The organism is Campylobacter sp. MIT 12-8780 (assembly GCF_006864535.1).
In the GTDB taxonomy this organism is placed as follows: Bacteria; Campylobacterota; Campylobacteria; order Campylobacterales; family Campylobacteraceae; genus Campylobacter_D.
Window position 1 is genome coordinate 1 of sequence record NZ_QHLL01000008.1, and the last position, 81,902, is coordinate 81,902.

Annotated in this window: 84 protein-coding genes and 1 pseudogene; 57 read left to right on the forward strand and 28 right to left on the reverse strand. The window is 35.2% G+C overall.

What is annotated here, in order from left to right:
• Positions 1-88: 88 nt before the first annotated feature.
• From DMB95_RS07005 to aspS, 8 genes are all read right to left on the reverse strand, one after another.
• A complete protein-coding gene (locus DMB95_RS07005) occupies positions 89-838 on the reverse strand; it encodes a hypothetical protein (protein ID WP_162056996.1) in 750 nt (249 codons plus the stop codon).
• Positions 835-1,434, reverse strand: coding sequence for a bacteriocin (locus DMB95_RS07010; protein ID WP_142931478.1), 600 nt, complete (start codon positions 1,432-1,434; stop codon positions 835-837). The genes DMB95_RS07005 and DMB95_RS07010 overlap by 4 nt, the downstream gene beginning before the upstream one ends.
• A 173-nt stretch (positions 1,435-1,607) precedes the next feature.
• Positions 1,608-2,918 (reverse strand): Cj0814 family flagellar-dependent secreted protein, encoded by a 1,311-nt coding sequence (locus DMB95_RS07015; RefSeq protein WP_142931479.1) that lies wholly within the window; start codon positions 2,916-2,918, stop codon positions 1,608-1,610.
• An 89-nt stretch (positions 2,919-3,007) separates the two neighbouring features.
• Positions 3,008-3,526: a hypothetical protein gene (locus tag DMB95_RS07020; RefSeq protein WP_142931480.1), complete on the reverse strand. Its 519-nt coding sequence runs from the start codon at positions 3,524-3,526 to the stop codon at positions 3,008-3,010.
• Between the two features lie 156 nt (positions 3,527-3,682).
• The gene (gene msrA / locus DMB95_RS07025; RefSeq protein ID WP_142931541.1) at positions 3,683-4,207 is read right to left on the reverse strand and encodes a peptide-methionine (S)-S-oxide reductase MsrA; all 525 of its coding nucleotides are present in this window, start codon (positions 4,205-4,207) and stop codon (positions 3,683-3,685) included.
• A 74-nt stretch (positions 4,208-4,281) separates the two neighbouring features.
• Positions 4,282-4,800 (reverse strand): inorganic diphosphatase, encoded by a 519-nt coding sequence (gene ppa / locus DMB95_RS07030; RefSeq protein WP_142931481.1) that lies wholly within the window; start codon positions 4,798-4,800, stop codon positions 4,282-4,284.
• A gap of 1 nt (position 4,801) precedes the next feature.
• On the reverse strand, positions 4,802-5,377 hold the full coding sequence (locus DMB95_RS07035) for an adenylate kinase (protein ID WP_142931482.1): 576 nt from the start codon (positions 5,375-5,377) through the stop codon (positions 4,802-4,804).
• Positions 5,374-7,125 carry an aspartate--tRNA ligase gene (aspS, locus tag DMB95_RS07040; RefSeq protein ID WP_142931483.1) on the reverse strand — a complete coding sequence of 584 codons (1,752 nt, stop codon included), beginning with the start codon at positions 7,123-7,125 and terminating at the stop codon, positions 5,374-5,376. Before aspS ends, DMB95_RS07035 begins: the two co-directional genes overlap by 4 nt.
• A gap of 81 nt (positions 7,126-7,206) precedes the next feature.
• Between aspS and DMB95_RS07045 the strand changes: the two genes are divergently transcribed.
• From DMB95_RS07045 to mrdA, 12 genes are all read left to right on the forward strand, one after another.
• On the forward strand, positions 7,207-8,067 hold the full coding sequence (locus tag DMB95_RS07045; protein ID WP_142931484.1) for an NAD(+) kinase: 861 nt from the start codon (positions 7,207-7,209) through the stop codon (positions 8,065-8,067).
• A 652-nt stretch (positions 8,068-8,719) separates the two neighbouring features.
• On the forward strand, positions 8,720-10,246 hold the full coding sequence (locus DMB95_RS07050) for a DNA recombination protein RecN (protein ID WP_142931485.1): 1,527 nt from the start codon (positions 8,720-8,722) through the stop codon (positions 10,244-10,246).
• A 199-nt stretch (positions 10,247-10,445) separates the two neighbouring features.
• On the forward strand, positions 10,446-11,693 hold the full coding sequence (cbrR, locus tag DMB95_RS07055) for a bile resistance response regulator CbrR (protein ID WP_142931486.1): 1,248 nt from the start codon (positions 10,446-10,448) through the stop codon (positions 11,691-11,693).
• Complete coding sequence (locus tag DMB95_RS07060; RefSeq protein ID WP_142931487.1) at positions 11,684-12,490, forward strand: TatD family hydrolase; 807 nt, start codon at positions 11,684-11,686, stop codon at positions 12,488-12,490. Before cbrR ends, DMB95_RS07060 begins: the two co-directional genes overlap by 10 nt.
• A gap of 8 nt (positions 12,491-12,498) precedes the next feature.
• Positions 12,499-13,626, forward strand: a complete 1,128-nt coding sequence (locus tag DMB95_RS07065; protein ID WP_142931542.1) for a lytic transglycosylase domain-containing protein — start codon at positions 12,499-12,501, stop codon at positions 13,624-13,626.
• Complete coding sequence (locus DMB95_RS07070; RefSeq protein ID WP_142931488.1) at positions 13,580-14,407, forward strand: septal ring lytic transglycosylase RlpA family protein; 828 nt, start codon at positions 13,580-13,582, stop codon at positions 14,405-14,407. Before DMB95_RS07065 ends, DMB95_RS07070 begins: the two co-directional genes overlap by 47 nt.
• A gap of 13 nt (positions 14,408-14,420) precedes the next feature.
• A complete protein-coding gene (locus DMB95_RS07075; protein ID WP_137632922.1) occupies positions 14,421-14,909 on the forward strand; it encodes a KdsC family phosphatase in 489 nt (162 codons plus the stop codon).
• Positions 14,900-15,406, forward strand: a complete 507-nt coding sequence (locus DMB95_RS07080) for an LPS export ABC transporter periplasmic protein LptC (protein ID WP_142931489.1) — start codon at positions 14,900-14,902, stop codon at positions 15,404-15,406. The genes DMB95_RS07075 and DMB95_RS07080 overlap by 10 nt, the downstream gene beginning before the upstream one ends.
• The gene (lptA, locus tag DMB95_RS07085; RefSeq protein WP_137633089.1) at positions 15,406-15,849 is read left to right on the forward strand and encodes a lipopolysaccharide transport periplasmic protein LptA; all 444 of its coding nucleotides are present in this window, start codon (positions 15,406-15,408) and stop codon (positions 15,847-15,849) included. The genes DMB95_RS07080 and lptA overlap by 1 nt, the downstream gene beginning before the upstream one ends.
• Complete coding sequence (gene yihA, locus DMB95_RS07090) at positions 15,846-16,436, forward strand: ribosome biogenesis GTP-binding protein YihA/YsxC (protein WP_142931490.1); 591 nt, start codon at positions 15,846-15,848, stop codon at positions 16,434-16,436. The genes lptA and yihA overlap by 4 nt, the downstream gene beginning before the upstream one ends.
• Before the next feature lies 1 nt (position 16,437).
• Positions 16,438-16,947, forward strand: a complete 510-nt coding sequence (locus DMB95_RS07095) for a hypothetical protein (protein ID WP_137633090.1) — start codon at positions 16,438-16,440, stop codon at positions 16,945-16,947.
• Entirely contained in the window at positions 16,944-18,770 is a 1,827-nt protein-coding gene (mrdA, locus tag DMB95_RS07100) for a penicillin-binding protein 2 (RefSeq protein ID WP_142931491.1), read from the forward strand. The genes DMB95_RS07095 and mrdA overlap by 4 nt, the downstream gene beginning before the upstream one ends.
• A 145-nt stretch (positions 18,771-18,915) precedes the next feature.
• On the opposite strand, the gene queA is transcribed toward mrdA, so the two are convergent.
• From queA to hemW, 4 genes are all read right to left on the reverse strand, one after another.
• Entirely contained in the window at positions 18,916-19,941 is a 1,026-nt protein-coding gene (gene queA / locus DMB95_RS07105; RefSeq protein WP_142931492.1) for a tRNA preQ1(34) S-adenosylmethionine ribosyltransferase-isomerase QueA, read from the reverse strand.
• Positions 19,931-20,671 (reverse strand): twin-arginine translocase subunit TatC, encoded by a 741-nt coding sequence (gene tatC, locus DMB95_RS07110; RefSeq protein WP_142931493.1) that lies wholly within the window; start codon positions 20,669-20,671, stop codon positions 19,931-19,933. The genes queA and tatC overlap by 11 nt, the downstream gene beginning before the upstream one ends.
• A complete protein-coding gene (gene tatB, locus DMB95_RS09830) occupies positions 20,664-21,089 on the reverse strand; it encodes a Sec-independent protein translocase protein TatB (protein WP_137632930.1) in 426 nt (141 codons plus the stop codon). Before tatB ends, tatC begins: the two co-directional genes overlap by 8 nt.
• Positions 21,090-21,154: 65 nt before the next feature.
• Positions 21,155-22,210, reverse strand: coding sequence for a radical SAM family heme chaperone HemW (gene hemW, locus DMB95_RS07120; RefSeq protein WP_142931494.1), 1,056 nt, complete (start codon positions 22,208-22,210; stop codon positions 21,155-21,157).
• A 100-nt stretch (positions 22,211-22,310) separates the two neighbouring features.
• On the opposite strand from hemW, the gene DMB95_RS07125 reads away from it, so the two are divergent.
• From DMB95_RS07125 to DMB95_RS07165, 9 genes are all read left to right on the forward strand, one after another.
• Complete coding sequence (locus DMB95_RS07125) at positions 22,311-22,784, forward strand: RNA pyrophosphohydrolase (RefSeq protein WP_137633091.1); 474 nt, start codon at positions 22,311-22,313, stop codon at positions 22,782-22,784.
• Positions 22,784-23,989 carry an aspartate kinase gene (locus tag DMB95_RS07130; protein WP_142931495.1) on the forward strand — a complete coding sequence of 402 codons (1,206 nt, stop codon included), beginning with the start codon at positions 22,784-22,786 and terminating at the stop codon, positions 23,987-23,989. The genes DMB95_RS07125 and DMB95_RS07130 overlap by 1 nt, the downstream gene beginning before the upstream one ends.
• Complete coding sequence (locus tag DMB95_RS07135; protein WP_142931496.1) at positions 23,986-24,525, forward strand: HobA family DNA replication regulator; 540 nt, start codon at positions 23,986-23,988, stop codon at positions 24,523-24,525. The genes DMB95_RS07130 and DMB95_RS07135 overlap by 4 nt, the downstream gene beginning before the upstream one ends.
• Positions 24,522-25,130, forward strand: a complete 609-nt coding sequence (locus DMB95_RS07140; protein ID WP_142931497.1) for a DNA polymerase III subunit delta' — start codon at positions 24,522-24,524, stop codon at positions 25,128-25,130. Before DMB95_RS07135 ends, DMB95_RS07140 begins: the two co-directional genes overlap by 4 nt.
• Positions 25,130-26,272: a dihydropteroate synthase gene (gene folP / locus DMB95_RS07145; RefSeq protein WP_142931498.1), complete on the forward strand. Its 1,143-nt coding sequence runs from the start codon at positions 25,130-25,132 to the stop codon at positions 26,270-26,272. The genes DMB95_RS07140 and folP overlap by 1 nt, the downstream gene beginning before the upstream one ends.
• 15 nt (positions 26,273-26,287) lie before the next feature.
• On the forward strand, positions 26,288-28,228 hold the full coding sequence (gene ligA / locus DMB95_RS07150) for an NAD-dependent DNA ligase LigA (protein WP_142931499.1): 1,941 nt from the start codon (positions 26,288-26,290) through the stop codon (positions 28,226-28,228).
• Positions 28,229-28,364: 136 nt separating this feature from the next.
• Positions 28,365-29,210, forward strand: a complete 846-nt coding sequence (locus tag DMB95_RS07155; RefSeq protein ID WP_142931500.1) for a hypothetical protein — start codon at positions 28,365-28,367, stop codon at positions 29,208-29,210.
• Positions 29,207-29,986, forward strand: coding sequence for a 23S rRNA (cytidine-2'-O)-methyltransferase TlyA (gene tlyA / locus DMB95_RS07160; RefSeq protein WP_142931501.1), 780 nt, complete (start codon positions 29,207-29,209; stop codon positions 29,984-29,986). The genes DMB95_RS07155 and tlyA overlap by 4 nt, the downstream gene beginning before the upstream one ends.
• Positions 29,952-30,794 carry a bifunctional riboflavin kinase/FAD synthetase gene (locus tag DMB95_RS07165; protein WP_142931502.1) on the forward strand — a complete coding sequence of 281 codons (843 nt, stop codon included), beginning with the start codon at positions 29,952-29,954 and terminating at the stop codon, positions 30,792-30,794. The genes tlyA and DMB95_RS07165 overlap by 35 nt, the downstream gene beginning before the upstream one ends.
• 113 nt (positions 30,795-30,907) lie before the next feature.
• Here the strand turns inward: DMB95_RS07165 and flgH are convergent, their stop codons facing one another.
• A complete protein-coding gene (gene flgH, locus DMB95_RS07170) occupies positions 30,908-31,615 on the reverse strand; it encodes a flagellar basal body L-ring protein FlgH (RefSeq protein ID WP_142931503.1) in 708 nt (235 codons plus the stop codon).
• A 93-nt stretch (positions 31,616-31,708) separates the two neighbouring features.
• Between flgH and pta the strand changes: the two genes are divergently transcribed.
• The 11 genes from pta to hypA all read left to right on the forward strand — a co-directional run bounded on the left by pta (position 31,709) and on the right by hypA (position 42,457).
• Positions 31,709-33,217: a phosphate acetyltransferase gene (pta, locus tag DMB95_RS07175; RefSeq protein ID WP_142931504.1), complete on the forward strand. Its 1,509-nt coding sequence runs from the start codon at positions 31,709-31,711 to the stop codon at positions 33,215-33,217.
• 20 nt (positions 33,218-33,237) lie between these two features.
• Positions 33,238-34,422, forward strand: coding sequence for an acetate kinase (locus DMB95_RS07180; RefSeq protein WP_142931505.1), 1,185 nt, complete (start codon positions 33,238-33,240; stop codon positions 34,420-34,422).
• A gap of 560 nt (positions 34,423-34,982) precedes the next feature.
• Entirely contained in the window at positions 34,983-36,167 is a 1,185-nt protein-coding gene (locus tag DMB95_RS07185) for an acetyl-CoA C-acetyltransferase (RefSeq protein ID WP_137632943.1), read from the forward strand.
• Positions 36,167-36,820 (forward strand): CoA transferase subunit A, encoded by a 654-nt coding sequence (locus DMB95_RS07190; protein ID WP_137632944.1) that lies wholly within the window; start codon positions 36,167-36,169, stop codon positions 36,818-36,820. The genes DMB95_RS07185 and DMB95_RS07190 overlap by 1 nt, the downstream gene beginning before the upstream one ends.
• On the forward strand, positions 36,820-37,461 hold the full coding sequence (locus tag DMB95_RS07195) for a 3-oxoacid CoA-transferase subunit B (protein ID WP_137632945.1): 642 nt from the start codon (positions 36,820-36,822) through the stop codon (positions 37,459-37,461). Before DMB95_RS07190 ends, DMB95_RS07195 begins: the two co-directional genes overlap by 1 nt.
• Before the next feature lie 9 nt (positions 37,462-37,470).
• A complete protein-coding gene (locus DMB95_RS07200; protein ID WP_137632946.1) occupies positions 37,471-38,859 on the forward strand; it encodes a short-chain fatty acid transporter in 1,389 nt (462 codons plus the stop codon).
• A 135-nt stretch (positions 38,860-38,994) separates the two neighbouring features.
• Positions 38,995-39,774, forward strand: coding sequence for a hydrogenase nickel incorporation protein HypB (hypB, locus tag DMB95_RS07205; protein ID WP_137632947.1), 780 nt, complete (start codon positions 38,995-38,997; stop codon positions 39,772-39,774).
• Entirely contained in the window at positions 39,774-40,055 is a 282-nt protein-coding gene (locus DMB95_RS07210; RefSeq protein WP_142931506.1) for a HypC/HybG/HupF family hydrogenase formation chaperone, read from the forward strand. The genes hypB and DMB95_RS07210 overlap by 1 nt, the downstream gene beginning before the upstream one ends.
• A complete protein-coding gene (gene hypD / locus DMB95_RS07215) occupies positions 40,039-41,127 on the forward strand; it encodes a hydrogenase formation protein HypD (RefSeq protein ID WP_142931507.1) in 1,089 nt (362 codons plus the stop codon). Before DMB95_RS07210 ends, hypD begins: the two co-directional genes overlap by 17 nt.
• Before the next feature lie 9 nt (positions 41,128-41,136).
• Positions 41,137-42,111 (forward strand): hydrogenase expression/formation protein HypE, encoded by a 975-nt coding sequence (gene hypE, locus DMB95_RS07220; RefSeq protein ID WP_142931508.1) that lies wholly within the window; start codon positions 41,137-41,139, stop codon positions 42,109-42,111.
• A 1-nt stretch (position 42,112) separates the two neighbouring features.
• Positions 42,113-42,457 (forward strand): hydrogenase maturation nickel metallochaperone HypA, encoded by a 345-nt coding sequence (gene hypA / locus DMB95_RS07225; protein WP_142931509.1) that lies wholly within the window; start codon positions 42,113-42,115, stop codon positions 42,455-42,457.
• 114 nt (positions 42,458-42,571) lie between these two features.
• On the opposite strand, the gene DMB95_RS07230 is transcribed toward hypA, so the two are convergent.
• Positions 42,572-44,560, reverse strand: coding sequence for a TonB-dependent receptor plug domain-containing protein (locus DMB95_RS07230; protein ID WP_142931510.1), 1,989 nt, complete (start codon positions 44,558-44,560; stop codon positions 42,572-42,574).
• Between the two features lie 147 nt (positions 44,561-44,707).
• Here DMB95_RS07230 and DMB95_RS07235 point away from each other — a divergent pair, with 147 nt between their 5' ends.
• Positions 44,708-45,049: a cupin domain-containing protein gene (locus DMB95_RS07235; protein ID WP_142931511.1), complete on the forward strand. Its 342-nt coding sequence runs from the start codon at positions 44,708-44,710 to the stop codon at positions 45,047-45,049.
• Positions 45,050-45,110: 61 nt separating this feature from the next.
• Here the strand turns inward: DMB95_RS07235 and DMB95_RS07240 are convergent, their stop codons facing one another.
• Positions 45,111-46,283, reverse strand: coding sequence for a pyridoxal phosphate-dependent aminotransferase (locus DMB95_RS07240; RefSeq protein WP_142931512.1), 1,173 nt, complete (start codon positions 46,281-46,283; stop codon positions 45,111-45,113).
• Between the two features lie 324 nt (positions 46,284-46,607).
• On the opposite strand from DMB95_RS07240, the gene DMB95_RS07245 reads away from it, so the two are divergent.
• The 10 genes from DMB95_RS07245 to DMB95_RS07290 all read left to right on the forward strand — a co-directional run bounded on the left by DMB95_RS07245 (position 46,608) and on the right by DMB95_RS07290 (position 56,591).
• Complete coding sequence (locus DMB95_RS07245) at positions 46,608-47,384, forward strand: MetQ/NlpA family ABC transporter substrate-binding protein (RefSeq protein ID WP_142931513.1); 777 nt, start codon at positions 46,608-46,610, stop codon at positions 47,382-47,384.
• Between the two features lie 45 nt (positions 47,385-47,429).
• Positions 47,430-48,206, forward strand: a complete 777-nt coding sequence (locus tag DMB95_RS07250; protein ID WP_142931514.1) for a MetQ/NlpA family ABC transporter substrate-binding protein — start codon at positions 47,430-47,432, stop codon at positions 48,204-48,206.
• A gap of 40 nt (positions 48,207-48,246) precedes the next feature.
• The gene (gene flgA, locus DMB95_RS07255) at positions 48,247-48,951 is read left to right on the forward strand and encodes a flagellar basal body P-ring formation chaperone FlgA (RefSeq protein WP_260604835.1); all 705 of its coding nucleotides are present in this window, start codon (positions 48,247-48,249) and stop codon (positions 48,949-48,951) included.
• A complete protein-coding gene (locus DMB95_RS07260) occupies positions 48,948-49,562 on the forward strand; it encodes a UbiX family flavin prenyltransferase (RefSeq protein ID WP_142931516.1) in 615 nt (204 codons plus the stop codon). The genes flgA and DMB95_RS07260 overlap by 4 nt, the downstream gene beginning before the upstream one ends.
• A gap of 59 nt (positions 49,563-49,621) precedes the next feature.
• Positions 49,622-50,101: a pantetheine-phosphate adenylyltransferase gene (gene coaD, locus DMB95_RS07265; RefSeq protein WP_137632959.1), complete on the forward strand. Its 480-nt coding sequence runs from the start codon at positions 49,622-49,624 to the stop codon at positions 50,099-50,101.
• Positions 50,092-50,676, forward strand: coding sequence for a dTMP kinase (tmk, locus tag DMB95_RS07270; protein WP_142931517.1), 585 nt, complete (start codon positions 50,092-50,094; stop codon positions 50,674-50,676). Before coaD ends, tmk begins: the two co-directional genes overlap by 10 nt.
• A complete protein-coding gene (gene hisS, locus DMB95_RS07275) occupies positions 50,669-51,895 on the forward strand; it encodes a histidine--tRNA ligase (RefSeq protein WP_142931518.1) in 1,227 nt (408 codons plus the stop codon). The genes tmk and hisS overlap by 8 nt, the downstream gene beginning before the upstream one ends.
• Positions 51,892-53,727: a biosynthetic arginine decarboxylase gene (gene speA / locus DMB95_RS07280; protein WP_137632962.1), complete on the forward strand. Its 1,836-nt coding sequence runs from the start codon at positions 51,892-51,894 to the stop codon at positions 53,725-53,727. The genes hisS and speA overlap by 4 nt, the downstream gene beginning before the upstream one ends.
• A complete protein-coding gene (gene cysE / locus DMB95_RS07285) occupies positions 53,727-54,359 on the forward strand; it encodes a serine O-acetyltransferase (RefSeq protein ID WP_142931543.1) in 633 nt (210 codons plus the stop codon). The genes speA and cysE overlap by 1 nt, the downstream gene beginning before the upstream one ends.
• A gap of 213 nt (positions 54,360-54,572) precedes the next feature.
• Positions 54,573-56,591: an ATP-dependent helicase gene (locus DMB95_RS07290; protein WP_142931519.1), complete on the forward strand. Its 2,019-nt coding sequence runs from the start codon at positions 54,573-54,575 to the stop codon at positions 56,589-56,591.
• Positions 56,592-56,664: 73 nt separating this feature from the next.
• On the opposite strand, the gene DMB95_RS07295 is transcribed toward DMB95_RS07290, so the two are convergent.
• The 10 genes from DMB95_RS07295 to DMB95_RS07340 form a co-directional block, all read right to left on the reverse strand.
• A complete protein-coding gene (locus DMB95_RS07295; protein WP_137632965.1) occupies positions 56,665-57,000 on the reverse strand; it encodes a chaperone NapD in 336 nt (111 codons plus the stop codon).
• Positions 57,001-57,002: 2 nt separating this feature from the next.
• Entirely contained in the window at positions 57,003-57,950 is a 948-nt protein-coding gene (locus tag DMB95_RS07300) for a WD40 repeat domain-containing protein (RefSeq protein WP_142931520.1), read from the reverse strand.
• Positions 57,951-58,487 carry a nitrate reductase cytochrome c-type subunit gene (locus DMB95_RS07305; RefSeq protein WP_142931521.1) on the reverse strand — a complete coding sequence of 179 codons (537 nt, stop codon included), beginning with the start codon at positions 58,485-58,487 and terminating at the stop codon, positions 57,951-57,953.
• On the reverse strand, positions 58,484-59,269 hold the full coding sequence (gene napH / locus DMB95_RS07310; protein WP_142931522.1) for a quinol dehydrogenase ferredoxin subunit NapH: 786 nt from the start codon (positions 59,267-59,269) through the stop codon (positions 58,484-58,486). Before napH ends, DMB95_RS07305 begins: the two co-directional genes overlap by 4 nt.
• The gene (napG, locus tag DMB95_RS07315) at positions 59,266-60,015 is read right to left on the reverse strand and encodes a ferredoxin-type protein NapG (protein WP_142931523.1); all 750 of its coding nucleotides are present in this window, start codon (positions 60,013-60,015) and stop codon (positions 59,266-59,268) included. The genes napH and napG overlap by 4 nt, the downstream gene beginning before the upstream one ends.
• A 5-nt stretch (positions 60,016-60,020) precedes the next feature.
• The gene (napA, locus tag DMB95_RS07320; protein ID WP_142931524.1) at positions 60,021-62,798 is read right to left on the reverse strand and encodes a periplasmic nitrate reductase subunit alpha; all 2,778 of its coding nucleotides are present in this window, start codon (positions 62,796-62,798) and stop codon (positions 60,021-60,023) included.
• A gap of 199 nt (positions 62,799-62,997) precedes the next feature.
• A complete protein-coding gene (locus DMB95_RS07325) occupies positions 62,998-64,254 on the reverse strand; it encodes a ComEC/Rec2 family competence protein (protein ID WP_142931525.1) in 1,257 nt (418 codons plus the stop codon).
• Positions 64,251-64,814 carry a DedA family protein gene (locus tag DMB95_RS07330; protein ID WP_142931526.1) on the reverse strand — a complete coding sequence of 188 codons (564 nt, stop codon included), beginning with the start codon at positions 64,812-64,814 and terminating at the stop codon, positions 64,251-64,253. Before DMB95_RS07330 ends, DMB95_RS07325 begins: the two co-directional genes overlap by 4 nt.
• A gap of 11 nt (positions 64,815-64,825) precedes the next feature.
• Positions 64,826-66,358, reverse strand: a complete 1,533-nt coding sequence (gene rny, locus DMB95_RS07335; RefSeq protein ID WP_142931527.1) for a ribonuclease Y — start codon at positions 66,356-66,358, stop codon at positions 64,826-64,828.
• Positions 66,267-66,902: a 5-formyltetrahydrofolate cyclo-ligase gene (locus DMB95_RS07340; protein ID WP_142931528.1), complete on the reverse strand. Its 636-nt coding sequence runs from the start codon at positions 66,900-66,902 to the stop codon at positions 66,267-66,269. Before DMB95_RS07340 ends, rny begins: the two co-directional genes overlap by 92 nt.
• A gap of 78 nt (positions 66,903-66,980) precedes the next feature.
• Between DMB95_RS07340 and DMB95_RS07345 the strand changes: the two genes are divergently transcribed.
• Complete coding sequence (locus DMB95_RS07345) at positions 66,981-67,520, forward strand: TlpA family protein disulfide reductase (protein ID WP_137632975.1); 540 nt, start codon at positions 66,981-66,983, stop codon at positions 67,518-67,520.
• The gene (ftsY, locus tag DMB95_RS07350; protein WP_142931529.1) at positions 67,520-68,386 is read left to right on the forward strand and encodes a signal recognition particle-docking protein FtsY; all 867 of its coding nucleotides are present in this window, start codon (positions 67,520-67,522) and stop codon (positions 68,384-68,386) included. The genes DMB95_RS07345 and ftsY overlap by 1 nt, the downstream gene beginning before the upstream one ends.
• A 77-nt stretch (positions 68,387-68,463) precedes the next feature.
• Here ftsY and DMB95_RS09575 read toward each other — a convergent pair whose 3' ends face one another.
• From DMB95_RS09575 to DMB95_RS07360, 3 genes are all read right to left on the reverse strand, one after another.
• Positions 68,464-68,601, reverse strand: coding sequence for a hypothetical protein (locus DMB95_RS09575; protein ID WP_162056949.1), 138 nt, complete (start codon positions 68,599-68,601; stop codon positions 68,464-68,466).
• A gap of 111 nt (positions 68,602-68,712) precedes the next feature.
• Positions 68,713-69,057 carry a hypothetical protein gene (locus DMB95_RS07355; protein ID WP_142931530.1) on the reverse strand — a complete coding sequence of 115 codons (345 nt, stop codon included), beginning with the start codon at positions 69,055-69,057 and terminating at the stop codon, positions 68,713-68,715.
• Positions 69,057-69,653, reverse strand: coding sequence for an MBL fold metallo-hydrolase (locus tag DMB95_RS07360; protein WP_142931531.1), 597 nt, complete (start codon positions 69,651-69,653; stop codon positions 69,057-69,059). The genes DMB95_RS07355 and DMB95_RS07360 overlap by 1 nt, the downstream gene beginning before the upstream one ends.
• A gap of 58 nt (positions 69,654-69,711) precedes the next feature.
• Between DMB95_RS07360 and DMB95_RS07365 the strand changes: the two genes are divergently transcribed.
• From DMB95_RS07365 to DMB95_RS07420, 12 genes and pseudogenes are all read left to right on the forward strand, one after another.
• Positions 69,712-70,458, forward strand: a complete 747-nt coding sequence (locus DMB95_RS07365) for an NAD+ synthase (RefSeq protein WP_142931532.1) — start codon at positions 69,712-69,714, stop codon at positions 70,456-70,458.
• Entirely contained in the window at positions 70,455-71,408 is a 954-nt protein-coding gene (locus tag DMB95_RS07370; RefSeq protein ID WP_142931533.1) for a tetraacyldisaccharide 4'-kinase, read from the forward strand. The genes DMB95_RS07365 and DMB95_RS07370 overlap by 4 nt, the downstream gene beginning before the upstream one ends.
• Positions 71,409-71,410: 2 nt before the next feature.
• Entirely contained in the window at positions 71,411-72,814 is a 1,404-nt protein-coding gene (thrC, locus tag DMB95_RS07375; protein WP_142931534.1) for a threonine synthase, read from the forward strand.
• The gene (kdsB, locus tag DMB95_RS07380; protein ID WP_137632983.1) at positions 72,811-73,524 is read left to right on the forward strand and encodes a 3-deoxy-manno-octulosonate cytidylyltransferase; all 714 of its coding nucleotides are present in this window, start codon (positions 72,811-72,813) and stop codon (positions 73,522-73,524) included. The genes thrC and kdsB overlap by 4 nt, the downstream gene beginning before the upstream one ends.
• 180 nt (positions 73,525-73,704) lie before the next feature.
• On the forward strand, positions 73,705-73,968 hold the full coding sequence (locus DMB95_RS07385; protein WP_137632984.1) for a DUF2018 family protein: 264 nt from the start codon (positions 73,705-73,707) through the stop codon (positions 73,966-73,968).
• Positions 73,969-74,442: pseudogene (locus DMB95_RS07390) on the forward strand (exporting protein); the annotation flags it as partial.
• A 129-nt stretch (positions 74,443-74,571) separates the two neighbouring features.
• The gene (locus DMB95_RS07395; protein WP_142931535.1) at positions 74,572-75,459 is read left to right on the forward strand and encodes a polyprenyl synthetase family protein; all 888 of its coding nucleotides are present in this window, start codon (positions 74,572-74,574) and stop codon (positions 75,457-75,459) included.
• Positions 75,459-76,754 carry a glutamyl-tRNA reductase gene (gene hemA, locus DMB95_RS07400; RefSeq protein ID WP_142931536.1) on the forward strand — a complete coding sequence of 432 codons (1,296 nt, stop codon included), beginning with the start codon at positions 75,459-75,461 and terminating at the stop codon, positions 76,752-76,754. Before DMB95_RS07395 ends, hemA begins: the two co-directional genes overlap by 1 nt.
• Entirely contained in the window at positions 76,751-78,466 is a 1,716-nt protein-coding gene (locus DMB95_RS07405) for a proline--tRNA ligase (protein ID WP_142931537.1), read from the forward strand. The genes hemA and DMB95_RS07405 overlap by 4 nt, the downstream gene beginning before the upstream one ends.
• The gene (locus tag DMB95_RS07410; protein WP_142931538.1) at positions 78,463-78,870 is read left to right on the forward strand and encodes an integral memnbrane protein; all 408 of its coding nucleotides are present in this window, start codon (positions 78,463-78,465) and stop codon (positions 78,868-78,870) included. Before DMB95_RS07405 ends, DMB95_RS07410 begins: the two co-directional genes overlap by 4 nt.
• A gap of 2 nt (positions 78,871-78,872) precedes the next feature.
• Complete coding sequence (gene hemC / locus DMB95_RS07415; RefSeq protein WP_142931539.1) at positions 78,873-79,799, forward strand: hydroxymethylbilane synthase; 927 nt, start codon at positions 78,873-78,875, stop codon at positions 79,797-79,799.
• Between the two features lie 12 nt (positions 79,800-79,811).
• Positions 79,812-81,623 carry a menaquinone biosynthesis decarboxylase gene (locus DMB95_RS07420; protein ID WP_142931540.1) on the forward strand — a complete coding sequence of 604 codons (1,812 nt, stop codon included), beginning with the start codon at positions 79,812-79,814 and terminating at the stop codon, positions 81,621-81,623.
• Positions 81,624-81,902: the final 279 nt, after the last annotated feature.

Genomic DNA, 81,902 nt, shown 5'->3' on the forward strand with positions numbered 1-81,902 from the left:
AAATCAAAGTAACATTTTTACTAACTAAAAATTTAAATACAAACTTAGTTAAATGAATACTCATTTAGTTAAACAAATACTTTTAAATTTATACCTTCATATCCACACTTTTATTTAAAACATTAAAAGTATTTAAGCTTATCTTTGAAAGCATACTTACTAAATCATTTGAATTTAAATCAAGACTTTTTAAATTTAAATTCTCATCTTTTATCCCAAAAAGCATTTTAAGAAAATCTTTTTCATCAAATTTATCCTCTAAGAGTTTTTGTAAGAGTGTGTTTGTGTCTATACCCTTATAGGTTTCAGTATTAAAGCTTTTGCCTTCTATAGGAGTGAAGCTTTTTTGATTTTTTTCATCGCCTTCTTGTGTTTCAAGTGGCTTTTCTTTTTCTAAATTTCCTTGCGATGTATTGAGTTTATTGCTAAAATCAACAGAGTAATTTTTTTGAAGCTCAAGATATTTCGTTTTAAATTCATCTATGCTTTTACTTGTGTGAAAGACTTCAATATAAGCTTCATCATAACTTACCCCATTAACATTCATCCAATGCGGTGATGTAGTATTTTCACTTATCCATTCAAAGAGTTCGTTAGTTTCTGCTTCTGATAATTCATTTTTTCTAAGTTTATCCTCTATTGAACCTTCAAGCAATCCTACTTTATCGCTTAATTCGCTATAATCCTTATATATATTTATAAAACTATTGCCTAGCTTTTCTCTTTCCTCCTTTGTAAGTTCAGGATTTCCATTTTGAATGCTGTCATTTTTAATATGAGTAAGCGTTTCTAGCGGATTGCTTCCAAAATATCTGTTAAAAGAACTTAAAGTTATCATCTTGCATACCATCCTCCAAGAGCAGATTCCATTTGCTCTTTGTATTTATTTGCCATCTCTTTAATAATCATATTATTATTTAACATAAGGCTGGAGTTAAATTTATACATTTGCTTGCCTTGAGTATCATATGCACCAACACCATAAGTAAAAACAACATAAGGTTTTCCCATATTCGAAACTTTTACTTGCCTTTTAACTGTATAAACAGGAAGCATAGAAAGAGATTTTTGCGTTATTTGCAAAAATGCTGTAAATCTATTTTTGCTAGGATTTGAGCAAGATGTTTGATCTATGCCACAAAGCCCTTGTGGCGCACTCGTATTCCCTTGAAGATAGTTTGCCATATACTGCAATTCTCCTTGTGTGTATTTTGCTATAGCATATACTTCATCTGCTGGATTCCATTGAGACCCATTGTGCAAAAACACAACTTGATACCCACCCTTAACCTCTTTCATCTCTTCAAGGCTAAGTTTTTTCACTCCAACTGAATAATCACTTAAATTTCCCTTGCTAACTCTTGCTAAAAAATCATCGCTAAAAGCTGAATTTGCAAGAACCAAAGCCAAACAAAAAAAGAAAAACTTTTTCATGATAAAACTCCTTTAAATTTAAGATTTTTGCTTAGAAAGCATAGCATAAAATTTATTTATTTATGATAAAGCTTTAAAAAGTTTTAAAATCAAAGTAACATTTTTACTAACTAAAAATTTAAATACAAACTTAGTTAAATGAATACTCATTTAGTTAAATAAACACTTTAAATTTACACCTTCATATCCACACTTTTATTTAAAACATTAAAAGCATTTAAGCTTATCTTTGAAAGCATACTTACTAAATCATTTGAATTTAAAAACTCATTTGAATTTAAATCAAGACTTTTTAAATTTACATTCTCATCTTTTATCCCAAAAAGCATTTTAAGAAAATCTTTTTCATCAAAACTTTCTTCTAAAAGTTTTTTAAGAAGCTCATTTGTATCTATAGCTTTATAAGTTTCATTTTTACTTTCTGCTTGTATTGGAGTGAAGGTTGTTTTGTTTGTCTCATCACTTTGTGAGCTATCATTGTTTTGGGCTAAAAAGTTATTTGTATTATTTAAAGCTTGTGAATTTAGCTTTTCATTTTGCATTGTAGTATAAGCCTTGTCAGACTCAGCTTTGAGTTTTAGCCATTCGTTTTTGAAGTCTTCTATATCTGTGTAAGCGCTTTTAAGTGTAAAACGTTTTAAAATTTCACCTGCTACATTTTCATTGAGTGTGTAGGTAATGGGATTATTTTGCATAAATTCATCTAATTCTTTTCTCTGACTTACACCAAAATCATCATCCACGCCTGTCATCTTACCAAATACAGTCGTTTCTCCACGCAAAAAGTCAGCATTTCTTGTAAAAAATGCCATTAAGACACCGCCTTTAGATATGCTTTTATCAGTATGAGTATAAATGCTTTTGCCTATATCACCATAATGAGAAGCAAAAATATCCTCGCTCTTATCTACAAAATCCAAACCGAGTTTATCCCAGCTTGCAAAGCTCAAAGCATGTTTTGAAGAACTATATGCACTTTCTTTGCTTGGTGTGATATTTAAATACTCATCTTTTGTATAAATTTTATTGACTTGCAAGCTTTGAGTATCCCACTCAAACCATTGGGGGATTTTATCAATGTCTTCTTTTGTAAAATTTCCCTCAACATTGCTTATAAGTTGTGAAAAAACTTGATAAGCCCTACCTAAACTTTTAGCTAAATCTATACTTGTAAAAGCTCTACCAGTAGGGTTTTTTTCTAAACTTGTTATAGAATTTACAAAATTTTCAGTTCCTTTTGCATAAATTTTATAATCTTTTGGCAAGCCAGCTGCTTCATTAAAATCACTAGTGAAAAAGCCTTCTTCATCTACACCATAACCTAAGACTTGAGAGACTGCCTTGTTTTTATCTTGGACTAAAGTTGAAATGCTTGAATTTAAAGCATTGGTTTGAGTGGAATTTTCATTTAAATTTTGAGTTTTTGTTTGAGAATTAAAAGTATTTGCGTAGTTTGAATATGAATTTATAGAGTTTATTTGCATTTGAGCTTGCCTTTTGAAATTTATTATTAAAGTAAATCGGCAGAATGAAATTTTGCTGAAGCCATCAAACTCCAGCAAATTGAAAAATATTATTTAATTTGCAAACCGCCAAAATGTCTATCAAATTGATTTTTGTATTGAATACTCAATTGTCTTATAATAAGATTGTTATTTAAAACCGAGCTTGACAAGGCATAAACCTTTCCCCTAGCATCAAGCATAACGGCTGCATAGGTAAAATAATTATAGCGTTTTCCTTGTCCTGAAATCGCCCAATTATTTTGAGCCATAAAACCAATAAAATAACTAGAATTTGCTGGATCGCTCTCTAATGTTGCAGTTCTCCATGCCGCCTCTTCTCTTGGAGTAAAAGTTTTGTTTCTAGCAGCAGTTAAGTGATCTGCAAATGCAAAACACTGACTCGCTCCACACATTACCTCAACTGGATAATACCCACCCTTAACCTCTTTCATCTCTTCAAGGTTAAGTTTTTTCACTCCAACTGAATGATCACTTAAATTTCCCTTGCTAACTCTTGCTAAAAAATCATCGCTAAAAGCTGAATTTGCAAGAACTAAAGCCAAACAGAAAAAGAAAAGCTTTTTCATAATAAAATTCCTTTAAGTTTTTGTTTGGAGAGTATAGCATAAAATTTATTTATTAGTGATGAAAAGTGTGAAAATAAAAGAAAATTTTACCGCTGTTTGGAGAAATTTAAGGCGGTTTTGAAAAAGTGCCAAATAAAGCCTTTGAGATAAAAAGCTTTATTTGCCAAGATGAGCTTCAAGTTTTTTGATTTTAGGGGCGATGATGACTTGACAATACGCTTGATTTGGATTTTTCTCAAAATACTTTTGATGATATTCTTCAGCCCTTGTATAGCTTTGAAGTTTGCTTACTTGCGTAACTATGGGTTTTGCGTAGTTTGGGGCTTGTTTTGCGATAAAGGCTTGAATCGCCTTTTTATCCGCCTCATCTTCATAAAAAATCGCTGATCTATACTGCACGCCCACATCAGCACCTTGTTTGTCTTTGCTTGTTGGATCGTGAATGACAAAGAAAAGCTCTAAAAGCTTTTCAAGACTGATTTGGTTTTCATCATAGCTGATTTTTGCAACTTCTATGTTGCCATCGCCTCTTGAAACGCTTTCATAAGTAGGATTTGCCTTGCCTCCACTATAACCAACCTCAGTTTTAAGCACGCCCTCAACACGATCAAAGCTTGCCTCCACACACCAAAAGCAACCTCCACCTAAAATGATTTCTTTACCAAAGGCAAGGTTTATCATCACAAGCACCCCTACAATAAACTTTTTCATTTATATAATCCCAGCTTTTTTTCAAATAAGCCTAAATTTAAGGCTTATTTATAGTTTTTAATCGCTTTTTCTAGGATTTTAACCGCTTCATCTACACCTTTGAAATCTTGCACTTTTACCCATTTTTCAGGCTCTAGCATTTTATAAGTTTCAAAGAAGTTTTTAATTTGTGCTAGGCTTGCTTTTGGCATATCATCAAGGCTTTTTATCTCTTTATATCTAGCGTCTATTTTATCAGCTGGAACAGCTAAAAGCTTTTCATCCATTCCGTTTTCATCTTCCATGATCAAAACCCCTATAAGCCTGCAAGGTATCACAGCCCCAGCTTGTATAGGATAATCATTAAGCACTAAAATATCCACAGGATCGCCATCATCTGCTAAGGTATTAGCGATAAAGCCATAATTTGCTGGATAATACACAGCACTAGCCATAACGCGATCTACAAAAACCGCTCCACTATCTTTATCAAGCTCGTATTTTATGCTTGAGCCATAAGGGATTTCTATCACTGCGTTGATTTTATCTGGAATTTTTCCTATTTGTATTTTTGAGATATCCATTTTATTTTCCTTTCTTTTCTTGTATAAGTTTTTTGATATCAGCAACGATTTCTTCTATACTGCGTTCGCCATTGATGACAAAATGAAGGTTTTTTGCCTTATAAAAGTCTTGAATTTCTTTTAAAGGTTCGGTATATACTTTCATTCTGTTATTAAATACACTCTCATCATCATCAGCCCCACGCGCTCGCCCTAGCACTCTTTCTTTGGCTACAGCTTCGCTCACTGCGATTTCGATCACGCCTTTTAGCTTAACTTCTTTGTGTTTTTCAAGCTCTGTTTCAAAGGCTTGCATTTGCTCTACACTTCTTGGATAGCCATCGATTAGAATAATAGGCGTTGGCGCAGCTTTAAGCGCTGAAAGTATAGTATTTACCACTACTTCTAAAGGCACCAAATTTCCTTTTGAGATGAAGCTATCGATAAGTTTGCCAAGTTCTGTTTGCTTAGCCACTTCTTCACGCAGCAAATCTCCTGTTGAATAATGTGTGATTTGCTCATCATCTTGAGCGATAATGCTCGCATCAGTGGTTTTGCCACTTCCTGGTGCTCCTATGATTAAAAATAATTCTTTCATTTCATATTCTCCCTTAATTTAAGTCCAAGTTCTCTCATCGCCTCAGCATTTGGCTTTGAGGGTGCATCAGTCATCAGACATTGTGCGCGTTGTGTCTTTGGAAAAGCGATGACTTCTCTAATGCTATTTGCTTTATTTACAAGCATGATAAGTCTATCAAGTCCTATAGCTATACCTGCGTGAGGCGGGGCTCCAAAGCTTAGCGCATCAAGTAAGAAGCCAAATTTCTCCTTTTGTTCTTCTTTGTTGATATTTAAAAGCTTAAAGACTTTTTGTTGAATTTCATTTTTATGAATTCTTACACTCCCTCCGCCTAATTCAACGCCGTTTAAAACGACATCATAAGCGATTGATTGAATTTCTTCTAAATCCCCTTCATCTATATTTTTTGGCATAGTAAATGGGTGGTGCATAGCCGAGTAAGAGCCATCATCATTTTGCTCAAACATAGGAAAATCAACCACCCACAAAAACTCAAGTTTGTTTTCATCGATGATATTTAAATTTTGAGCTAAAAACACCCTAAATCGCCCCATATAATCAAGCACGACTTTTTTCACTCCAGCCCCAAAAAACACCACATCGCCCACTTCAAGCTCACACCTTTTAACAAGCTCATCTAAGTCTTTTTGTTCAAAAAACTTACACAAAGGACCCTTAAGTCCGTCTTCTTTAACCTGTATAAAAGCAAGTCCAGCTGCTCCAAATTTACGCACAAATTCTTCAAAGCCTTGCATTTGTCTTTTTGAAAAGATGGTATCGCCCTTTGGCACTCTTAGAGCTTTTATGCGGTTTTTCTTAGTATCTGAGGCAATCTTTGCAAAAATTTCATTATTTGAGCGAGCAAAAATGTCAATAACATCAACAAGTTTTAAGTCAAATCTTAAATCCGGCTTATCAGAGCCATATTCTTCCATAGCTTGTTTATAAGGCATTCGCATAAAAGGGGTTTGTATATCTTTACCGCAAGCTTTAAATATATCTTTTAAGAAAGTTTCAGCTACCTTTATAACTTCATCTTCTCCACCAAAACTTAACTCAACATCAATTTGAGTAAATTCAGGCTGTCTGTCAGCTCTTAAGTCCTCATCTCTAAAGCATTTAGCGATTTGAAAATAGCGATCAAAACCAGCACACATTAAAAGCTGTTTAAAAAGCTGTGGGCTTTGAGGTAGGGCATAGAATTCGCCCTGATGCACGCGAGAAGGCACAAGATAGTCCCTTGCTCCTTCTGGGGTAGCCTTTGTTAAAATAGGCGTTTCAACCTCTAAAAATCCCATATTGGCTAAGGAATTTCTAGCCGCTATACAAGCTTTTGAGCGAAGGGCGAAATTTTCAAAAAGCTTAGGGCTTCTTAAGTCTAAAAAGCGATATTTTAGTCTCAACTCCTCATTTACGCTTTCATCACCTATAGCAAAAGGCGTGGTGAGGCTTTCATTTTCAATGATAAGCTCATCAACTACAACTTCTATTTCTCCGGTTTTGAGTTTAGGATTTGCTAAGCCTTCGCCTCTTGGGCGGATTTTTCCTTTGGCGATAAGGACAAATTCATTTCTTATTTTTGAGGCTATTTCATGGGCTTTTTGGCTATCATTTGGATCGCAAACCAGTTGGATAAGCCCACTTCTATCACGCAAATCGATGAAAATGACCCCACCATGATCGCGGTAGTTGTTTGCCCAGCCACACAATCTTACTTCTTGTCCTACATTATTTATATCTAAATCTGTATTATAATGAGTTCGCAAATTTTTCCTTTTTGATGAAAATATTTGCAAGATTATAATAAATTTAGCCTTTTATTTTGCTAAGTTTTGTTATAATTTTTTATGCAAAATGAACTAGATTATAAAAACATACGAAAAATAGGGCTTGTCTCAAGGCATAACACACAACTTGATGATGAAATTTCTTTTCTTGCAAGACTTTTAAAGGCAAGAGCTATAGAGCTTTTTTTAAGCGATGAAAGTTCTTGCTCGCTTGATTTAAAAAGACTTGATTTTGATACACTTTGCAAAGAATGCGATCTTATCATCTCTTTGGGTGGTGATGGCACACTTATATCTTTGTGTCGCAGGCTTTGGAGGTATGATAAAGCAGTTTTAGGGATCAATGCTGGCAATCTTGGCTTTTTAACGGATTTTAAAGTAAGCGAGGCTGAGGATTTTTTTGAGGATTTTTTTCGGGGCGAATTTATGCTTGAAAAACCTTTTTTACTCGAGATAAATCTTGAAAAAAAAGACGGCACAAAGCTTAATAAAATCGCTTTTAATGACGCTGTTTTTCGTCAAAGCAATTCCTTTTCAATGACGCATATTAAAGTTTTAGAAAAAGGCAAGGTGTTTAATGAATACAACGGAGATGGACTTATCATCGCTACTCCAGCTGGCTCAACAGCGTATAATCTAAGCGCAAATGGTCCTATAGTCTATGCTTTGGCTGAAGTTTTTTTACTCACTCCCATTTGCTCTCATTCACTTACCCAACGCCCTATCGTTTTGCCAAGGTGCTTTAAGCTTGAAGTGCAGGCGAGTGATTGTGTGCTTTGCATAGATGGACAAGAGAATTTCTTACTCAAAGACTATAAAAACGTGCAGCTTGGCTTAAGTGATAAAAGCGTTCGCTTGATACACAGAAAAAATAGAAATTATTTTCAAGTTTTAAAAGAAAAACTTCGTTGGGGAGAATAAAACAAAAGATTTTATTTATTTGTTATCATAAAATTTATAAAGTCAAAATTTCACACACTAAGACAAACAATGCCACAAAAGAATTCAGACAAAACAACTAAAAAGCAAGTCATAAACCTACTCGTAAGCTTTATTATATGGGGATTTTTGCTTTTTTATACACTCATATCATCAGAGGGTAAGGTCCATGTTGCTTTTTCTCATTTTATTATCCTTTGCTTTTGGCTACACAATGGGCTTTATCCACTTATAAATTTTAAAGCATTTGTTCTTTTTATACTGGGTTTAATTTTGGCTTTTGTTAGTCCTATTTATCTTTTTAAAGTTGATTATCGTATTATTCTTTTATCGTATTTTTTAAGCGTTTTTATACTTTGTTTTATATTTAAAAGATATAGACTAGCTCTTACTTATCTTGCTTTTAATCTTAGTTTTGCACTTGTTTATTTGCTTGATCATTTGAATTTATTAGGAAGTTTTTATAAATAAAAATAATTTTTTATACCCTAAAAATTTAACTTTTTCGTATCATAATTTTAAAATAAATGCTAAAATTTACGCTAGGCATTGAAGGAGAATCAAAACTATATGCTAAGTGATTATAACTTAAAATGAATTCATATAAATTTGATAAATATAAGGGCTAAAAAAGATGATTACTAAAGTTTTTATGCGTGAAAATGTGGGATTTAAGCTTGCTGAGCTTGAATTAAAGCCGGGCTTAACCGTCTTTACGGGCTTAAGTGGAGCTGGAAAATCTGTGCTTTTTAAAGGCATACTTTCAGCCTTTGCTTTGAGTGATTCTGAGGCGAAATTTGTAGAGCTTGAGCTTAATGATAGGCTTGATTTAAGTGATTTTGGTATTTTTGCCGAAGAAGAAAATTCATTTAAAATGCTTAAAGATAAAACGACAAAATACTTCATCAACAACCAAAGTATCGCTAAAAAGTCCTTAAATCAACTTTGTAAAAGCTTTGTAAAATACCTCAGTGCAAAGGAAAATAACGAGTTTTCAAATGAAAATTTTTTATTTTTGCTTGATACTCTTGAGGAACAAAAAGATGCAAATTTTGCAAATTTAAAGTTTGAATTTGGCGAAGTTTTTAAGCGATTTTTACAGGTAAAAAACGAACTTGAAACCTTGTTAAAAGAAGAACAAAAAGTAGAAGAACTCAAAGAACTTGCCCAGCTTCAAATTCAAAAAATCGAGCAGATCAATCCAAAGCCAAACGAGTTTGAAGAGCTAATGAGCCTTAAAAAAAGGCTTTCAAAAAAAGATAAGATCGAACAAGCTTGGAGCAAAGCAAATGAAATTTTTACTCTTGAAAAAAGCGTTTTGGAGGCTTTGAGTTTAAGTGAAGTTGATTCTAGCTTTTTTTCTGATTGTTTAAACGAACTTAGGGTTATTGCTGAAAAACAAAGTTTTGATGAGCTTGAATTTGATATAGAGGCTGTGCTTGATCGCATAGAGAGCTTATCAGGGTTGATAAAACGTTATGAAAGTGTGGAAAATGCTTTGCTTGTGCTGGAGCAAAAAAAGAAAGAGCTTGCTCGTTATGAGAACTTAAGCTTTGAAAAAAAGGAGCTTGAAATTCAGCTTAAAGAGCTTGAGGAACAAGTTTTAAGCTTGGCACAAATTATCAGCACAAAAAGAAAACAAAACCTAAGCACACTTGAAAATTTTTTAAACGAATATTTGCAGAATTTATATATGAAAAATATCCACTTAAAGCTTGAAACAATAGAGCTTAATGAACTTGGCTTTGATTTGGTAAATCTTGAGATTGATAAAACCGGACTTAAAAACCTTAGCTCGGGCGAACTTAACCGCCTAAGGCTTGCATTTATCGCCACACAATGTAGGATTTTAAATGCTGGCAAGGGCATTATCTTTTTAGATGAGATTGATGCGAATTTAAGCGGGAAAGAAGCTATGAGTATAGCTAAGGTGCTTGATGAGCTTTCAAAGTATTATCAAATCTTTGCCATTTCTCATCTGCCTCAACTTTCTTCTTATGCACGCAATCATTTTTTAGTCGAAAAACAAGGCACACAAAGCATAGTAAGAAGGCTTGAAAAAGATGAAAGGGTAAATGAGCTAGCAAGAATGGTAAGTGGTGAAAAAATCACAACTCAAGCCCTAGAATTTGCTAAAACCTTACTTGAAAATGTAAAATGAGTTTTTTATATATTAATTAAAATTTAAGATATAAAATACATTAAGCAAAAGCAAAACTACAAATTTTTGTGTTTTAGACACATTTTTTGATGATAAAAACTTGAAATTCTTTAGCTTTTCGCCTAAATTTAAGCAAAATTATAACAAAGAAATGCTAAAATTAAAGCTTTATTTAAACCCAAATATAAAGCGATATTTCATGGAAAAAATTCTTATCATTGATGATAATAAAATGCTTACAAAACTTTTGGCTAAAAAAATTTCAAGTGCTTTGCATTTTGAAGTGGATACGGCCTTTTCTTTTGCTGAAGCTATAGCACTTTTTGAGCAAGGAAATAAATATTTTTTGTGTTTTGCTGATCTGTGTTTGCCTGATGCGGGTAATGGAGAAATCGTTGATTATACACTTGAGATTGGTTTGCCAACTATCATTTTAACAGCAAGTAATGATACGCAAACTAGAGAAAAATTTATGGATAAAGATATACTTGCGTATATTTACAAAGAAAGCGAAACTTGCATAGAACAAATCATTAGTTCAATTGAACTGCTAAGTAAAAACAGAAAAAGCAAAGTCATCCTTGCTTTAAGTAAGGTTGCTGAGCGAAATGAGCTTAAAAAGATACTAAGCCTTAGGCTTTTTAATGTTCTTGTCGCAGCTCATGGCGAAGAAGCTTTAAACTATCTTAATGATAATGCAGATACCAAATTTATCATCGCAGATGCCCAAATGCCAGTTATTAATGGCTTGGATTTGCTTATTGAGATCAGGGAAAAATACTCTAAAACAGAACTTGGTGTGATTATAGTTGGCGAAAAAAATGATGCTCTTGAAGCAAGCTTGCTTCGCAATAATGCAAATGAATTTATCACCAAACCTTTCAGTAAAGAGCTTTTTAACGCTAGGCTTGATAAGCTTTTAAAATACATGAATGACTTTGAACTTATTAGCACTTTTACAGATATCGAGCCTTTAACAGGAGCAAAAAATTCAGCAGCCTTAAAAAGTGAGCTTGAGGATTATTTAAAAGAAATTCAAGGAAGCGACGAGGAATTTGCTTTTGCATACCTAGATATAGATAATTTAAATTTCATCAATGAAGAATACGGCTTTGATATAGGAGATGCAGTGCTTAAAAGCGTGGTAAAAGAAGTGTTAAATGAAACTATGGGTAAGGATATAGTGGGGCATTTTAGCACAGAAAAAATTTGCATAGTGCTTAAAAATATCAGTAATGAAAAAGCGATTAAAGTCTTTTCATCTATACGAGTAAATATCAAAAATAAAGGCATTTTAGTATCTTTAGACGAGCTTTTTTTCACTGCGAGTATAGGCATAACCTTTGGCAAAGCTGGGGCAAATTTAAATGAATTGAGTTCTAAGGCAAACAAGGCTTTACAAAGCGCAAAAGATAGTGGAAAAGATAGGGTAGAGGTATGTTTTTAGAGCTTGATTTTAGCACAAGTGCAAAGATCATTGATACACATTGTCATTTAGATAGTGAAGTTTTTGCTGATGATCTTGACGAGCTTTTAGAGCATAGTTTTAAAAATGCCATTGACAAAGTCATCATTCCAGCAGCAAATCCGCAGGATTTAAGCAAAGCAGTAAAACTTTGTGAGCGTTATAAAGAGCTTTATTTTGCTGTAGGAACACATCCTTATGAATGTGATAAATTTGATGAAAAACTTTTAAGAGAGCTTATCACGCATGAAAAATGTGTGGCTGTGGGCGAGTGCGGTTTTGATTATTATCACTCCAAAGATGAAGCGATTAAAGCTTCTCAAAGACTTGTATTTGAGGCTCAGCTTGAGCTTGCTTGCGAGTTTCAAAAACCAGTGATTATCCATTCAAGAGAAGCAAATGAAGATACTTACCAAACACTTAAAAAATACGCCCCAAAGCTCGTAGGTGGAGTTTTGCACTGCTTTAATGCAAGCGAGCTTTTACTTTCTTTGTATGAGTATAATTTTTATTTTGGCATAGGTGGGGTTTTAACCTTTAAAAATGCAAAAAATTTAGTTTCTATATTGCCAAAAATCCCAAAAGAAAAGCTTTTGCTTGAAACTGACGCTCCTTATCTTAGCCCAGAGCCTTTTAGAGGTAAAAGAAATGAGCCTATTTTAACGCATTTTGTCGCAAGTAAAATGGCAGAACTTTTAGCTATGCCAAGAGATGAGCTTATCACACTTTGCACGCATAATGCTAAAGAGCTATTTTTTAAGGAGAATAAAGCCTCGTGAAAATTATCATAAAAACAATAATTTTATCATTCTTGGCTCAAGGCTTGCTTTTTGCCAATGCTTTTGCACCAGAGTATTATAAAAACCAAGTTGAAATTCTAAGAACGCTTGATATAGAAAGTAGTTTTATCGGTGATCCTGTATTTGTTGAAGCAAAAAGTGAGCTTAAAAAACTTCACTCAAAAACTCTTGTGATTTCAGCTGAAAATAATTATGAGTTTATCCCAGTGCTCCGCCAAATCATTAACGAGCAAGATTTACCAAAAGAATTTTTGTATCTTGCCATCGTTGAATCTGGGCTTAAAACACATAGCACTTCACGCACTAAGGCTATTGGAGTGTGGCAGTTTATGGAAAATACGGCAAAAAGCCTTGACTTACGCGTTGATCCTTATATCGATGAGCGAAAAGATGTGTTTAAATCCACACTCGCAGCAGCAAATTACCTTAAAAGCTTAAAAGCTGAGTTTGGCAAGTGGTATTTGGCTATCTTAGCATATAATTGTGGTAATGGCAAACTTCGCCAAGCTATAAAAGAAGCAGGTAGCGATGATTTAAGTATCTTGCTTGATGCAGATAAAAAATACATTCCACTTGAAACAAGGGTTTTTATACGTAAAATTCTCACTTTGGCATTTTTAGCAAATAATGAAGATTTTGTTTTTGAGCAGAATTCAGCCTTTGCTAATTATTCGCTTTCTCATGAATTTAGTAAAGTAAGAGTGCCTCAAAGTGTTTCTTTAAGGGATTTGGCAAAACTTGCTGATTTGGATTTTGCTGAATTTAGACGTTATAATCCGCATTTTCGTTATGATTTTACCCCTCCAAATGGAGAAGTTTTTGTATATCTGCCTTTAAGCAAAAGTGAAAGCTTTAGCCAAAAGCTTGATACAACAAAGCTTGCAAAGGTTGATACAACTATACCAAAAACACAAATTTATATCGTAAAGTCCGGTGATTCGCTTTATAGCATAGCCAAAAAATATAAAATTTCAGTCGCTTCTATAAGAGCGTATAATAAAATCAAAAAAAATCATCTCAGTATCAAGCAAAAGCTTGTGATTCCAATACCAAAACAGGAGTATAATTATGCAAAAACTCAAAATAAAACAACTGCAAAACTCGTTAGTCGTTAGTTTTCTTGCTTTATTCATCAGTGCTTGTGGCTTGACAAGCTCAAAAACGCCAAGCGTGTATTATCCAAGCAAGGATTTTAAAAGCAACAAAGACGCCGCAAATTCTGGTGCAAAAGGCACGATGAAGCCTTATACGATTAATGGCAAGACGTATTATCCAACCGTCGTTGAAGTGGGTGAAACAGCCGATGGTATCGCAAGCTGGTATGGACCGGGTTTTCATGGTAAAAAAACTTCAAACGGCGAAACTTATGATCAAAATGGCTTTACAGCAGCTCATAAAACCTTACCGATGAATACTATCTTAAGTGTAACAAATTTAAACAACGGACGCAAAACCACCGTTCGCGTCAATGATAGAGGACCTTTTGTGGATAACAGAATCATCGATCTTTCAAAGGGTGCAGCAAGTCAAATCGATATGCTTCAAAGTGGCACAGCTCCAGTTCGCCTTGAAGTTATAGGCTTTGGTTCTGTAGATAGTTCACATCAACTTGTGCAACAAAATGTAAATTTAGGCACAAATGGTGAAATCGTAGATAATGGCAAGGTGTATGAAGGTGGAGGCTTTATGGTGCAAATCGGGGCTTTTCGTTTTGAAGAGGGCGCTCAAAGTACGGCACAAAAATACAAAAACTATCAAGGCTATACCGCTATAGTAAGAACGAGCGCAAAAGATGGACTTAATAGAGTGTTTTTAACAGGCTTTAGAAGTGAGGCTGAAGCAAGAGATTTTGCAAAAAGTGGAGCCTTTATCGGTGCTTTTGTCGTAAGGGAATAAAAAGGTTTTTGTGATGATAGAGCTTATTTTTTTAGATATTGATGGGTGCTTAACAGATGGCAAGATCATCTATACTTCGGACAATAAAGAAATAAAAGAATTTCATGTGCATGATGGTGCAGCTATTGAAGCGTGGCTTAAACTTGGTAAGAAAATAGCTATCATTACAGGGAGAAAAAGCGAATGCGTCGCTGCAAGAGCAAAGGACTTGAAAATTGATCTTGTGTATCAAGGCGTAAAAGATAAACTTACTTGCGCTAAATCAGTGCTAAAAAGCTTGAAGTTAAATTTCAAGCAAAGTGCAGCTATTGGGGATTATTATAATGATATTACCCTTTTAGAAGCTGTAAAATTAAGCTTTAAGCCTAAAAATGCCCATAAAGCTTTAAAAGTAGATAAAAATCTTACTCACAAAGGTGGAGATGGCGCAGTAGCTGAGATGATAGAATATATCATCAAGCACAATAAAATGCAAAGAGAGTGGAATGAGCTTTGGCGATAAAAATCTTTGCTGCTTTGATGGGAATTTTTGCTTTAGTTCTTGTTTTTTTAAGCACTCAGGATTTTTATTTTATTGATTTTAAGCCTTATGGGATTGATTTTAAAAATGTTGAGTCTAAGCATATTGAAGTATATGAATTAAACTCGAGCGAAGTTTTTACTCATTTTCAAGCTTCAAGTTGGAGCAGGTATGGAGAAGATGATGTTTTTACTGAGCTTAGAGTTTTTGGCTATGATTATAATTTAAGTGCAAATACGCTCAGCTTGAGTCAAAAAAATACGAAGCTTGAGGGCAATGTATTATACAAAGATGTTAATCAAACGCGCATAGAAGCCCAAAGTTTGCTTTATGATAGAGCGCAAAAGCTTTTAAGCACGCAAACTGAGTTTAAGGCATATAGGGGCGTAAGTATGCTTACTGGGCAAAGTTTGATTTATGATGTGCAAAACAAAGAGTTAAATATCAAAGGAGTAAAGGCGTGGTTAGAGTCAAATTGATGCTTTTTTTCAGCCTTGCTCTTGTTTTGTATGCTGGACAGATTGAAGTGAGTGCGAGTCATTTTTATGCAGATGAAAAAAAAGGTCAAAATGTGCTTAGTGGCAATGTTATCGTAAAACACGAAAAAGATATTTTGCACTCAGCAAAACTGACTATACTCACCAATGAAAACCGCAAACCTACAAGATATATAGCCTCTGGAAAAGCTCGTTTTGATATCGTTCTTAATGGTAAAAACTACAAAGGCAGTGGAGATGAGTTTGTATATATCGTCGCACAAGATACTTATGAGATTAACGGAAATGCTTATATAGAAGAGCTTGAAAGTGGAAAAAAGCTTTTTGGCGATAAGATTGTTGTCAATAGAAAAGAAAATCTTTACAGCGTTACGAGCAAGCAAAATCAGCCTGCTCGTTTTGTGTTTGATTTGGAGGAAAAGTGATTATTGGTGCCAAATTTATAAGCTCTTTAGCCAGATACGATGAAAATGCACCCTTAGCTTGCACGCAGATTGCTTTTCTTGGACGCTCTAACGTAGGAAAAAGCTCTTTAATCAATGCTTTATGCCATCAAAAAAGTCTGGCAAAAAGCTCAAGCACGCCCGGAAAAACACAACTTATCAATCTTTTTGAGGTTATATTTAAATTCAATGAAGAAAAGCATACTTTTATCTTTGTGGATTTACCCGGTTTTGGTTATGCTAAGGTGAGCAAAGACACAAAAGAACAATGGCACAAGAGTTTAGATGAGTTTTTACGCAAGCAAAGGCAAATCAAACTTTTTGTGCATTTAGTTGATGCAAGGCATACAAATTTAGAGCTTGATGAAGGTTTGCAGCAGTATTTGCAAAGCTTTTTGCAAGCCGATCAAAGAATTTTAAGGGTTTTTACTAAGGCTGACAAGCTTAATCAAAGCCAAAAAGCAAAACTCAAGCAAAACTTTAAAGACGCCTTTCTTGTATCAAGCACAGCAAAACAAGGCTTAGAAGAGCTTGAAAATGAACTTTTTAGGCAAAGTTTGGGGCTATAAAATGGCAAGACGAAAATACGGCACAAACAAAACTTTACATTATAACATCGATTTTTCCTATATTTTTCTTGCTTTGGTGTTGGTTTTTTATCAAGTATTAAGCTCTATCTTTACACATCTGCCTATATTGATCGGTTTTTTCTTTTGTTATATGTATAGTTTGCTTCAAGAAAAAGATGAGACTTTATACGATCTTGATTTTCGCTGGTATTTTTCTTTGGTATATCTTTTATTTATTGATATAACGCATGATTTTTACCTTTTTGTGTCGTGGATTTGTTTTTTTGTGTTTTATTATTTTTGTGCGGATTGGATTAGGACGAATTTTAAAATCGGCAAATTTGTTCCGATATTTTTTGTGTTTTGCACTTATCTTTTGTTTTGTGTTTTTGATAGTATTCTTTCTTATATTGACAATGCAAATATTAAAATTTTTGGTCGTGATTATTTTATCAGCATGGGTGTAGAAGCTTTACTTTGCTATCTTTTCTTTAAGGATAAAATCCGATGAGAATGCGTTTGGTTGTCGCTTTTATCTTTTTATTTTTTGTTTTGCTTTTAAGTAGAATTTATTATTTGAGTATAAAATCAAATATATATTATGAAGAAATGGCAAAGCAAAATGCGATAAAAACAAGATTTTTACCTCCTACAAGAGGCTTGATTAAAGATAGCAAAGGCAAGCTTTTAGCAAATAATGATCTTGGTTTTAGTATCGCTATAAAGCCGTATTTAAATATAAAAAAGCAAAATCAAGGGCTTTTAGATGAAGAGCTTTTTGTGCTTTCGCAAACCTTTCCTGATCTAAATGTTACGCTTTTAAAGCGAAATTATATCAAAGAGGATTCTTATTATAATCAAGATTTTATTGATATTGTGGATTTTATCCCTTATGATGAGATGATACCGCATTTTTCTCAGCTGAACTTAAGAGAAAATTTACAAATTACGCCCATTGTTAAAAGAAGGTATCCTTATGGCAAGCTAGCAAGCCATATCATCGGCTATATAGGCAAGGCGAATTTGCAAGATATGAATGAAAATGAGATCGCAAAACTAACAAATTACACTGGAAAAAGTGGCATAGAGCGGTATTATAATGAAATTTTGCAAGGACAAAAAGGTGTGCGTGAAGTAAAAGTTGATGCACACAACAAAGAAATAGAAGAAATTTCTTTTCAAAAAACAAATTCAAATGACATAAGCTTAACTATAGATATTCAATTACAAAGCTTTTTAAGCGAGCTTTTTGCTGATAATGCTGGCGTTGCGATCATCATGGAGGCAAATACCGGTGCCATTTTAGCTGCTGGAAGCTTCCCAGAATATGATTTAAATCCTTTTGTTACCGGAATTTCAGTGCAGGATTGGAAAGAGCTTTCAAATAGCCCAGATCATCCATTTACAAATAAAATGGTAAATGGGCTTTATCCGCCCGGTTCTATCATCAAAATGGGCACAGCTCTTGCTTTTTTAAACTCAAGGAGTATTAATACCGCTACAGAGTTTTATTGTGCTGGTTTGATAGAGTTAGGAGGCAGAAATTTTCGCTGCTGGAACCGATCAGGGCATGGAGATATGAACCTTAAGCACGCTATTGCTCAAAGTTGTGATGTGTATTTTTATGAGGGTGGCTTAAAAGTAGGTATAGATCAAATCAGCTCAACTCTTGGTAAAATAGGCTTTGGAAGTAAAACAGGAGTGGATTTGCCAAATGAATTTGTTGGCACAGTGCCAAGCAAAGAATGGAAAATGCAACGTTACAAACAGCCTTGGTATCAAGGAGAAACCTTAAATACAAGCATAGGGCAGGGAAATTTCTTAGTTACGCCTATACAAGTGGCTAAATATACCGCTCAAATCGCTGTTGGAAAGAATGTTAATCCGCATTTTCTCAAAGAGATCGAAGGCGAGCTTGACGAAAATACAAGAAAAGCATACCAAATACAAGATAAAGAAGAGGACGAGCTTTTTAATGTCTTTGAAAAAAGTCAATTGCCTGCTTTAAGAGAAGCTATGCTTGCTGTTACTAAACAAGAAGGTGGCACGGCGTATCGCTTTTTTAAGGATTTACCTTTAAGTGTAGCTGGAAAAACAGGCACAGCGCAAGTGGTAGGCTTTTCTCAAGCTGAAAAGCGAAACATTAGGGAAAAAGACTTAAAGTATTATTCTCGCTCACACACTTGGCTTACAAGCTTTGCGCCTTATAAAAAACCCCAATACGTCGTAAGCGTCTTGCTTGAACACGGCGGCAGAAGTATAAGCTCAGGCGAGCTTACAGCTGCGATTTATAGAAAAATGCTTGAGTTAAAATATTTTGAAAATGAAAAATAAATCTCTTTGTTTTATATTGCTAGGATATTGTTTTTTATAGGTTTTATAACATATACTCAAGTATAATTTAAACTCCAAAAAAAACTAAAAATATGTAAAATTTTATGTAAAAAATTAAATTGCAAATTTATCAAAGTTTGCATTTTCAAAGTATAAGCATCGCATCTCCATAAGAATAAAAGCGGTAATGTCTCTTAACGGCTTCTTCATAGAGTTTAAGCGTCATTTTTCTACCTATAAAGCTTGCTACAAGCATGATAAGGGTGGATTTTGGTAGATGAAAATTGGTTAAAAGATAATTTTGTCTTAAAGGTGGATTGTGAGGATGTAAAAAAAGCGTGCATTCTCCGCTTTTTTGCTGTGTTCTTGCGAAATTTTCAATCACCCTTGTTGTGGTGGTGCCAACCCCAAGTATAGGCTTATCGCTTCGTAAAAGCTTTATTAGCTTTTCATCGATAAAAAAACGTTCAGCGTGCATTTTATGCTCGTTTAAAAATTCAGCCTCAACGCTTTTAAAAGTCCCAGCACCCACATGCAAGGTAAGGGTGTAAATTTCATGCTTTAAGGCAAGTTCTTTGAGCTGGTTTTTTGAAAAATGAAGGCTTGCAGTTGGAGCTGCAATGCTTCCTTCATACCTTGCAAATTCGCTTTGATAGTTAGTTTCATCACTTTTTTCATCAGCTCTTTTGATATAAGGAGGCAAAGGCACATGTCCTATTTTTTCAAGCTTTAAAAAAAGTTCATTTTCACTAAGCTCTTTTTGAGGCTCAAAAAAACGCACCTGTCTAAAACCATCATCACTTAATGCAACAACTTCAGCTTTTAAATTTAAATCAAATTCTAAAATATCTCTTGGCTTTACTCTGCCTTTAATCTGCACTAGAAAAAGCCCATTAGCTAAGGCTTTGTGATATAAAAGCTCGATTTTTGCTCCACTTTGTTTTCTGCCATGAATTCGAGCCTTTATCACCTTAGTATCGTTAAAAACGATGGCACAAGGAGGTAAAAACTGCTCTAAATTTCCAAAAAAAGTATGGCTTAATTTTTGTTTTGCTCGCTCATAAACTAAAAGTTTAGCATTTTCTTTTGGTAAAATGGGCTTTGTAGCTATGAGTTCTTGAGGCAAATCATAATCATAACTTGCAACATACAAATCCTCATCATTTCTCATCAAGCGTTTCTTTTTGGGCTGGGTTGATTTTCTTAGCGATAAAGATAGAAAGCAAATACAACAAGCACAAAGGTCCTGCCATCAAAAACTGAGAAAGTATATCAGGTGGAGTCATAAGGGCTGAAAAGATAAAGATCACAAGCACTGCTACTCTAAAATGCTTTTTCAAAAAAGCATCATCAACAAGATTAAGCTTTGCTAAAAAAAAAGTCAATACAGGCATTTCAAAAGCCAAGCCAAAGGCTATCATGAGTTTTGTAAAAAAGCCTACATAAGGTCCAAGGCTGATTAGCGGGGCTAAGTTTTGTGTTACAGCTCCAAAATGAATGAGAAAAGCAAACGCCATAGGCACAGCGATAAAATAACAAAATCCAGCCCCAAGTAAAAACATAATAGTAGCTGAAACGACAAAAGGGATAACCATGCGTTTTTCATTATCATAAAGCCCCGGAGCTATAAATTTCCAAAGTTGCCAAAAAATCACCGGTAAAGAAAAGATAAAACCCGCAAAAAAACTCACCTTCATCGAAGTAAAGATAGGCTCGGTAAGCTCTGTAAAAGTCATCTTGTTTGAAAGCTCAGGCAAAGCATCACGCACAGGTTTAGTTAAAATGCTGATGAGGTATTCATTAAAAAACAAACACACGATAAAAAAACCAAGAAGCACGACAACGCTGATAAAAAGCCTTTTTCTTAGCTCGATCAAATGAGGGCGAAGTTCTTCAAACATGTTTTACCTCTTTTTGCTCTTGAGCTTCTTGGTTTGTTTCTTTTGTATCATTTGGACTTAAATTGTTCTCATTGATATGCTTTTTAGCCTCTTTTAAATCATCTTCTATAGTGCTAAGATTTTTTTTAATCTCGTTTGTATCAGCTAGAATTTCTTTTTTTAGCTCGTCAAATTCTTCAAAACTAAGCTTTTTTCTTATGTTTTGATTATACTCTGAAAATTCATCTTTGTATTTTTGGCTTTCTTCTTTAAGCTCGCTAATCCTTAGTTCTTTTTCTATGCTTTCTTTAGCTTCATTAACTTGCTTTTTAAGGGCTTTGATGATTTTAGCAATCTGCGCTATAGTGCTTGGCAATTTATCAGGTCCTAAGACTAAGATCGCTACGATAACGATGACGATGATCTCGCCCATACTCATCTTTTTTTCCTTTGATATTTAAAACTTGAGGCTTAATTTTACACAAATTTGCCTAAAATTTCCTTTTAGTTTTGCAAAAATAAGACAATTTCATCACTAAGCAAGAAATTTGTATTAAAAAAACGATGATTTTTGTAGATAAGCTTTTTTTTCTCGCTTAAAAACAAAGCTTTTTCAAGCTCATTTTGACTTAGTTTTTTTTCATCTATACCCACACAACTTCTTAGTCCTAAAAACAAATGCTCTAAGTGCAAATTTTCTTTGCTTAAAAGCTCTATTTTCCTAAAACAAGGCTCTTTGATATAGCTTTGTAAATTGGCTTTGGTATAAAAGCGTCTATCATCTTTAAAGCCGACACTGCTTAAACCACAGCCTATATAGTTTTTACCTTGCCAATAGGCTAGATTGTGCTGGCATTTTTTACCAAAGTTGCTTATCTCATACTGCCTTAAGCCTAAATTTTCTATATTTTTGATAAAGTATTTCATCAAATTTGAAGCATTTTTTTTATAATGTAATTTCTTGCTAAAAGCGGTGTTTTTTTCTATGGTAAGATGATACGCACTGATATGAGTAAAAAGCTTTTTTAAAGAATTTAAATTTGCAAGCTCAAAATCAAGCATTTTTTTTGTATCCATTTTTGTATCATAAATCATATCGATATTTATATTTTCAAAGCCGACACAATTTGCATTTTCAAGAGCGTTAAGCACTTCTTTAAAGCGATGTATGCGTCCTAGAAAATGAAGTTTTTTTTCATTAAAACTTTGCACGCCAAAAGAAATTCTATTTAAACCAAAACTTTTCATCATCTTAAGCCAATTTTTATCTGCTGAGTTTGGATTAGCTTCGCTTGTAAGTTCAGCATTTGGGGCTAAAAAGGGTTGCAAAAACTCAAAAATAGGCTCATAAAAACAAGCTTTAATCACGCTTGGCGTGCCTCCACCGATGAAAAGTGTTTGTATGCTTTGTTTTTGTGTGTTAAAATTTTGTATTTGAGTTTTTATGTCTTCAAGCAAGGCTGACATATAAGGCTTTTCAAGCTTATTTGTGGCTAAAGAAGTAAAGGCACAATAATGACATTTGCTTTCACAAAATGGGATATGAAGATATAAATGCAAAAATAAGCCTTAATTTAAATGAAATTTGAGAAAATTTTAATAAAAAATTGATTTATATTAGGTTAAAATTAGGCTAAAAAAATAAAAAGTTGAGTTGAATTTGACACAAGCTGAGAAAAAATATAGATTAAATGTCGCTGCAATAGTGCTTTCAAGCACCTATCCTTTTGAGTGTAAGATCATGCTTGCAAAGCGAAATGATATAGATAATATTTGGCAATTCCCTCAAGGCGGTATTGATGCTGGAGAAAATCCCAAAAGTGCTTTATTAAGAGAGCTTGAAGAGGAGATAGGCACGGCTGAGGTTGAGATTATCAGCGAGTATCCAAAGTGGCTGCAGTATGATTTTCCAAGCAAGGTGAGCGAGAAAATGTATCCTTATGATGGGCAAAGACAAAAGTATTTTTTGGTGCGTTTAAAGGCAAATGCAAGGATAAATTTACAAACCAAAGAACCAGAATTTGAAGAGTATAAATTTGTAGATTTAAAAAAACTTTTTACGATGATCCATCATTTTAAAAGACCTTTATATGTTAAGGTGATTCGGTATTTTCAAGAGAAAGGATTTATGTAATGCTTATCGTTCAAAAGTATGGTGGAACGAGCGTTGGGGACTTAAAACGCATAGAAGAAGTCGCCAAAAGGGTTATAAAGACAAAAAAAGAAGGCGCAAAGCTTGTGGTTGTCGTCTCTGCGATGAGTGGGGTGACAAACGAGCTTATAGATTACGCTCATCATTTTTCAAAACAGCCCAATGCCAAAGATATGGATATGCTCTTAAGTAGTGGTGAACGCGTTACTTCAGCTTTATTAAGCATAGCTTTAAATGAACAAGGCTATAAAGCTCTTTCTTTTTCAGGCAGAAAAGCTGGCATTATCACAGATAGCGTTTTTACTAAAGCAAGGATAGAAAAGATCGATACAAGAGCTTTGCAAGAAGCCTTAGATGATGATTATATCGTCGTTGTGGCTGGTTTTCAAGGCGTGAATGAACAAGGCGAAGTAACAACACTTGGACGCGGGGGAAGTGATTTGAGTGCTGTGGCTTTGGCGGGTGCTTTAAGGGCTGATTTGTGTGAAATTTATACTGATGTTGATGGAGTTTATACAACTGATCCGCGCATAGAACCAAAAGCAAGAAAGCTTGATAAAATTTCTTATGAAGAAATGCTTGAGCTTGCAAGTTTGGGGGCAAAAGTGCTTCAAAATCGTTCTGTAGAGCTGGCTAAAAAACTTGATGTAAAACTCATCACAAGAAGTAGTTTTAATAACAATGAAGGAACAATTATTACGAAAGAGGAAGGTATGGAACAAGCTTTAGTAAGTGGTATAGCTATGGATAAAAACCAAGCAAGAGTAACTTTAAGACAGATTGAAGATAAGCCCGGAATTGCAGCTGAAATTTTTTCAGCCCTTGCAGCAAGAAATATCAATGTTGATATGATTATTCAAAATGTCGGCGTTGATGGGGCGACAAATTTGGGTTTTACTGTGCCTGAAAATGAGCTTGATTTAGCCAAAGAAACAATGCAAAATATCTTAGGAGCTAAAAGCCTTATCGAAACAGACAAAGAAGTCGTAAAAGTTTCAGTTGTGGGTGTGGGTATGAAATCGCATTCTGGTGTAGCTTCAGCTGCTTTTCAGTGCCTTGCAGATGAGGGTATAAACATACAAATGATCTCCACAAGCGAGATTAAAATTTCAATGATAGTGCAAGAAAAATACGGCGAACTTGCCTTAAGAGCTTTACATAAAGTATATAAGCTGGATGAAAAATGAGTGAAAATATCCTAAGCTACGCCCTAAAAAGTATTCGTGAGGGTGGTAGCTCTATGGCGTGGCTGGAGACAAAAAGACTTGAGCTTGTGCCACTTTTAAGTGCGAGATTAAGGCTTTTGGTGCTTGAAAATAAGCCCTTTGTGTTGATGTGCGATGAAGAGCGAACTTGGTATGAATCATATTTGCTTGAAAATATCAATGCCAAGGCGTATCGTCCGCTTGTGCCTATCTTTTCTTTAGGGGCTTTATGCAAAAAAAAAATCGAAAAGAGCGAGGATATAGCGCTTTTAAATGACTTGCTTGAGCTTTCATTTCCTAATGGTTTTGTGTATTTTTATATAGGTTCAAATTTGGATAAAAAGGCTCAAATTGCTAAGTCAAAAGATAATAGCTTGCTTTGGCTTTTTGATGAGGAATTGCAAAATAGTTTTTATCTTAATAGCAAAGATAAGGACTTGGATAGTAAATTACTCTCACTTTACAAGCTTTTTGATGAAATGCTTGATGCGATTTTGTTTTCAAGGGTGAGCCTTTGAGTTTTGTAAGCAAAATTCTTATCAGCGATGATTTTGAGGGCTTAAAAGAAAAACTTATCAAAGAATTTGGTGAAAAAAATTTGCGTTTTATCCCCAAAATTCCAGCAAATGAGCTTTTAATGGAAGATGCAAGAGCCATAGAAAAAGAAAGCTATATAGCAGAAAATACTCAAAAAATCATCATCATCATGGCAAAGGCTTTTCGCACAGAGGCTCAAAATTTCTTACTCAAACTCCTTGAAGAGCCACCAAGAAATATTAAATTTCTCATCATCAGCCCTTCAAAAAATTTACTTTTACCAACCATACGTTCAAGGTTGATTTGTGAGAATTTAAAGCCTAAAAAAACAAGAAAAGCCCTAGAGCTTAACCTTAAGAATTTTGATTTAAAAGAACTTCTTGCTTTTTTACAAAAAAATGAAGGCTTAGATAAAAGCGAGCTTATACAGCTTATCGCTCAGCTTGGGCTAGAAGCAAGCAAAAATAAAAATTTAAGCGAAAAAGAACTTGAGTTTTTTTATAAAGCTTATGAGCTTGCAAAGCTTAATTCAAAGCCAAGTATCTTGCTTTCAAGCCTGCTTTTAACACTATATGAGGCAAAATAATGCTGTGTTTTCATATCGATGAAAAGAGTGATTTTCATGTGCTGTGTAAGTTTATAAAACCTCATAAAATGGGCGAAAAGCTTATGAGTGCAAAGAGTAAATTGCATTTTTTTTTCATCCAAAACTTATCCACCCCAGCTGCAAATATACTCAAACAAGACGCTTTAAGAGTAGGAGCAGAACTTGTTACTCAAAGTGAGGTTATACTTGGTAAGATTAGGCATTCAAATGCTTTATTAATCGCTAATGAAGAGCAAATTGCTAAGCTTGTAGCCAAAGAAAAAATGCAAGATTTTAAGCTTAAAGAACTAGCGAAATTTTTAGAAAAAAAATTTATAAAGCCAAAAACTGCAAAGCTTATGGGGGTGTTAAATATCAATGAGGATAGTTTTAATGCTCAAAGTAGGGTAAGCTTAAACGAGCTTGAAGCAAGGCTTGAAACTCTTTTAGAGCTTGAGCCTGAATTTATTGATATAGGAGCGGTTAGCTCAAGACCGGGCAGTGAGTATTGTGGGAGCGAGGAGGAGTTTAAAAGGCTTAAGCCAGCCCTTGATTTGATTTATCAAAAAGGCTTTTATGAAAAGGCGATTTTTAGTCTTGATAGTTTTGATTATACTTGTTTAAAATACGCTTTAGATAGAGGTTTTAAGCTCATTAATGATATAAGTGGGCTTAAAAATTTAGCTCTAGCTCAGCTTGCTGGAGAATATAAGGCGTATTATTGCTTAATGCACATGCAAAATGATCCTAAAACCATGCAAATTAAGCCTCATTATGAAAACTTACTTTTTGAAATTGCCAGTTTTTTTGAAGAAAAGCTTGAGTTTTTAAAAGATTTAGAAGCTGATAAAATCATCTTAGATGTAGGTATAGGCTTTGGTAAGACCCCAGAGCATAATCTCTTGCTTATTAAGCATTTAAGCCATTTTTTGCAGTTTGAAAAGCCTTTGCTTGTAGGTGCAAGTAGAAAAAGTCTTATAAATGCGTATTTTAAAAGTGAGGTAAAGGATCGTTTGGCTGGTTCTTTAAGCTTGCATGCAAGAGCTTTTGAAAATGGAGCAAGTATCATAAGAACACATGATGTATATGAGCATAAGCAGTATTTTGCCTTACAAAACGCGATAAATGAGCTTGGAATTTAAAAAAAGGACTTAAAAATGACTTATGAAGATTATCTTGAAAAAATACAGCTTGCAAACACTTATGCAAGGGCGTATTATGAAAAAGATGAGCCTTTGGCAAGCGATGAGGAGTATGATAAGCTTATAAGAGAGCTAAGAGCCTTTGAGCAAGATAATGCAAGTCTTATTAGCAAGGATTCTCCAACTCAAAATATAGCTCCTATTATACAAAGTGAGTTTCATAAGCTAAGGCATAAAGCAAGAATGTGGAGTATGGAAGATGTTTTTGATGAGGCTGAGCTTAGGGCTTGGGCAAAAAGAGCAAGGTGCGAAGAAAATTTTTTTATAGAACCTAAATTTGATGGAGCAAGCTTAAATTTAACTTATGAAAATGGGCTGCTTGTGAGTGGGGCTACTAGAGGAGATGGCGAAATAGGCGAGGATATAAGCTTAAATGTGCGTGAGATAGCAAATATCCCAAAAACTATAAATTATAAAGAATTCATAGAAATTAGAGGCGAGGTAGTGATCTTAAAAGCAGACTTTGAAAAGCTTAATGAAAAAAGAGCCAGCGAAGGACTAAGTCTTTTTGCAAACCCTCGCAACGCAGCAAGTGGGAGCTTAAGGCAGCTTGATACAAGCATTACAAAAGAGCGGAATTTGATGTTTTTTCCTTGGGGTGTGGGAGCAAATTCTTTAAATTTTCAAACCCATGCTGAAGCGATGGACTTTGTGAGAGGACTTGGCTTTTTAAAAGATGATTTTATCAAGCTTTGTGCGAATTTAGATGAGGTTTTAAAAGCCTATGATGAGCTTTTGGCTTTAAGAGAAAGCAAGGGCGTGATGATGGATGGTATGGTTGTAAGAGTCAATGATCTTACACTTTGTGAAGAGCTTGGCTATACAGCAAAATTTCCAAAATTTATGGCAGCTTTTAAATTCCCAGCTCTTGAAAAAACAACGCGTTTGTTAGGAGTAAATTTACAAGTTGGACGCAGTGGAGTAGTTACGCCTGTGGCTGTTTTAGAAGCTGTTGATTTAGATGGAGTAAGGGTAAAATCAGCTTCTTTACATAATTTTGATGAGATAGCAAGGCTTGATATAAGGATAAATGATGAGGTGAATATCATTAGAAGTGGAGATGTTATCCCAAAGATCACAAAGGTGTTTAAAGAGCGTAGGCAGGGCTTTGAGCAGCTTATCACTCGCCCAAAACTTTGTCCTATTTGTCAAAGCGAGCTTTTAGATGAGGGGGCTTTGATTAAGTGTCAAAACCTTGATTGTGAGGCTAGGGTGCTTGAGAGCATTATTTATTTTGTATCTAAAAAATGCTTAAATATAGACGGCTTAGGACAAAACATAGTAGAGCTTTTATACAAAAAGGGCAAAATTCATTCAGCTTTAAGTATCTTTGATCTTAAAAAAGAAGATTTTGAGAATTTAGAGGGCTTTAAGGATAAAAAGATTAATAATATCCTAGAAGCCATAGAAAATGCCAAAAACTGCGAGCTTTTCCGCTTTATCAGTGCTTTAGGCATTGAGCATATTGGCGAGGTAGCAGCTAAAAAATTGGCAAATAGTTTTGGCTTTGAGTGGATTGATAAAAATAAGCAAGACTTTGAAAACCTAGAAGGTTTTGGCGTGCAAATGGCTGAGAGTTTGGCTGAGTTTTTGCGTGTAAATAAAGAAAAAATCCTTCATTTTTATGAAATTTTAAGCCTTACTCACACTCAAAACATGCAAAATGAAAGTGAACTTTCAGGCAAAAGTATAGTGATAACTGGCACGCTTTCAAAGCCAAGAGAGCAGATAAAAGCAAGGCTAGAAAGCTTGGGAGCTAAAATCAGCTCTTCAGTATCTAAAAAAACTGATTTTGTGCTATATGGAACTGAGGCTGGAAGCAAGCTTGAAAAAGCAAGAGAACTTGGAGTGAAAACACTCACAGAAGATGAATTAAACGAGCTTTTAGCTAAATAATATGCGATTTTTTACCCTTTTTTCACTCTTTGCATTTTGCTTACTTTGGCAGGAGCTAGCCTTTGCTTTTGTGCTTTTGCTTTTACCTTTATATGTGATATTTCATGAGCTTTTTATCTTTTTCAAAGCAAGAAAAATGATTATTAAAAGAGCAACTTTAAGGCAAAATGCCTTGCTTTATAAGCTTACTAAGGGGGATTTTTTTTCAAAAAGCCTGGCTTTTGTCTTTGCTTTTGGTATTTGGCTTCATTTGGTTTTAAACTTAATGCTAGCTGGACTTTTGGATTTGCTTTTTTTATTTGTAATTTTTCCATGTTTTTTTGTGCTTGTTGTTTTATTTTTTAGAACCCAGTTTAAAAAACACCCTTATAATATCTTTAAATTCATACTTTTTGCAAGTTTAGCTTGTGCGTTTTTTTATGCTTTAGTGCAAGTTTTTATGCTTGAAAAAACAGAGGCTTTTTTATATCTTAGTAATAATATTGATGTGTATAAAACAAGCACACTTGCTTTTATCGACAGCTTTTCTCAAGCCTTGCATATGTTTTTGGTGTTTAAAAATTTTTTATTATTATTAAGTGATGATTTGAGTATTTATGTTCTTGTATTTTGCTTTGATTTTATGAATTTTTTTACTCAAGCTTTAGCTTTTGGCTTTGTGTATAGCTTTGTGTTTAAGGGTAAGATGGATTTTTTCTTATGCCTTGTTTTTGGACTTTTGCTTTTGTTTGTATATGATGAAAAGAAAAACGAGGAGCATAAATACCAAGATAAAGTTCCTATTCTCATGCAAAACTTAGATCAAAGCTCGCTTTTTCTTGATGAAAATTTAAGCCTTTTAAAACAAAAAAATCAAAATTTTTACCAAGAGCTTGAAAGCTTAAGAAGCTTACTTAATAAAAATGCCTTTGATATGGGAATTTGGTGGTTTTCGGCTGATAAAGATAAGCTTAAAAAAGACTTAGATGAGCTCTTGCAATGAGATATGATAGCTTTGTGAGCAAAAAGCTTGAAATTTCAAGAAACAAAGCCTTAGAGCTGATAGAAAACAAGCAAATCATGCTCAATCAAAGCTTTTTTAAGCCAGCCTTTGATATAAAGGCTTATTATCTAAGCTTAAAAAACGAGCATACTAAGCAAGAACTAAGCCAAAAAGAACTTTTAGAAAATAAGGCTTTAAATTTAAAGCTTTTAAGTCAACTTTATGTTTCAAGGGCAGCTTTTAAGCTTGAGGCATTTTTAAAAGAAGTTAAGCTTGATATAAGGGGCAAAAGCTGTCTTGATATAGGCTCTAGCACAGGAGGTTTTGTGCAGGTTTTGCTTGAAAATGAGGCTAAAAGCGTGCTTGCTTTAGATGTTGGAGCAGGGCAGTTACATGAAAGCTTGCGTTTAAACTCAAGGGTAAAAAGTCTTGAAAATACGGATTTAAGAGACTTTGCAAGAACTTATGAGGAGCAAAAATTTGAGCTTATTACTTGCGATGTGAGCTTTATCTCACTTTTGCATTTATTAGCTTTCATTGATAAGCTAGCAAATGCTTATATTATCTTGCTTTTTAAGCCTCAATTTGAAGTTGGTAAAGAAGCAAAAAGAGATAAAAAAGGCGTTTTAAAAGATGAAAAAGCCATCAATTTGGCAAGAAAAAGCTTTGAAAAAGCCTGTATGCAACTTGGCTGGCTTTTACAAACAAGTATAAAATCAAGCTTAAAAGGAAAGGAAGGTAATGTCGAGTATTTTTACCTGTATTCAAAAAGATAGGATTGAAAGTCTTGCTATAGGTAGGTTTGATGGAATGCACCTTGGGCATTTCAAGCTTTTTTCTCATCTTGATAATAATCCAGCACTCTTGCTTATCGATACAAAAAAGCCTTTTGCGCTTACAAGTTTAGAGGATAAAAAAGAGCTTGTGGATTTTGAGCTTATTAATGTGGATTTTTCACTGCTTAAAGAACTCAGCGGAGAGGCTTTTTTAAGACTTTTAAGGCTTGAGTTTAAGAATTTAAAAAAGATTGTTGTGGGTGAGGATTTTCGCTTTGGCAAAGATAGGGCTTTTAATGCAAAAGATATTGAGCCTTTAAGTGGGATTAAAACACTTATTGTAAGGGAATTTGAACTTGATGGGGTGGGAGTGCATTCAAGTAAGATTAAGGAGTTTTTGAGTGAGGGCTTGATTGAAAAGGCAAATGCTTTTTTAGGAAGAAGCTATAAGATTAGTGGTGAGCTTATCAGCGGACAAGGACTTGGTTCAAAAGAGCTTTTTGCTACGCTTAATCTTGATACAAAAGAGCAGTATTTTTTACCTAAAAATGCAGTATATGCAAGCCATACCATAGTGCAAAATCAAGCTTTTAAAAGTGTAAGTTTTATCGGCAAACGTTTAAGCACTGATGAAAAATTCAGCATAGAAACGCATATCATCGAGCCTTTTTCGCTTAAGGTTTTAAAAAATGAGCGTATAGCTTTAAAATTTAAAGCTTTTTTAAGAGAAAATCAAAAATTTAACACTCTTATAGAGCTTAAAGCTCAAATTCAAAAGGATATTAACAAGGCTTTATCTGTGCTTTGAAAATTTAAAAGTGATATTTTAGAAAATTATAAAGAAGTTGGGCTTACAGGCTAAAGCTTTGCGATGATATCAAGCTTATCATCGCAAATTTATAACTTGTTTTTAGCATTTGCTTAATAAGGCCAAATGGCTTCAAATATGCTTGTTCCCCAAGGCTTTCTCGTGCTTCTTGCGACATCGCCTTCAGTTTTGTATAGGATTTTTGCATCAGCTATGTAACGACTATCTATGGTATTGTCTTGTCCTATATCATAAGGGCGGATTACGCCGCTAAGTTGTATGGTTTGTTTTTCACCATTGATAAGAAGTTCTCTTGAGCCTTCGATGAAATAATTTCCATTTGCAAGGATTTTAATCACACGGGTTGAAATGGTAGTATTAAAGCTTTCATTTCTTGTTTGTGAGCCTTGTCCTGTGTAGTTTGAGTTTGAATTTGTCCCAAAGCCTATATTTGAATAATCACTAATTGTATTTGCTATGCTTGATAAAGCCCCACCAGCTGTAAGTGTATCTCCACCTAAATTGGTGTTATTTGTTTTTGAAGTAGCTTTATTAGCTTGCGTGCTTTGTGTGGTGCTTTCTTGTATGGTAACCGTTACAAGATCATTGACATTCATCGCTTTTTTATCTGAAAATAAGGGATTGTCTCCCTTGCCAAAAAGCGATCCTGGTGCTATTTCGACATTATTTGTTTGTTTTGGTGCAAGCTCTTCTACATAAGCGGGCGGTTTCATACTGATTTGTGGTTCAACACCAGCTCCACATCCTGTTAAAAAATAAGTTGCTACCAAAGAGCTCACGCAAAAAATCCTTTTTTTCATTTTTCTTCCTTAATAAAAGTTTATTTTTAATAAAATCTTAGTAAAATTATAAAAGCAAATTGAGTTCCAACTTTAAAAAAGCAAGGAGTAAAAATGAGAAGTTTATACCTCATTCGTTCTGATCAAAAGGAGATAAACCTCAAAATCAGCACCCAGTTGCTAGAAAATTTATGTAAAAAGCATAAAAACCTAGCCCTTTTTTGCCCAGTAGTGAGTGAAGATACCATAGAAACACTTAAAAATCTCATCACCAAATTCAAACTCAAACAAGACTTAGCAAGCGTGTATAGTTTTAATTTTCAAAATGGCACCAAGCAATACAACGACGATCAAAATCTTTTTACTGATAAGATCATTAATGACTATGAAAATTTAAAAGCAAATTATGATTTTGTTTTTGTTGTGGGCTTTTCAAGATTTGGGATTTTAGGCTCTTTTGAGATTAATACCCGTCTTGCAAAAGAGCTTAACACGCCAATTTATGCTATAGTAGATAAAAACAATGCCAAAATGTGCGATGATTATCTACAAAAACGTCTTGAAAGCAAGAATTTTGTTATTATTGATGAGTGGTTTAATCAAGAAAATGTAAAAGAGCTTGATGATTATACCTTTTTAACACCTAATCGCTTTCGTTACAAGCTTATACAAAGTGCTAAAAAAGACAAAAAAATCGTTGTGTTACCAGAAAGTGATGATGATAGGATCATTGAAGCTAGTGGAATTTTGCTCGAGCAAGAAGTTGTCGATCTTATCTTGCTTGGCAATGAAAAAGAAGTCAAAGAAAGAGCAAACAGGCTTGGCGTTGATCTTAAAAATGCACAAATTCTTGATCCAAAAAACTCGCCTTTTCATGATGAGTTTGCAAACACGCTTTATGAAGCAAGAAAAGCAAAGGGTATGAGCTTAGAAGAAGCAAAAAAACTCGTGCTTGATCGCACTTTTTTTGGCACACTCTTAGTGCATGCTCAAAAAGCTGATGCTATGGTAAGTGGAGCTTCTACAACTACAGCTGAGACTATACGACCGGCTTTACAGCTCATTAAAACAAAACCAAATGTAAAAACCGTTTCAGGTATGTTTTTTATGAGCTTAGAAGATAGGCTTTTGGTGTTTGCTGATTGTGCGGTTACGCCAAATCCTACCCCAGAGCAAATTGCAGAGATAGCTTATACTAGCGCAAGCACAGCCAAAGCCTTTGGGCTTGATCCAAAAGTAGCTATACTTTCTTACTCAAGTGGAAGCAGTGGCAGTGGCATAAGTGTAGAAGCAAGCAAAGAAGCGCTAAAAATAGCAAAAGAGCGATATCCAGAACTTTGTGTTGATGGACCTTTGCAGTTTGACGCAGCTTATGATCCACTCACTGCAAAAAGCAAAATGCCCGGTTCAAAAGTCGCAGGCTATGCAAATGTTTTTGTATTCCCAGACTTAAATGCTGCAAATATAGGCTATAAAGCCGTGCAAAGAACAGCTGGAGCGCTTGCTATAGGTCCTATCTTACAAGGACTTAAAAAGCCAGTAAATGACTTAAGTCGAGGCTGCTTGGTTGATGATGTGGTAAATACTGTCATTTTAAGTGCGATTCAAGCACAAGATAATTAAATTTTGATAAAAGGAAAACAATGAAAATTTTAGTATTAAACTCGGGTTCAAGCTCGATTAAATTTAAGCTTTATGAAGATAAAACCGCTGTTGCAAGCGGACTTGTTGAAAAGATAGGTGAAAGTGATTCTAAAGTGGAGCTTAAAGATATCGCTAAAGATAAAAAATACTCACGCGAAGGAGCAATCGCAAATCATGAAGTAGGTTTAAGTCTTGTTAATGAACTTTTTAAAGAATCAGGGCTTTTGCATGATTTAAATGAGCTTGATGGTTGCGGACATAGAGTCGTGCAAGGTGGAGCAAAACTAATTAATCACTGCGTCGTTGATGAGGCTGTGCTAAATGAAATTCAAAGAGTAAGCGTTATGGCACCTTTACACAACCCAGCCCACATAGCTGGCATTAAAACTATGCAAAAAGCTGCCCCTAAGGTAAAAAATGTCGTTGTATTTGATACAGCGTTTCATTCAACTATGCCAGATTTTGCGTATATGTATGCTTTACCTTATGAGTATTTTGAAGAAGATAAGATTAGAAAATATGGCTTTCATGGCACTTCTCATTCTTATGTAAGTAAAAAAGCCGCTGAGTTTTTAGGTATAGAGCTAAACAAATTTAACGCTATTACCGCTCATCTTGGAAATGGCGCAAGTGTAAGTGCTATAGAAGGTGGAAAATGCGTGGATACTTCTATGGGACTTACTCCGCTTGAAGGGTTGATGATGGGAACAAGATGTGGAGATATTGATCCAGCTATCGTGCCTTATCTTGCTAAAACTAAGGGCTTAAATCCAGAGCAAATCGATAATATAATGAATAAAAAAAGTGGATTTTTAGGAATTTGTGGCTTTAATGACTTAAGAGATGTTGAAGCACAAATCGAAAAAGGCGACAAAAAAGCAAAACTCGCCCAAGATATGTATATCTACCGCCTTGCTAAATACATAGGCTCATATTTTGCTATCTTGCCACGCACTGACGCACTTATCTTTACAGCTGGAGTTGGCGAAAATTCTGATCTTGTGCGAAAGCTTGTGTGTGATAAACTTGCTCATCTTGGTTTTGAGCTTGATGAAAGCGTAAATAAAGGCTTAAGAGGTAAGCTTTGTGAAATTTCTAAAGCAGGTTCAAAGGTAAAAATTCTCATCGTGCCAACTGATGAAGAGCTTGAAATCGCTACCATTACAGAAAATTTGATTAAATAACCCTTTTTCCTCTATCTTTAAAAAAACTTCAGTATGTAAAAAAGCTTACATGCTGAAGTTTGGTTGATTAGATACTTTAAGTAAAATTATCTATTTTTATTATATTGCTTTGAATACAATGGACTTTAAAAAAAACGAAATTAAAAAATGAAAATTTTCTTTCTCAATTTTCTTAATTTTATATTTTAAATTTTTAAGATTATTATTATTGATTGTTTTTATCATTTATAGTTTTTGTTGTTCTATAGCATTTTTATTATACCTACTTGAATTTAAATATGATAAAATAAATATTTAATATAATATCTCTCCCTTTAGCCAAAATAATTCTATATTTTTTACACAATAATTTCTATCAAAAAGTAAAAAATATTAAATAAAACTTAAATATAAAAGTAATAAAAATGAAAAATTTGTTACTTTATTACTCAAAAAAATTAAAATAAACTTAAAAAAAGCATTTTTTCTTTTTTGGAAATAAGAATTTTTAATTTTTGTTATCATTGAGCTTATGAGGTGAAAAACAAGAGTAGTCTCAAATTCTTTTTTAGGAGCAAACAATGCAAGAAGTTGTTATTGTAAGTGCGAAAAGAACCGCGTTGGGTTCTTTTATGGGTAGCTTGAAAAACACCAAAGCGGTGGATCTAGCAAGTGCTGTTGCTAAGGCGATTTTCGCAGAAACTAAGATTGATCCAAATCTTGTTGATGAAGTGATTTTAGGACAAATCCTTCAAGCAGGACAAGGACAAAACTCTGCTAGACAAGTCTTAATCAATAGCGGAATTGATCAAAGCAAATCTGCTTTTACGATCAACAAAGTATGTGGCTCTGGACTTAAAGCCATAGGTTTAGCACAGCAAAGCATAGCTCTAGGAGATGCTGAAGTGATACTTGCAGGTGGAGCTGAGAATATGTCAATGTCTCCTTATTTGCTCGAAGGAATTCGAGAAGGCTATAAAATGGGCGATAAAAAAGTCGTTGATAGCATGATTAAAGATGCTTTATCTTGCGCTTTTAATAATTATCATATGGGTATTACTGCTGAAAATTTGGTAAAAAAATACGGCTTAACAAGAGATGAACAAGACAAATTTGCTCTTGAGTCTCAAATCAAAGCTAAAAAAGCCTTAGAATCAGGCGTTTTTAAAGATGAGATCGTGCCTATAACATTAAAAAGCAAAAAAGGCGACACTATCTTTGATAAAGATGAGTTTGTAAAACTTGATGCAAGTGCTGAAGGACTTAATAAACTCAAACCAGCCTTTGACAAAGAAGGTTCAGTAACAGCTGGAAATTCATCAGGTATCAATGATGGAGCAGCCCTAGTGCTTGTGATGAGTAAGGCAAAAGCTCAAGCTTTAAATCTTCCTATACTAGCCACAATCAAAGCCGTAGCAGCAGCTGGAGTTGATCCAAGTATCATGGGTATAGGAGCAGCAGCAGCAGCTCAAAAAGTGCTTGATAAAGCTAAGATGAGTATCAATGATATCGATGTAATCGAAGCAAATGAAGCTTTTGCAGCCCAATCTCTAGCGTGCTTAAAAGAGCTAAAACCAAATGATCTTTCCAAAATCAATATCAATGGTGGAGCTATAGCTTTAGGACATCCAGTTGGTGCAAGTGGAGCAAGAATCACCGTAAGCTTACTTCACGAGATGAAAAGAAGAAAAGCAAAACACGGCTTAGCAACTCTATGTATAGGTGGCGGGCAGGGAATCGCTGCTATTTTTGAAAGGAATGAATAATGAAAAAAATCTCTGCAAAAGAAGCGGCAGCTTTAATCAAAGATGGTGATTCTGTAATGATGGGTGGCTTTTTGGGTTGTGGCACAGCGCATAAATGTGTTGATGCCCTGCTTGAAGCTGGAACAAAGAATTTAACAATGATAGGCAATGACACAGCTATGGCTGATTATAGTTATGGTAAGCTTGTTGTGGCTGGACAGCTAAAAAAAGTCATCGCCACTCACATAGGCACAAACAAAGAAACCGGAAGATTGATGAGTGAAGGACAACTTGAAGTTGATCTTGTGCCACAAGGAACTTTAGCTGAGAGGATAAGAGCTGGAGGATATGGACTTGGTGGTGTGCTTGTAACTACAGGACTTGGCACTGATGTAGCTAAGGGTAAAGATATAGTTAAAGTTGATGGTAAAGAGTTCTTGCTTGAAAAGGCTTTGCGTGCAAAAGTTGCACTTATCTATGCTACAAAGGCTGATAAATACGGCAATCTAAGCTATGATGGCACAACAAGAAATTTTAATGTCGTAATGGCTATGGCGGCTGATATAGTCATCGTTGAAGTTGAAGAATTTGTCGATGGTGCCTTAGATCCAAACCAAGTGATCATTCCTGGCGTCGTGGTTGATTACATAGTAGAAAGCAAAAAGGAGAAATAATGGCACTAAGCAAAGAAGAAATCGTTGCTCTTATCGTGAAAAGAGTAGCAAAAGACTTTAAAGATGGGGATTTAGTAAATTTAGGTATAGGTATGCCAACTCAAGCAGCAAACTACTTACCAAGTGGAGTTGAGATCATTATGCAATCAGAAAATGGTATGCTTAAAATGGGACCAGCGCCAGCTGAAAAAAATCCACGCGTTACAAACGCAGGCGGACAGGCTTCATCTATACTAGAAGGGGGTATGTTTTTTGACTCAAGCTTTTCTTTTGGCTTGATTCGTGGCGGGCATGTTGATATTACTGTGCTTGGCGGACTTGAGGTTGATGAGCAAGGTAATCTTGCAAACTGGATTATCCCGGGCAAATTAGTGCCGGGTATGGGCGGGGCAATGGACCTTGTCAATGGAACAAAAAAAGTGATCGTGGTTATGGAACATACTGATAAAAATGGCAATTCAAAGCTTAAAAAAGCGTGCTCTTTGCCGTTAACCGGTGCAAAATGCGTTAATCGCGTGATCACTGAACTTGGGGTGTTTGATTTTGAAAATGGCAAAATGAAACTTGTTGAACTTCAAGGCGAAGCAACTTTAGATGAGGTGAAAGCTAAAACTGAAGCAAACTTTGAAGTATGCATTTAAAGGACTAATATGATAGGTGCAATTTCATCTTTTATGACGAGGGTGGTTCAGCGTTATTTACCTGATCCACTTGTTTTTGCGATCATCTTGAGTGTGATCGTTTTTGTTTGGGGGTATTTCGTTGTTGATGTTTCAAGTGCAGCAGCTTTAAAAGCGGCTGGATCAGCAGCAGCTGGAGAAACTCCAAGCGCATTGATGTCAATGACAAGATTTTGGGGTGATGGTTTTTGGAATTTACTAGCCTTTACTACTCAAATGGCGATGATAGTGGTTACTGGTTTTGCGCTAGCTAGCTCTGAACCAGTAAAAAAGCTTTTAAAAATTTGTGCTTCTTATGCGAAGACTCCAAAACAAGCTGTGGCTTTAGTGGCGTTTTTTGGTGGTGTTGCAAGTGCGATTAACTGGGGCTTTGGACTAGTTATTGGTGCGCTTTTTGCAAAACAAATCGCAAGAAATTTAAAGGCTGTAGATTATGGCTTACTTATAGCTTGCGCTTATATAGGCTTTATGACTTGGGGTGGAGGCTTAAGCGGTTCTATGCCACTTTCAGCTGCAAGTGCGGACAATGGTATAGTACAAAAATACCTTGCTGGTGTGCCTATCCCTTTAACTGATACAGTTTTTACTTGGTATAATGGCTTTACTATACTTTGCTTACTTGTTTTTATGCCGATTTTAGTAACTTATATGGTGCCAAAAGAACCAAAAGTTGTCGATCCAGCACTTTTAGCTGAAGAGCCAAGCTATCAAAAAGAACTTCCAAAAGATGCTCCTCCAGCACTTAAAATGGAAGAAAGCAAATCTTTAGCTTATATTATCGTGCTTGTGGGTGTGGTATATTTGGTGGATTATTTTATGAAAAAAGGCTTTGCTGGGCTTGATTTAAATAGAGTTAATCTCATCTTTTTAGTCGGTGGGCTTGCGCTTCATAAAACACCTATGGCATATATGAGAGCCATTCAAGGTGCGGCTCGATCTACGGCTGGAATTTTAGTGCAGTTTCCTTTTTATGCGGCGATTGCTTTGATGATGGAAGATTCTGGGCTTGGAGGCTTAATCACTGACTTTTTCATCGATATAGCCAATAAAGACAATTACGCCGTTTGGGCATTTTTCAGCTCAGCAGCAATTAATTTTGCTGTGCCTTCAGGTGGAGGACACTGGGTTATACAAGGACCTTTTGTTTTAGAAGCAGCTAAAGAGCTTGGTGCTGATCTTGGAAAAGCCACTATGGCTATAGCATATGGTGAACAATGGGCAAATATGGCTCAGCCTTTCTGGGCTTTACCAGCCTTAGCTATAGCTGGACTTGGTGTAAGAGATATCATGGGCTTTTGTATCACTGCTTTGATCTTTTCTTTACCGATCTTTGTAATTTCTTTGTGGTTTATACCATAAAGCTTTAAATTTTTAATCTTGCTTTGTTTGACTCAATTTGCTTTTTCTTGACAAAGCAAGATTAACTTAGTCTTACTTTTTACCTTCATTTAAGCCAAAAATCATTATAATCAAACAAAAATACAAAGGAAAACCATGTGTAAAGATTGCGGTTGCTCACTTACCCATGAGCACACTCACGAGCATACTCACAAAGATGGACACTCACATACTCATTCACACAAGCATAGTCACGATCATGCCCACCCAACCTTAAACGAGTCAAAAAGCGTAGAAGTAATTACAAAAATTTTAAGCCAAAATGATCATGAAGCAGGGCATAATAGAAAACATTTTAATGAAAACAAAGTCTTATGTTTAAATTTAATGAGTTCTCCAGGAAGCGGCAAAACCACGCTTTTAGAAAGCACCATAAAGGCTTTAAAAGCTGAGCTTAAAATCAGCGTCATTGAAGGGGACTTAGAAACTGAAAATGATGCTAAAAGGGTAAGGGAAGCTGGAGCAAATGCTTATCAAATCACCACAGGACAAAGCTGTCATTTAGATGCTTTTATGGTGCATGAGGCTTTGCACCACTTAAATTTAGCAGATACTGATCTGCTTTTCATCGAAAATGTAGGCAATCTTGTTTGTCCTGCAAGCTATGATTTAGGGCAGCATATCAATGTAGTGCTTTTAAGCGTAACTGAGGGCAGTGATAAGCCAGCAAAATATCCAGTAATGTTTAAAAAAGCTGATCTTGTCATCATTTCAAAGGCTGATTTAGCTTCTTTGTTTGATTTTGATACAGATGAAGCCATAAAAGAGTGCAAAAAACTCAATCCAAAAGTAGAAATTATCGCTCTTGATGCAAAAAACGGCACAAATTTAGAACTTTGGTTTAAATACCTAAGACTTAAAAAGGAGTTAAATTAATGTGTTTATCTATACCATCTGAAATTTTAGAAATTGACGAGCTTAATAATGCTGTGGTACAAACCTTAGGCGTAAAAAGAAGGGTAAATTTGGATTTGATTGCTGAGCCCTGTAAAGTGGGAGATTTTGTGCTTATTCATGTAGGCGTGGCTATGGAAAAGATCGATAAAGAATACGCAAAAGAAAGCATAAAAGCTTATCAAGAAATAGTCCAGCAAATGCAAAGCGGAGAAATAGATGAAAATGAAGGGAATTTAGGATACCATGAACTTCATCGATGAATACAGAGATAAAAACACCATTTTAGCTTTTAAAAAGCTTATTGAAAAAGAGCTTAAAAAGCCTGTTAATATCATGGAAATTTGCGGTGGGCATACACATAGTATTATGAAATTTGCCCTGCCGTCTATACTGCCAAAAGAAATTAACTTTGTGCATGGTCCAGGCTGTCCGGTGTGCGTTATGCCTAGAACTCGCATTGATATGGCGATTAAGCTTGCTTCTATGCCAAGCTCTATCTTTTGCACCTTAGGGGATTTGCTAAGAGTGCCTGGAAGCACTATATCCTTACTTGAACTTCGTGCAAAAGGCGGTGATGTAAGGGCTTTGTATTCGCCTCTTGAAGTGCTTAAAATCGCCGAGCAAAACCCAGAAAAAACCATCATCTTTTTTGCCATAGGTTTTGAAACCACGACGCCTATGAGTGCATTACTCCTTGAAAAAGTCATAGAAAAAGGCTTAAAAAATGTCTTTTTTCATATCAATCATATCACCGTGCCAGCTCCAATTCACGCTATAATGAATGATGAAAATGTCAAAATCGATGCCTTTTTAGGACCTTCTCATGTAAGCGTTATCACAGGTTATGAGCTTTATAAACCAATAGCTGAAAAATATCATACACCTATAGCTGTAAGTGGCTTTGAACCAGTTGATATTATGCAAAGCGTGCTTAATATAGTCCGCCAAGAAAACGCAGGCACTTATGAGGTGTATAATCAATACTCAAGAGCAGTAAGTGCTAAGGGCAATGAAAAGGCTCAAGAGCTTGTGAAGCGGTATTTTACAAGTTGTGATTTTGAATTTCGTGGGCTTGGAATGATCGCTGATTCTGGGCTTAAACTTAAGGATGAATTTGCAAGTTATGATGCTGAAAAGGTGTTTGATTGTAGCGTGCAAAGTAAAAATGAAAGCAAGGCTTGTATTTGTGGCAGTATATTAAGAGGTATAGCCAAGCCTTATGATTGCAAGGTTTTTGGCAAGGCTTGCACGCCTAAAACTCCAGTTGGTAGCTGTATGGTAAGTGGCGAGGGAGCTTGTGCGGCGTATTATAAATACTCAAAAGTAAATTAAAGGGCTATGATGAAAGAAATTCAACTTGCACATGGTGGCGGTGGCGAGGAGATGAACGAGCTTATAGCGGGGATTTTCAAGGCTTTAGATAATGAGATTTTACGCGAAGCAAATGATGCGGCTATACTTGGAAATTTAGCTTTAAGTACAGATTCATTTACTCTTAGCCCCATTTTTTTAGATGAAGAAGTAAATATAGGCAAGCTTTGTGTATGTGGAAGTATTAATGATGTTTTAATGGTAGGAGCTAAGCCTGAGTTTTTAAGTCTTGCTTTTATCATAGAAGAAGGCTTTAAAACACAAAAACTTGAAAAAATTCTTGCTAGCATTTATAAAGAATGCCAAAAAGCTGGGGTAAAAGTCGTGTGTGGAGACACCAAAGTCGTGCCAAAAGGTAAGGCTGATGAACTTTATATCAATACAACAGCACTTGGCACTATCACCCAAAAAGTGCAAACTAAGGACATAAAAGCTGGCTTATCTGTGCTTCTTTCAGGCGATATAGGCAGACACGGAGCAGCTGTTTTAGTGCAAAGAAATGAGCTTGAAGCTGAGGTAAAGAGTGATTGTAAGAGCTTAAAAGATGAGGTCTTAAGTCTTTTTGAGGCTCATATCAAGCCTCTTGCCATGCGTGATGCAACGCGTGGAGGCTTATCTGCTGTACTTAATGAGTGGGCAAGACAAAGTGGCTTTGATATACTTGTATTTGAGGAAAAAATCGCCGTTAAAGATGAGGTGGCTGGAGTATGCGAGCTTTTTGGCTTTGAGCCTTATGAGCTGGCAAATGAAGGTACCTTTGTGCTTTGCGTTGAAAAAAAAGATGAACAAAAAGCTCTTGAAATTTTAAGAACTTTTAATCCAAATGCAAATATAATAGGTGAAATTTTAAGCGAAAAAAAGGGCAGGGTTATACTTGAAAATGCTTTTGGAGCAAAACGTTTTTTAGAAGCTCCAAAAGGCGAACTTTTACCAAGAATTTGTTAATATGCACGAACTTAGCATAGTTGAGTCTTTAATCACGCTTTGCGAACAAAACGCAAAAGAGCAAAACGCTACGCAAATCAGCGAGGTTTATGTTAAAATAGGACGTTTAAGCGGTATAGAAAGTGAGCTTTTTAAACGTTGTTTTGATACTTTTAGGCTTAATTCAAGCTTTTGCAAGCAAGCTGAGCTTTTTATAGAACAAAGCGAACTTGAAATAACTTGTTTTGAGTGCGGACAAAATAGTATTTTAAAACAAAATGAGTTTAAATGCCCACATTGTCAAAGCACGGAGCTAAAAATCATCAGCGGAGAAGACTTGCTTTTGATGCGTTTGGTGATGAGCTAAATTTGATAGCTTGAGTTTTTGATAGAGCAAATTACTTCATCAGCCATACTTTTTACAATGATAGCTTTTTTTGAGTTGTGTTATCATGCGTTTTTTTCAAAGTCTGTTTTTATGTTAAAAATCAAGTTTAAATTTCGCCCACATACTGCGTCCGGGTTCAAATACCCTTTGGCTGATAGGATTATCAAGCATGCTGATCTCAACGCTGTTTTTAGATAAGTGATAAGCGTATAAAGTGTTTGTAAGATTGTCTATACCGAGTAAGAATGAAAAATTTTTATTTTTATAGCCTCCGTATAAATTTGCTGTATAAAAGCCAGCACTTCGCCCAAAGTCCCTTCCAACAACATTTCCATAGTCTTTTGCATAGCGCGTTTGTGCAGCTTGTGCATCAATGTCAAGGCGTAAAAGCCATGAGTTTGTGTCGATATAAAAAGCAAAACGCGTCTGTAAAGGGGCTATTCTTGGTAAAGGCGTGTTTGTTTTGGTGTTTTGAGCATAAGTATAGGAAAGATTGGCATAAAAATGATAAATTTCATCAAAAGAAATTTCACCTTCTATCTCGCCTCCATAGAGTTTAGCATTTGTTTGAAGCGCGGAGCTATTTGCCCAATTTATAAGTATATAATCATACATTCTTGAAGCAAAAAATGAGGCATTAAGATACAAATTTTCTGTCTTATAAATCGCTCCAAAGTCAAGCTGGGCGTTATTTTCAGATTTTAATTTTTCGCCATTGATTTTATTGATCTCCCAATAATCAGCCCCTCTTTGCGCATAACCAGCTCCAGCATACAAAGTCATCGCTTCTTGATAGTGCTCTAAGCGCACAAAAGCACTAACAAGTCCATCGCTTTTGTGTTTGTAACCGCCATTTGTTCGCATAGTTTTATAACGCAATGTTTTTAGCTCATCATATCTTGTGCCAAAAAATACACCCATATCTTTAAAGCCAAAGTATTGTCCTTGTAAAAAGCCGCCAATGCTTTGTTCAAGATAATTTGGAGTATAGGATTTACTAAAGGCATTTGTATCAGCTGTTTGGGCATTTGTGCCTAAGCCGCTACGAGAAGAGTGTTTGTCGTGGTTGTAATTTGTGCCAAGATAAAAAGAAAGTTCTTGACTTGCCTTATAGTTAAGTTCTGTTCTAAAGCCTGAATTTGTGCGTTTTGGATTGCTTAGCATAAACATAGAGCTTGTATTTGGGCGATGTGAGAAATTATCCATAATATGATCGATTTCATTATGCCACACACGAAAATCAATATACTCAAAAAGAGTATTAAGCTCTTGTTTTACTCTTAAATTAAAAGAAGTTCTATCAAAAGTGCGTCCGTCCATAGCACGATCTGCATACGAAGCAAAACCTTTGCCAAAGTCTGCATCAAGTTCTATACCTGTGCTTTCAAAGGGCGTGAGTGTGCCAATGAGGCTTAAAGACTCTCTTTTGTAGGCTGAATGCACACTTTGCTTGTTTGCAGTTTCATAATCATTGCTTGAATACCTTGAGCCAATGACACGCAAAGAACCAAGCTCATTCCCACCAAACATATCAGCATTAAGCTCAAGTTGGTTAAAGCTTGCGTAAAGCACGCTACTTTGAGCTTTCATCGTCGTTGTATCAAGCCTTTTAATATCTCTATCAAAAAGCACTCCCCCACTGATTAAATTCCCAAAGCGCACATCTTGAGGACCTTTTAGGGTAGTAATGGTATCATAATTTTCAGCAAATATATAAGAGATACTTGTATCCATTCGCCCGCCACAACCGCCATTTAAAATACCACCATTGATAAAAATAGGTAGCCTTGACGCACCTTGTGAGCGAAAAAATATCTCACTTCCACCACCACCTTTTCTTGCCATAGAAAAACCGGGCAGATTTAAGAAGGACTTAGCAAGATCGCCTGATTGCAAGAGTGTGTTTTTTGCAGAAAATTCCGTGTTGTTCGTAGCATCAAGTATATCTTTTTGCGCTGTGATTACAGAAGCTGATAGCTTTAGTGTGGAGTTTTTGTGATCTTGGGTTTTTTCATCTGCTAAGAGATAAAATGAATTTGATAAAAAAACTAAAATTAAAAAATATTGTCTTAAAAGTCGCATAGATAGAGGAATTTCCTTATTTTAAAATGATAACAATTATATAGTATTATATTAAAAGCAAACTGAATTTTATTATCTTGGGTTAAATTTTATAATGATAAAAAATGCTAAAATGACAAAATCATTTCAAAAGAGAGGTAAAATCCAATGCAAGTTATTTCTTGGGATAGGCTTGAATTTAAAGATGAGCAAGTTGGCATTAAAGTTCTTCATGAAAACGCAAATGCAAAAGAAATTCAAATCATTATGCCAAAACAAAGCGTGATGAAAGAGCATAAAGCTCCATTTGACATAAGTGTGCAGGTATTAAAAGGCGAGATTGAATTTAGTCTAGAAAATGAAATTTTTAAACTTAAAGCTCTTGATATGATAGCTTTAAGTGCAAATGTGCCACATTCTTTAAAGGCTTTAAAAGATAGCATCGTGCGTCTAAGCCTTGCTAAAACTGATAGTATCGCTAGGGTAAATGCTATTTTAAAGCCTTTGTAGAAAATTCAAGCTTTTTAAAAAAACTCACTTGCCTTGAGATAAAGACAAGTTAAGAGTAAGTTTAAGCTTTGTAATTTTGCACGAAAGTCTTAATGCGTTCTAAGCCTTTGATGATATTATCTAAACTTGTGGCATAAGAAAGGCGAAAATACCCTTCCATACCAAAGCCAATGCCCGGAACCACAGCCACTTTTTGCTCCTCTAAGAGTTTTTGGCAAAATTTCATAGAGTCTTTTTCAAGCCTTGAGATATTCACAAAAAGATAAAAGGCTCCTTGTGGTTTATATACGCTTAAATTTGGCATTTGTGCTAAAAGCTCTAAGGCTTTATCGCGTCTTTTTTCAAACTCAGCTCTCATAAATTCTAAGTCTTTATCAGCCTCACCAAGTAGGGCAGGGATAGCAGCGTGCTGGGTGATAGAGCAGATATTTGAAGTACTTTGTCCTTGCAGTTTTTTTACAGCCTTAATCAAATCCTTGTTTTTACTTGCCATATAGCCAAAACGCCAGCCTGGCATTGCCCCACATTTACTTAAACCATTTATAGTAACGCTTCTTTGTAGGGCATCTTCACTAAGGCTTGCAAAGGCGTGAAATTCAGTATTATCATAGCGAAGTTTTTCATACATTTCATCACTTAAAACGATGATATTTGTGCCTTCAAGCACCTTTGCTAAACTTAAAAGTTCATCTTTGCTATAAATAGCTCCTATAGGGTTGTTTGGGGAGTTTAAGATCAAAAGTTTTGTTTTTGAAGTGATAGCTTTTTTAAGCTGATTAGCTGTGATTTTAAAGCCGTTTTGCTCCTCACCCTCTATGAAAACAGGCTTTGCGCCGGCGTATTTTACCATTTCAGGATAGCTTACCCAATAAGGACTTGGGATAAGCACTTCATCATTTTCTTCTACAAGGCATTGAATACATTCAAAAAGTGAGTGCTTGGCTCCTACATTTGTGATGATTTCACTTATATCATAATCTAAATTATTGTCTTTTTTAAGCTTAAAAGCCACAGCTTTTAAAACCTCATTTGTGCCAGCTACAGCAGTGTATTTACCACAACCTTGCTGTATAGCTTTTATGGCTGCGTTTTTAATGACTTCTGGGGTGTCAAAGTCTGGCTCTCCAGCTGAAAAGCTCAGTATATCCTCGCCCTTAGCCTTAAGCTCATTTGCAAGCGCTGTGATAGCTAGAGTTATGGACTCGCCTAAAACTTGTGATCTTTTGCTTAACATTTTTACTCCTTTTTAAAGCTTGATTATAACAAAATTTAAATTTAAATTCCGTGAAAAAGAGCTAGAAAAATGCTCTTGTTTTTAGTTTTTACCCATATTTTATTTTTTACGATATAAAAAATGCCAATATTTTTATTTAAATTCAGTCTCATTTAAGAAAAAAAGTGTAAAATCCTATAATTTTTATTTCTAATAAATAAAGGATTTTTTTATGATGACTCAGATGCGTTAGTCTGGCTATCATCAAAAACTTTAGCGTTTTCGGTAGTCAGATTATTTTAGATGAAGCAAGCACAAATATTTTGACTATGAAAGGAAAACAAAATGAAATTAAAAACTCTACTTCTAGCCTCTATCTTAGGTTTAACCACTTACGCAAATGCAGAAAAAATCATCGTTGGAGCTACTCCTGTGCCTCATGCTGAGATCTTGCAGTTTATAAAGCCAAATTTAGCTAAAGCTGGCTTTGAGCTTGAGATTAAAGAATTTAACGATTATGTGCAACCAAACTTAGCTACAGATAGTGGCGAGCTTGATGCGAACTTCTTTCAGCATACACCATACTTAAATGAATTTAACAAAAACAAAGGCACAAAGCTTGTTAGTGTCGCTGGCATTCACCTTGAGCCTATGGGTGTGTATTCTAAGAAATTTAAAAATATCAAAGAGCTTAAAAATGGTGCAAAAATTGCTATTCCAAATGATCCGACAAATGAAAGCAGGGCTTTAAATATCATCGCTAGCACAAAAGCGATTGAGTTTAAAGACGCTCAAAAAGAGCTTAAAACTCCACTTGATATTAGCAAAAATGATCTTAAGCTTAAATTCCTAGAGCTTAAAGCTGCCCAGCTTCCAAGGGCTTTAGAAGATGCTGATTTTGCTGTGATTAATTCAAACTATGCTATGGCAGCAAATTTAAATCCGGTTAAGGATTCTCTTGTTATAGAAAGCAAAGATAGTCCTTATGTGAATATCTTAGTTGTAAAAGCTGGCAATGAAAACACAGCTAAAACCAAAGCTTTAATCAAAGCCTTACAAAGCAATGAAGTGAAAAAATTCATCGAAGAAAAATATCAAGGTGCGGTAATCCCAGCATTTTAAACCAAAGCTCCTTAAAAAAGGGGCTTGGCATACAAAGGAGTATATATGAAAATTAAAGCTTTTATTTTAGCGAGCTTGCTTTTTTTAACAAATTTGAGTGCAAATGATAAGATCATCACTATAGGAGCAACTCCGGTGCCTTTTGGTGAAATTTTAGAATTTGCAAAACCGCTTTTTAAACAAAAGGGCTATGAGCTTAAAATCGTTGAATTTAGCGATTATTCTATACCAAATAAAGCCTTGCTTGAAGGCTCACTGGATGCAAATTTATTTCAGCATAAGCCGTATTTAGATGAGTTTAACAAGGCAAATAAGACAGATTTACAAGCTGTTTTAAGTGTGGCTATCTTTCCTATGGGGGCGTATTCAAGAAAATTTAAGGATATAAGTGAGCTTAAAACTGGCTCAAGTGTAGCTGTGCCAAATGATCCTACAAATGAAAGTAGGGCTTTGGAAGTCCTTGAAAAAGCAAATTTAATCAAGCTTGATGGGAAAGTAGCTTTAAAAACCCCGCTTGATATTAGTTCTAATCCTAAAAAATTAAAATTTAAAGAGTTAAAAGCTGCTCAAGTTCCAAGGGCTTTAGAGGATGTGGATTTAGCGGTGATTAATACTAACTACGCTCTTGATTTTGGTTTAAAACCGCTTAAGGATTCTATTATCCTAGAGGATAAAAATAGTCCTTATGCAAATTTTCTTGCTGTGCGTAAAGAAGATATAAATTCAGCCAAAACTCAAGTTATAAAAGAAATTTTGCATAGTCAAGAAGTAAAGAAATTTATGCTTGAAAAATATGAGGGTAATATCATCCCAACTTTTTAGACAAAAATGCGTTTCAAAGCTTTGTTTTATAAGAATTTTTTTGTATGATAGTGTAAAAAAACTACGGAGCAAGGCTTTGATACGAAAAATTTGTTTTTTGTTATTTGTGCCGTTTTTAGCTTTTGGACTTGATACAAATCTAGAACAAGTAAAACTCGAACTTATCAAGACATATCAAAACAAATTCCCAACCCTTATCATCAAAGATATAGAGCTTCACACTAATTCTTTACCAAGGGACTTTTCACAATATAAATTTTTAAAACTTGCACAAGGTAAATTCAACCGAGCAAATGGTTATTTAAGAGCTGAATTTAAAAGCCCGCAAAACTTGCAAAGGAATATTTTTTTACGCTATTTTATCAAGGCTGATTTAGAGGTTTTAAGGGCAAATAAGGACTTAGAAAGAGGACAAAGCTTGAGTGCTTTTGATTATAATCTTGTTTTAATGAGTTTTGATAAAGTGCCTCAAGATGCTCTTTTGCGTGATGATGATCTTGATTTGATTGCTAAGACTACAATACGAAAAAATAGTATTTTGAAAAAAAATATGTTTAAAGGTAACAAGCTCATCAAAAAAAACAATACTATACAAGGCTTGCTTAAAGATGAAGGTTTAAATGTGCTGATTGAAGTAAGTGCCCTTGAAAGTGGCGATAAAGGCGAGATAATCAAAGTCAAAACTAAAGATGGCAAAGTTATGCAAGGACAGATTATCAACAAAAACGAGGTGCTTTTGCAATGAAAATTCTTGTTGGTATAAGTGGGGCAAGTAGTGTAAATTTAGGCTTTTCTTTGCTTAAGGCTTTAGAAAATATTGCTTTGCAAGAACAAAGATTACAAATTTATGCAGTGATAAGCGAGGGGGCAAAAACCAGCTTTTTAGCTGAAAATGTCCAGCAAAACTTAACTCATCAAGATGAGTTTTTATGCTTTTGCAAGGATAAATTTAAGCTTGAAAAAACGCAGTTTTTTGATGATAAAAACTTAGCTGTTGGGGTTTCAAGCGGTTCTTTTGGTATAGAAAAAACTATCATCGCCCCTTGTTCTATCAATACTCTAGCTCAAATTTATCAAGGCTTAGCTCATACTTTGCTTACTAGAGCTTGTGCTGTGGCTTTAAAGGAGCAAAAAAAGCTCATTTTAGGGGTAAGAGAACTGCCTTTTTCAACTTTAAATTTAAAACATATGTATAAGCTTTCTAAGATGGGCGTTTGTATAGCTCCTCCTGTAATGGCAAGCTATAGTAAGGCTTCAAGCTTAAAAGAACTTGAAAATTTCATCGTTGGCAAATGGCTTGATTTACTTGGCTTAAAACATGATTTATTTAAAAAATGGCAAAATGAGTTGGATTAAGCAAAAATTTGCTAGAATTCTTTGTTTGATCGTATAAATTTAAAATTGGAGTAAAGCAAATGACTTGTTTATATCCAGGCACCTTTGATCCTATCACAAATGGGCATTTAGATGTGATTAAAAGAGCCTTAAATATCTTTGATAAAGTTGTCGTAGCCATCGCTAAAAATGAGCAAAAACACCCCTTTTTTAGCCTAGAAAAAAGAAAACAACTTGCTTTGCTGGCTACTGAAAATTTAAAGGGCAATGTGCAAATCATCACTTTTGATTTTTTGCTTGTGGATTTAGCAAGGCAGATGAATATAAGCACTGTCATTCGTGGGCTTAGAGCGGTGAGCGACTTTGAGTATGAATTGCAGCTTAATTATGCTAATAATGCCTTATGGCAAGAATTTGAAACCATTTTTTTGATGCCTCATTTGAAAAACGCTTTTATCTCAAGCTCCATAGTGCGTTCAGTAAATGAACACGGCGGAGATTTAAGCTCGCTTGTGCCAAAAGAGATTATTCCTTATATGAAAGATAGAGAATGTATGTAGTATTTGAAGGACTTGATGGAGTAGGCAAAAGCACACAAATAGAGCTCTTAAAGCCTGAATTTCAAAACGCTCTTTTTACGCTTGAACCCGGTGCAACTGAATTTGGCAAGCATATAAGAACCTTATTGCTTAATAGCGAGTATAGTTTTGATGCAAAAACTGAACTTATGCTTTTTTTGGCTGATAGGGCTGATCATTTTGAACGCGTATTAAAGCCAAATTCTGATAAGCTCATTATCTCAGATCGAAGTGTTATTTCTGGTATAGCTTATGCAAGCGTGCATTTTAGCTTAGAAAGTTTGCTTTTTTTAAATGATTTTGTGCTTGAGGATTTTTTTCCAAAAAAGGCTGTGTTTTTACAAGCCGATGAAGAAGTACTTAGACAAAGACTTGTTGGCAAAGGGCTTGATAAGATAGAACAAAGAGGCTTTGAGTATTTTATGAATATACAAGAAAATTTCAAAAAAACGCTTTTGTTTTTAAAAGAGCAAAAAAATCTCGAGTTTATCACGCTTGAAGCTTGTGAGGATAAGCTTAAACTTCATAAATTAATTAAGGAATTTATCAATGATTAGTGCTTTAAAAGGAATGAAAGATATCTTTGATAAGCAGGCTAGGCTTTATGAAAAAGTGGTGCGAACCTGCGAGGAAGTAGCTATAAACTATGGTTTTAGCTTTATAAATACACCTCATTTAGAGCTTAGCAAGCTTTTTAGACGCAGTGTTGGAGAAAGCTCTGATATAGTGGGTAAAGAAATGTATGAGTTTATCGATAAGGGGCAAAATGAAGTTTGCTTGCGACCTGAGGGCACGGCTGGGGTTGTAAGAGCGTATATAGAGCATAAATTTGATAAAAGTATGAGTGTAAAAAGATGGTTTTATCATGGTTCAATGTTTCGCTATGAAAGACCACAAAAAGGACGTTTGCGTGAATTTCATCAATTTGGGGTTGAAAGCTTTGGCACCCCAAGTGTATATGAGGATGCAAAACTCATAGCCATGCTTCATACTATCTTAAAAAAACTTGAAATTCAAACAAGATTAAAGATAAACTCACTAGGTTGTGAAAAGTGCATGGGAGTGTTTAAGCAAAAATTTCTTGCCTTTGTTGAGAGCAAGGAAGGCTTTTGTGAGGATTGTTTAAGACGCAAGGAACAAAATGTTATTCGTATGCTTGATTGCAAAAACGAGCATTGTCAAGAGCTTTTAAAAAATCACCCAAAATTAAGTGAGTGCTTATGCGAGGAATGCAGGCAAGATTTTAGCCTTTTAAAAGAGCTTTTAAGTGCGAGTAGTATAAGCTTTGAGTGTGATGAAAGGTTGGTGCGTGGGCTTGATTATTACTCAAAAACGGCTTTTGAGTTTGAAAGTGATGAACTTGGTGCAAAGTCTGCTGTAGCAGGTGGTGGGCGTTATGATAGATTGATTGCTTATCTTGGAGGCAAGCAAGGTTATGGAGTGGGCTTTGCTATAGGTATAGAACGTTTAATGGCGATTTTAGAGCTTAAAGAACAAAAAGAGCTAAGAAAAGGAATTTATCTTTGTGCCTTAGATGAGGCTTTTATCAAAGAGCTTTTTGCTTTAAGTTTAAAACTTCAAGAAAGCAAAATCGTGCATTTTAATCATGAAGCAAAAAAGCTTGCAAAGCATTTAAATCAAGCTGATACTTTAGGAGCTGAAGTTTTTTTATGTATGGGTGAAGATGAGGCGCAAAAACAAAGTCTTTTTTATAAAAACTTAAGCACAAAAGAAGAAAAACTCATACGCATTAAAGACTTGGAGCAGGCTTTATGAAAGATTATGGTATAGATATTTGGGGCGATGATAATTTCATCATTAAAAATGGCAAGGTTTGTGTAAATTTTGGCAAAAAACCAGCCCTCATTGAGATCATAAGAGCCTTAAGAGATGATGGCTATAAAGGACCTTTGTTGCTTCGTTTTCCTCATCTTATCCACAAGCAAATTGAAAATATTTATGGTAAATTTGCAAATGCAAGAAAGGAATTTGACTATAAAGGCTCATTTAACGCTGTATATCCGCTCAAGGTAAATCAATATCCAGGCTTTGTAAAAAACCTTGTTAAACTTGGCAAGGATTATAATTACGGACTTGAAGCAGGTTCAAAGGCTGAACTTTTGCTGGCTATGGCGTATAATAATCAAGACGCACCCATCACAGTCAATGGCTTTAAGGACAGAGAGCTTATCAACATAGGCTTTATAGCTCGCGAAATGGGGCATAATATCACTTTGACTATAGAGGGCTTAAATGAGCTTGAAAGCATTATTGATATAGCTAAGGAACGTTTTAAGCCTAAGCCAAATATAGGCTTAAGGGTAAGGCTTCATTCAGCTGGGGTTGGAATTTGGGCTAAGAGTGGAGGGATAAACTCTAAGTTTGGACTTACTTCAACTGAGCTTATAGAGGCTATTAATTTGCTTAAAAAAAATAACTTACTTGAGTATTTTACCATGATACATTTTCATCTTGGCTCGCAAATCACTGAAATCCACCCCCTTAAAAAAGCTTTAAATGAGGCAGGCAATATCTACACAGAGCTAAGAAAAATGGGAGCAAAAAATTTAAAAGCCATTAATCTAGGCGGAGGCTTAGCTGTGGAGTACTCGCAGTTTAAGGATGAGCAAAGCAAAAACTATACCTTAGGTGAGTATGCTAATGATGTGGTGTTTATCCTTAAAAATATAGCCGAGCAAAAAAAGGACTTAGAGCCAGACATTTTTATAGAAAGCGGACGTTTTGTCGCGGCAAGCCATGCTGTTTTAATTGCTCCTGTTTTAGAGCTTTTTTCTCAAGAATACACAGAAAGCAAACTTGCACTTAAAAAGCAAAATCCAAAGCTTGTTGATGAGCTTTATGATCTATATAAAAGTATAAAGCCTTCAAATGCCCTTGAATATATGCACGATAGCATAGATCATATGGAGAGCATTTTAACCCTTTTTGATCTAGGCTATGTGGATTTAATAGATAGATCAAATACTGAAATTTTAGTGCATTTAATCATCAAAAAAGCCATTGCTTTGCTTGGAGATACGCAAAACTCAGCTGATTTTTTAGCCTTGCAAAATGAGGTGCAAGAACGTTATTTGATCAATTTTTCACTTTTTCAATCAATCCCTGATTTTTGGGGCTTAGAGCAAAATTTTCCTATCATGCCTTTGACGCATTTGGATAAAAAACCAACAAGAAGTGCGAGCATTTGGGATATTACTTGTGATAGCGATGGTGAAATTTCATATTCTAAGAGCAATCCTTTATTTTTACACGACATAGATATTGAGAAAGAAAATTATTTTTTAGGATTTTTTTTAGTAGGAGCTTATCAAGAAGTACTTGGAATGAAACACAATCTTTTTGTGCATCCTACTGAAGCAAGTATAAAGATAGATGAAAAAGGCTATGAGCTCGAAAGTGTCATAGAAGCTCAATCCATACTTGATACTTTAGACGATTTAGATTATGATATCCATGTGATTATGGACATACTTAATGAAAGAATTTCAAATTCAAAACTTGTGAATGAAAAGCAAAAAAAGCAAATTTTAGGCGAACTTTATCTATTTTTAAATGATAATGGATATTTAAAAAGTGCAGATGTGTGATGAATTTTTTTGCTCTTATTAAAGAAGATTTTGATCAAGCTAAGCTTCAAGATCCAGCTTATCATTCAGTTCTTGAGCTTTTTTTTAATTATCCTGGTATTTGGGCTGTGGTAAATTACCGCTTTGCGCATTTTTTCTACACAAGAAAATGCAAGCGAATCGCTCGTGTTATCAGCGGAATTTCACAATTTTTTACAGGAGTTGATTTACACCCTGGCGCAAAACTTGGCAGACGTGTATTTATCGATCATGCAAATGGAGTTGTTATAGGACAAACGGCTATCATTGAAGATGATGTTTTGATCTATCAAGGCGTAACCTTAGGTGGCACAAGCCTAGATAAAAACACTAAACGTCACCCTACCATAAAAAGCGGTGTTATCATAGGAGCAGGAGCAAGAGTGCTTGGCAATATCACCATAGGCAAAAACGCAAAAATAGGCTCAAATGCTGTAGTTATAGCCGATGTTCCAGAAAGCGCAACAGCTGTTGGCATACCAGCAAGGATAGTAAAAAACAAAAAAGAAAATAGCAGAGCTATAGACAAGCATTGCGAAGACAAACTTGCTTTGCTTGAAAAAAGAGTGCTTGAGCTTGAGAATTTGCTTTTGCATGGAAAAAATGAGTATTAGTTTTTAGCTCAAAAAAGACAAGGGATTTGCAAAACTTTTAACTAGCTTATTTTTATAAAAATTTATGCTTTTAAAACACCTTTTTTACAGATAATAAAAATAAAAAGTATTTTTATAGCTTAAGTTGTAAAGTTTGATTTGATTTTTTGAGAAAGAATAAAAGTTTGATTTGATAAATTTTGCTATAATCTTGCCTTTAGTTTAAGGAAAATAATGCCACTTTCAAAGCTTAATGAAGAACAATACAAAGCCGCCACAGCCAAACTCGGACACAATCTTATCATCGCTAGTGCTGGCACGGGTAAAACTTCTACCATAGTTGCGCGCATAGCATATCTTTTAAAGCAAGGAATTTGTGCTGAAAAGATTATGCTTTTAACCTTTACAAACAAAGCAAGTAAAGAGATGATCTCTCGCTTAAGTCTTTATTTTCCAAAAGAAATTACACAAAAAATTATCGCCGGAACCTTTCACAGCACCGCTTATACCTTACTTAAAGAACGCAACAAAGAAATACTTTTAAAGCCAAATGCTGAACTTAAAGTGCTTTTAAAAAGTGTTTATGAGCGAAGAACTTTTGCTCATTTAAGTGATACTAAGCCTTATATGCCAAGTTATTTGTATGATATATACTCACTTTTTCAAAATAAAAGCAAAGATAGGAATTTTGAAGCATTTTTTTGTCAAAACTACCCAGAACAAGCCGTTTTTGCAGAAATTTATCAAGATATTTTGCACGAGTATGAGGAGGAAAAAAAGCGGTTTAATTATGTAGATTTTAATGACTTGTTGCTTCATCTTAAAGAAAGCTTAAATGAAGAGAAAAAAGAATTTGATGAAATTTTAGTTGATGAGTATCAAGATACAAATACCTTGCAAGGTTCTTTGATAGAGGCTTTTAAAAGCAAAAGTTTGTTTTGTGTGGGGGATTATGATCAAAGTATTTATGCTTTTAATGGGGCTGACATTGGTATTATAGGAGGCTTTAAAGAAAGATTTAAAGACGCTGTAATTCACACCTTAAATAAAAATTATCGCTCAAGTCGTTTCATACTTGCCCTTGCAAACAAAGTCATTATCAATAACGAACGCCTTTATCCAAAAGAACTTGTTGTAACAAGGCAAGGAGAGTTTAAAGCTCCTGTTTTGCTCGTTTTTAATGAGCTTTTTGAGCAATATCAGCATATTGCTAAAATCATACTTACAAGTGGGGTGAGTTTTGAAAAGGTAGCAGTGATCTTTCGCAATAACTCAAGCGCTGATGGTATGGAGGTGGCTTTAAGAGAGCAGGGTATTGCTTGTGTGCGAAAGGAAAGTCGTAGTTTTTTTGATAGCCTTGAGATTAAAGCATTTTGTGCAATGCTTGCTTTAAGGGTAAATCCTAAAGATATCATGGCATTTATTCATTTGCTTGAGTATGTAAAAGGTGTTGGGAGTGTGCTTGCAAAGGAGCTTTTTGATAGTTTTTTACAACTTGGCGAGGGTAATTTAATCCGTGGTTTTTTAGAGCCAGATAAAAAAGCAAATTTAAAAAAAACAGCAAGAAAAAGCTATGATTTGGGGCTTTTTGAGGAGCTTGAAAGCTTGCAAAACCCAAGCCGCTTTCATTTAAAGAGCGAATTTAATGAAAATCCCATTTTAAGCCTACCAAAAATCAATGAATATATAGCCTTAAAGCTTGAAAAAATATATCATTTTATAAAAGAAAGTGTTAAAACAATAAATTCAAATGAGCTTATTGCACTTATCCTAGAAAACGAGCTTTTTGTTAAAATTTGTGAGTTTTTGGCGACAAAAAGAGCGACAAATAAAGCAGGGCATGTTGATATGGATAAAAAAAAGCTGGCGTTAGAAAAGATAGAGTTGAAGCTGGCTATGCTTAAGGATTTGGCAAAAAATTATAGTGATGTTTATAAATTTTATAATTTTCTTACACTTGGAGCAAACGAGATGAGTAATGGCTCTGGGGTAAATTTACTTAGCGTTCATGCAAGCAAGGGGCTTGAGTTTGATCTTGTTTTTGTTGTCGATCTTGCACAGGGACGTTTTCCTAATGAAAAGCTTATGCTTATGGGTGGATCTTTAGAGGAAGAAAGAAGGCTGTTTTATGTGGCTGCAACAAGAGCAAAAGATATGCTTTATCTTAGTTATGCCAAGTATGATAAAAACAAAAACACTCACTATAAGCCTTCTTGCTTTCTCATTGAAGCTGGTTTGTGTAAGCCTTCTTAGTTAAAATATCTAAAGCGAAAAAATGAGGTAGGGTTTGTGGATTTTAAAAAATTACAAAAATACTTATGCAAATTTAGTATTTTTGAAAGATATTTCCATAATACTCTATATCTTTTGCATTTTCTTTCTTTTCAAGTTTTTCAAGCAAGTTTTTGCCTTCACTTGCTTTTTGAATATCTTCATCTAAGTCTTGATAAGAAAAAACCATATTTATGCTGATGATATTTTTTAAGGCTTCTAAGCTTTTGTATGCTTTTAGCTCATCATCTAAGCACTCACTTTCAATGATTACGATGATTTTGTCATTTTCATTAAGCTCGACGCTGCAGTCTTTGATGAGCTTAATCTCTTTTAAAAGCTTATCTTGGTGTTCTTTTTTTGCTATGATTAAAACGCTTGAGATATTCATTTTTATCCTTCATTGAGTGTAAAAATTAAAATTGTATCATTATATCCTGAAACAAGTAAAGTTTTTTCATCTAAAAAAAGTATGTGTTCGAGTGAAAAATTAAGATTTTCAAAAGCTTTTATTCTTTTTAGATTTGAGCTAGAGAAAATTTCAAGTGTATTTTTGCTACTATCGCCAAAAGCAAATACGCTTGCATTAGCACTTAAAGCACAAGTATAGATAAGAAAATCCCTTTCTATAAAACGTTGCACGCCATTTTGCACAAGCCCCACTTTTCTATCAGTAGCACAACTTAAAACGCTTGAGTTTTTAAAATCCACACTATATACACTATCTTTGTGAATTTGATCAAAATTAGCAACTTCTTGCCAGCTTTTTAGATCAAAAAGCTTGACTTCTCCGCTTTCAAAGCCAGCTACAAGCTTGCTTTTATCTTCATTCAATGCAGCATCATTTAAGCTAGAATGTGAAAAAATATACTCTTTTAGCACTTTTAAATTTGAAAAATCAAGCAAGATTAAACGCGCTGAAGAAAGAGCAAGTAAAACCTTATCATCATCAAGTAAAAAGGCTTTTTTTGCAGAATCAAAAGCAAGCTTTTTGCTTTGTAGCTTTTTGTTTTGATCAAGTAAATTTAGGTTTTTTCCACCAAATGAAGCCTCGCTTAAGATAAGCACCTTATCTTTTTGCATATCAAGACTAAAAACGCGTGGCGAGACATTTTTTTCATAATAATTTTCTATCTTTGCAAGTTGAAGATAAAACGCACTCTTTTTTTCTTTTAAGTCAAAAAGCTCTACACTACCTAAATCCGTGCCGATGAGTAAAATTTCATCTGCTTTACTCAAGCTCATTATATTTGAATGATCTTGAGTTTTTTTAAACACTTCAGCTTCTAAGGCTAAAGATAAACTTAGGCTTAAAAGCAAGATAGCAAGAGCTTTTGGCATTTATTTTACCCCTTCGTTTAAGGCATCGATGAGATTTGATCTTTTCTTTGCTTCTTCGCTTTTAAACTCTGGCTTGAAAGTGTTTCCAACCAAAGGTTTTGCATTACTTTGAGGCACATGGCATTGGGTGCAGTTAAATCTTTCGTTACTTACTTCATCGCCAGTTGCTTTACCTGCTTGAAAGTCAAAATAATGAGTCATAGGCATAGCTGTAGCACCTACATCGGCAGCAATTGCTTTGTCGTGGCAGCTTAAGCACATATTATTTTCCCTTGTGATAGGAAGCATATCCTCAATGCTATGAGGCACAAGCGGTGGAGCGTTTTCAAATGATCGTTCGATCAAATTTGATTCGCCCGGTTGCAAAGTAGTGAAATTTGCATCAGGTAAAACAACATTGTTTTCGTTTTCAACGCTTGTTTTTCTTATGCCTATCTCATCAGAACTTAGTGCTGAACTTGTGCTTTCTTTTTTATCTTGACAAGCGATGAAAGTTAAAGCACACACACACGCTAACATTATAATTTTCTTTTTCATTTTTTACTCCTTAAATCTAAAATATTAAAAACCAAAGCATCATCATCACAAACTTCAATGCAACGCCCACATCTTATGCACTCCCCAGAACTTACGCTTTTGCTTTCCTTACCTACCATAAAAAGCACTTGTTTTTCAGGGCAGATTTCTATGCATTTATAGCATTTGGTGCAGTTTTGTGCTTTGTGCTTTACTTTAAGCAAAGCAAAACGAGAGATAAGCGCATAAAATGCTCCCAAAGGACAAAAATGCGAACAAATCGCTCTTGGGCTTAAAAAGCTATCTATGCAAAAGATCACAAAAGCAACAAAAAGCCAAGAAACACTGCCAAAAATAATACCCCTTTGCACTATGCCTATATAAGAAATGCTCTCAAACACAGGCAAAGAAAGCGCAAAAGAAAGCACTAAGCACAAAATAAGCACAAGGTATCGTAAGTTTTTGTGCAAGATCACAAATTTAGAAGACTTAAAGCCAAATTTCTTTCGCACAAAAGCTGCTAAGTCAGTGATAAGGTTGATAGGACATACCCACGCACAAAATGCGCGTCCTAAAAATACCGCATACACAAAAGCAATGATTAAGGCTCCGCTTAAAACAGCAGCGTCTATACTCAAGCTTGCAAGCACGATTTGTAAAAAAGCAAAAGGATCGCTCAGTGGGATGGTATCAAACCACACAGATGAGCTTAAATCACCCTTAGCGATAAAATCAAGCGAGCTAAAGCCAAGACAAGCTAAAATTCCAAGCTGAACAGCTCTTCTTAAAAGTAAATATCTCATAACAAATCCTCGCTATTAAGATAATCCCTAGCTTTGTTTTGCTCGTTTTTCTTGCTTGTATCAGCGTCTTTTAGCCTTTGTTCATCTTGCTTGTCCCAGCCTTTGACATAGTTTGTCCCGGCTCTACCAAGCACATATTCACGCGGTAAAACACGGATAGCTGGTTCTTCTGTGATACAGGCTCGCTCGCAAAGCCCACAGCCAACGCACACTTCATGATCGACAACAGGGAGCAAAAAGGCATGCTTAGCGGTGCGTTCATTGCGTTTAAGCTCAAGTTTTAAAGCCTTATCAATCAACGGACAGGCTCTATAGCACGCATCACATTGCACGCCCCAGTGAGCGACACAGCTTGCACTATCAAGTATAGCTATACCCATTTTAAGTTCCAAAACACCTTTTTCACGCTCTAAATACTGATGATCTAAAGCATTTGTAGGGCATTCTCTTATACAAGGTATATCCTCACAAAGATAGCATGGCGTTTTTCTTGCTTCAAAAAAAGGTGTGCCATTTTTTGGGCTATCAAAAACACTTGCAAGCTTTAAAGTATCATAAGGACAGGCTTTTACACACAAACCACAACGTATGCATAAAGATAAAAAACGCTTTTCATCCTCAGCTCCGGGTGGGCGTAAAAAATACCCCTCATCAGCCTTAAGTGCAAGCGTAGCTAAAAAGCCACCGCTCGCACAAAGACAAAGGGCTTTAAAGCCAGTTTGCATAAACTCTCTTCGGTTTTTCATTGTTTTTACGCTTTAGTGATTTTTACCGCACATTTTTTAAAATCTGTTTGATTTGAAAGTGGGCAAGTCGCATCTAAAGTAACTTTGTTAATATAGACATTTTCATCAAACCAAGGCACATATACAAGTCCTACAGGCGGTTTGTTTCTACCACGCATATCAACGCGTGCTTTAACCTTGCCACGACGCGATTCAACCCATACAAGATCGCCTTGTGCTAAACTAAGCTTCGCACAATCTTGTTCATTCATATAGCACAACGCCTCAGGCACAGCTCTATAAAGTTCAGGCACACGCATAGTCATCGTTCCACTATGCCAATGCTCTAAAACCCTACCTGTAGAAAGCCAGAAAGGATACTCAGCACTTGGACGCTCAGGAGCTTTCATAAATGGACGGAAGAAAATCTTTGTTTTGTTTGCAAGTGAGAATTTCTCATCGCCAGAAGTTGGAGCGATTAAATTTCCTCTTTGCAAGGCTTTATCAGCAGCTCCATAAAAAGCAAAGTCTGAATTTGGAGCTGCTTTTTTAGCATAATAATCAAATTTGGTGTTAAAACGCCACTGGGTTTCTTTGCCATTGACTACAGGCCATCTTAAGCCTCTTACTTGATGATAGGTGTTAAAATCTGCTAGATCGTGTCCGTGTCCAAGTCCGAATTTGCGGTATTCTTCCCAGAGGTATTTTTGCACGAAAAAGCCATAGCCTGTAAATTCTTTACCATCACTGCCTATAACCTTTCTTGCGTCACCTTTTACTTCGCTATTATCCACACCTTGCATTACAGCATCATCAGCGCTAAATTTTTTCGCATCTTCATTTGCATAAAGTACATCAAAAAGCGTGCTTTCTTCACTATAACCCATAGCCTTAGCTTCTTCTAAAACGCTTGGTAAAGTCGTTTTATCATCAACCTTTGTTTCTCCCCATACTTCTTTAAGTTTAAAACGTTTTGCAAATTCCATCATCTGCCAAGTATCACTCATAGCTTCACCTATAGGTAAGACTTGTTGTTTCCAGTGTTGGGTTCTTCTTTCAGCATTGCCATACGCGCCCCATTTTTCATAAATCATCGCGCTTGGTAAGATAAGATCAGCTACCTTTGCTGAAATACCCGGATAACTATCACTGACTACGATGAAATTATCCATAGTTCGTGCTGCTTCTATCCAGTGGTTTGCGTTGGCTGTATTTTGCCAAGGATTATTCACTTGTACCCAAGCAAATTTGATCTTGCCATCTTCTAAATCACGCATTATCTTAAGATAAGGAGCGCCCGGCTTTGGATTTAAGGTTTTTGCTGGGAGTTTCCAAATTTTTTCTGTGATTTCTCTGTGTTTAGGATTTGCTACAACCATATCAGCTGGTAAGCGGTGTGAGAAAGTGCCTACTTCTCTAGCAGTGCCACAGGCTGATGGTTGTCCGGTTAGAGAAAATGCTCCACTTCCTGGTTTTGCTTGCTTACCAAGTAAATGATGTACCATATACGCTTGCTCATTTACCCAAGTACCTCTTGTGTGTTGGTTAAAGCCCATAGTCCAAAAGCTCACAACTTTGCGGTTTTTTTCTATGTAAAGATTGGCAAGTTCTTGAAGTTTTTTCTTAAAATCTTCTAAGCTTTCATTATCATCACCTTTTGAAACCTTAGCCACATAGTCTAAAGTATAAGGTTCAAGGGCTTTTTTAAAGTCTTCAAAGCTGATTTCCCAGTGAGCCATAGCTGCACCTGCGTGCTTGTGTTCAAAAGTATCACCTGCTTTAACGCCAAGATAAGCTAAAGCTACGGCTTCTTCTTCATCAAGAACTATAGAGTTTTGTTTGGCGACTATATCTTTTTCTGCTTCTTTGAATTTTGGGTGGTTTGGATTGTTTCTCATACCATAACCAATGTCAGCATAACCTGTAGTGAAAATGCAGTGATTTTTGATAAAATCCATATCCAAAGCTTCTGGGTGATTATAGACTATCTCTCTAGCGATGTAGTTCCATATCGCTAAATCAGTATTTGGCTTAAAGATGATCTCACTATCTGCGATATGACTAGTGCGGTTTGAAAAAGTCGAGAGGTTGATAACCTTGACTTTATCTAAGTTTGAAAGTTTTCTATCTGAAACACGGCTCCATAAAATCGGGTGCATTTCAGCCATATTTGCTCCCCAAGTGATGATAGTATCGGTAAGTTCTATATCATCATAACAGCCTGCTGGCTCATCAACTCCATAAGTTTGCATAAAAGCTACAACAGCTGAAGCCATGCAGTGTCTTGCGTTTGGATCGATATTGTTTGATCTAAAGCCTCCTTTGATGAGCTTTACAGCCGCATAACCTTCTTGAACGGTGTATTGTCCGCTACCAAAAACAGCTATACCACTTGCACCAAGTTCATTGTAAGCCTTTCTAAACTGCTTTTCCATTTCATCAAAAGCTCTTTGCCAAGAAACTTGCTTGAATTTGCCTTTTTTATCAAATTCGCCCTTTTCATTGACACGAAGCAAAGGTTGCACCAAACGATCCTCCCCATACATAATTTTAGCATTAAAATACCCCTTAATGCAGTTTAGCCCACGATTTACCGGAGCAGCTGGATCGCCTTTAACTGCAACGATTTTGCCATCTTTTTTTGCGACCATGATACCACAGCCTGTTCCACAAAAACGGCATACTGATTTATCCCATTGCCATTGTTCTTGAGCATTAGCTAAAGCTGAACTTGGCAGACTCAAACCCGCAACGCCAGCAGCACTAGCAATAGCAGAGTTTTTGATAAAATCCCTTCTATTCATAAGAAAGACCTCCAAAATTTGATTTTCACTTCATTGTAGCAGAGTTTTTATTAAACGAATATAAAATGAATATTTTTCTAAGCATTATTTTTACATTTTTTTAAGGATTTTAAATTAAAGACTAGAATAATATTAATTAATATAAACAATATATAAAATTATCAAAATCACCACATTTTGAGTGCTTTTCAATGCTATTTTAAAGCAAGACATAAAACGGCACTAAATTTAAAACAACGCAAAAAAGAGCAAGCCATTTAAAACGAATGCTAATTAGAGCTAGTAATATATAGGCTAAGAGTAGGTTCAAGCTTATATTTGCAAAATTTAAGGCGTGAAATTTAAAGTTAAAGAAATCAAGTAAATAGCTATCTACTAGCCCTCCAAAGCCTATGAGGTGCAAAAACAAAACGCAGGGATAAAATACAACAAAAGCCGCACTTAAAGGTATGGCTAAAAACTGCTGGAAAGAAATAAGTGGGAAAAAATGTAACACTGGGATAATCATCGCTAAAAAAGTCCATAAATTTAGCAAGATGATATTAATAAAAGCATTAAAATAGCTTGCGAAATGATGTAAATATAAAAAGATAAAAAATACTCCCAAAACTGAAAACAAAAAGCCTACGCTAAAAAGAAGCTGCGGAAATAAAGCAAGACAGATTAATACGCTAAAAAATAAATTCCCAAAATGAATGATTTTATTATGCTTGGCTAAAAGATAAAAGCCAAACAAAGCCATTACTAAAGATCGCACAAAACTTGGCACAAAGCCGATGAGATAAGCATAAAAAAGCAAAAATACAAAAATCATCACACTCAAATCAAGCCGTAAATTTCGGTAAGGAAAATAGCGTTTTTGAAAAAAGCTATAAAGTGGAGCAAAACAAAAAAAGAGCAAAGAAAAAATCAAAGCGATATGATAACCACTAATGGCTATGAGGTGAGCTATGCCGTAGTGATTGACATCATTTCGAAGCTCTTTTGAGACACTAAGGGCAAAAAATAAAGCCCCATAAAATTCCTTAACTTTTTCATCTTGGTGCTGATTGAGAAAATAAGGAATGATTTTATGTTTAAAAACAGGCTCTGTTGAAGTGATATTTAAATCATAACTTGGCATATAAAAGCTTTTTGAAAGATAGTCTTTAAAGCTTACTTTGCTTGTAATAGCTCTTAAATTTAGCTTTGCATAGTTTGAAATTTCTTTATCTTTAGCTGTAGTGGTATAAAAGTTAAAGTCCTTGCTAGCAAGCTTTAAAACCCTATAAGATCTGCCTTTTTCATTTGTTTTTATATAACTTAAAAGCACGCTAATATCTTTAAGATAGATATGCTTACTTTCTTTAAAGGCTAAAAAATGTCTGTATTCATAAAAAAGATTAAGACTAAAAACACAAAGGCAAAAAAATCCAAGAAAAAGGAATTCTTGGTATTTTTTTACCCATCTTTTCATTGTGTTTTTTTAGAAAAAGAAGAAAGATAAAACCAAATCAAAACGATTAAAACAAGCAAAAACAAAGGCACAAGATAAGGATAAGTGCCTAAAGTATCCATAAAAGGTGTGATAACAGCTCCAAAAGCAAAGCCAGCATATCCTAAAGCTATAGCCCAAAGCAAGCTTGCAAATGTGTTGATAATGAAAAATTTCAAAAAGTTAAATTTCGCAAGTCCAGCCGCCATAGGAATAAAGGTTTTTAGTCCATAGATAAATTTTTGAAGCAAAAGTAAAAAAACGCCGTATTGTTTGATCTTCATTTGAGCTAAAGCAAGCTTGCGTCGGTGTTTTTTAAAATACGGCATTAAATCTTTTTTATAGTATTTGCCTAAGATAAATAAAAGTGTCGAGCCAAGCGTATTTGCCACAAAGGCTAAGACTATGCAAAGGCTGAGGCTAAAATGCCCTCCAGCGCTTAACACTCCAGCAGCTAAGATAGCTACCATTCCACCACCTAATGAATACACAAACAATATAATATAACCATACTCAAGCAAGCTCGCGATAGTTTCACTCATAAAAAAGCCTCTTATCTCGCGTAATCCACAGCCCTAAGCTCGCGTATAACATTGACTTTGATTTCGCCCGGAAATTGCACCTTATCTTGAATTTCACTAGCAATTTCTTTAGCTAAAAGCACGGCTTCATCATCATTGATAAGTTTTGCATTAGCAATGACTCTAATCTCACGCCCAGCATTGATAGCATAAGCGTTTTTAATCCCTTCTTTGCTTTTGGCTATATTTTCAAGCTCAGTTACTCGTTTTAAAAAGGCTTCAAGAACTTCTCTTCTAGCTCCTGGACGCCCTGCTGAAAGCACATCAGCGGTGCAAACAGCCGCACTTTCCACGCTTGTAGCTTCTTCGTGTCCATGATGAGCGTAAATGGCGTTTATCACAGCTTCAGGCTCTTTATATCGTTTGCAAAGCTCGCCTCCTAAATCCACATGTGAGCCTTCAAAATCATGAGTTAAAGCTTTGCCTATATCGTGCAAAAGCCCAGCACGACGAGCCAAGCTTTCATCGCCTCCGCATTCAGCAGCGATGATACCGGCTAAGTGAGCGACTTCTAAAGAGTGAGCAAGAGCATTTTGTCCGTAGCTTGCTCTGTATTTAAGCTTGCCGATAAGTTTAACTATCTCAGGGTGCATTTTGCTTAGCCCTAAATCCATGATGATATTTTCGCCTTCTTCAAGGATTGAGCTTTCAAAGTCTTTGCAGACTTTTTCATAAATTTCTTCTATGCGGGCAGGTTGAATGCGTCCATCTTCAACTAAGAGTTCTATAACCTTCGTCGCTATGGCTCTGCGGTAGAGGTTAAAGCAACTTACTATGATAGCTCCTGGCGTATCATCGATGATAATATCCACGCCTAGCACCATTTCTAGAGTTTTGACATTGCGTCCTTCTTTGCCTATAATGCGTCCTTTAAGCTCATCATTTTTGATATTTACGACATTGATGAGCCTTTCAGCTGCAAATTCGCCAGCAAAGCGAGAAGTCGCTTGTGCGATGATGTAGTTTGCCTTTCTTTTACCTTCGTTTTTGGCTTCTTCTTCGTATTTACGGACTATAGAAGCGATTTCTTGCCTTGAGTTTTCTTCGACTTTTTTTAAGACGATTTTTTTGGCTTCTTCTTGGGTAAGTCCGGCTGAGCGTTCCAAGGTTTTTAAAACCTCTACTAGCTTTTCTTCGTAATTGTTTTTAAGATTAATGCTTTCTTCAAAAAGCTCTGTAGCCTTTTTTTGCTTTTTTTCTAGCTCTTGTGAGCTTTCTTTGAGATTTTGCTCTTTTTTGTGCAAATCATCAAATTTTTGAGAATATTCTTTTTGCATTTTGTGGCTTTTATCCTCAAATTTCTTTTTGGCTTCAAATTCAGCATTTAAAACTGAATTTTTAGCATCCTTTAGCACAAGTTCAGCTTCGTATTCTATGGCTTTTGCTTTTGCTTTCGCCTGCTCAACAAAAATATCATGCTTTGCATCGTTTATTTTTTTGGCAACTATATACCCAATCCCTACGCCTATGATAACGGCGATAAATGCAGTTAAAGTTATCAGCATTTTTCAACTCTTTCTTATAAAATTTTTTAAAAGGGTTAAGATAGAAATCACCTTGTATATCGTGTTCTTGACTTAGTTTTATTTGGCTAAATCCCTGCGTAGCTTGCACAAAAACGATTAAAGGTTTATATTTTAAGCTTGCAAAAAACCTATCGTAAAAACCTTTACCATGTCCTATTCTTTTAAAGCTTTTATCCACGCCAAGCACTGGCACTATAGCTAAATCAATTCTAACACTCATCAAAGAATTCTTTGGTTCTTTAACCCCAAACCTCTTTTTATAAAAAGGTAGTCTTAATTTTATCACTTTTAAACTTTCATCTTGCATAAATGGAACAAAAAGCTGACAATTTTTACTGAATTCGTGTCTAAACTTATATAAATCAAGCTCATAAGTAAGTGGTAGGTAGATTAAGACATTTTTTGCTTTTGTGTTTTTTATGAGCTGAAGGCATTCTTTAAATACAGCAAAATCATGTCTGAAAAAGTATTTTTGAAGTTGGATCAATTTGCTTTTTTGCAATTTTCTAAATTCTTCTTTCATTGTGTATCCATTTATGAATTTCTTATATAATCTTAGCATTTTTTAAAAGATTTTAACGAAATTTAAAAAGGAAAATAAATGAGAATTTTTATAACTTTGTTTTTAGCTCTTTTTTTAATCTCATGCTCAAGTGATGATAAAGATGAACAAAACGCAAGCTCACTTCTTTCTTGGGGACAGGGCAATAAACAAAGCTTTGATCTTAAACTCAATAATGGCGAGAATTTATTTATCAAGTCAAATGAAGGAAAACTTGAGTTTGTGAGTAATGATAAGGCAACTTTATTTGTGTTTTTTACAACTTGGTGTGCTCCGTGTTTGGCTGAAATTCCTCATCTTAACAAGCTTCAAGAAAAGTATCAAGATAATTTTAATATTATCGGTATTTTGCTTGAAGATAAAAATTCAAACGAAGTATCAAATTTCATAAATGAAAAACAAATCAGCTTTAAAGTGGCTTTGGGTGAGCCAAATTTCACCTTTGCTCAAAGCGTGGGTGGAGTAAATGCTATACCTACGATGATACTTTATTCAAGTTCTGGAGAGCTTGTGGGGCAGTATTTGGGTATTATCCCTCAAGAAATGCTTGATATTGACATTCAAAAAGCGATTATGTAATGCTTGATTTTTTAAAAAAAGGTTTGCAAAAAACCTTTGCTAATTTTAGCGATCTTAAAAAGGGTAAGGAAAAAATTTCAAAAGATTTGCTTGAAGAAATGCTTCTTGAAGCTGATGTGAGCTATGAGATCATAGAAGAAATTTTATATTATCTTCCGCCAAGCGATGAGGTTAAAAAGGAAGATTTGCTACGCGTGATGAAGGCGTATTTTATCTATGATAAACCAAAAGCTATCGAGGAAAAACCCTTTGTTCAGCTTATCTTAGGTGTAAATGGGGCTGGAAAAACCACAAGTATTGCTAAACTTGCAAATTTTTATATACAAAATAATCAAAAGGTGATTTTAGGAGCTTGTGATACCTTTAGAGCTGGAGCGATCGAGCAGCTTAAGCTTTGGGCTAAAAAACTCGAACTTGACATAGTCGCTTCCGCACAAGGTCACGATCCTTCAGCTGTAGCGTATGATGCGATTAGCAAGGCTTTAGCCAAAAAATATGATAGGGTGATCCTAGATACAGCCGGACGTTTGCAAAATCAAAAAAATCTTGCTAGCGAGCTTGAAAAAATCGTGCGAATTTGTGCTAAAGCTATGCCAAATGCTCCCCATCAAAAAATCCTCGTACTTGATGGCACTCAAGGTAATGCTGGCATTTTGCAAGCTAGGGCTTTTAACGAGCTTGTTAAACTTGATGGCGTGATTATCACTAAGCTTGATGGCACGGCTAAGGGTGGGGCTTTATTTGGTATAGCAAAAGAGCTTGAGCTTCCTATACTTTATATAGGAGTAGGCGAGGGCGTAGAGGATTTACTTGAATTTAATGTTGATGAGTATTTGCAAGCTTTGCTTGAAGGTATTTTTGAGTAAAAATGAGCTTTACTCTAGCTTTTTGCCCTGTTTTTTATAAAGCTCAAAGTATTTAAGCTTTTATATCAAGCAGATTTTCACTTTTTTCCTCTTGAGCTTCTTCTTTTTTTTAACTCAAGTTCTTTCTTTTGAGCTTGTTCTTGAAACTTAAGTGTAGGCTTGACATTATACTCTAAGCTTGTATCCAAAATGCCACTGCAAACCTCTAGTATCATTTATCTGCACCACCTTATCCAAATGGAATATATTTTAAAGCATAATTAAACTAAAATAAATTTTTTCTTAAAAAGAATACTTTATCTAAATCTTATACAAAAAAGTAGCACTCATTTTTTCAGCACCCAGCCTAAATAAAAGCAAAGCAAGCTTAAGGCTAAGACGATAAAATTTCGTAAAGTATAGTTTGAAATCAAAGCGATATTGGTTAAAGAAAGCATAAAACCAGCTGCTGCACTATAAATACACGCGCTACTCATCACACCATTTTGCACGGCTTTTCGGCACGGGCAGTTTTTATACAGCTTTTTAAGGCTTGATTTTTGGCTTGGGTTTTGCTCTAATTGCTCGTGCTTTTTTGCAAATTTCATTCCTATGAGCGAAACAAGGGCTAAGAAGCTAAGATAATAGAGCAAAAACTCAAATAAAGAATCAAAAAGCGTTTGAAATACCATCAAAAGTTCCTTAGCCAAAAGTCAAGATGAGCTTGCTCGGTTTTTAGCGTGGTTTCTCCTCCGTGTCCTGGCAAAAGCCTTAGCTCATCTTTAAAGCTAGCCACTCGCTCTAGGCTTTGTTTCATTAAATTTGCATCAGAATAAGGAAAATCATACCTTCCAATACTTCCTTGAAACAAAAAATCCCCACTAAAAGCCAAGCCTTCACCGACAAGTTCTATCATACAACACCCCGGCGTGTGTCCGGGAAAAAGAAGGAATTTAAATTTCACTCCAGAGATGTCAAATTCATTTTCATCGGTGATTAAAACATCTGCTTTTGAATGCTCATGCCCCATACCAAAAGGATCGCTTAGCATAAACTCATCAAATTTATGTATATAAATAGGAGCCTTAAAATGCCTTTTTACCGCTTCGTTATCCCAAACATGATCAAAATGTCCGTGCGTATTTAAGATCGCTTTAACCTCAGTTGCATTTTGCTTTACAAAGTCAAATGCTCCATCTCCAGGATCGATGACAAAGTCTCCTTGCTCGCTTTTGAGTATGTAGCAATTTGTGCCGTAAGCCCCACACGCTTTTTTTAAAATTTGCATTTATTAATCCTTGTTAATTTTTAGTTATAATTATACATTTTTAAGTTAAGGATAGAAAATGGATTTTGCTTTTTTGGAAAAAAAGCTTTGCAAATTTATACAAGATGAGCTTGAAAATGCCCGCGTAAAAGGCGTAGTTTTAGGACTTAGTGGAGGCATAGACTCAGCCCTTGTAGCTACACTTTGTAAAAAAGCTTTGGGCGAAAAGGTATTTGCACTTTTAATGCCAAGTCAGTTTTCTAATGAAACAAATCTTAAAGATGCTTTAAAACTTTGTGAGAACTTAAAGCTTGAGTATAAGATCATAAACATTGAAAACATACTCAAAGCCTTTTTGCAAAACATTCAAAATCCAGATAAAATCCGCATAGGCAACTTAAGCGCAAGAATTCGTATGAGCTTGCTTTATGATTACTCAGCCTTTAAAAATGCTTTGGTTGTTGGCACGAGCAATAAAAGCGAGCTGATGTTAGGATATGGCACGATTTATGGGGACTTAGCTTGTGCTTTTAATCCTATAGCAAGGTTGTATAAGAGTGAAATTTTTGAATTTGCTCAATTTTTAGGCTTAGATGAAGTTTTTATCAAAAAAGCTCCAAGTGCGGATTTGTATGAGGGACAAAGTGATGAAAAAGAGCTTGGCTTTAGCTACGCACAGATTGATGAGGCTTTAAAAGCTCTTGAAGCAAATGATAAAAGCACCCTAACAAAGCTTGAACCAAAATTGCTTGAGATGATTGAAAAAAGAAAAAGGCAAAATGCCTTTAAGCTTGAACTTCCTCGTTTTATAAGTCTTGATGAATGAACTTTTTTGATTCGTATTTTTATAAGCCAAATTTCTTTCAAAAAGCGCTTGCTTATCTGCTTTTACCCTTAAGCTTTATCTATGCTTTGTTTGCTATTTTAAACACTCAATTCAAGAAAAAAGTAGCCTTTGAAGTGCCAATCATTAGCGTTGGAAATTTAAGCTTAGGTGGAAATGGAAAAACACCCATGTGTAAGGCTATAGCTGTATTTTTGCAAGAATTTTTATCACAACAAGGCTCAAAGAAACCTAGAATTTTTATCATTTTAAGAGGCTATAAGCGAAAAAGCAAGGGCTTAATATGCGTAAAACTTGGTGAAAAAATACTTTGTAGTGTAGAGCAAAGTGGCGATGAGGCTATGGAATACGCCTTTGAAAAGGCAATTTATGGCGTGATCGTGAGTGAAGATAGGGTAAAAGGCATACAAAAAGCTCTTGAATTAGGAGCAAGTATCATTTTGCTTGATGATGCTTTTTCTAAATTTCACATCAAGAAATTTGATCTTTTGCTTGAGGGCAAAACAAAACCTTATTTTAATTTCAGCTTGCCAAGCGGAGCGTATCGTTTGCCGCCAAGTTATGCTAAAAAGGCTGATTTTATAGCTATTGAGGGTAGGGATTTTGTGCGGTATTCTTATGTGAAAGAAAATCAAAAAGCAGTTTTAATCGCTTCTATAGCCAAGCCTTTTAGGTTGTATGAGCATTTCATCAAGGCAAGGGCGTGTTATTTTTTTAAAGATCATTATGATTATAAAAAAAGCGAGCTTGAAAATTTGCTAAAAAAGCATAATTGTGATACACTAATGCTGACTTTTAAGGACTTTGTCAAGGTTAAGGATATGGGCTTTAAGTATGAACTTATCAAGCTTGAGCTTGAGTTAATGTCAAGCTTAAAAGAAGCTTTGATGAATTATATAAAAAGCTTTAAAAACTTTGATATAAAAGGATAAAAATGCTTTTAGTAGGAACAAGGGATAAAAGTCAAAGCGTTTCTTTTAAAGAAGCTTTGCTTAATCCAGCTGCTCATTTAGGCGGTTTGTATGCGCCATTAAGCTTACCCAAGTTTAACGGCTATGCGTATAAAGACTTAAGTTATAATGATTTTGCTTTAAAGCTTATTCAAAGCTTTGAATTTGGCTTTGACGAGGATTTTAAAGAGGCTTTAAAAAGCTATAAAAGTTTTGATGATGAAACTTGTCCTGTGCGTTTAAATAAAATCAGTGAAAAACTTTTTATCAACGAGCTTTATCATGGACCAACAAGAGCATTTAAAGATATGGCTTTACAGCCTTTTGGAGTGCTTTTAAAACGTTTTAGCGAGGGTAAAAATTTCCTTGTGTGCTGCGCGACAAGTGGAGATACTGGACCTGCGACTTTAAAAAGCTTTGAAAATAGCCAAGTTAAAGTTGTATGCATATACCCAAAGGCTGGCACAAGTAGGCTTCAAGCCTTGCAAATGAGAGCTCTAGATAAGGACAATCTCAAAGTTTTTGCAATCAATGGCGACTTTGATACAGCCCAAAACACGCTTAAAGCTTTGCTTAATGATACTGAGTTTAAGCAAGCCTTAAAGACTGAAAACATAGAGCTTTCAGCAGCAAATTCAGTGAATTTTGCACGCATTTTGTTTCAAATCATTTATCATTATTATGCTTGTATAAAGATAGATAAAGAACTTGAGATCATCATACCAAGTGGCAATTTTGGCGATGCTTTGGGGGCGTATTATGCTAAAAAAATGGGGGCAAAAATCAAGCGTATAAAGATCGCTTCAAATGCAAATAATATCTTAAGTGAATTTTTTAACACAGGCAAATATGATTTAAGAGGCAAAAAGCTGGTTAAAACGCTTTCTCCAGCTATGGATATACTCATATCTTCAAATATAGAACGTTTGCTTTTTGATCAATTTGGCGATGTAAGAACGCTTGAGCTGATGAATGCTTTAAAAGAAAAACTTCATTTTGAACTCACAAAAAACGAGCTTGAGAGCTTAAAAGAGGATTTTGAGGCTGATTTTTGCACGGATTTAGAATGTAAGCATTTTATCAAAGACTTCTCAAAAAGCGCCATCATCGATCCACACACTGCAACTTGCTTTAAGCTTTTAAATCCGCATAAAACTACACTCATTACTTCAACAGCTGAGTGGAGTAAATTTGTGCCAAGTATGTATGAAGCTTTATTTAACAAGCCTTGCAATGATGAAAAAGAAGCGATGTTAGAGATCGCTGAAGCTTACGGCGAGGGGATAAAAACCGAGCTTTTAGATCTTTTTGATCTTGAAAAACAAGCTATTCAAAGCTATGAAGCAAGAGCTTTAAAAGATGAAATTTTAAGGTGGATAAAGAAATGATTATCATACCAGCAAGGTTAAAATCAAGCAGAATGCCTGAAAAGATTTTATGCGAGATTAAAGGTGTGCCTATGTTTATCGCAACTGCTTTAAGAGTAAAGGGTGTTGATGAAGTATGTATAGCTGTTGATGATGAAAAAGTGCTTGATGAGGCTAAAAAGCATGGCTTTAAGGCTGTGCTTACAAGCAAAGAACATGAAAGTGGCACAGATAGGCTTAATGAAGCCTGCAAGCTTTTGGGCTTAAAAGATGATGAGATAATCATCAATGTCCAAGCTGATGAGCCTTTTATAGAGCCAGAAAATTTACATAAATTTAAAGAATTTAGTCAGCAAAACCTAGATATTACAGCCTTTATGACAAGTTGTTTTAAAACTTGCACGAGCGAGCAAGCACAAGATAGCAATCTTGTTAAAGTCGTGCTTGATAAAGATAATTTCGCCCTTTATTTTTCTCGCTCAAAAATTCCTTTTGAAAGAGCAGATTATAATGAAGCCTTTAAAGCACATTTAGGCATTTATGCTTATAGTGTAAGGGCATTAAATGAGTTTTGCACCTTAAAAAGCTCAAATTTAGAGCAAGCTGAAAAGCTTGAGCAGCTTAGAGCCCTAGAAAATGGCAAAAAAATCAAAATGCTTGAAATACAAACAAAAAGTATAGGCATAGATACCAAACAAGACTATGAAAGGGCGTTGAAGTATTTTGTATAAGGATTTAAGGCTTGATTGAAAATGTGCTTTTTAAAAGAATGGCTCTAAAATAGAGTATTTTTTTAAAAAGGTTGAGAAAGGGTAAAAAAGTCTTGCTTTGAGCCTTTTTATTCTCTTTTAATTTAATAAATCCTATAATGTAAGTTTTAGTTTAAGATAAAAGCATAAAAGGCAGTAGTTGTGGATATATTTGATGAAATGTTTTCTAAAAGCCCTGAAGAGAAGTTTTTTGAGACTTTAAGACACGCACCTTTGGGGGCTGTTGAGAAGTGCTTAAGAGCTTTTATAAGCGAGCATATCGCTATGCTTGAGCTTTTAGAGCAAAAGGGCGTGAGTGAAGATGAACTTGAGCTTTATAAGATGGAAAATGACTTTTTGATTCAAGAGCGTTTAAATGATTATTATATAGAGCTTGGAGCTAAAATTTTAGGACAAGAAGGATAGATGAGGGTAATCACTCTTTGTTGTTTGCTTATTTGTGTAAGTTTTGCAGCTGCTCCTGTGTTTGAGCATAGTTATGAGTTTAGCCTTAAAAAAGATGAACGAGCTTCTGTGAGTATTACTGAACTTGCATATAATGACAAACAAAATTTTGACTTTTATTGGACTCTTTTTGATACAAATAAAATCATCATACATACAAGATACCGCAAATTTTCAAGGCAGTTTGTTTTGGCTTTACGTAGGAATCTTAACTGGGCGACTCAAACTTTGATCCCTGATTATACCAATCCTCACATAGATAGAGCCAGACTTATCTTAGAATTTAGTGATTTTTCAAGAGGAGAAGCTAAATTTAAGGTGTATATCGAGGATAAGCAAGCAAGGCTAGCTGTGGATTTTTTAGATCCAAATAAACTTGATCCAAGTAAGACAAGTGATGCAACAAAGATAGTTCCGGGGATTTATTTTAGTGAGGAAAAAAATGCTAGCCTTCAACCAGCTCCTCAAACAGAGCAAGCACCTCAAGTTTTAGAGCCAAACGAAACAGGGCAGACTAACCCTCAAGCACCATTAAATCAAGAAAATTAGAACAAAGGATAAAAAGTGCAAGAAATTGATGAGTTTATAACAAATTTTGTAAAAGATTTGGAGTATAAACCTATACTTTTAATGTGCTCAAAGCTCAAATCAGGTAAAAAACTCCGTTCAAAGCTTCTTTTAAATATAGCCAAGCCAAGCCAAGAAGCCTTTACAATCTGTGCTTTGATAGAGCTTATCCACCTTGCAAGCTTGCTTCATGATGATGTTATTGATGAAGCAGAGTTAAGACGAGGGGCAAAAAGCATTAATGCTGAATTTGGGGCTAAAAATGCGATTATGCTAGGCGATATTTTATACTCTAAAGCCTTTTTTGAGCTTTCAAAGCTTAACTCAACTTTTGCAAAAATTATCTCAAATGCTGTTTTAAAGCTTTCAAAAGGCGAACTTATGGATATAGAATTAAGCAAAAGTTTTAATGATGATGAAAAGGCTTATCTTGAGATGATCGATCATAAAACTGCAGCATTGATTGAAGCAAGTGCGCGGTGTGGGGCGATACTAGCTGGTTTTGATGAAGAAAAATTTGCTTTATATGGTAAAAATCTTGGCATAGCCTTTCAGATCATAGATGATATACTAGACATTAAAAATGACGCACAAACGCTTGGAAAGCCAGCGATGAATGATTTTAAAGAAGGAAAATGCACCCTAGCATATATCTTTGCATATAAAAACTTAGCCCAAGATGAAAAAACAAGGCTTAAAAGCTTGTTTAAAAAAGAGCTCAGTCAAGATGAAGCAGTTTGGCTTAAGAGTATCATCGCTCCTTATTTAGATCAAAGTTTTATTTTGGCAAAAGATTATACGCAAAGAGCTTTAAAAGCCATAGAAAATTATCATAATGAAGCCTTAGAAGATATCGCTAAAACGATGATAAATAGGGAGTTTTAATGACTTATTTTTGTATAAGCTGGACGCATAAAAACACAGAACTTGCTTTGCGTGAGAAATTTTCTTTTTCAGATGAAGAAACAAAAAAACAATTTCTTTCCCAGCTTATCAAACATCAAAATATACAAGAATGCTTGCTTTTAAGCACTTGTAATAGGGTTGAAATTTTTGCTTTTGTTAAAGATAAAAACAAGGCTGGTTATTTGCTAGCTAGCGTTTTGGCTGAGTTTTACAAACTTGATACAAATGAGCTTTATAACAGAGCTGATATTTTTGAAGATACAGGGGCTATTCATCATCTTTTTTCAGTGGCTAGCTCACTTGATAGCTTAGTTGTAGGCGAAACTCAAATCGCTGGACAGCTTAAAGACGCTTTTATCTTTGCTTTGGAGCATAAATTTTGTGATATTCATCTTTCAAGGGCGGTGCATTATGCTTTTAAATGCGCAGCTGCGATTCGCACTCAAACGCAAATTTCTAAAAACCCCATCTCCGTTTCTTCTGTAGCTGTGGCTAAGGCTAAAGAACTACTTTCTTTAGAAGGCAGAAAGGTTATAGTTATCGGTGCTGGAGAGATGAGCGAGCTAGCATGTAAGCATTTGCTTACCGCAAGGGCTCATATTATTTTGCTTAATAGAAGCTTAGATAATGCCAAAGAACTTGCCTTGAAGCTTGGTAGAGGCGTAGAAATTGATAGCCTTGATAAGCTTGAATACTATCTTAACACATATGAGCTTTTTTTCTCGGCTACAAATTCGCCTCATTATATCATCACTGATACTATGCTTAAAGAAGTGAGCTTTACGCGTTATTTTTTTGATATAGCTGTGCCAAGGGATATTGACTTAAAACAAAGTAAAAATGTGCAAGTTTTTGCCGTAGATGACTTAGAAGAAGTGGTAAAAACAAATCTTGCCTTAAGAGAGGAACAAGCTAAGATAGCCTATAAGATCATTGGCACTATGACAGCAAGCTTTTTTAGGTATTTAAACAAACTTACCTTAACACCTATCATTAAGGATTTAAGGCTTGAGGCAAAACGTTGTTCTCAAGAAATTTTAAGCAAGGCTTTAAAAAAGGGTTATTTGAAAGGTTCTGATGAGGAAGAGGCAAGAAAGCTCATTCATCAAGTATTTAAAGCCTTTTTGCACACGCCAACACTAAGGCTTAAAGAACTTGAAGGGCAAATTCAAAGTGATACTATCATCAATGCTTTGCGTTATGTTTTTGCTTTAGAAAATGAAAAATCTGGCTTAAATGAATACAAATGTGAATTAAATTTAAAGGATAGCTGATGAAAATGAGTAAATTTTACGCACCAAGCACCAAAGAAAGCCCAAAAGATGCGATTTTAGCAAGTCATATTTTTTTGCTTAGGGCAGGCTTTATCGAGCAAATTGGTAGTGGGCTTTATAATTTCTTACCGCTTGGGAAAAAAGTGTATGATAAGATAGAAACTATCATTAAAGAGGAAATGGATAAAGCAGGTGCCTTGCAAACTAGCTTAAGTTTTGTAACTCCAGCTTCTTTGTGGCAAGAAAGTGGAAGGTATGAAGCGTATGGAAAAGAGCTTTTGCGTTTTAAAGATAGAAAAGAAAATGAATTTGTGCTGGGTGCAACACATGAAGAAGCCATGCTAAGCGTGGTTAAAAACAAAATCACAAGCTACAAGCAACTGCCTTTAAATTTATATCAAATAGGGCTTAAATTTAGAGATGAAGCACGTCCTAGATTTGGGCTTTTAAGGTGTCGTGAGTTTGTGATGAAAGATGCGTATAGCTTTCATGCAAATGAAGAATGCTTAAAGGCTGAGTTTGATAATATGTTTGAGACTTACTCAAGGATTTTTACTCGTTTAGGGCTTGATTTTAGGGCTGTTGAGGCTGATAGTGGAGCCATTGGAGGAAGTGGAAGTAAGGAATTTATGGTGCTTGCAAAAAGTGGCGAAGATGATATCATCATTTGTCAAAACTGCTCATATGCGGCAAATATCGAGGCTGCAAAACGAGCTAAAAGAACGAGCAAAGAAGAGCGTCCTGAAGCAAATTACGCAAGCAAATTTCACACTCCAAATACAAAAACTATCAAGGCTGTGGCTGAATTTTTTAAAATCGCTGAGTTTTATACTATAAAAGCTGTGGTGAAAAGGGCTATTTATGAAAATGAAAGTAAAATGGTTGTGTTTTTTCTAAGAGGCGATGATGATTTACAAACAACAAAGGCTAAAAATGCTTGCAATGCTCTTGATATAGTAGATGCTGAAGAAAGCGAGCTTATAGAAGCTGGTTTAACACCCGGATTTATCGGCTTTGTGGGCTTAAAAGACATTGATTTTTATGTGGATAATGAGCTTTATGAAGAAAGTAATATGATCATGGGCGCCAATGAAAAAGACTATCATCTTGTAGGCATAAATGTCAGCAATCTTAACAAAGATCGTTTTAAAGACTTGTGCGAGGTAAAAGAAAATGATACTTGTGCGTGTTGTGGTGGGGTGCTTAAGATGAGTAAAGGCATAGAAGTAGGACACATTTTTAAGCTTGGCACGAAGTATTCAAGCGCGATGAATGCGAATTTCTTAGATGAAAATGGCAAAGCTCAACCTTTTTATATGGGGTGTTATGGCATAGGTGTAAGTCGTTTGGTGGCTGTAGCTGTAGAGGCAAGCCATGATGAAAAAGGCATAGTATGGAACAAAACACTCACACCTTTTGCTTTGCATATCATCATCTCAAATATCAAAGATGAAAAAGCCTTTAAGCTTGGCGAAGAACTTTATAATAAACTTACTCAGCAAGGTTTTTCTGTGCTTTTTGATGATAGAAATGAACGTTATGGAGTAAAGATCAATGATTTTGAGCTTATGGGCTTTTCTTATGCTTTAATCATAGGCAAGGGCTTAGAAGAAGGCTTTGTTGAGCTTGTGAAGCGAGAAAAGCTCGAAAAAACTCGTTTGAGTGCTGATTTGAACGAACTTGAAGAAAAACTAAAGAAAGCTTTATCATGAATTACTACCGCTTTTCTATCTTTCCTTTTGTTTTGCTTGAGCTTTTAGCAAGCGTGCTTTTTGTTTTTGCTTTTGGCTTTGGAAATTTTTTGATTTTTTTGCTTGTAAGTGTGATTGTAGGCGTGATCTTGCTTGCTGTATTTTGGAAAAATATGCTTGAATTTCAGCTTTTGCGTCCTAAGGAAATGCTTGCTCAATTTGCTTATATAATCGCTGCTTTTTTATTTATAGTGCCGGGTGTTTTAAGCTCGTGTATAGCCTTTTTTATCTTGATTTTTGCCCTTATTTTTAAAGGTAAAAAAAGACAAAAACAAGCCTTTGCAAATTTTAGCAGGGAAGAAAAACCTAGCAAAAGCAAAGTATATGATGAAGAAATCATTGATGTAGAGATCATTAAGGAGTAAAAATGAAGCTCATAATCGCAACACGAAAAAGCCAACTTGCGTTGTGGCAAAGCGAATTTGTCAAAGCGAGCCTTTTAAAAGAGCATAAGAATTTAGAGCTTTTACTTCAAGGCTTTAAGACAAAAGGCGATGTTTTGCTTGATAGTCCTTTGGCTAAGATAGGTGGAAAAGGGCTTTTTACCAAAGAGCTTGAAGAAAGCATGCTAAGAGGAGAAGCCCAGCTTGCGGTGCATAGCCTTAAAGATGTGCCAAGTTTTTTACCGCACGGGCTTGTTTTAGCTGCACTTTGTAAAAGACACAGCCCAAATGATGCCTTACTTAGCGATAAATTCAAAGACTTTCAAGCCTTGCCAAAGGGCGCTAAGATAGGCACGACAAGCCTAAGACGCAAAATGCAGCTGCTTGCCTTGCGATCTGATTTAAACATCATTTCTTTAAGGGGAAATGTTAATTCTCGCATAGAAAAGCTTAAAAAAGGCGAGTTTGATGCTATAGTTTTAGCTCAAGCTGGCATTGAACGTTTAAATTTAAATAAGCTTGTAAAATTTACTTATACCTTTAGTCTTGATGAGATGATACCAGCGGCTTCTCAAGGCATACTTGGTATAGAAAGCGTTGATAAAAAGGAAGTTTTAGAGCTTTTAAAATGCCTAAATGATGAAAATGCAAGCATTGAAAGCAAGATAGAAAGAGATTTTATCAAAGAGCTTGAAGGCGGTTGTCAAGTGCCAATCGGTATAAATGCAAAGATAAATGGCGATGAGATAGAGCTTAGAGCGATTTTGGGCTTACCTGATGCAAGTAAAATACTTCAAGAAAAACTTGTGATTAAAAAAGCTGAATACAACACAGCTGGAACTAGCTTAGCTCAACACTTCATCAAGCAAGGCGCAAAAGAGCTTTTAAAAGAGGCTGAAAAGATGATATAAGAGGAAAAAATAATGCAAAAATTCATTAAAATTTTAGAAGAAAACAACTTACTTAAAGTCATATCAGATCCAATTGATACAGAACTTGAAATGGCTCATATTGCCTATATAGAAGCCAAAAAAGGCGAGGAAGGTAAGGCTTTGCTTTTTACCAATGCTATCAATAGAAAAGAAAACAAAAACTATGAATTTAATGTGCTAATGAATACTTTTTGCAATAAAAAAGCCCTTCATCTAGCCTTTGGCAAGGATTATGAAGAAGTAGCAAGCGAAATAGCAAGTCTTTTAAAGCTTCATATCCCTACGAATTTTGGTGCAAAGCTTGACTTTTTTAAAACCCTTTTTAGCCTTAGAAATGTCCCACCAAAACGCGCTAAAAGCTTGCAAGCAGACTTTAAATTTAAAACTCTAAAAAGTCTTGATGAACTGCCTATCTTAAAAACTTGGAGCAAGGACGCTGGCAAGTTTATCACTATGGGACAAGTTTATACTCAAAACCTTGATGGCACGCAAAATAACCTTGGTATGTATCGCTTGCAAGTTAGCGCTCAAAATGAGCTTTTATTTCACACTCAAATTCACAAAGACAGCACACATTTTTTCAACGAATACAAAAAAGCTGGCAAAAAAATGCCTGTAAGCATAGCTATAGGCGGTGATCCACTTTATATTTGGTGCGCTCAAGCTCCTTTACCAAAGGGAATTTTTGAGCTTTTGCTTTATGGTTTTATCAAAAAACACCCAGCCCAACTCGTAAAATGCGAAAGCAATGAGCTTTTTGTCCCAAAAGATAGCGATATAGTCATCGAAGGCTTTGTGGATACGAATGAATTTAAACTTGAAGGTCCTTTTGGCGATCATACCGGTTTTTATACTCCAGCTGAGCTTTTTCCGGTGATTAAGGTGGAAAAAATTTTTGCTAAGAAAAATGCTGTATATCAAGCCACGGTTGTAGGTAAGCCTCCGCTTGAAGATAGAGTGATGGGACTTGGCACAGAAAGGGTATTTTTGCCACTTTTGCAAACCACTACGCCTGATTTGATTGATTATAAAATGCCTGAAAATGGAGTGTTTCATAATCTCATCTTAGCAAAGATCAAGCCAAACTACCCAGCACACGCCCAGCAAATTATGCACGCTTTTTGGGGAGTAGGGCAGATGAGTTTTGTCAAGCATGCTGTTTTTGTCGATGAAAAAGCACCTAGCCTTGAGGATTATGAGGCTTTGATTTTGCATATTTTAAACCGCTTTAAGACTGAAAATTTGCTTATTAGTAGTGGGGTGTGCGATCAGCTTGATCATGCCTCGCCAAATGCTTGTTTTGGCGGAAAACTTGGGCTTGATGCGACAAATGATGAGCTTAGCAAAGATGAGCTTGAAAAACTAGATGATGAGGCTTTACTTGAGCTTTTTAAGCAAGTTGATGAAAATATCACAGCCTTAAAGCAGTTTTTTATACAAAGTAAAAGTCCTATAACTTGCATTTTGGTAGATAAAAAAACAGCGCATAAAGAACTTTTTGAAAAGCTTTTAAAACTTAAAAAACATTTTAAAATTCTCATCTTTTTAGATACAAACAACCACCTAGAAAACCCATATATGCTCCTTTGGCGTGTGGCAAATAACATAGATGCGCAAAGAGACATTTTTATCAAAGATGAATGTGTGGGCGTTGATGCAAGTGCAAAAGGCGAGCTTGAAGGCTATACAAGGGCTTGGCCTGAGCAGACGGATTGTGATAAAAGTGTGGTTGATGGCTTGATTTTAAGAAATATCATCAAGCAAGACAAAACTCTTTTTGATCAATTTGAGCTTTTTGAATGAGGAATTAGGCTAATTAAATTTTAAAAAGAGCAAGCGATCAGAGCTTGCTTTGCATTTATGACTAAAATTTTTCACCACCACCATTACTACAAAATACATATATATTGATAAAATTTATTATTTTTAATATAATTTTAAGTTCTTATGATTTATCATTTTACTTTTGAAAATTTAAAGACAAAAAAGGGAGCAAAACAATGAAAAGAATTTGTCTTGGTTTAAGCTTAGCTGTAACGCTAGCTTTAGCTGAGAATAATGCTACACAGGGGGGGGGGGCTT

What these genes read in the sequence shown, in the direction of transcription:
- napA (WP_142931524.1), bottom strand. Translation starts at nt 62,798, where the DNA reads ATGAATAGAAGGGATTTTATCAAAAACTCTGCTATTGCTAGTGCTGCT.
- hemA (WP_142931536.1), top strand. Translation starts at nt 75,459, where the DNA reads ATGACTTATTTTTGTATAAGCTGGACGCATAAAAACACAGAACTTGCT.
- tlyA (WP_142931501.1), top strand. Translation starts at nt 29,207, where the DNA reads ATGAGATATGATAGCTTTGTGAGCAAAAAGCTTGAAATTTCAAGAAAC.
- DMB95_RS07370 (WP_142931533.1), top strand. Translation starts at nt 70,455, where the DNA reads ATGAACTTTTTTGATTCGTATTTTTATAAGCCAAATTTCTTTCAAAAA.
- DMB95_RS07185 (WP_137632943.1), top strand. Translation starts at nt 34,983, where the DNA reads ATGCAAGAAGTTGTTATTGTAAGTGCGAAAAGAACCGCGTTGGGTTCT.
- tmk (WP_142931517.1), top strand. Translation starts at nt 50,092, where the DNA reads ATGTATGTAGTATTTGAAGGACTTGATGGAGTAGGCAAAAGCACACAA.
- pta (WP_142931504.1), top strand. Translation starts at nt 31,709, where the DNA reads ATGAGAAGTTTATACCTCATTCGTTCTGATCAAAAGGAGATAAACCTC.
- DMB95_RS07190 (WP_137632944.1), top strand. Translation starts at nt 36,167, where the DNA reads ATGAAAAAAATCTCTGCAAAAGAAGCGGCAGCTTTAATCAAAGATGGT.
- DMB95_RS07135 (WP_142931496.1), top strand. Translation starts at nt 23,986, where the DNA reads ATGAGTGAAAATATCCTAAGCTACGCCCTAAAAAGTATTCGTGAGGGT.
- DMB95_RS07165 (WP_142931502.1), top strand. Translation starts at nt 29,952, where the DNA reads ATGTCGAGTATTTTTACCTGTATTCAAAAAGATAGGATTGAAAGTCTT.
- ftsY (WP_142931529.1), top strand. Translation starts at nt 67,520, where the DNA reads ATGCTTGATTTTTTAAAAAAAGGTTTGCAAAAAACCTTTGCTAATTTT.
- DMB95_RS07250 (WP_142931514.1), top strand. Translation starts at nt 47,430, where the DNA reads ATGAAAATTAAAGCTTTTATTTTAGCGAGCTTGCTTTTTTTAACAAAT.
- DMB95_RS07050 (WP_142931485.1), top strand. Translation starts at nt 8,720, where the DNA reads ATGATTACTAAAGTTTTTATGCGTGAAAATGTGGGATTTAAGCTTGCT.
- tatB (WP_137632930.1), bottom strand. Translation starts at nt 21,089, where the DNA reads ATGAGTATGGGCGAGATCATCGTCATCGTTATCGTAGCGATCTTAGTC.
- napH (WP_142931522.1), bottom strand. Translation starts at nt 59,269, where the DNA reads ATGAGATATTTACTTTTAAGAAGAGCTGTTCAGCTTGGAATTTTAGCT.
- DMB95_RS07060 (WP_142931487.1), top strand. Translation starts at nt 11,684, where the DNA reads ATGTTTTTAGAGCTTGATTTTAGCACAAGTGCAAAGATCATTGATACA.
- hypB (WP_137632947.1), top strand. Translation starts at nt 38,995, where the DNA reads ATGTGTAAAGATTGCGGTTGCTCACTTACCCATGAGCACACTCACGAG.
- DMB95_RS07155 (WP_142931500.1), top strand. Translation starts at nt 28,365, where the DNA reads ATGATTATTAAAAGAGCAACTTTAAGGCAAAATGCCTTGCTTTATAAG.
- DMB95_RS07130 (WP_142931495.1), top strand. Translation starts at nt 22,784, where the DNA reads ATGCTTATCGTTCAAAAGTATGGTGGAACGAGCGTTGGGGACTTAAAA.
- DMB95_RS07005 (WP_162056996.1), bottom strand. Translation starts at nt 838, where the DNA reads ATGATAACTTTAAGTTCTTTTAACAGATATTTTGGAAGCAATCCGCTA.
- mrdA (WP_142931491.1), top strand. Translation starts at nt 16,944, where the DNA reads ATGAGAATGCGTTTGGTTGTCGCTTTTATCTTTTTATTTTTTGTTTTG.
- cysE (WP_142931543.1), top strand. Translation starts at nt 53,727, where the DNA reads ATGAATTTTTTTGCTCTTATTAAAGAAGATTTTGATCAAGCTAAGCTT.
- DMB95_RS07010 (WP_142931478.1), bottom strand. Translation starts at nt 1,434, where the DNA reads ATGAAAAAGTTTTTCTTTTTTTGTTTGGCTTTGGTTCTTGCAAATTCA.
- DMB95_RS07290 (WP_142931519.1), top strand. Translation starts at nt 54,573, where the DNA reads ATGCCACTTTCAAAGCTTAATGAAGAACAATACAAAGCCGCCACAGCC.
- DMB95_RS07355 (WP_142931530.1), bottom strand. Translation starts at nt 69,057, where the DNA reads ATGGTATTTCAAACGCTTTTTGATTCTTTATTTGAGTTTTTGCTCTAT.
- DMB95_RS07305 (WP_142931521.1), bottom strand. Translation starts at nt 58,487, where the DNA reads ATGAAAAAGAAAATTATAATGTTAGCGTGTGTGTGTGCTTTAACTTTC.
- tatC (WP_142931493.1), bottom strand. Translation starts at nt 20,671, where the DNA reads ATGTTTGAAGAACTTCGCCCTCATTTGATCGAGCTAAGAAAAAGGCTT.
- DMB95_RS07075 (WP_137632922.1), top strand. Translation starts at nt 14,421, where the DNA reads ATGATAGAGCTTATTTTTTTAGATATTGATGGGTGCTTAACAGATGGC.
- thrC (WP_142931534.1), top strand. Translation starts at nt 71,411, where the DNA reads ATGCTTTTAGTAGGAACAAGGGATAAAAGTCAAAGCGTTTCTTTTAAA.
- napG (WP_142931523.1), bottom strand. Translation starts at nt 60,015, where the DNA reads ATGAAAAACCGAAGAGAGTTTATGCAAACTGGCTTTAAAGCCCTTTGT.
- flgH (WP_142931503.1), bottom strand. Translation starts at nt 31,615, where the DNA reads ATGAAAAAAAGGATTTTTTGCGTGAGCTCTTTGGTAGCAACTTATTTT.
- msrA (WP_142931541.1), bottom strand. Translation starts at nt 4,207, where the DNA reads ATGATAAACCTTGCCTTTGGTAAAGAAATCATTTTAGGTGGAGGTTGC.
- DMB95_RS07330 (WP_142931526.1), bottom strand. Translation starts at nt 64,814, where the DNA reads ATGAGTGAAACTATCGCGAGCTTGCTTGAGTATGGTTATATTATATTG.
- ppa (WP_142931481.1), bottom strand. Translation starts at nt 4,800, where the DNA reads ATGGATATCTCAAAAATACAAATAGGAAAAATTCCAGATAAAATCAAC.
- hemC (WP_142931539.1), top strand. Translation starts at nt 78,873, where the DNA reads ATGAAGCTCATAATCGCAACACGAAAAAGCCAACTTGCGTTGTGGCAA.
- DMB95_RS07420 (WP_142931540.1), top strand. Translation starts at nt 79,812, where the DNA reads ATGCAAAAATTCATTAAAATTTTAGAAGAAAACAACTTACTTAAAGTC.
- DMB95_RS07195 (WP_137632945.1), top strand. Translation starts at nt 36,820, where the DNA reads ATGGCACTAAGCAAAGAAGAAATCGTTGCTCTTATCGTGAAAAGAGTA.
- hypD (WP_142931507.1), top strand. Translation starts at nt 40,039, where the DNA reads ATGAACTTCATCGATGAATACAGAGATAAAAACACCATTTTAGCTTTT.
- DMB95_RS07360 (WP_142931531.1), bottom strand. Translation starts at nt 69,653, where the DNA reads ATGCAAATTTTAAAAAAAGCGTGTGGGGCTTACGGCACAAATTGCTAC.
- DMB95_RS07200 (WP_137632946.1), top strand. Translation starts at nt 37,471, where the DNA reads ATGATAGGTGCAATTTCATCTTTTATGACGAGGGTGGTTCAGCGTTAT.
- speA (WP_137632962.1), top strand. Translation starts at nt 51,892, where the DNA reads ATGAAAGATTATGGTATAGATATTTGGGGCGATGATAATTTCATCATT.
- queA (WP_142931492.1), bottom strand. Translation starts at nt 19,941, where the DNA reads ATGAGAAATGATGAGGATTTGTATGTTGCAAGTTATGATTATGATTTG.
- DMB95_RS07230 (WP_142931510.1), bottom strand. Translation starts at nt 44,560, where the DNA reads ATGCGACTTTTAAGACAATATTTTTTAATTTTAGTTTTTTTATCAAAT.
- DMB95_RS07260 (WP_142931516.1), top strand. Translation starts at nt 48,948, where the DNA reads ATGAAAATTCTTGTTGGTATAAGTGGGGCAAGTAGTGTAAATTTAGGC.
- DMB95_RS07210 (WP_142931506.1), top strand. Translation starts at nt 39,774, where the DNA reads ATGTGTTTATCTATACCATCTGAAATTTTAGAAATTGACGAGCTTAAT.
- DMB95_RS07245 (WP_142931513.1), top strand. Translation starts at nt 46,608, where the DNA reads ATGAAATTAAAAACTCTACTTCTAGCCTCTATCTTAGGTTTAACCACT.
- DMB95_RS07235 (WP_142931511.1), top strand. Translation starts at nt 44,708, where the DNA reads ATGCAAGTTATTTCTTGGGATAGGCTTGAATTTAAAGATGAGCAAGTT.
- DMB95_RS07020 (WP_142931480.1), bottom strand. Translation starts at nt 3,526, where the DNA reads ATGAAAAAGCTTTTCTTTTTCTGTTTGGCTTTAGTTCTTGCAAATTCA.
- rny (WP_142931527.1), bottom strand. Translation starts at nt 66,358, where the DNA reads ATGCTGATAACTTTAACTGCATTTATCGCCGTTATCATAGGCGTAGGG.
- DMB95_RS07295 (WP_137632965.1), bottom strand. Translation starts at nt 57,000, where the DNA reads ATGAATATCTCAAGCGTTTTAATCATAGCAAAAAAAGAACACCAAGAT.
- DMB95_RS07325 (WP_142931525.1), bottom strand. Translation starts at nt 64,254, where the DNA reads ATGAAAAGATGGGTAAAAAAATACCAAGAATTCCTTTTTCTTGGATTT.
- hypE (WP_142931508.1), top strand. Translation starts at nt 41,137, where the DNA reads ATGAAAGAAATTCAACTTGCACATGGTGGCGGTGGCGAGGAGATGAAC.
- hypA (WP_142931509.1), top strand. Translation starts at nt 42,113, where the DNA reads ATGCACGAACTTAGCATAGTTGAGTCTTTAATCACGCTTTGCGAACAA.
- kdsB (WP_137632983.1), top strand. Translation starts at nt 72,811, where the DNA reads ATGATTATCATACCAGCAAGGTTAAAATCAAGCAGAATGCCTGAAAAG.
- lptA (WP_137633089.1), top strand. Translation starts at nt 15,406, where the DNA reads ATGCTTTTTTTCAGCCTTGCTCTTGTTTTGTATGCTGGACAGATTGAA.
- DMB95_RS07240 (WP_142931512.1), bottom strand. Translation starts at nt 46,283, where the DNA reads ATGTTAAGCAAAAGATCACAAGTTTTAGGCGAGTCCATAACTCTAGCT.
- DMB95_RS07345 (WP_137632975.1), top strand. Translation starts at nt 66,981, where the DNA reads ATGAGAATTTTTATAACTTTGTTTTTAGCTCTTTTTTTAATCTCATGC.
- DMB95_RS07340 (WP_142931528.1), bottom strand. Translation starts at nt 66,902, where the DNA reads ATGAAAGAAGAATTTAGAAAATTGCAAAAAAGCAAATTGATCCAACTT.
- DMB95_RS07410 (WP_142931538.1), top strand. Translation starts at nt 78,463, where the DNA reads ATGAATTACTACCGCTTTTCTATCTTTCCTTTTGTTTTGCTTGAGCTT.
- DMB95_RS09575 (WP_162056949.1), bottom strand. Translation starts at nt 68,601, where the DNA reads ATGATACTAGAGGTTTGCAGTGGCATTTTGGATACAAGCTTAGAGTAT.
- DMB95_RS07300 (WP_142931520.1), bottom strand. Translation starts at nt 57,950, where the DNA reads ATGCCAAAAGCTCTTGCTATCTTGCTTTTAAGCCTAAGTTTATCTTTA.
- DMB95_RS07365 (WP_142931532.1), top strand. Translation starts at nt 69,712, where the DNA reads ATGGATTTTGCTTTTTTGGAAAAAAAGCTTTGCAAATTTATACAAGAT.
- hisS (WP_142931518.1), top strand. Translation starts at nt 50,669, where the DNA reads ATGATTAGTGCTTTAAAAGGAATGAAAGATATCTTTGATAAGCAGGCT.
- cbrR (WP_142931486.1), top strand. Translation starts at nt 10,446, where the DNA reads ATGGAAAAAATTCTTATCATTGATGATAATAAAATGCTTACAAAACTT.
- DMB95_RS07180 (WP_142931505.1), top strand. Translation starts at nt 33,238, where the DNA reads ATGAAAATTTTAGTATTAAACTCGGGTTCAAGCTCGATTAAATTTAAG.
- DMB95_RS07035 (WP_142931482.1), bottom strand. Translation starts at nt 5,377, where the DNA reads ATGAAAGAATTATTTTTAATCATAGGAGCACCAGGAAGTGGCAAAACC.
- DMB95_RS07095 (WP_137633090.1), top strand. Translation starts at nt 16,438, where the DNA reads ATGGCAAGACGAAAATACGGCACAAACAAAACTTTACATTATAACATC.
- DMB95_RS07070 (WP_142931488.1), top strand. Translation starts at nt 13,580, where the DNA reads ATGCAAAAACTCAAAATAAAACAACTGCAAAACTCGTTAGTCGTTAGT.
- DMB95_RS07015 (WP_142931479.1), bottom strand. Translation starts at nt 2,918, where the DNA reads ATGCAAATAAACTCTATAAATTCATATTCAAACTACGCAAATACTTTT.
- coaD (WP_137632959.1), top strand. Translation starts at nt 49,622, where the DNA reads ATGACTTGTTTATATCCAGGCACCTTTGATCCTATCACAAATGGGCAT.
- ligA (WP_142931499.1), top strand. Translation starts at nt 26,288, where the DNA reads ATGACTTATGAAGATTATCTTGAAAAAATACAGCTTGCAAACACTTAT.
- folP (WP_142931498.1), top strand. Translation starts at nt 25,130, where the DNA reads ATGCTGTGTTTTCATATCGATGAAAAGAGTGATTTTCATGTGCTGTGT.
- DMB95_RS07045 (WP_142931484.1), top strand. Translation starts at nt 7,207, where the DNA reads ATGCAAAATGAACTAGATTATAAAAACATACGAAAAATAGGGCTTGTC.